The sequence below is a fragment of the Methanothermobacter sp. THM-1 genome (assembly GCF_009914355.1).
Lineage (GTDB): Archaea > Methanobacteriota > Methanobacteria > Methanobacteriales > Methanothermobacteraceae > Methanothermobacter > Methanothermobacter wolfei.
This window is the reverse complement of the sequence record NZ_CP044013.1, coordinates 1,409,228-1,521,632: the sequence shown is the minus strand read 5'-3', so window position 1 is coordinate 1,521,632 and position 112,405 is coordinate 1,409,228. Positions and strand designations below refer to the sequence as shown.

Here is a 112,405-nt window from a genome sequence, read left to right as displayed (position 1 = left end):
CACCATCAACGAGACCCCATCAACGCCGGCACAGCCATCAAGGCCACCGGAAAACCAGCAGGGACCAGGGGATCAGAACACGCCGGGTAATTCAACATAATGGTCATGTGAGGCTTTAACATGAAGAAGTACATCACAGTTCTTTTCATGGTACTTGCTGTTGCTGTATCCGGATGCACATCAACAACCACCGATACCGGGAACAGTACAAAAACCTTTTCACAGAATAACATATCATTTGAATACCCCTTAAACTGGGTAGCTGCCAATTCACTGGCCAATGACACAGTAGCAGCCGTTGCAGATCCCTCCTCGGTTGATAACAGGGGCCTTGCACAGGTATCGGTTGTCATACAGGTCAGGGAACTTAAGGGGAACCTCTATGATATGTACAGGGAGAACTATGATACCCTCTTCAGCAACTCAAGCTACCGGAGGGTGTCGGAGAGCAACACAACCATCAACGGATACGGGGCAGTTGAAAACATCTACCTGGAAACCGGGAACGGCACCTATAAGAAGAGAAGGGCCATATGGATACAGAGGGACAGGAACGTCTATGTCATACTCTGCACGGCACCTGCAGATAGGTTTGACTCTGAAAAGAAGAACTTTGACCTCATCATCAGCACTTTAAGGTTCCTCTGATCAGACAACTCCATTATTTTTTATATTGAAGACAGGGCCCCGACAAAAGGGTGTAATATCCACATCCCATCCCAGTAACATTCGCGGTATCCTACTAGCCCCATGGGATGGTACCTGGATCCGCACCGTTAAAGCAAAACTATAAATTTATATCTGTCAAAGATATTATTAAATTATAGGGGTCACTGTACTGATAACTGAACAGGCTCTTTTTATTTTATCTCCAGAGGTTTAGAGGCTTTTCTGGGTTTTAAACCTGGTAGAATGTGACCTTATTCATGATAATTAGGGTTAACCAGTAAAGAAAAGGAGGAATAAATAATGGTACTGCCAATATGCGATGTCTGTCTTAAAAGCGGAATTTTATGTCAGGGCTGTGAAAATAAACTTAAAACAGGGGAGGTAACCCAGACCGAAGTGGACATTGCAAAGGTTCTATACAGGATCGGAGAGGGAAAGCTCGGATTCAAGAAGGCCATAGACCTTGACGGAATTGTTATAATCATCACAGAACCCGGAGAGGTTGGTAAACTCATAGGAAAAGGCGGTAAGATAGTTAGGGCAATATCAAGGGAGATAGGAAAGAAGGTGAGGGTGGTCGGTGAAAACGCTGACCTCAAATCAGTGGCAGAGGACGTCCTTGCACCCGCCAGGATCTCAGGCATAAACATAGTTTTCGGCAAGGACGGTGTGGAGCGCTTCAAGATAAGGGTCATGAAGGAGGACGCCCGCCGCGTGCCAGGAAACCTTGAAACCCTCAATGAGATAATTGAAATGCTCACCGGCGAGAAGACCGTGGTTGTTATTGATGATAGATAGGGAATGGTAAAATGCGTGTTGTGCTCTGCGTTACCGGCAGCGTGGCTGCAGTTGAAGCCGTTAAACTCGCCCGTGAACTCAGGAGGAAGGGGGCTGAGGTCAAATGCTTCATGAGCGAGGACGCCTGCAGGATAATACACCCATATGCCATGGAATTTGCAACAGGAAGCCCCCCGGTACTGGAACTCACAGGGGAAATAGAGCACGTTAAATACTCCGATGCGGACCTGATCCTGGTGGCGCCTGCAACAGCAAACATAATAGGTAAACTGGCATATAAACTTGCAGACAACCCCATATCATCACTCCTTCTAACAGCAGCCGGCAGGGGCACAGCCATTCTCATGGTGCCCTCAATGCATGAGGCCATGTACGAGGCCGCCGCTGAGAACATAAGGAAACTTAAGGAGGAGGGAGTCGCCTTCCTCGAGCCCCGAATGGATGAGGGGAAGGCTAAATTCCCTGATATTGACACCATAACCCTTGAGGCACTGAGACAGGCCTCTGAAGGTAAAATGCGGGGTTTAAGGGTCCTTGTAAGCCTTGGCGGCACCTTGGAACCCATAGACCCTGTGAGGGTCATAACAAACAGGAGCTCCGGGAGGATGGGCCTTGCGGTTGCAAGGGAGGCCTACATACAGGGTGCTGACGTCACCCTGGTGGCAGGCACGGTCTCGGTTGATATACCGTCACAGCTCCGCACCGTCAGGGCTGAAACAGCCCATGAAATGGCCGAGGCAGTGGCTGAACTCATAGGAGAACATGATGTATTCGTCTCAGCAGCAGCGGTCTCTGACTTCAGACCGGTTTACAGTGAAGAGAAGATCTCATCGGACTCGGAGATTACACTGAGGCTCAAACCAAACCCCAAGATAATCAGGATGGCCCGTGAAACCAATCCTGAAGCGTTTATAGTTGGCTTCAAGGCAGAACACGGCGTTTCTGAGGAGGAACTTATAGCGGCTGCAAGGAAGCAGATTGAGGATTCTGTTGCTGACATGGTTGTTGCAAATGATGTCTCGGTGGAGGGCTTTGGCTCCGAGAACAACAGGGCAATCATAGTCTCTGAAGGGGTAACTGAACTCCCCACCATGAAGAAGGAGGAGCTTGCAGGGTTAATCATCGGGGAGATAATGAAGAGACTCGGCCTGGAGGTTTAGGCGGTTCTGGCACAGATGGTATGGGCTTTATTCATTTTCCCTGAGTCCAGGGTCGCTGCTGGAGAATTACTTTTTTTTTTACTTAATGAATAATAGGGCTGCTCTATGCAGAAGGAGACTCACTTTTTTTAAATCATAAATGAAAAATAGGTTTTCATCCAGGTTATCGCCCATTTATAAGCAATAACCTGGAGGTGAAATTATGGCCTTCAGCTGGGGTTATAATTATGTAACTAATCCAATATATACCTTTATTATTAAAAATTTTCTATTATTGTATATTTTTATTTGCAATGCGAGTATACATACCATCCATGCCCACCAAGAAAACACACCCAACAAAAGAAGAACTTCTCCAAGACCCTCTCCTACAAGAATTCATATTTTCCAGGAACATAAAAGAAAAAACTATAGAGACATACATTGCAGCAATACAACACTACTCACAAGTCACAGGAAAAACAATCACAGAATTAATAGAAGAAGCGGAAAAAGAGGAAGATTCAGGGGTTAAAAGAAGAAAACGCAAGATCAGACAATATTTCCTAAAATACATTCAACACCTACAAGACCAGGGGGTCAAAGGATCAACTATCAGATTATACATCTCCAAAATCAAAGCACTATACAATGAATATGAGATTGACCCCCCAAAGATCACATACAAAATTCGACCTGAAAATAAATCCATGGATGATCTTATAAATCTCCATGAGATCAAAAATGTCCTGGACAACACCCATCCACGGGAAAAAGCCATGATCCTCCTGCACCTCACCAGTGGGATGGGATCCGCGGAACTTCGAAGACTCAATGTTGTTGATTATAATAAGGCCATAGGTTTCAATGTCCTCGGAGAGGATTATGAGGATGCCAGAAAACGCATACAAGATGAAGAGATTGTTGGAGTTTGGAAGGTAAATAGAGTAAAGACAGGAATGCCATATGTTACTTTCAGCACTCCTGAGGCTAATATAAAAATCCTTGACTATCTAAGGTACCGTCGATTAAATGGAGGACCTTTAAAAGAGACTCAGCCTCTATTTTCAACTCAAAATGGAGATAGACTCAAACCGATCACTTATGCTAACATTTTCAATCGTCTTAATGACAGATTCTATCTTGGAAGGGATGCAGCGGGTAATCGTCGTTTAACTTCCCACAAACTTAGGAAGCTTTTCACGACCATCCTTTATAAGGAGGGAATGGATAAGCTGGCAATTGATTGGCTGCTTGGTCATAAAGTGAATCCAGTCACAGAGGCGTATTTCAAAGTGAATATAGATCACCTTGAAAGAGAATACAGAAAAAGGATGCGATCTTTGACTTTTGAGAAGACTGTTACAAGACGAGTAATGGCCCCTGAGGTTCGTGAGATTGTGAAAGAACTGGAAGAGAAGGAGAATGAGATTAAAGAATTGCGTGAGTCTCAGGAGAAGTTAAGAGAGTGGGTGAGGAAGACTGAGAAGTTGTATAATCTTATATCGTCTCATCCGGAGATACTGGAAAAACTTGAAAGATAATGCTTTAGTTTTCTGATGCTCTCCTTCACTATTCTTATTAATTTTATATTTATTATCATTAGTTAAGCCTCAGGATGGGGGGTATATTCTTGACGCCCACCAAGAAAATACAAGACCCCCTCCTGAGGCGGTGCATCCCAGGGGGATACAGTGTATAGTAGAATTCATGCTGTATATATAGGTGCCCCCCTAACTGTTTTGGAGTTGATCAGACATTGAGTTGTGGGGGGCTTTTGATCATGGATTACATTTCAAGGTGTTCTAAGTATTCTTTGTTGTGTTTTATGAAAAGATCGATGGCTTCCTCCCAGGCGGAGGTCATTGGGCTTTTCTCATATTTGAGCATCGCTATTACTTTGAAGAGTTTGAACTTTCTTGAGTTTATGTATATGCTTGTATGTATTTTTTCATTTTCTTTCATGTTTTATTCTCGGTGTGCATATCTTATATATTTATCCTCTCAACATACCAAAATAACAATATACCAAAAAAAATATATACTAAGAGATAGAATATACTACTAAAGGAAAAGGAGTTGATCAAACATGAAACCAATCCTCTCAAAAAAAGAGAAAGCCTGGAGAAAATACCAGGCACTAAAAAAAGAAGGACGAGAAGAAGAAGCAAGAAAGGCCTGGGAAGAATACGATGAACTCAACAGAGTCATCGTGAAAATCATTAACAGAAAACCCCCACTCGAGGAGATGGTCCACGACCAGATCCTCGGCATCCGCAACAAGAGAAACGCGAGAATCACTCCCGAGGCCATCCACGCCCTCGAAAGATACCTCTCCAGTCTGGCCTGGAACATCCTTGAAAGCGCCGGGCAGACAGCACACATACAAGACTTCACAAGGGACCTCGGGGAAACACAGAATGACATCACCATAGACGAAGAACACATTTACCTCGGCTATCTTGACATTCTCTCATACACGGATGAGGAATCAGTGGAAGAGTACAGCAGAATCCGGGAAATACTCATGGAGGGGGAGTAAATGATAAAAATCAGGATGCGAGAAGAAGCCGTGAAAGAATGGGCTAAAGACACCATATTTTTCATCTTATTTGTTTTTTTACAGGTGATGGAGGCTTCTCCACGCCACACTTTCAATCTCTGAAGGAGGAATTGGGTATGGAGATGAATGAGGTGGAAAGAATGCTACAAGAAGTCCAAAAAGATGATGGATGGGAGCCCCTCGACATGGAGATCCCATTCTGGGAACCGAAACCAGGGGATGAACTCCGAGGGGTCTGCCTAGGAATCAAGAAGATCCCCACAAAGATGGGGGACCTGCAGGTGATGGAGGTCCTCACAGTGGACAGGGAAAAGTACCTTGTGAAGGGTCATAAGGCCCTCATAGGGTACTTCAAAAGGATCAATGAGGGGTACGGTGTCCTCATACAGTATCATGGGAAGAAGAAGGCCAAGACAGGGACTGAGTACCATGGTTACACGGTGAAGATCAAGAAGCCAGGGAGTGGGCAGGTTGGGCTCACCGAACTCAGGAGTGAAGAATACGATGATAAAACAGTCAAGGCCCTGATAGATCTCACCAGGGCAAAGCATGGCAATACACACCTTAGCACAGTTTTACAGGAACTTGAGGACATATACAGTGATGGTCGCGTCACTGAGGAGGAGTACCACAGGATACGAGGTGTCCTGGGGGGTGTTGAGGGGTGAAGCTTAACTCCTACCAGAAAAGACTGATGAACCTCAAGGGGGAGATGGTTATCGTGGAATTTATAAACTCCCATCCCCCCTTAGAGGGAGGATAACAGAGGTGGACGTGTGGAACAACAAATTCTTCATTAACGTTGCAGGGAGAGAATTCCTCGTCATGGGGGGTGTGCAGACCCTCCAAAGAATAGAGGAGGATGATGCATGATAAAGGGTGATGTTCAGACAACGATACGGATTAACAAGCACGTTCATCAGTTCCTCCGGGAGTTCTGTGAGACTTGCAGGTTCTACGGGAGGAAGGATGTCACCATCACCAGGATCGTGAATGACGCGATACTCTACTACCTGGATCACAACTCCTTGTATAGGACTTACGATTTGAGGGTCTATGATGAGAATGGGGAAAGGGAGAAACCTGAAAGTTGAGATCTTGGAGAGAGATGAGTCCCTCCAGGCTTTCCACGTGAAAGGGTATAGTGGCAAGGAGTACCTTGTCACAGTCTATGATGATATGATCAGGTGTGAATGTCCTGATTATTATTATCGTCACGGGCCGGAGGGATCCTACCTCTGCAAGCACTGCTGGGCCGTCCTCCATACCATCATTAATGACATGGGTGGGGGGGATAGGATACCCCCCATACCCAAAAACCAAGGGGCCCCATGGACACCAGAACTCCTAAAGAAAGTCAAGAGGCTCTTCAAGGAAGGGCATAGCTATACTGAGATAGCGGAAGAGATGGGAAGGTCAAGGCAATCCATTATCTACGCGGTAAATTATGATCCTGACATGTCCAAACGTGTGAGGAGTAGGTGGAGTAGGTGGAGTCGCGTGGAGAAACAGCTCCTTCACAGCCTCGTACGCAAGGGATTCACATACAAGGAAATCTCAGCAACGTTCCAGTACATCTCCCTATGGAATCCCCATGTGAAACCCAGGACCATACCTAGCATCAGATCCTACATGGGGAAATACCATATTAGGACACGGAGGAGATCTTACGCGAATACAACCCCGAAGACAAGGCATATGAAGCCATGGAGCCCGGATGAAGAAGAAAAACTTCTCAGAATGTACAGGGAGGGGGAGCTCATCAGTACAATTGCTGATGAGCTTCAAAGAAGTAAAGGAAGTGTGAGGGCGAGACTGAAAAGATTTAAAATGGGGGAGAATGATGTTATGCAGATTAAAAGGAGTAGAAAGGAAGCTGCAAGACTTCAGGGAACAAATACACTCTGATCCTACTGGGGTATATGGGGGTGATAAGGAGTGGAAGTAGACGTGACAATCCAAGTGGATGATGACCTCTACAGGTTCCTCCAAGGAGAGGGGGCTGACCTGCAGGTCCTCATCCAAGTCCTCATCAACCAGATGAATTACTGTTTCAGGGAGGCCATCGGAACATATGGCCTCCTAAAGGAAGTGGACCTCGAGGAGGCATTGATGAGGATGAGTATAGAGGCCAGGGCCATGAACGAGGAGAGCATGAGGAACCTGGAGAAGGAGAAGAGGAGAAAGGATCTCATGTCTTCAAGGAGGGATGTAGCATGAAAAAGGATGTTCAGGAATCCTTAGTCGCCTGGAGGAAACTCATAGAATGGTCCCGGGTGGATGATCATGAAAATAAAAGGGAGGAAGGATCTCAGAGAAGCCATCATAAAGGTCCTGGAAGATGAGGATGCTGAACTCACACTTGAAGAGATCATCGGCAACCTTGGGAAAAGGTATGAGTTCAGTAGGAAATACAACCCCACACGCCAGTCCATCCTCTTTCAGGTACGTGTCGTAGCTAAGGGGGTTGGGGAAAAAGAGAACACCTACCAACACAAGGTAACCACTTACAAACTTCGGGATGAACATGAAATTAACAACTGTTAGAGTAGATGAAAAACTTCACGAGGACGCGAGGAGGAAAGGCTTAACCCTCCCAGACCTAATCAAGGCAGGCTATAAAGTCCTCGTTGAGGGGGGTACATTAGAATCAGAAGCACACATCATAGAAGAAACATCCCGTCTGAAGAGGAGGATAATCAGGGCAAAGGATGAGATAAGATCCATTGACCAGAAGATTCAGGGCCTTGAACTACGTAAGGAGGAGTTGAGGGTAGAGATTGAGGAGTGCGAAGAGAAAATTAAACTGTTACATTCCCCGCCAAAGACAGATGTGGTGGATGCAGAGGTGATGCGGTTAGATGAAGCCTGTGAATTCATCATGGAAAGAGTCCAGGAGAGAGGACTAGTCAGTGCGGATGACCTGGTCTTTGACACTGGGGAGGATGTGTACCAGGTGGCCGCACGGGTGAAAGGGGTGAATGTGGATGATCTGATAGAGTATTATAATAGTGTATATGTATCTAAATAATGAACTTCAGGAGTATTGGGGGAGACAACCCCTCACCCCTTGTATATATATATATACAAAAAAAATTTTGATATATATATATATACATGGGTCAAACTATTCTCTTTCTCATTACACTTGAAATCATTCTATATACATGGTTAAATTAACAGGCCAAATGGTAGATCAATCCTCATCCCAGCCACATATGGATCAACAGCTGCAAGTACTTTAAAATATGATGCGGATACCTTTATTCACCATGTTGATTTCGCTGTGAAAAGTTTTATAGTCTCTGCTTTTTTTATTTTTGTATATGGTAGTAAGTGAATCCTTAAACCGAAGATATAACATACATAATTCTTCTAATGGTGAATGGAGACATACTCAACACTACTTCTTCCTGGAGACAATATCTGCAGACCTCAACCTCAACAGGACTGACATACAAAGAATACTCTACATAACACAGAGGGTGGGGATCAAACAATTACATAAGCGCGCATCAATGGAACAGGTACTATTGGCCCTTGCAGTATTCATCAAGGAGGAATCAACAGGCCATCCCTTACAGATAGACAGATACACTATCCTCAAAGAATACAATGTTAACTATAAATTGTACACTACTGTCCTCAGGAATCTCCTCCAATACTATCGTAGCAGATCCCCTGTTGTGAGAGGATGAATATTGCAAGATTACAGGATATTCCAGGTCAAAGTATATGATAATTATAATTTGTTTTTGAGTGAGGAGGAGAAATGCCCTGAATGTGAAGGTATCCATTTTGAGCTGGATGCTGAGTATAATATTTGCTGCAGGTCATGTGGTTTGGTCCTGTCAAGTGTTTATTGTTATGTTGGTGGAGTGAAATTGGACTTACCCTGGGGTCTACTACTTTAACCACCCAGTTTTGCAGTATTCTCTAATAACTCTGTTGATGTTCCGACTACGTTACATACATATTATAGAGGAGAGAACTGAGGTGACAAAAATTGGATCGTGAAGCACTAGGACTCACAGGCCTGATAATATTGGGGATGATATCCTTATACTTCAAACAATACGAATTAGGCTCTGCATGTATCGGGGCCATCGCAGGATACATAGCCCGCCCAGGAGAAACAACATGACAAAAGAGGGACATGGATGCATACAAAAAGAGAGGATAACAAGCCTCGAGGAAAGACTGAAAAACATTGAATACGACATCATCGACATCAAGGAGACCAATAAACTGCTAATAGACCTCCAAGCAGAAATAGCAACACTCAAAGCCTACCATAAAATCACCATGATACTCCTAACAGCCCTGATCATCCCCATAATCATCACACTCACACGCACAATATAACCCCAACCACAAAATCACACAAACAAACACAAGATCACACATGAAAGAAACACCAACCCAAAGAAAAGCATTCGAATACTACTACTCCCTTGGCGACAAAAGAAACCTGAAAAAAGTCGCTGAAAAATTTGGATACTCATATGACACAATCAGAGGATGGTCATCCAAACTCAGGTGGCGGGAGAGGATATACCAGTACGAGAAAAAACAACTCCAGGAGATAAGAAGAGCGCGTGAAGAATTATCAGAGGAGTCAAAGGAGTATTATGCTGACCTCTGGAGCAAATACCTTAAGGCTTGCAGCCTCACACTGGAGGGTTACATTGAATCTATCGAGAATGGAGGGGAAGGCCTCACTTTACAGACATCTAAGGACCTTCATAACCTTGGATTAGCAATAGCATTGGGCCTGGGGGATCCTACTGAGATACATGAACACCGTGAAAGTGGTGGTGAACTGGAGGATTTACTGGAGGATCTTGTGTCAGCCACAAAAGACCTGAAGGATGAGGGTATGGATGAAGGCCTGGATGATGAAGAGGCTGAAATTGAAGGTGGCTGACTGGAAAAAGAAACTGAAAGAATCAGAGAATATTCGAAGCATCCTCCAGGGCCTCTCTGACAGGGAATTGAAGCTGTTCTATTCAACGATAATATTGAACCCATATATCCCTGTGAACCCCTTCCATAAACAGATTAAGTTTTTATTGTCAGATGAACGTGAAGTCCTGTATGGTGGTGCTGCAGGTGGCGGTAAATCAGTGGCTTTACTTATGGGGGCCCTGCAGTATGTTCATTACTCTGATTACGCCGCCCTAATCCTGCGCCGAACCTATCCTGAGCTCAGCCAGGAAGGAGGCCTTATAGACATGGCCCATGACTGGCTTGGGGGGACGGATGCAGAGTGGAATGAACAGAAAAAACGGTGGACATTCCCCTCCGGCGCTGCATTGCAGTTTGGGCATATGGAACATGAAAAGGACCGCTACAGATACCAGGGGTCATCATATCATTATATCGCATTCGATGAGCTCACAGAGTTCCTGGAGTCTCAGTACAGGTTCATGTTCAGGTCATTAAGAAAAGAAGCGGATGACCCTATACCCCTACGCTTCAGAGCCACAAGCAATCCTGGGGGGGTGGGACATGACTGGGTTAAAACCCGCTTCATTACAGGTGAAAAGACATTCATCCCCTCAACATGGAGGGAAAACCCTTATCTTAACCGGGATGAATATGAAGAGGCCCTGAATATGCTTGACCATGTAACCCGTAGGCAGTTGAAGGATGGGGACTGGGATGTTACACTGCAGGGTGGGGTGTTCAAGAGGGAATGGTTTGAGGTCATCGATTCACCCCCACATGGTCTTGTGATGAGTATCAGGTACTGGGATTTCGCAGCAACTAAACCTGACGGGGCCAATGACCCTGACTATACAGTTGGTTTGCTTCTGGGGGTGGATAAGGAGGATTACTATTATGTTCTTGATGTCCGGCGGTTCAGAGAATCCCCTGGAAAGGTTAAATCGAAGGTCCTGAGGACTGCTGAGGAGGATGGGCGTGAAGTGATCATCGCTAAGGAGGAGGAGCCAGGATCCTCAGGTAAGATAGTCACTGATTACCTTAGAAGCCTACTCCAAGGCTACACATTCAGGGCTGACCGCGTGACTGGAGATAAGGTGACACGCGCCCTTCCCGTTTCAAGTTATGCGGAATCAGGGCGCATCAAAGTCCTCAGAGCTCCCTGGACAAGGGCATTCCTTGATGAACTTGAAGCATTCCCTTCTGAGGGCGTGCATGACGACCAGGTCGATGCCTTCAGCGGAGCATTCAATACATTGGCCATGGAGATGAGGAAGAAGAGGAAGATCTATATCTCCGGACCTCTCAGGAGGATGAGTCATGTTTAATTATCACTTATCAATCAAATCATTAGAGAAATACCGGGCAATCAAGGGGGATACGGATTCACAGGCCCTTAAGGAGGATAGATTTGAGGAGTACGTTGAACCCAAGGTCCACCCACTAGTCCTACTCTCACTATTACAGGTGAATCCTTATCATGCCAGCGCCTGCAGTATTAAGGCTAATGATATCCTCCGTACAGGCTACCTGATAGATGGTGATGATGGTGGGGTTGAGGAGTTATTGAGGGCATGTAGGCCCTCATTTGAGTTCATCCTCCTTCAGGCCCTTGAGGATTTGCAGGTCTTCAATTATTGTACATTGGAGGTTGTCAGGGATGATCAGGGTGAGCCTGTCCGGTTGGATTATATCCCCGCCCATACGGTCCGGGTGCACAGGGATGGTTCAAGGTACATGCAAACATGGGATGGGATCCATGTAACCTACTTTAAGGATTACCGGTATGAGGGGGAGGTTAACCCGGATAATGGTGAGGATCAGGATGGTGTGGGGGCTAATGAGATTATCTTTATCCATCTGCCTTCACCAATCTGCAGCTACTATGGAGTCCCCAGGTACCTCTCAGCAGCCCCCTCTATACTGGCCATGCAAAAGATTGATGAGTATAATTACGCCTTTTTTGATAATTACACGATCCCCAGCTATATTATCACTGTGACTGGGGAGTTTGAGGATGAAATGGAATTAGGACCGGATGGTGAACCCACAGGCCGAACAGTGCTTCAGGGCCTCATTGAGGACAACTTTAAGTACTTGAAGGAGGCCCCCCATACCCCCCTTGTCTTCTCAATCCCCGGGGGAGACACGGTTGAAGTTACGTTCACCCCCCTCAACACTTCACAGAAGGAACTGAGTTTCAGGGAATATGCGGCTGAAAAGAAACATGATATCGCCGCCGCCCATATGATCGACCCTTACAGGTTGGGGATAATAGACGTGGGGCCATTGGGTGGTAATTTTGCTGAGGTGACAAGGCGCACCTACTATGAATCTGTTGTGCGCCCCCAACAGGTGATCGTATCATCAGTCTTAACGGATTTCATACAACTCAAACTGGACCCTGGCGCCCGGTTCGTCTTCAATGAGGAGATTCTCATGGAATCAGAGTTTGTGCATAATTATGCTCTCCTGGTGCAGTGTGGTGTTCTCACTCCCTCTGAGGTTAGGGAGAAACTCTTTGGTTTGGATGGGGGCCCTGACATGTTCATGGTCCCATCTAGCATAGGCAAGTCTGCTATGAAGCGGCAGAAGAGGAACTATGAAAAGAACCAGATCAATGAGATCAAGAGGACCTATGCCAAGTACAAGCCCCGCATCCAGGAGATCATATCCTCAGAGTCCCCACTAGAGGATAAAAAGAAAAAAATCGATGAAGTTTTATCGGACTTTAGGGCGGAGGCATATGAAAACGGTAAGAAGATGCTCAGCATAGCAGGGGATATGGGGACCATGTCAGCCATCAACAGGGGCGTCTCCATGATCCCCCCCAAACCATCAAACCTAGAGGCCTATGAGGATCTCCTGGCAGCCTCTGTGGATGATATAGTGGAGCGGATACGACATTACCTTTACAAAGTCATAGGATGGAGGGAACTGTAATATTTTGTCGGCCAACCAACCCCCACAACACTTGTTTTTTCTTCAGCCAATAGAATACCCCCTGTCCGCTGCAAATCCCTCCTAACATGGCTTTTATGGGTGGTTGGCCGGCTCCCTACTAACAATCTCATGGTGAGATGATGGCACGTCCCGGAGGAATAGATTACAACCCAGAGAAGCTGAACTCCATGATAGATGATTTCATGGACTCCACAGAGCATATCATGAACCGGGTGAGGGTCTCCAGTGTAGAGGCGTTCATAGATGACTTGCAGGCCCTCACAAGGGAGGAGTTCATCAGAAAATATGGTGTGACCCGTAGGGAATATGATGAGCTCATAGCCGCCCTTGAGGACATGAAGGATGAGGATATGGATGAGGCCCCATCAGAGGATGAGACTGATATGAGGGGGCTTATCTATTTCCTGGGCCTTGCAGTAATCTACCTGACCCGGGATGCTGAGAGAGATGCTGAGATAGAGGCGTACAGGCGGCACGCGGAGGATTATGGCCGGGACTTATACTTGAATTGGGTGACTATGGGGGATGATCATGTCTGCGATACCTGCCAAGAATATGAGGACGCTTCACCCTACAGGGTTGAAGGGTTCCCCCACATACCTCACCCCTTTTGTAGGTGCCATCCGGAGCCCTGTGATGAAGAGGGGAACCCAATAGATGACCTTTCAGAGTACAGCGGCCCTGACCTTGAGTACTTTGATGAGATCATGGAGGATTTTCAGTGATATCGGCATTGATTTTGAGGTTGTACCCCCACCACCATTCCCATTATAGAGTATAGGAGTGTGATATGTTGTGACATGGAAACTGAATAGGAAAGGATATGATCATGCCAAGGGACTGATACAAGCCGGGAAGGTGAATGATGGCAAGTGGGAGAAACCCAACCTTGAGGATTTCAAGGATATCGAGGAATATGCACTATTCCACCTCGGGAAGGACCCTGAGGCCGACCCCAACACCGCTGAGGCCTATGCCTACCCTTATGGCCGTGGAGGTGAAGTGTACATCCAGGCGCTCAGGGCCATCAAGTCCTACACTGCGGGGGCCAGAGGCGCGCCCAGGAACCAGGAGATATATGATGCTGCAAGCGAACTCCTCGAGATGGCCAAGGAGGAGGCATCGGAGAAAACATACACCCTCCAGTATGGGAACCATGCCGTGAAGATAAACAAGGATAAACGCCTGGTCACAGGACCTGTTCTCGTCCCGGATGAACCTGACCTAGATGGGGATGTGGTGACGGCGGAACAGGTTGAAGAGGTTGCCTACAAGTTCATGGAGGACTACCAGAACATTGACATTATGCATAGGTTCAGGAACGTCGCCAGACCAGTGGAGTCCTACATCCTCCGTGATGATGAGGAAATCAATGGCGTCCACTTACCCCGGGGGACGTGGATGATCACAGCGAGGATCTACGATGACGGCATATGGGAGGGGGTGAAGACGGGGGAATATACTGGATTCAGCATCACAGCCGTGCCCGCACAGAAAGCACAGAAATCTTACCCGAAGACAACCCTCCGTGAACTGGGATGGCCATGGGAAGTTGTCACTATCTCAATAGTTGACAAGCCTGCCGTCCCTAAGGCCAAATACTTGAGCATCAAACGAGATGGAGGTGATGATGTGGATGAGAAATCTCTCCTGAAGCAGATCTTCACAACCCTCAAATCCTACTTCGATGATGATGAGGGGGGAGAGGCTGTGAAGGATGAAAAACAAGAACCAGAACCGGAAGAGGAAATAACCACAAATACCATCCTAGAAGCAATCCAGGAATTGAAAAAAGAGATATCCAAGATACATGAACGCCTCAATGAAATGGAAGAAGAGGATGATGATGAGGACGAAGATAAAGTAAACCCCGAACAAGTAGTCGATGAAGCCGCCACGTCCAAAGTAGAACCACAATCCCTGAAGGGGCAGGTGGCTGAGAAGCAGCATAACGATGCAAGTGACTTAAAAATCATGGGTGTTGACCGTTTCGGCAGGCCCATAAAAAGATGATGATATGAGGTGGTAATATGGATTTTCTGAACAAACCATTCCAAATAACCCCTAAGATAGATGTCCCTGACCTTGGAAAAGGGATACTCGCGGTTCAGAGGTTCGGGGAGTTCGTCAGGGAAGTCCGTGAAAACTCCGCGATAATAAAGGATGCAAGGGTCCTGAATGCCCTCAAGTCATATGAGGTGGACATTTCAAGGATAAGCCTCGGTGTTGAACTGGAACCTGGCAGGAACACATCAGGGACAAAGGTTGCCCCGACTGCTGATGAAGTGACCGTGAGCACCAATACACTGGAGATGAAAGAACTCGTAACCAAGGTCGTCCTTGAGGATGAGGCCCTGGAGGACAACATAGAACAGTCAGCATTCGAACAGACAATCACATCACTCCTTGCAAGTGGAGTCACCTATGACCTGGAGTGCTTCTTCCTACATGCTGACTCCAGCCTCACCACTGGCAGGGAACTCTACAGGATCAATGATGGATGGATGAAGCTTGCAGGGAACCAGTATACTGATGCAGAACCTGAAGATGCGAACTGGCCCCTCAACCTCTTTGACGGCATGATGGATGAACTGGACACGAGGTACTTGCAGCTCAAGCCAAGGATGAAGTTCTACGTCTCCAATGAGATATACAACGGATACAGGAAGCAGCTACTCGTCAGGGAAACAGGACTCGGTGACTCGGCCCTCATGGGTGCCACGGGACTGCAGTATGATGGTATACCAATACAGTATGTCCCTGCCCTGGATGCCCTCGGCGACGATAAAGCAAGGGCCCTCCTCACGGTCCCCACGAACCTCGTATACGGGTTCTGGAGGAATATCAGGATAGAACCCAAACGTGACGCTGCGATGAGGAGGACTGAGTACATTGCCAGCCTCAGAGCAGATTGCAACTATGAGGATGAGAATGCGGCAGTCGCTGCGGTCATAGACATGTCCTGAGGTGGATGAGAATGGCAGTAGTAGATCCCTCCTAATAACCACAGTACACTATCTTGCCATGGTGATAGAAGGAATGTAAAATGAACCCTAAGCATGACATCTACATCCATCTTGGCCTGGACGAAGCGGATGAATCCCTACAGGCATTCATAGATAGGAAAATAGAAGAGTACAGGGCAAGAGCTGAGAGGATCAACCCCCATGCACCTGAGGACATCGTGGACGAGTATGTGGTTGCAATGATACTCAATGACCTCACAAAGGACATGAACTTCACCGATGGACGGTTCAGCATCACAGAACAGGCTGAGGATGTGAGGAGGAGACTATCCCATGCTCTTCTAAGACTACAGGGTATGAGGATCTGGAGACCAGGGGATGGTGGTGATGAAGAGGATTAAAGGAGGGTTCCAACGGTTGCTACGGAGGTATGGACAGGAGGTTACACTTGTGCATCACACCCTGAAGGAGAGGGATCAGCGAGGACAACCAGTCTATGAGGATGATACCAGGCCTCTGAAGGCATTTTTCCATGTGAACCGTGGAGGGGAACGCATCATCCAGGGGCAGATGATCAGTGATTATGACGCATACGTACTCATACCACTCGGTGTGTCCATCATGAGAGGGGACCACATCCTCATCGGCGAGGACAAGTACACCGTTACTAGTATCATCAAGAACAGGACACATATCGAGGCAACCCTACAGAGGATAGCGGACACGTGAATGCCATGATAGAGATCAGGATAGACAAGCCAGATGCTCTCATGGAGAAACCCCATGAGGTCCAAGGGAAAATCGAGGAGACCCTTGAAAAGATATTGAATCAACTCCAGGGGATCGCTGAGAACACAGCCCCAGTAAAGACAGGGAATCTCCGCGACAGCCACATCATCAGCATCGAAGGAAGCACTGGTGAACTAAGTAACCTCGCATACTACCTCCCATTCGTACTCCATGGACGTGGATGGGTGTTCCCGGTCCGGAGGAAAGCTCTCTGGTGGCCTGAACTACCCCATCCAGTCGCCTATGCGAGACCCGCGCCACCAAATGACTACTTCAGCGCCGTTGTGGCGTACAGTGCACCTGAGGGTGTGGTGGAGGAAACACTCATAGAGTGGTTGAGAGAATGATCTCTGAGATAGAATTACTATTCAAGGAGAAACTGGAGGAACTTGGATTAGTCGACACCGTCGTCCTCGACTTCAATGAGAGGATTGAGGGTGAATCAGTCATAATACTGAACATCTCAAAGCTCAAACGCTTCGAACCAGTTTTGAATGGTTCTGCCTACGAGGGGGAATTCGAGGCCCACATCACAGGGATCTGGAAGGTGGCTGAGGGTATCACAGATGCTATCGAGAAACGGAACACTGTCCTTGAAAAGCTGACCTCTGAGTTCATGTACACGAATCTCGGCACTGCAAGGGTGATGGTACAGGCCTGGGATAAGGCCATATGGCAGGATGTGATGGATGATACGCGATACTACGTCGCATTTGACATCACACTCACTGTGAAAAACATGATGAGGTGATATATATGCTGGTGGATAAACTGGCAGAAACTATACTTACAGGTGAAAATGTTGGGTTTTTCCTTGGGATACCCATTACTGGTGAAAATATAACTGGGACTTCAGGGGAATTCATGGTAAAGAATCCCCCGATCTTCCCCCGGTCATGTAATTCGCTTAGCGTGAAACCTGAGGATGTGACGGTTACTAGTGACAGTGACGGGTCAACCGTTACCGTGACTGACATAATTGAGGATGATGAAGGACGAGCGGTTGGTTTTGAAACAGATGGATCAGAGACCACCGTGACGGCTAGTTATGTGGAGGAACTGGAACCCTTCCTGGCGCAGGGGGTCACCGTTGATATTAAGCAGGATACTAAGGAAGTCAGTATACTGAACAATGCTGCGAAGCTCACAGCATACGCCGGTATGACAATAACGATAAAGTCAGATCAGATACTCAGTGCGAATGGGCTTGAACAGTTCAAGAAGCTCATGTTCTATGAGGAATCATCAGAAACATCAGAGTCAGTGTACAGGCTCATGGACAAGCCACTGAATCTCTACGGTTACATGACGTTTCACGTTGCGGATGAAACACTTGGAAGGATATACTTTGAGAACGTGAAAATGTCCCCCAGCCTCCCCGCCGCGAAGGCAGGTGATAACTTGACATTCGACCTGGAGATGACCGTCGCCGAAACACCAAAACTGATTCTTCCTAAAGGGGGGTGACTGATTATCACAACCCCAAGGTTTTCATTTTTTAAGAAGGAAGTCATCGATCTGAATGGTGTGGAAGTGGAACTGGAAGGGTACAGGGTGGTGGACAGTGAGTACGTCATCCCCCTCATGGAGAAACGCAATGAAGCGCTTGAGATTTCTGTGAAGTATAATAACCTGATGAAGAAGATTGAGGGAAAGACTGAGGAGGAGATCACAGAGGAGGATGCTAGGAAAGTTAAGGAGATGAAGGATCGTGTGGACCGGCTCCTGGTTGAGACCAGTGAACTGGGTTACAGGTTAGCACAGAGAGGTCTCAAGAGGAGTCTGTACAGGGATGAGGAGGATTATAAGGAGGCTGAGAGGGATGGTCGCTTAACGGAGTACATTGATAGCCTCCCAGACGTGGAGATACCCCCTATGATGGTCAGGACAGTTGTAGACACCATGCTGAAACTTAGTAATCCTGAGTTGATAGGGGAGCCCTCTGACAGTGGGGGTGTTAAGGGGAAGAAAAAGAAGGGTTCAAGGCGGAAGAAGAGTGGATCCACCTCAAAAGGATGATTCTGAATTTAAGTTTAAAAGGGGGATGGATGGTTAATAGGATCCTGGAGTTCCCATACTCCCTCCTCGTGGAATATTATCTGGCACAGATGGACCCCCCATCATCTGTTGAGGGGCGGTTTTCTGTGGATGTGGAGGAGAAAATTGAGGAACTGAAAAGGTTGAATTATCAGAGAAAAAAATAGGGGGGGTGACTGGTTAAGGCTGGTTTCTGATGGCTTTATAGGTGGTTTCCATAGCTATGGATATTATGATTAATCCTATTACCCCCATCAGATAGTTCCCTGCCCCTGTGAAGATATTGTACCATGCCGCTCCTATGAATATTGATGGGAGGGGATTCACAGTCCTCAGGAACCGGGGATGTTTCTTGTATAGGGCGATGTTCAATATGATGAGGAGGGGGAGGCTTAGGAGGCCAATCATTAGGAGCATGCACTGGTCTGTTGTAACCTGTGGGTTCCAGATGAGTGTTATTGCATCGAGGATTATGAGGCCTATGAGTCCTGGGGCAGGGTCATGTTGAGGGCTCTCCTTCAGGGGGCCTCCGCATTCACAGACGTACCCCTCCACCTTTTCTCCTTCGGGGATTGTGTATTCAAGTCCACATTTTTCACATTTCACCTCCATCATGATCACCTCTTGATTTATTATATTAGTATATTGGTATATGTTCTTTTCGGTCGGTGGGATAGATGAGTGACCATAGCATAGCCATTGAAGTCCAGATGGACGCTGAAAGCGTCGTGACTGGACTGCAAGAGATGAACGAAACCCTACAGAATCTCCCAGGGGATGTTCAGATCAACCTGGAGGGGGGGACAACCTCACCCCCATACTTGACTCGATCAACAGCAGCCTCGATGAACTACCTGAGGAATTACAAGTACACCTCTCCGCTGAGAATGAACTCACAGACGTCCTCACAGACATACTCATCCAATTAGACCACATCCCTGACGATATAAACATTCACCTCACTGCAGAGGAAGATGGAGTCATAGATGTCCTGGAGAAGATCAACCAGAAACTTGACGAAGTTGAAGAAGCGCACCTGAAGATCACAACAGATGATGACGCTACCAAAACCCTTGACACAGTCCTTGAAAAGTTGAATGAACTCCCAGATGAAGTCACCATAAAAGTGGGGGTGGATGATAACGCCACAACCATCATAGAATCCATCATCAAATCAATCCATGAAATCCCCGATGACATCACCACCACAGTGCACGCTGAAGTGGAGGGCATGGATGACATCAAAGACATTAACCATGTACTGGATGATCTGGAGAGAGAATACTCCACAACCGTGGAGGTTTCAGTTGAAGGGGCTGAAGGGGTAGATGAACTGAAACATAGTATCAAGGAAGCAGACGGCCAGGAAGTTAACGTTGAGGTTAACACGGAGGGTATTGAGGAAGCGGAGGACAGGCTATCCGGCATCACATCCGCAGTCTCAGACCTGGAATCCCAGGTCATGGGATTGTTAGGGGCATACATGAGCTACCAAGGTATAACGTCAGCCCTGAACTATGGGAAGCTCATAGATCAGACAGCCGTCCTTACAAACGCCACGAGGGAGCAGAGGAAAGAACTGGAGAAAACGATCGAGGCGAACTATAACTACAGCCTCGGGATGAAGGGTGGGGCTCAGATAATGTACACCCTCGCATCATACACACGTGACTACACACTCACCATCGGATACTATAAGGCGGCACTCACAGCAGTCGCAAGGAGTGGGGAGGATGCATCCACAGTAACACTCACCCTTGCAAGGGTTTTCAGGGACTTTAACATCACAGTCGAGGAGAGTGAGGGCCTCACCCATAAACTCTTAGAACTCTGGAGACGGTCAGGGTTCTCCAGCTTCACCGAGTTTCTCGGAATGGTTGACCGTGCAGGGTACTACCTGGACCAAGCGGGGGTGTCAGCTGACACCACAGCAAAGATCATCGCCAGCCTAGGGCCACGGGGGACAAGGGCTATCAGGCAGCTGGGCAGAGAACTCGGAAACATCGGACGTGAATGGAAGGAAGGCTCCGATGTGGTGGAGGAGTATGGTAAGAAACTGGAGAAACTCGGGATAAGTGTTAGAGACTCATCAGGGAACCTGAAGAGCTTCAATGAGGTGCTGGAGGAATTCCTCACATACTTGAGCACCATACCTGATGATACGGAGAGAGCCCGAGTGGCTACTGAAGTCTTCGGTGAGAAGGCCGGCCCGGCTCTTGCAGAGGTTGCTGATAAATGGGATGAATTGGGGGATGTGAGTGAAGAGAGTGCTAAGAAGACAAACAAGGCGCTGGGTGAGTCAGCCGCTGCGCACCGTGATATCTTCACAGAGATAAAAGGGAATCTTGACAAGTTTATTGATGATATTAATACTTTCCTGGAGGGAGCTGGGTATATAGGGCAACTCCTATTCTTTATCATCGGTAAGGATATCTACGACTTAGTTAAAAAAGCCCTGAAGATAGTGAGCACAAAGATATGGGACGTCCTGAAGGATTCACTTAAGAATGTTAGCAGGGAGAGACTAACAGGATTCGCTGAATCCGTGAAAGACGCATTGAAAAATGCCTTGGATGATGCTATCACCCGTCTCAAGACGGATGATTTTGTTCAGAAATTTCTGGATAAGATGGAGGACTCTCTGAGGGAGGTGGCCCGGAAACTCGGGGATCGATTAAAGAATCTGCTCAGGGATGAAGGTGGTAGAGCCTTTGATAGGCTAGATGTTGACGGGGTAATCACTCGTCTCGGCATGAACCTTGATGATGCTGCCAGCAGTATTCTTCCTAGGTTCGGTACCAGTATAGGGAGAACTCTCGTGAAGGCTGTGGGGGAAGGCGTCGGGGTGGCGCTGCAAACAGCAGACATACTCTACAACTTTAAAGAGTACTTGAGGGACATCCTCGAGGATCCATTCAAATTCGTCAGTCCTGTTGCAGAGTACAGTTACCCTGAATGGTTAAGGAGGATCTTCTCCCCAGAAACAATATTCAAGGCCATCATGGGACCTGAAGAGTGGGAAAAAGCGAAGAACATACTCCTCGAGAATGCCAGAGTGTACATCCAGGAACCGTTCAGGCGTGAAGTTGAGAACTTCTTCAAGGACCCTGCAAGATACCTTAAAGAAGGGTTCAGTCAGATGTGGAGTGATTTCAAGGCGTGGGTGTACAGTCACATCCCTTCCTTTGAATGGCCGAGCTTACCCTCTATTAAGGTCCCTGATATAGTGGGGATCATGAGGAGCAAGTGGGAGGAATTTAAGGTGTGGGTGTACAGTCATATCCCCTCCTTTGAATGGCCGAGCTTACCCTCTATTAAGGTCCCTGATATAGTGGGGATCATGAGGAGCAAGTGGGAGCAGTTCAAGGCGTGGGTGTACAGTCATATCCCCTCCTTTAAATGGCCGAGCTTACCCCCTATTAAGGTCCCTGATATAGTGGGAGGCATACGGAGTAAATGGGAGCAGTTCAAGGCGTGGGTCCTCTCAGCCTTCAAATCATTCAGATGGCCAAACCTTCCCAACATCAAACTACCAGACTTCGCAGGGCTTATGAAATCAGCATGGTCCAAATTTAAGAGTGCCGTGTCATCCTCGTTCAAGTCATTCAAATGGCCAAGCCTACCTCTCCCTAATTTCAGTGGCATAGCCTCCAAGTTCAGGGAGTGGGGGGCCCGGTTCATCTCCAACCTGGCCGCGGGTATCCGATCAGCAATCCCTGACCTGAGCAGTGTCCTTTCTAGGATCAGACGCTTATTACCCTCATCCCCCCTAAGGAGGGGCCATTGTCATCCCTCACTTATGAAGTGATGCATGAGTATGGTTTCCTGCTTGGTAAACACTTTAATGAGGGCCTGGCAGCGACAATCCCCAACACAATCTCAAGCCTCGGGCAGCCAAACTTCCTCCCACCCTCCTACTTAACCACAGGAACCACCTCACAGAACATAAACATAGAGATAAACACCAATGTGTCAATAGACAGGGTGGAGGATGATGTTGACGTCGAGGCGATGACGAGGAAAATCACAGACAAGGTGAAGGAGAATATGTGTGATGAATTGAACAGGCAAGGTATCCTCCCCTACCTGTATGGCCGCGGATATGTGAGGGGGGTGAGATGATCATAGTCTATGGTGATTGGAGCATACAGGGACATAAACCATCAGGGATAGTATCCGTGCAGGTGAACCTCCCAAAGGTCACCCTGCAATGCGTGGCCCTCCCCAAGCCCGGGAAGACCCCCCTGGATGAAGTTAAACTATTCATGGGATTGGCGAAGTACCAGGTCAGCAATGATTTCCTCCTAAATAAGGGGACCTATGTGCAGGGGGATAGGAGCCGTGACCTCCTAACCATCACAGACGGTGTGAATGTATTCAAGGGGATGATCGAACCCCCCTCCTACCAGTTGGACAGGTTCAGTGATGAGATCATAGAATACACCCTAACCATCCACCTGGAGCTACCCTCTGATATAAGCAGGGTCTTCAAGGCAGGGGACTTCTCCCCCACATATTTCAACTCTTTCTATTTCCATGTTGGCGTGGAGTGATCCCATGGTGATGGATTTCAGGTTCATAGAGTTCGGCGGCCGCGGGTGGGTTGACCTGGAGGAGGAGTTCATAGTAGCCCGGCGTGGTGACACAATCAAGGGCTACGCTATCCTAAAAAACACAGGGGATGAGGTCATTGAGGACCTCCTAATCATGCCGGCCCATGATCCCTTCGCCTCCTTCAGTGAGAAACAGTCATGGATGAATGAGCTAATGATATCCTCCCTAACCTTTGAGGAGCCCCGCCTCCCTGACAAGATCATACCCGGGGATGAGGTGATGGTAGAGTACACGCTGCAGCCACCATGCACCGGCCCCTTCCAGTTCATAATCCTGGCCACCGCCACTAACAAGTCAGGAACAGCCTCCCCCGGATACCCCGTGAATTACCGTGCGGGGATAGACGTGCCAGCATACGTCAGTAATGAGGAGTGGATCATCGATTTCAACCTCCCCAACCCCCCACGGAAGAGCAGGTTTGACTATGAGGATATCCTCATAGAACCCTTCACTTCCGAAGGGGCGACGGCAGGGGATAAGCGGTTCATCCCATGGATCTGGTTGAAGAAGGGATCCGGGGATGAATGGAAGATACGGGCCTACTTGAGGGCCCCCGGGGGGTGTATAACTGGATGGGGTCCATCTACACAGGCTTCAGTGTCCCTGTGGATCCTGGGAGGATGATGAATTATAGTTGGTTGAAGTCACAGTCACCACATGTGACTGTGGATGTGTCCTGGGAGGAGGCCACGATAGTCACGGATTACTTCATCTTGAAGGGGGTGATCCGGTGAAGATCCTGGTGAACAACCGGGAAGTCCCGGTGACAGGGTTAAGCGTGAATCACATGATCAACTCTGTTGCGAAGGCCACATTCTCCACCCATGAGGAGGTGCGTGTGGGGTACTCTGTAAGTGTAATCTCCGATGATGATAAGAAAATCTTTGAGGGGTATGTAAATTATGTTAGCTTAGATTATGGGAGTATGATCTCTCAGTGTCGGGCGATATCCTCCCCGATTCATAATCGTCTGATGCAATACACTTATACTTTTAAGGAGGCAGAGTTTCATTCATGGGGCCTGATTCTCCTCCGGTTCCTGCAGGCCTGTGGGGTCTCCTTGCATCCACGATCCTGCATCCCATCACAGTCAACGAGCAGGGCGGGTAGCAGTTACCTGTACGGTACAATGATTCAGCCGGGCAAATCCACACTTGAGACTTTCATGAAGGTGTATCCATTCTATGGGATGGTGGAGACTGAGGGGGATGTTAAGAAGGTGTCGGTGACATGGACGGAGTTGATCCAGAATCTGATGGAGGAGACGGGTCGTGACCTGTTTTGGGTTCTGCATGGGAAAATGATGTACATCGGATGCAAGGGTAATGCGGGTTTCGAGGTCAACCCTAACCTCCTAAAATCATTAAAAATCACAGAGGACGCAACTGAAGTTGTTGAGTCACTTGAAAACTTACGGGTGGTCTATTAGGTGGTGTCTGATAAATGGCTTCAGGAAAACAGGGGATGGTACCGCGTCCCCATTGAGGATCCAACTATACGATTCCTTGAAGGTGATGATTTGGGCGTCGACCTGGGTTGGGCTTTAGGGGCGACAAGGAAGAAGACAGTCGCGTACTCCCCATTCACTGATCCGGGAGCCTCCGCTGCAAGATTCCTCTTCGATAAACCCGTCGACCATTGGAGATACATGGTGATTGAGGTCCCTGATTTCAGCGAACCAATCGGGGTTTCGAGTAAGGGTGCGTCTGTGATGGCGCAGGGGGGCAGGCCATCCGCCACTGCCGGGATCTGGACCGTAGCATGGGACTACTACACCATGTTTTATCCTTACTGGGATGAGGAGATCAAAGCACTTGTGATCGACTCGAGGGGCTATGGGAAGAAGGATCGGAATATTCCCATGAAGTACTGGTCCTCCGCAAGGTCAGGGCCTGTGTTCAGTGTCTCAACTGTGAAATTGTATAAGGTTGGGCCGCCTGGTGGTGAGGGCGTCCCCTTCCCATTATTTGATGAGTCGGAGTATGAGACTCCCGAGTGGGGTAACAGGAACCCCACACCACTCCCATCAGCGGGGCCGAAGTATACGGATTACGGGCCAAGTCATAGTGGGGGTCCCGTCGCGGGCCGCAACCCCCCACTAGAAGAGGAGAAAGTCTCTGATGGCTCCCCTACTGACACGGGTCTCTTTGATAAAGTTAAAAATGATGATAAAGATCCACTCCGTGAGAACCCGAGAGTATCAGAGAAGGCCAAGAGGCCCAACAGTGAAGTTGAATGCGTAGTGGAGGGATACTTCGATTGTAAGGTAGGGGATCATATAATCATCCCCGAAGACCCCCTGCGGAGAAGGTTCATCGTGACAGAAGTGGAGTACGAGTTCATGGGTGGAGCTCTCAGGACACATATACGGGGGTCTATAGATGGTGATATAAGATTCACCACCGCAACAATCATCACAGGAGTTGTGAATTACTTGTTTGGTAGGAGATAGAAATCCTGTTTGGTAGGAGATAGAAATGGGGAGTGTGAAGTGATGGTGTTTAGAGTATATCATAAGAAGGTTGCATCACAGGAGCACCAGGTGACTGGTGATGACTGGAATGATGAACATGCCATTGAAGATATGGATGTCTTCATGTCCCAGTATTGGGATAGTGTGAAGAAGGTGAGTGTGGGGTGTTAGTTTGGTTTTCAGAGTGTATCATAAGGCTGTTGCTTCTCAGGAGCATCAGGTGACTGGTGATGATTGGAATGATGAACATGCCATTGAAGATATGGATGTCTTCATGTCCCAGTATTGTCTGCAGATCCCCCGGACGGGGGCGGGGTCTGAGACGGCGATAAGTGGTGAGTACACTGTCAATATGAATTATACTCATACGAGTCTCCCCTCAGAGTTCCTCATTGAGTTAAAATGTCAGGGAAAGAGGACGGATTCGAATGATGCTCCTGTTTATCTGCGGGTGGATAGTGATAGTACTGAGTCGAGGTATTCTGGGTCATATTTCCTTCTTTCTGCCTCGGGGCCAAGTTATGGGTCTACGAGTGGCCCCGGCCTCCCCCTATTCCTTCTTCCTGATTCATTATCTGAAGGCAATGCCTTGATAGGGGGCAGGTTGGAGGGGTACCTTCGAGGCGCCTCACTGACAATGGCATGTACCGTGTACAGTGATTCAGGGGTTAGGATAGTGACGGGGAAATATGTGAAATCAACCAACTTTGTGAACAAACCAACACTTTCACTTATCATCCCAAGTAACGGGTATGTGGATCAACTGGTTTGGAGGGTGCATAGTTTATGATATGGCACAGTCGGAAGATCAGTGGGAGTGTGACTTCTGGCGATTGGAATCAGGACCCGCATGTGATTGATAGGGACGCCCTCTTGGAGTTTCTGGGAATAAGCTCGGGTGGGGGTTCGGGTAGCTCGGGTGGTGGAGATGGAGGTGGAGGTGGCAGCAGTAGTCACTGGCGCCTCCTCAAGCTTTACAACTTTGAGGAGCCAATTAATTCCTTTAATTTCCAGGTGCCAACCGATTTAGACGTGCTTAAACTCGAGTACGCGGTGAGGGTTACATGGTCCGCTGGTGAGGGCCATTTCAGAATACTCTTTAACAATGATGATAACAAGTCGAACTATAGCAGCATCATGCACTATATTAACAACACTAGCATGGGCCATGGCCGGAACTATACATGGCCCTTTGAGTATCCATTCTTCGCCCGCATCCGAGGAGCAGCTAACGAGATAGCGATGAACGTTGGGCATGTATTGATCACCTTGAAACCTGGAATGACGAGGGTTGCTGTGAATGATAACAGGATGATTTGTGAGGATTTCATGTTTTGGGGGGTGCAGATTGGCAGTTGGAACGATTTAACCTCTACTGTTGATTCAATCTACATTAAATCGCGTGATGGGACTTTAACCGGCAAGGTGGCTGTTTATGGTTGGTGATCCTTCATGGAGTTAAAGAAAAATAAGAACACTCCAGAGTATGTATCCATAACCCAATTTAAAGACATGTTAAGCAGGTACAACCGCTTCAAGGAGTTTAATGGGAGAGAACCCAGGGTAGTGTTCATCTACTCAGGTGGGGGCCCAAGCGTATCGTTAGAAACCTTCAAAGACATGTGCAAGAGATATAATCAGTTCCTTGAAGAAAACCGAAGGGAGCCAAGGATAGTATACGTGACTCCCCCTGAACCACCCGTGCCTGAGGAGGTCAGGGAGATGCGCAGGGTTCTCGGTGAATTCAAAACAGCCACACAGCTTTACACTCTCGTCTCAAGGAGATGTAAGTACAAATTCTACTATAATGACCAAACACCAAACAGGGAAGCCCTTAAAAAGATGGTGACTGATGGGATCAATTGCACCGACGCCTGTCAACTTTTCAAGCCAGTTATCGAGGGACTCGGCTATTCAGTCCGCATAGAACACGTTAAAGTTAAATGTAACGACAACAAGTGGTATGGGCATTACTTCCTCCGCGTCGCGGGGAAGGAATTGGCCAGCGTCAGTCTCCCCCCTGAACGGTGGACAGTCTGGGACTATGTCAGCGCCACCAAGACGGGCCGGCCCTTGGGGGCCCCCTGCTGTAGTAGGGGTATCCAACATCTTGGTTGGGGGATAGTGGGTCCTGTTTATGACAAGTGATTATTTACGCGTGTACTTTCGCATGGGCCTCTGAAACCCTTGTTTGTTTTCTTCTTTTTACAAGGATTGCAAGGATTATCCCCGCGATTACTCCGGGGAGACCTAGGAGTAGGGTGAGGATTGGGGGTATGAGCATAAAAAAATAAATAAGAAGAGATATTGTTTGTGGCAGAGACATGCATGTGTTGTTGTGATTGCATTGAATATATTACTTTCTATAAGTATCAGTACGAAAATTTGAAGGGAAAATTAAACTTTCTTGTTTAATTTTATTATTAAAAATTTCTCAGGAAATATCATAATTTCCTAAACACTTCTCTGGACCAGAATAGCCATATGGTCCTTTTCATAGGGCTTTAGACCCACCTGGTCTATTATCCTGAACCCTGAATCCCGGAGTTTCCCGGCCTCCTCACGGAAGATCTTCCTAGGGCTCCTTGTAACATCTATGCTCCTGGCCTTTACCATGATCAAACCATAACCATCATCCTTCAGGAAACAGTCCATGTTCCTGATGAAGAGGCCTGTCTGGTCCGGCTGTGCAACGTCACAGTAGACAAGGTCGGCATTCTCAACCATCCTCATATAATCTAGGGGCCTTGAGGCATCCTCAAGGAGGGGGACCATATTCCCCCTCACCCTGCAGACCTCAATGAGTTCCCTCATCATCCTGGGTGAGAACTCAACACAGTAGACCCTCCCCATGGTAACAATATCGGATATATGGGAGGCTGTTGTACCTGCAGATGCACCCAGGTAGAGGACCCTTGACTCCGGGTTCAGCTGAAAGCCCCTGAGTCCATTGAGCACCGCGGCGGCCATCTTTGATCTCCGGGGATCCCAGACCCTGTACTCGGAGCCACCCCACTCAATGAGCTTCTCACCGTAAACCCTGACTCCCGGGGTCAGGTTAACCGTCACAAGGGAATCCCTCATGATGAAAACTCCATCCATACCCTTCACATGCTTCATCATATCAACCTGTCCTGAGTTCATCCAGGAATTTTTCAACCCCGCCTGGCACGGGACCTTCCCTGCCTCCCCTTCCTTTTAACCGGAGGCATGGGGTGCTGTTTTTTTATCATCTCAAACCTTTCATTGAATTCTTGGACCAGGGATTCATCGAACTCCTGACTGAAAACATCCTTCCTCACTGCAAGGGCTATCTTACCCGCCAGGAGCCTTGCAACCTTCCCGCGTATCCACCATGGAGATGAACGTATTGAGGGGTGCTGGAAGATCACACCATGCTTCGGGGGATTTGCACGGGACTTAAGGTGCCTGAAGAGTGCCTTCTCAGCCCCCAGGATCTGTATAGTTGATGAGGGGAGCATTGCAAGTTCCCTGAGACCCCCTGCATGGGCGATCAGCCGGGCGCCCACATTGGACCCTGCAAGGGCCCTGAGGTTAGGGGCCATCTTCTCCATTTTAAGGTCAATGTAGGCTTCGGTCTCATCCCTCAGCTTCTGGAGGTTTATTATGTTCTCTGCCAGTCCCCTGAATACATGGAGGTCCTCCCGGCTCACATCAGACCCTATGCTCCCGTCAACATCCATCCTGAAGTTCTCAAGTATGCTGTCCCTGTCACCGTACTCAGCGATGAGCTGGACATACTGTTCATGGCTCTTCACAGTGTCAAGTTCAGGGAAATGAAGGGAGTACCACTCCCTCAGGCGGTCAATGAGCTTCCCTATCTCCTCGTCAAGCTCATCAAGGGCACTTATCGCTTGGATGATGAACTTATCAGATTCACTCAGGGACTCCCTCACTTTTTCAAGGGTCAGGGATAGCAGGGAAGCGTGTATGAGCTTGGAGGGGTCCCTTCCGGTTATCTCCCTGAGGACCGTGTCAAGGTGCTCCCTCAGGTAGGCACCGGCCCTGCTGGGTGCACTGAAGCTCACACCCTGGAATTCCCTGGGGCCAGGGGATTCGGGGGCCTCAACCACCACCTCATCGTATTCCCTGCTCAGCCTTTCAAGGATCTTCTTCTCTTCAGGGAGGAGAGAGCCCCTCTGAGACTCCATGAGCCTCCCGGGTATCTCATCCTCCGGGAAAAGTTCATAATCTATAATCTTCAGATCTTCACTGAAGGCAATGAAACCGGCAACACAGGCTGTAAGGTAACACTTCATGGGGGTTACATCTATAGGTAATGAGTATAAATAATTTTACTGAGGGTGTTTTTTCATGCTGAAGACAAGGATATGTAATATTGAACTTCGAAATCCAGCCATACTGGCTGCTGGAGTCATGGGGAGCATGGCCTCATCCCTTAACAGGGTTTACCGTTCAGGTGCAGGCGCGGTTGTCACCAAATCCTTCTCACTGGAACCCAACACAGGATATAAAAACCCGACAACCGTTGAGGTTACAGGAGGCATCATAAACGCCATAGGACTCTCAAACCCTGGAGTCGATAATTTCCTGGATGAACTCAGGGCAGTTGAGGATGACGTCCCCCTTATAGCATCCATATACGGGGCGTCCCCTGAGGAGTTCCAGGAGGTCTCATCAAGGATAGAGGAATACGTGGACATGATTGAACTCAATGTATCCTGCCCCCATGCCATGTCCGGTTGCGGGGCCTCAATAGGCCAGGACCCTGAACTGACCTTCAGGGTTGTCTCTGCAGTTAAGGACGCCATTGATGTCCCTGTGTCAACCAAACTCACACCCAACGTCACGGACATAGTGGAGGTGGCTTTGAGGGCCCAGGAGGCAGGTTCAGATGCCCTGACCCTGATAAACTCCCTGGGACCCGGCATGAGGATAGATATAAAGACAGCAAGACCAGTCCTCTCCAACGCCGTCGGGGGAATGTCCGGTCCGGCGATAAAACCCGTGGCGGTAAGGTGCGTCTATGATGTCTACAGGGCGGTTGATATTCCCATCATGGGCGTGGGGGGTATCAGGGATTACAGGGACGCCGTGGAATTCCTGTTTGCAGGCGCATCGGCCTTCCAGGTCGGCACAGCCATAATGTACTCCGGACCAGTGATATTCAGGAACATCTGCAGGGGACTTAAAAGGTTCATGCATGAGGAGGGATTCTCCTCCATAGATGAGATGGTTGGACTGGCACATGACTAGGGAGTGGGTAGTGTGAACGTTCCAGAGGTTCTTGAGATTAAAAGGATAATAGATGAGTCTGATTCGGTGAAGACATTCATATTCGACTGGGACTTCCGGTCGGATTTGAGGCCCGGCCAGTTCATGATGGTGTGGAACTTCAGTGATGAGAAGCCAATGTCGGTCTCACTCATCGATGAGGTGAGGGGTGAGATAGGCATCTCGGTGAGGAGGGTCGGTGAGTTCACAGGGGAAGTCCATGGCCTGAGCGAGGGAGACCTCCTGGGACTGAGGGGCCCCTATGGGAGGGGATTCGAACTCACAGGTAGCAGTATCCTCCTGGTAGGCGGGGGGATAGGTATGGCGCCCCTATCAGCCCTTGCAGATGAGGCTACAGATAACGGGATGAAGGTCTCAGCCCTTGTCGCTGCAAGGACAGCCGATGAGCTCCTATTCACAGGGAGACTTAAGGATGCAGGGGTCAGGGTCTACACATGCACGGATGACGGGTCATGCGGATTCAAGGGCTTTGCACATGAAAGGCTCAGGGACATGGGGGGGTCGTATGACATGGCGGCGGTCTGCGGACCCGAACCCATGATGTACCATGTGAAGGGGGTCCTTGATGAGATGGGGGTCCCGGCCCAGTTCTCCCTCGAGAGGTACATGAAGTGCGCCGTGGGTATCTGCGGCCAGTGCTGCCTTGATGATACAGGCTGGAGGGTCTGCGCCGAGGGACCGGTCTTCTGGGGGCATGAACTTTCAATGTTAAGGGAGTTTGGAAGCTACAGGAGGGATTCTGCTGGTAGGAGGATACCACTTTAGGTGGAGAATACCTATGGTAGATGCCCTTCCATGCATCAGTTTAGAAGAAGGATCTTCAGCTGAAGGGTGAAATGATGATAGAGAAAATCAGGGGAACGGTGACATCGGCATCCTTCCTGGTCCTTGTCCTGATCCTCCTCTCAGCAGTAATCATATACCCCATCTGGACCATGCTATTCCTTGGAGCCGTCTTTGCATACATTGTAAGGCCTGTGGCCCTGAGGATTAACAGGAGGATACCCTACCTTTCGGTGTCCATAATCCTTGCCATGATGGTGGTTATGATGCCACTCATCGGCATCATCGTCTTCACGGTTGACTCCATAATAAACTCGGCACCGGCCCTGGCTTCACTCGCAGGGAACATTGACGTTACAGGGATCCTCTCAGGGGTTCCCAGGGAGTTCCAGCCATCTGCAGGGAGCACTCTGGGGGCCCTGAAGGGTTTCCTAACGGACATCCTCAGGGGTTCGGTCAACTATGCGGTTGATATCATACAGTCACTCCCCATGATAGCCCTCCAGCTCTTCATATTCTTCTCATCGACCTTCTACTTTGCAAGGGATGGTGAGAGGCTCACAGGATACCTGAGGTCGGTCCTCCCGGAGAAGAGCAGGCCCTTCATGAAGAGGATGGCGGCTGAAACCGAGAGGGTCCTCATGAGCATCTTCTACGGCCACTTCTTAACAGCCCTCCTGATAGGTTTAATGGCCGCCGCCGGGTTCTACATCCTTGGTTACCCATATGCGATACTCCTGGGTATAATAACCGGGCTTTTCCAGCTAATACCTGTTATAGGGCCATGGGCGGCCTACACTCCCCTGGCAGCCTATGATATCATCACAGGGAACATCCTGAGGGCGGTCCTCGTCCTTATATTCGGGTTTTTCCTGAGCACCGTTGACATCTACCTTAGGCCTAAACTTTCAGGTAAGTATGCGGATATACACCCCATGATATTCCTTGTGGGATTCCTTGGAGGCCCCCTGGTCTGGGGGGTTGCAGGGTTCATTGTGGGGCCACTGGTCCTGGGACTCGCCTACGCCGCCCTTGAGGCCTACCGGACGGACTCAGGGAAAGAATAAAATAATTTTTAGGAATGCCTGGGGGGCTGATTTTTAATTGATGCATTTAATTTTTTGTTTGGAATCCTATATGCGTATCCTTTAAACTATTAATCCCTGATGTTCCCTGCCGGTCCAAAGTTATGAATCATGGGTCCGGCCTTATTTCAGAATCATCCTAAAGAATTCCATTTATATTCGTTATATAGGCCCGAATAACGAAGTTCAATGGGTGCTGGTGTTAGAACTGCATCGGAACTGTACTAAAGGGACTGATACCCAACAGTAAAAACAATTCTTTCTTTTTATTACTCTTTTTGCTCTTTTTTCCTTAGAGTTTCATTTAGTTTTCTAAGTTCTCGAAGTAATAATTCATTTTGTCTTATGATGAGTTTATTTTGGTCTATAAGTGCTTTAAAACCAGCTCCAATTATCTGTTCCGTGGGGTTGAAAGTTAGTAAGGTCCCTATTCTCATCCATTTAGTTCCTGCTTCCTGATTCGCTAAATTTTCCATGTCAGTATAAATTTCATCTATTGGTTAAATAAAGATCCCCAGATGTCACGTGATCATGAATCATCTGAAGGAACAGTTATTAGGCCTCCAAAACAAGATTAATGAACATGGAAACTTACAGGATGGTGCTTCTTGACATCGACTACGTAACATGTGATGAGAAGCCCGTTATAAGACTCTTTGGAAAGGACAAATCAGGTGACAATGAGCCCATAATAGCATTTGACACTTCCTTCAGACCCTACATCTACGTATTACCACATGATACCGACTCATGCATCAGGGAACTTGAGGAGCTAGGGATAGGGAAGATGGAGGTCCTGGAGATGAGGGACCTTGGAAGGATGACCCCTGTAATCAGGGCTGAATTCAGCCACCCCTCAGAGGTGCCTAAACTCAGGGACAGGATAAGGAACCTGGACTCTGTCAGGGACATAAGGGAACATGACATACCCTTCTACAGGAGATATCTCATCGACAAATCCATCTTCCCAATGTCCGAGCTGGAATTCCAGGGGGAAGTGAGGGAATCGGCACCATTGGTTGAGGCAGACGACGTTAAACTGGTTGAGATAACCGGGGAGGTCTCATCAACGGGCCAGGGGACCCATGAACTTGACATCCTGAGCTTTGACATCGAGGCCAGGAACCCCCACGGGATGCCCAGTCCCGAGGAGGATGAGATAATAATGATCGGAGTGGCTGGAAGGGACTTCAGCAGGGTAATATCAACCAGGGGGGATCACCTCGACTATGTTGAGGTGGTTGATGATGAGGCGGAGATAATCAGGAGATTCGCAGAGATCATAAGGGAGGAGAAGCCCGACATCCTAGTGGGCTACAACTCCGACAACTTCGACTTTCCCTACATATCAAGGAGGGCTGAGATACTGGGGGTTGACCTCAACCCTGGATGGGATGGTTCAGGGATAAGGACCATGAGGAGGGGATTTGCAAACTCAACAGCCATCAGGGGCACGGTGCACGTGGACCTCTACCCTGTAATGAGGAGGTACATGAACCTTGACCGCTACACCCTTGAGCGGGTATACCGTGAACTCTTCGGTGAAGAAAAATTCGACCTCCCGGGCGATAGACTCTGGGAGTACTGGGACCGTGATGACCTCAGGGACGAACTATTCAGGTACTCCCTGGATGATGTCACCGCAACCTACCGTATCGCAGAGAAGATACTCCCCCTTAACATGGAACTCACCCGTGTGGTTGGCCAGCCCCTCTTTGACATATCAAGGATGGCGACGGGGCAGCAGGCGGAATGGTTCCTTGTAAGGAAGGCCCACCAGTACGGTGAACTGGTACCCAACAAGCCATCACAGTCAGAGTTCTCAGAGAGGAGGGGGAGGAGGGCTGTTGGGGGTTATGTTAAGGAGCCTGAGAAGGGCCTCCATGAGAACATAGTCCAGTTCGACTTCAGGAGCCTCTACCCGAGCATCATAATCTCAAAGAACATATCCCCTGACACCCTCACCACCGACCCTGAATGCGACTGCCATGTGGCGCCTGAATACGGGTACCGCTTCCTTAAGGAGCCCAGGGGATTCATACCATCCGTTATAGGCGAGATCCTCTCAGAGAGGGTGAGGGTTAAGGGTGAAATGAAACGCTCAAAGGACCCTGTGGAGAAGAAACTCCTGAACGTCCAGCAGGAAGCCCTCAAGAGACTTGCAAATACCATGTACGGTGTTTACGGTTACTCAAGGTTCAGATGGTACTCGATGGAATGCGCCGAGGCCATAACAGCATGGGGTAGGGACTACATTAAAAGAACCATAAGGATGGCTGAGGACTTCGGCTTCCACACGGTTTATGCTGACACGGACGGATTCTACGCCACCTACACAGGCAGGAAGTCATAACTGTGGATTTCCTCGGCTTATCAGGATTTATGTCTGAGGGTCGTGCTGCACTTGTAAGGAAGGTGGTTGAGGTCGGGCTGATCCAGATGTCTGAGGAACAGCATATGTAATGAATGGATGGACTTAGCATGATTGAATGCTGAGATAATTCCAGGCCCTCAGTAAAGGGAAATAATTCAACCCCTGACTTCAGCCATGAACCTTTCAATTATCTCCACGGCGCTCATGTCGATGACAGGGACATCGGCGTTCCTTGGCTTTACGGGTACATGAACGAAAAGGGGGCCTGTGGCTTCAAGGGCCCTGGTGAAGTCCAGTTCCTCATCAAAACGGATAACCCTGAAACCCATGGCCCTGGCAACACCTCCAAGGTCTATGGTGTCAGCGTATGTGCACTGGGACCCTGTTGTGGCATAGCATTTATTGTCAAGGAGGACTATTATGAGGTTCCCGGGGGCCTGACCTGCAGCGGTTACAAGGCCCCCCAAGTTCATGAGGATGGACCCGTCACCGTCAAGGACAACAACCCTGCGCTCCTGTGTGAGGGCAAGTCCGAGTCCAATGGAGGAGGCCATTCCCATGGATCCAAGCATGTAGAAGTGGGTCCCCGAATCCTTGACACTGTAGAGTTCCCTTGATGGGAATCCCAGGTTGCATACAACGAGTTCATCATCAAGGACCTCAACGATCCTCTTTATGGCTTCGATTCTCTCAAGCATCGGCATCACCAGTATGAAATCTTTAAAAGGACGGCTGAGGGCCTCCTCATCTTCAGGGAATCATCTGTTAATTCCTTAATGGCCTTCCTGGCATCATCGGGGGTTTCAGGGGCCCTGAAGGGTATCCCGAGGATCTCAAGGATGCCCTCAGTGGCCCTTCCCATGGGGACCTGGGCTTCCATGAACTCCCCCTCGGTACCCCTGTGGCTCACCACCATGGTTATGGGTATCCTGTAGAGACTGTAGAGTGATGCAAGGACATTGACCGAGTTACCGAGGCCGGAGTTCTGCATCAGTATCGCAGTGGTTTTACCGGCCATGTATGCGCCTGCAGCAACACCGAAGCCCTCCTCCTCCCTTGTCACGGGGATGTGCATGATTTCAGGGTCATCATCCACCATCTCAAGGACCCCTTTAAGGTTGACGCAGGGGACGCTGACGGCGAAGTCTATACCGGCATCCTTCATGCCCATGTAGACGGCGTCACTGCTATCCAATTTCATAGCCCCTTGATTTCAAGGTCAAGGTTAAGGTCCTTGGCGATGCTTGTGAGGCTTTCAAGGAGTTTCTCATCGATCTCAATACCCTCCTCTCGCCTCCTTTTGATGTTCATGGCCTCGATGTCCCCGGGTATGAGGACGTCGCCGGAGGACTTAACCTCCTCTATGAATGCATCCACACTGGATTTGAATTCATCAACATCCCCCATCTTTGAGGGGTCTATGGCCATCATGAGATCTCCCTTGGTGCACATCTCCCTGGGATTGGCTGTGCCCTTAACCCCTGCTCCGAAGGCGGCCCCCACAAGGGGCCCTGCAAGTATCTCTATCATGAAGGATAATGCGTACCCCTTATGCCCCCCGAAGGGCAGTATGGATCCCTTAAGCGCCATTTCAGGGTCTGTTGTGGGCTTCCCGTCAGCATCAAGGGCCACGTTTTCAGGTATGCTTTCACCCTTCCTGGCGGCTTCAAGGAGCTTGCCCCTTGCAGATGCGGATGTTGCCATGTCAACAGATACGTAGTGCTTATCTGAGGGTATACCTATGGTGACGGGGTTTGTTCCGAGTATGGGTGTCTTACCTCCTACTGGCGCCACAGCTGGCTCCGTGTTTGCTATCACAACGCCTATCATGTCATTCATCACCGCCATGTCCGAGTAGTAGCCGGCAACACCGAAGTGGTTGGAGTCATGGACACCCACGAGGCCGACCCCTGTGGATCCTGCCTTTTCTATTGCAATTTCCATGGCCCTGTATGCAACCACGTGGCCGAAGAGGTGGTTCCCGTTGATGATGGCGGTTGATTCTGTTTCCCTTTCAACGGCAATCTCATCATCCCTCTTTATGGTCCCGTAACGCAAACCCTCAACGTACTGGGGGAACCTTCCTATCCCGTGGGAGCTGAATCCCTTAAGATCGGCATCAAGTGTAACATCTGCAACGATGGCGGCGCTCTCCTCAGGGACCTCCATGGCCATGAGTATCTCCTTTATGATTTTAACTTCATCTTCAGCGCTTATCCTCATAGAAACCAACTCCTAAAGTCTTATTGATTCTCCTGTGTAGGCTGTGATGTCCACACTGGAGGCTTTGTCTGTGACCTCTCCTATGACGTGTGCACGGTCACCCAGAACATCAACGGCATGGTCTGCTTCATCCTTCCCTACGATGGCGCAGAAACCAACACCCATGTTGAATACACGGTACATCTCCTCGATGGGGACACCTGAATCATGCATCACCCTGAAGATGTGCTGAGGCTCAGGGAGCATGTCAAGGCGATACCCCACCTCCTTTTTAAGCCTCTTAAGATTGCTGAATCCCCCGCCTGTAATATGGGCGAGTCCATTCACACCGACACCCGAGTCAATGAGCTCCATGACGGGCTCCACATAGATCCTTGTGGGTTTGAGGAGCGCATCCCCAACCGTAACATCGGAGCCAGGGAGGCTGTCATGGGGTGATAGTTCCAGTTCCTCAAAGAAGACCTTCCTTGCAAGGCTAAGGCCGTTACTGTGTATCCCGCTGCTTTCAATACCTATAACAGCGTCCCCCGGGGTTATCCTTTCCCCTGTTATGATTTTATCCGTATCAACGAATCCGATACCCGTGGCTGCAAGGTCAAAATTCCTTACTATACCCGGGAGGGATGCTGTCTCCCCACCGATTACTGCGATACGTGCCATATCAGCACCCCTTGCAAGGCCATGGCCTATCTCATCGGCCACCTCAGGGTCGGGGTGTTCGACTGCAAGGTAGTCGACGAGGGCGGCGGGCCTGGCACCGACACAGAGGATGTCATTGACCACCATTGCAATGCAGTCTATCCCCACGGTATCGTAGCGGTTCATCATCTCAGCCACGAGGATCTTGCTCCCAACACCGTCGGTGCTCATTGCAATGGCCACATCCCCCATCCTTACAAGGGCGGCGAAGTGCCCTGTTCCGGTAATAACGTCACAGTGTTTGAGTGTTCCGGCGAGCCTTGAGGTTAAACGGCGGACCGTCAGCTCCTCAAGGTCTATGTCCACTCCAGATTCAGAATAGGTTACCATTCAATCACCAAGATAATGATAGTCTGAGGTTATCTAAATAGCTCACTGTATACGGACCGTCTCAAGGTTGAGGGGCGTCTTTGTCTCTATACGGTAGGCCCTGTATATGCTTGAGGCAAGGTCAAGGGTCTTGTAGTTGTCACCGTGGCATATGAGTATCTTCTCGGGTTTGGGTGATATCCTCTTGACGTATTCCATGAGCTGCCTCCTGTCTGAGTGACCGCTGAACCCCTCGATGGTCTTAATGTTCATCCTGACATTGTAGACCCTCATCTTATCATCCTCATCCTTGAGGGGGATCTCCTTCCATCCCTTCTGTATCCTCCTACCCAGGGACCCCTCGGCCTGGTATCCCACGAAGACCAGGGAGTTGTCAGGGTCCTCACACAGCCACTTGAAGTACTCCAGGGAGTTTCCACCTGTCAGCATACCTGAGGTTGAGAGGATTATTGATGGTTCACCCTCCACTATCTCCCTGCGCTCATCCATACCGTTGACCTTGTGGAATATGTCGGAGATGAAGGGGTTGTGTCCCATATGGAATATCTGATCCCTCAGATCCTTACTCAGGTACTCGGGCCTTGCCGTGTGGATGGCGTTGGCCTCCCAGATCATACCATCGATGTAGACAGGGACATTATCTATTATACCCGTCCTTATGTATTCCTCAAGGACTATCATGAGTTCCTGGGCCCTTCCAACGGCAAAGACGGGTATGAGGATCTTACCACCCCTTTTGAGGGTGGAGTAGATGGTTTTAATGAGCTCCTTCTCTGCATGGTTCCTTGAGGGCTGGACATCATCGTGTCCCCCGTAGGTGCTCTCCATCACCAGGGTTTCAAGTCTCGGGAACCTGTTGGCTGCGGGTTCAAGGAGCCTGCTCTGCTCGTACTTGAAGTCCCCTGTGTAGACCATGTTGTGCTGTCCATCACCTATGTGGAGGTGGGCCATTGCAGAGCCAAGTATGTGGCCTGCATTGTGGAGTGTGAGCCTTATATCGGGTGCTATGTCGGTTACCTCACCGTAGTCAAGGGTTATGGTGTGCTTGACGCTCTTCTTCACGTGTTTCACGTTGAAGGGGAGGGGTTCGTCCTCACGGTGTGCTATGTCTATGTGGTCCAGCTGCAGCAGTGTCATGAGGTCCCTTGTCGGTGCCGTGCAGTAGACGGGTCCATCGTAGCCGTAGTGGTAGAGGTAGGGCAGGAACCCTGAATGGTCAAGGTGTGCATGGGTGATTATAACAGCGTCAAGGCTGTCCAGTGTGAACTCGGGGACGTTGAGGAATGGGTATGAGTTCTTATCGTCTCCACCTGCAACGTTAACACCGCAGTCAAGGAGCACCCTGCTGTTGGGGGTCTGGAGGTAGAGGCAGGATCTGCCCACCTCCCTGAACCCTCCCATGGCAGTCAGCCTTGCCCAGTCGTTGTCATACTTGGGCTTCTGGTGTATCTTGCTTCCAAGCTGCTGCAGGATCTTCTTACGCTCCTTGCTGTTCTTTCTGAGTGTTCTGCGGATTCTCTGGATTATCTCGGATGATATCGGCGGTGTCCTGAGTATCTTCGGGGCCCATCCAGTGTTCTTAACTATTTCCCTTGATGTTGACCCGTATTTACCTATAACGAGGCCTGGTTTACGGGCCTCTATTATAACCTCACAGGTCACATCATCGAAGGATATGTTGGTGATCTTGGCCTCTTCAGGGACTATCTCATGGATCTTCTTTATGGTCTTCTCAGGATCCATGAGGACTGACCTGTCGGATCTTATGATTATCCTCTTCCGTATGTCCTTCGCAATATCCCTTATGAGGTTGCCGTTCTCGGTTATTATTTCAGGGTTCTTTGTGCAGATAACCACCTCGGGCCCCTCAAATTCCACCTTGGCTACCTGGACCCTTTCAGGAAGTCTCTGTATTATCGTCCTTTTGATTTCTTCAAGCATCTCTGAAACCATAAAATCACTTCTAAAAAATAGGGGGTGTCAGTAAACGACTTGTTTACTGATTATATGAAAATAAAGAAAAATCAGTTGAGGTCTTCAATCCTTTTCTGGATTTCCTCTTCAGTGATCATCCTGAAGCCTTCCTCCTCTGTCACGGTGGCCACGAGTATACCGTTTCCAGAGTATGTATCCCTTTCCATCGCAGACTTGATGGCCCTTATTGCGATATCCACTCCCTCATCAACGTAGAGGTCTTCTGTGTAGCGGTCCTCGAGGACACCGTAGGCGATGGGTGAGCCTGAACCTGTTGACACGAACTTATCGGGTATCATGCCGCCTGATGGGTCAAGGGAGTATATCTTGGCTCCTTTGTCATCAACCCCTCCCAGGAGGGTCTGGACGATGAATGGATAGAAGCGTGATGAGTGCAGTATGTTGGACGCAAGGGCAGCCGCTGCTTCTATGCTTATCCTTTCAGAATTCCTCATCCTGTAGAGGGCTGCCTCTGCCTTGAGGTACTTCATAAGGCTCTGGGCATCGGCCACTGATCCTGCGATTGTAGCCGCTATGTGTTCATCTATCCTGAAAATTTTGTCTGCGGTTTTATGGGCTATGAGGTTGCCCATGCTGGCCCTTCTTTCTGTGGCAAAAACAACTCCATCCCTGCATGTTATGCCAACAGTTGTAGTGCCTTTCAGTGTCTTTTTATCGTTCATGAATACACCTCGAGTAAAAATAATAAAAAACCAGTTCTTATTTTATAATTGTCCCCGGCCTGTATATAAAGGGTTGCCTTTAAGGGACTTTAAAACTTCTGGTATCAATATAACGCAGAGGTCCTTATTAAACTTTGCGATTTGATGATGTAAAAAAAATAGGTAATCAGGTTATGATTTCAGGGAGCTTGTCATTCTCTGCGGCAACCTTGATCTCCCTTGCAACACGCCGGCCCATACTCATACCTTCACCATGGAGGAGGCAGCTGTAGGTTGAACCATGCATGAAGGTGTTTGTACCTCCATCTGACCGTGCGCTTATCTCGAAGGTCACGATTTCAAGGTTGTCTGTGCACATTGTCTGGAGACAGAATGGACCGTTCATGCCTGGAGGCACCAGTTTTTCGGCTGCTTCAACCATGTTATCGCCCATGTCAAATACCTGGGGCAGCAGTGACTCCCTCATTGCAACCGGGTGGTTACCTGTTATCACATAGGATGGGTCAAGGTTTATCTCAAGCTGGTCCCTTGCCGGGATCCTGACAAGGCCGTCTATGTTTGATTCGAAACGGCTGTCCATACCCATGAGTTCCACTTCATCATTCATGATTGAGTAGAAGTAGTGAATGCAGAAGTTTGTACCTGAAACATACTCCTCGATGTGGGCATCCTTGATGTCGTCCTCGGTTATCCAGCCCCTTTCCATCATTGAGTCGATCTTCTCATTGAACTCCTCGGTGCTTGAGGCCACGAAGTAACCGCGACCACCCCTAGCGCCTGGGAATTTTACCATAACTGGCCTGTCGATATCTTCGGGATCCTTAAACTTCATAGGTATCCTTATCTCAGCCTCTGTAAGAAGTTTTCTTTCAAGTTCCCTTTCTGATTCCCAGCGTAGTATATCCCTGTTACCGAACATGGGGACATAGAAATCATTTTCAATGTGATCAAGACCCGCATAGGCTACAAATGACCCGTGGGGCACTATTATGCTGTTCATTGATCTCAGTTTCTCCTGTATGTCCTCGTTTACTATGTCGCTGAACCTGTCCACCATTATGAATTCATCAGCAACCCTGAAGCGCTGATATGGTACTTCACGTCCCTTTTCACAGACAACAGCAGTTCTGAAACCCTCTTTTTTTGCTCCGTGCAGGATGTGCATGGAGGTGTGGCTGCCAAGTGTTGCAATGGTCAGCTCTTCCTTATCGTACCCATCCAGGATGCCCAGTATCTCGTCTCTTTTTACCTTACTCATAAAGAATCCCCTTTTATTTATACAATTACTCTGCATAACCCTAATTATATTTTTTTTGCCTTCAAGAGAAGGCATTAAATATTTAAATCAAAAGAGTAACTATATCCTCCATTTTTCAAAATCACGCTTAAAAGTGGATGAACATGAAATGGTCAAGGATAGGTGACATCGTAGTTGTTAACCGGGAAGTGGATGAACCTTCCAAGTTCCTTAAAATCCCGGGTGTCCGGAGCGTTGTCTGTGTAGATGGCATCCAGGGACCCATGAGGAGGCCAACGGTGCGTGTACTTGCAGGGAGCGGCACCGAGACCCTTCACAGGGAGAACGGCTGCCTTTTCAGGATTGACCTCTCGAAGGTTATGTGGTCGCGGGGGAACATCAATGAAAGGGCCCGCATACCCCAACTCGTGGAGGACGGTGAGACCGTTGTTGACATGTTTGCAGGGATAGAGTACTTCTCAATACCAGTGGCTGTCCATGCAAACCCCCTGAGGGTCTACTCCATAGAGATAAACCCGGAATCCTTCAGGTACCTCAGGGATAACATTGTCCTTAACGGTGTTGAGGATGTGGTGGAACCCGTCCTGGGGGACTGCAGGGAGATGGCCCCGGAGCTGGAGGTGGACAGGGTTATAATGGGCTACGTGGGCACAACCCACCATTACCTTGAGGCTGCCATGGAGTGCCTGGTTGATGGGGGTGTTTTACACTACCATGAAACGGTGCCAGAGACCATGAAATTTTCAAGGCCCCTGAGGAGGATAGAGAGGGCCGCGCACCCAAGGAGGGTTAAACTATTGGACAGGAGGACCATCAAGAAGTACTCTCCTGGGGTCTAGCATGTGGTACTGGATGCCAGGATAGGATGAGGTTCATATAATGATTTTCAGGGGGGCCACGGTAGCCACATCTGCTTGGACAGCTGCACAGATGAGGTTCATATAATGATTTTCAGAGGGACTGGAGGATGGCTGTAGCGGTGGATGACTTCAGAGTTGCAGGGGTTGACCTTGCAGCAGGAGAAGAGAATGAAACAGGATTTGCCGTAATAGAAGGCCTGAAACTCCACACATCTGGTTTATTCACATTGGATGAGATAACCGATGCTGTCATGGGCGCAGGGGTGGTGGCGGTGGACGCTCCCCTTTCACTACCATGGGGGAGGTGCTGCCTTGAAAGGGACTGTGGATGCAGCAGGTATGGCCACTTCAGACGCTCGGACATGGAGGCCAGGAGGTATGGAGGGGTCCTGCCACTCACATGGAGGGGGATGAAGGAACTCACACTCAGGGGAATTGAACTCAGAAAAAGACTTGAGGGTGAGGTGAAGGTCATAGAAACCCACGCCGGAACCGTGAGGAGGATGCGGAACATCACAGGGGAACTCAGGGAAACATTTAACCCTGGAGAACTTAACAGACACAGGATGGATGCGCTCATAGCCGCAGCAGTGGCCCTCTTTTACATGAGGGGCCGTTATATTGAACTTGGAGACCCTGATGAGGGGACAATAATCCTCCCCGCCCCGGAGGCACGCCTTAAGGATGTAATCTTCAGGGATCAATCCACTGGCACTAAATGAGGTCCTTGTAGAGTTCATTTATCTTATCAAGGACAAGGGGGCTCAGGAACTCCTCAGAGATGAACCTCCTGTACACTGGAAGCCTCTCCTCAAGGACGAAGCCAGCCGACTCGGTAACCCTTCTAAGCTCCTCAATGCCGGGCCAGGGAGCCTCAGGGTTCACATGGTCCCTGCCCACCGGTGAAACACCCCCCCAGTCATCTGCACCTGCAAGGAGGAACACCTCCCCTGTTTCCCTGTTGAGGTTGGGGGGGACCTGGACGCTCACATCAGGGAAGAGGAGACTTGTAACCGCAACCATCCTTACCATGTCAAGGAGTGGGGGCTCCGGATGGTTCTCCATGGGTATGCCCTCCTTTGACCTGAAGTTCTGTATGATTATCTCCTGTATATGCCCGTACCTGTCCTGGATGCGCCTGAGCTCCAGGAGGGAGTCGGCCCTCTCCTCAACGGTCTCACCTATACCCACAAGTATGCCTGTGGTGAAGGGTATCCTGAGACGACCGGCATCCCTGATTGTCCTGAGCCTCAGTTCAGGGTCCTTCCCGGGGCTTTCCCTGTGGGCATCTGTATACATGAGTCTGGGACTTGATGACTCAAGCATGAGGCCCATGGAGGCGTTAACCTCCCTCAGCCTTTTAAGGTCCCTGTAGGACAGGACCCCCATATTTGTATGGGGCAGGAGACCCGTCTCCTCAAGGGTCATCCTGCAGACATGACATGTGTAGTCCACCATGTCATTAAAACCCATCCCTTCAAGCTCCTCCCTGACAGCAGGGAACTGGTGGGCCTCCTCTCCGAAGGCGAAGAGGGCCTCGGTGCATCCGGCTCTGCGGGCACCTTTAAGTTCCTGGATTATAAGTTCAGGGCTCATTAAAGGGGGGTCAGGGGTGTCGGACCTGAAGGTGCAGTAACCGCACCTGTTGCGGCATGCCCTGGTGATGGGTATGAAGATATTCCTTGAGTAGGTCACCCTCCCCGGACTGCAGGCCCTCTTCATGAGGTCGAGGATATGGCAGCCCCCGGCTGAGAGCAGACCCACAAGTTCTTCCTTTGAGAAGACCATGGAGGCACCCTAATTATTCACCTATATCCGAGACCACAACCTCAACGAAGCAGGGCCCCACACCGCTCCTGTCCCTGTAGAGAACAATAAAGAGCCCTGTATCACCGGTGGTGAAGAGACGGTACTCCACGGCGAAATTCATATCCTCAAGGGACTCCTTCAGGCGGTGTATGCCCCCGATATCTGTTTCGGTTCCAACCTCAACACATGAACGTATCTGTTCATCCATTAAACCGATGAGGGCAGCGCCTTCATCTGAGAAAAGATCTATTTCAGTGGCATCAAGGTGTTCCAGGAGCCTGTCCAGTTCCTCACCCATATTATCTGATCCTATTCGTTTCCTGGACATTCCCCTTACGATAAGTATATCGCTGGCATCGAGGGCGGGTCTTGAGCCCTCAAATGCTTCAAGGTAGCCCATGATTTCTCCGGCTGTTCTGTGAAGCTTCATCATGGTATCAACTCCTGTTGTTGAGTTCCTCTATCTCGTAGCGGAGCTCTCCCATGGTGGCGACCTTCTCTGCGAAGGCATTGTGTCTGTGTATGCTCTCCTCATTTATCTGCCTCACGGTTACTATGGTGTCATCCGGCAGATGGGGGTATTCACTGACTATCCTGTGGACCATGTTACGGACACAGTCCTCAACGAACATGGGATTCTCATGGGCATTAACAACAACAGCATTCTCATCCGGTCTTTTGAGGAGTTCATATACCGGTGAGCTCATGGAATCCTCTATGATCCTTATAAGGTTCTCGGCCCTTATGGTCTGATCCTCAGGGACCTCTATCATGATCATTCCACGGCCACGCTGGTTGTGGGATGCGAAGGAGACACAGTCAAGCACCCTCTCAACGGTTTCCTCATCAAGGAACTCCATGAGCTTCTGCCTGGAGGTTTCCTTGACAGATTCCTGTGCACATGGGCATACGGTCATCCCGACGACCTCTGCACCGATCATCTTACGTATCATTATCCCGTCATCATCACGGTACCCGATGGCGTCTGCCATGATCTTGGTCATCTCCTGGCTCTTCCTTCCGGTGACAGGGGATTTCTTCATGAACATGAAGTCGCTCTTCATGCTGACCTCAGCCCGACGGGCGTACCTGTGCTTATTGAGGAGTCTGTTGACGATCTCTGCGCAGAGTGACTCCAGTTCAAGGGCACTGTTTTCAACGACCTCCTCGAGGACATCGCTTATGGCCTCGGGGTTCCTTGACATGTGAATCCCCCTCTGCCTGCTCGGAAGGTCGACGAACGCATCAAATGTTGGTAGAAGGATTATGGGTCTTCTATTATCCCTTTCTATCTTCAGGAGCTTCTTAACACCTGTAACACCCACCCTTGTAAGGTGAACGGGGATGCTAGGTATATTGTCCTGTGTATCTGGAAAACAAACTAAGCCCAAATTTTACACCCCATAATAATAAATGACCGTGGTTAGTCAGTTTTAAGTATAATAGTGGGAACTTGTTTATATACTTGTCCGGAGGGTATTACCATACCCTGGGGGGTTGTTAAATATCAGATCAGGTGCAGTTATCCCATAGAAGAGGATATGGAAAGGGGGGATTTCCAGGATCCGTGGCTGCACCGTACCATGAACCTAGGAGAGCATTTCCAGGATCTCCTCAGGGGTTGAGTCCTTGATGTTTTCCCTTAACCTTGCATCGGCACCGTAGAGTTCCCCGGCCCTCTCTGCAAGGAGTCTTGTGCTCTTATCATCCTCACCAAGGACGATAACCCTTTCAAGGGATTCAAGTTTTCTTTCTATATCATGTTTGAGGTGTTCGATCTTCTTCTCTATACCCTTAAGGGCTCCTTCAGGGATTTTGGGGTTTATTCTGCGCATATCCTCAATTGAAAGGGGGGCGCCTGCAACTATTATGTTCTGTGCTTCAGCACCGCTCTTTACAAGGAGTTTCTTCACTGAGCTGTTGTTGACTATTATAAGTTTACCCCCTGATATCTCCCGTATCCTTTCAGAGGGATCCTCCCTTTCAAGGACACCGAAATCTGCAAGCATATGGTCGATTGCATTCCTTGCAGATAGGAGTTTATGGCAGAAATCAGCAGCATCATCACCCCTGAGCTCATGTGATGGGAGGCTGAGGTATATGTATTCCTCGGCTTCAATCAGCATGTTCATGGCTTCCTGGAACTTTTCAGTGTTTATGGTCCCGTCACCCGGCTCTCCAGGAGTGATTACTCTTTTAATGTTTCTGCATGATTCTTTTATGAGTTTTTCAGCCTGCTTGAACCTAATTTTATCCATATAAGACACCACAGATCAATTTAACTAGAAGCTGAAGAAGGGTGAGAATGTGTCCTGCAGTTCTCTGAATATCTCGTGGACTCCTTGGGGGTCTGGGGAGTATCCTTCAGGTTCCTCACCTTCAAGGGCCCTCAGGAATGATACATTTGATTTTCCAAGGGCCACGGGATCATAGCCACCCTCAAGGACCACGGCGCCAGGCGCTCCTGTCCGGTGAAGGAACCAGCCGATCCATGAGAAGAAAAGTTCATCAACCTCCACAGAGGCTAAAGGATCGCTCCTGTGGGCATCAAAACCCGCGGATACGAATATCATCAGGGGTCTGATTTTCCTGATGACCTCGGGGAGGATTTCACCAAGTATCCAGATGTACTCATCGTTACCTGACCCTGGGGGCACGGGGATGTTAAGGTTGAAGCCCTCGCCCGCACCTTCACCGGTTTCAGCCACGAATCCAGTCCCTGGGAAGAGGGTCCTGGGGTCCTGGTGTATTGAGATGTACATGACCTCCGGGTCATGGTAGAATATGCTTGAGGTCCCGTTTCCATGGTGGACATCGAAGTCAAGGACAAGGAATCCTGAGACTCCATGGTTCTGGCGGCAGTGTTCAATGGCAACTGCCAGGTTGTTGAATATGCAGAACCCCATGGAGCGGTCGTAGCATGCATGATGTCCGGGTGGCCTTGCCACAGAATATGACCACCCGCCATTGAGGGACTCCTCTGCAGCCACCATGGCGCCCCCTGCAGCGAGTCTTGCAACGTTGAAGGTGTCGGGGGTCATGTAGGTGTCGTAGTCAAGCCAGCCACCACCGCTACCAGAGAAGACCTCAAGGTACTCCACGTGTCTGCTGCTGTGGACCATCTGGATCTCATGGATGCCGGCGATCCGCGGCTCCATGAACTCGACTTCCAGGTCGGAGGCCCCTATGGCATCGATTATTGCGCGGGTCCTCCCCCTGTTTTCAACGTGATCCTCCCTGTTGTGGAGGTCATAGGTGGCTGAGTGGATGATCTTCATCAGAGATAATTATCTGCATTGTGGGATAAATAACTAATCGCCTATCATCTTTGAGGAGGTCATATCCTCCTTCACGATGTTGAGGACGGTCTGGGTGTAGGTCCTCTGGACGTCACCCTCACTGAGGAGGCCCTTTATGAAGCTGTCAAGTTCACTGGTGTCCTTGAACTTCCCTATAAGTATGGCATCGAATTCCCCTGTAACATCATAGACTGCAAGGACGTTCTTGTGGTAGGCGGTCCTTGTCTCCCAGTTTCTGAGGGCACCGCCCTTAACCTTAACACCGATTATGGCCGTTAACTTGTAACCGAGCTTTGAATGGTCTATGATAGGTACGAACTTCTTTATAACACCCTTCTGGACGAGCTTTTCAACCCTGTTGTGGACGGTCCCCACCGAAACATCAAGTATCCTTGAGATGTTCCTGTAGGACATCCTTCCATCCTCATTAAGCAGATCTATTATTTTCCTGTCAATATCATCAATTTTGACGACTTCATCATCCATAGGAATCACCACTAAACAATGTATACTTGTATTGTTTGTATTATAAATTTTTTCAAAGGATAGGTCATTTCATGTATTCTGATTTAGAAGAAGATGTTAACTCTTATATGCTTGGTGTCTGTTCCCTTATAAATGTTTAGAAAAAATTAAAAAATTGGGGGTTATTATTCGTAGGCGTATCTGAGTGCAAGGGCCCGGTTCCAGAACAGTACAATGTACGGAGTTATTATGAGGACCACTATGATTGCACCTATAACCGGGATGGCGCTGATAAAGCTTCCAACGAATCCGATGACAGCGGCTATTATCCCGACAACGATGTACCATATGATGTAGTCAACCCATCCGATCTGGGATATGACGTCAAGGATTTCACCGAACCTGAAGGCTGCTCCAAGTTCGCTGTCATTGTAGGCCATGTGGGCAATTGCAATTGTTTCTATAAGACCAAGGATTATTGCAAGTATGACGCCTATTATCACTGTACCGCCAAGGAGGCCTGTGAAGGCTGTGGGATTTGTTATCATTCCGGTGTCCGGTGATACCATTGAAAGGGAACCGAATACACCCGCAATTATTATTATCATTGGCACAATCATGTAGACTATCTGCACAACGAATACCTTGAGTCCATCAACAAACATCTCTCCCCATTCATCGAATTCAGGGAGCTCATCAAAACCTGCTATTGATGCCTTAAGGGCCCTGAACCCGTAACCAGTGGCCAGGAAGATGGGTATTATCAGAAAACTGATCAAAAAGAGAAGGCCAAGTATTATCACCTTCTTCCAGTCACTGGAGGGATACCTTATGGCATCATTCACAATTTCTCCTATATCCAATTTTACACCTCCGCGGAGTCATCCGCAACTAAAAATATATAAATCCCACTATATAAAACTGCTTTATCTTAACTGGACATATGATATTAATCCCTAGGAGGACGGTAACATTTCCAGAAGTGACTTGCAGGTGATGCATACTGATCATGGATGTTTATAAATGTGATGAAGCGGGTGTAATGGATGAATAAGGGCGCACTTATACTTGTAATCATAATTCTTGCAGGCAGCTATTTCTACTTCACCAGCACAGCAGGGGACTTCGAGCCCCTGGGGAGACTGGCCTTTGTTAAGATCGCCAACCCTGACATGTACCCGGGCCACATACATTCAAAGCTCCTTGCAGAGTATGCAAGGGAGGAGGGGTCCCCATGCATACTAGTTGTCCATTACGGCGGAAGCTCAAATTACAGGTGCTACATGGAGGGAGATGTTTACATCCTTGAACTGGCCTACGTTGAGAAGAATCAGTACACGCCTGGTATAAACTGGACTGAGGTCTGGCAGGAGGGGATATACGGTGTTCCAGATGACAAATGGACCTACCGCTCAGATGGCAGGGAGTTCAGGACCCTTGACGAGGCCCTTCAATATATAAAGGAGAGGGCTGCCGAGCATGGCCAGACAGACCCCATACCCATGGTATACCATGGCACCGTGAGGCAGGGCGATGTTATTGTAAACCAGGGCTGCGGTTTCCCACTTTACTATAAGATTGCCAGGGAGGAGTACGGGCCCATCGCCGCCTACTTCTACGTTATAAAGGGGATAATCTTCCCCTACCTCAAGAACCCCTACAGGAACTTTGAACTTAAAAATGCCAGGGCACTCCAGTACTACTACAACCACAACATGCTCAACTATGAGTAGACACTTAAATATTAGATTAGGGAGCCCTTTATGGCATCCTTCACAGCCCCCAGATCAGCATCCGTCTTTATACCGGTGGGTTTGAAGTGGGTCCTTGAAACCCTGAAACCGTCACCCCTAAGGTGGTCCATCACTGAGTCGATGGGGGGCGCGCTGACACCCATACTGCTGCAGAGTTCATGGACATCATAGAATCCAGGGGGCATCCCCGCCTCCCTGATACATGTCTGCAGCAACCTGAGGACCTTCTCTTTCTGATTCAGCTTCTTATTCTCAGCCTCCTCTATCATGGAACCTATGAAGCCGGCGTCCTGGATATCACCAACCCACAGGGGCCCTGCAACATCAAGTTCCCGGCCACAGGATGGGCACTTCATGTTAATGGGGGTGAAGCCATTAACGTGTCCATGGAAGAGGCAGCTGAAACAGTGCAGGATGAAACCGATGTTTTTAAGCGACTCATCAGCCCTCCTGGCACCCCTACGCACCATGACGTACAGGCGCATGTAGTGCCTGGTGCTGTGTGAAAGGAGGAACTCCGAACCCTTCCGGTACCTTGCAAGGTTCATGGCAGTAAACCCTGCAAGTATACGCACACCTATCTCATGACAGTACTCTGTCTTAAGGGGCCTTGAAGAGTACTTCCTGAGGCAGGGCTTAACATAGGTCCCGCAGAGGCCTGATGTGTCTGTTGCGGTAACACCTATCATTGAACGGTTCCTTATGGCTGCTGCCGCAGAGTCCATGAAGGGTGCGGGGGTCCCGAAGGGATCAACATCAATAAAATCAAAGACCCCCTGGTTACTCCTTAAAAATACGCCGGCATCCTCCCGGCTCACAAGGGGTGACACGGAGTTCATCCTGGAGTTCCTCTCTATACATTCAACTGCAAGGGGGTTTATGTCATTGGCCCAAGCCTCTGCAACACCGTCAACCTCCTTCAGGTACCTTATGGCCCTTATACCGCTCCCTGCAAAGGTGTCTGCAACCTTTATCTCCCTGTCCACCATCCTCTGGAATACCTGCAGTGCAAGGACAGAAACGTCCCGGTTAAATTCCATGTCAGGGTTATAGAATACCGGGGCCTTCGATGAAACCCTGCTGAAATCAGGGACCTGTATTTTCACTGAACCCTCATTTACCGTTATCATACCTACCACTTTTCCCTGGAAAATATTTATTAGTCACCTGCACTTAATGATGTATGCTCATAACTCTAAGTAAATGTGGTATTATGTATCGGTTCCTGGACAGCGTCCACAGGGGGAGGAATGAGCTCTGGAGGTATGCCTTCACGGTGTTCCTGAGCTTCATAGTATCAAACCTGGGGGCGGGCTTTATAGCCGCAATCTTCATAGCAGCAGCTGTCATCTTAAGCAGGGGAGTCCTGAGTCCCGAGATAATTTCAGGGGGATTTTCAGGGCCCATCCTCCTGCTCCTTGTTGCCGTTAGTTTTTCGGCTTCGCTCTTTTTCCTCTACGTTGGTGTGAGGTTTATCCATAAACGTGAATTCATATCTGCGGTGAATGCAAGGGGCTACCTTGACTGGAGGAGGATCCTCAGGGGCGCCCTGGTATGGCTTCTTATTGTTGGTGTCGTTGATGCTGTTTCAATGATCCTTGACCCTTCAGGTTTCAGGTTCAGCTTCAACCCATCATCCTTCGGGTGGCTCCTCCTCCTTGCACTCATAGCCTTCCCGGTCCAAGCGTCCTTTGAGGAGATATTCTTCAGGGGTTACCTAATGCAGGGGATGTGGTCCGTCATAAGAAAACCTGTCCCCCTCATAATCCTTAATTCAGCCATATTCGCTGTTATGCACTGGTGGAACGGGACAAGCATCACCATGAGCCTGTCAATCGTCATAAGCACCTTCATAATAGGCGTTGCACTTGCGGTAACAGCCCTTGCAGATGATGGACTGGAACTTGCCATGGGGGTGCATATTGCAAACAACCTCTATGTGAGCGTGATACACAGCTCACCAGACAGCGGCTTCGGGGACCTTCCATCCATCATAATAAGCCCAACCGACCCCTACTCATCACCGGTCTTCCTTATAATCGCTTCACTGGTCATGATCCTCATACTATTCAGGGGGAGATATGATGATGTGTTGAGGATCTTCAGGGACCATTACTGAGGTTAATTATATTGTTGTTGACCTGGGTGTTCTTATATCATTTTCAGGGGGGTGTGTCATGGGGGATCCGTAACTTCAAGCACAGCCTCTGTGACATCAACCATAACCCTGCAGTGGTACCACACCAGTTTCAGGCACATCCTCTTCATGACATCCACCCAACCAGGATAATGGTGATGGTTTTTTTAAGGATAAAATTGAAACTGTAACTGTGAAGTTCATTTTCAGGTGTTCATATGATACCGGTCGCTACTCCAGTAATCGATGAAGAGGAAATAGAGGAAGTTGTAAAGGTGCTCAGATCAGGTTTCATCGCCCAGGGACCAAGGGTGGCTGAATTTGAGGAGAAATTCGCATCATACACGGGTACAGAGTATGCTGTTGCAACCAGTTCAGGTACAACAGCCCTCCACCTGGCCCTCCTTGCAGCGGGTGTGGGGAAGGGGGATGAGGTTATAACAACACCCTTCAGCTTCGCGGCAACAGCAAACGCAGCACTCTACGTGGGTGCGGAGCCGGTCTTTGCAGACATAGACCCCCTCACCTACAACATTGACCCTGAGGGGATAGAGGAACTGATAACCCCAAGGACCAGGGCCATAATCCCGGTCCACCTCTATGGCCAGCCCGCTGACATGGACCCCATCATGGATATAGCCTCAGAACATGACCTCATGGTCATTGAGGACGCTGCACAGGCCCATGGTGCCGAGTACCGTGGGAGGAAGGTGGGTTCAATGGGTGATGCGGCCTGCTTCAGCTTCTACCCCACCAAGAACATCACAACAGGCGAGGGAGGTATTATAACTACAGATAACGAGGAAATTGCAGAGATGGCCTCTGTTTTAAGGGCTCATGGTGAAACAGAACGATACAGACACACCTACCTGGGCTACAACTTCAGGATGACTGATATAGCCGCTGCAATAGGGATAGCGCAGCTTGCAAAGCTTGATGAGTTCAACAGGAGGAGGGCTGAGAACGCAGCATACCTTACAGAGAACCTCAGGGATATTGATGGTCTTGAAACACCCTTCGTTGCAGATGGTGTAGGGCACGTCTTCCACCAGTACACCCTGAGGGTCCCGGATGTGAGGGATGAACTCATGGAGTTCCTCAATGGGGAAGGTGTTGGCACCGGCATACATTACCCGATGCCCATATACATGCAGGAACTCTACAGGAGGCTGGGCTTCAAGGCAGAGTGTCCAGTGAGTGAAAGGGCAGCATCCGAGGTTCTCTCAATCCCTGTGCATCCAGCCCTCACATCAGATGACCTTGAAATGATTACAGGCACCATCAGGGCATTCTTTGAGCGGTAAACATATCGTGACACTCATTTCATCGGAAATCAAAAGTAACAGGGGGCAGGTTGTGTAAGGCTCAGGTATTCTCCTGCTTTAAGCAGAGAATTCTGAGGCAGGCTAATTTTTTTTAAAGGAGTCAAAATTTGAGGTTCATTTTAGTATTGACGGTTAAATTTTCCTTTTAACGGACTCCACCTTGTCCTTAAGGCCCCTATCAGCATCCCTCCGGTCATCTATCCTGATGGTTGTGTAGACCCTCTCTGAGCCGGCTTCAAGGACAGCCTCATGGGCAGCCTTCACAGCCTCAAGGAGCTCATCCAGGTCTTCAGCTTCAACCAGGGTGCCCATACCTGAGATCTCATACTTGACATCAAGGTCCTCAAGGGCACCCACCGCCGCAGCCACGTAGCTGCTGAGGGAGGTGCTACCTGTACCCAGGGGTATTATGGTGATTTCAGCCGTTATCATGGTTAACTATATGGGGCCGCCTTCATATATAGGGTTCCATGGACCATGAAGAATTCAACAGGAGACTCACAGCCCGCATCGGGGACCTGATAGAGTCCTTCAGACTGATAGATGAGGGTGAACATATAGCAGTGGCCCTTTCAGGTGGAAAGGACAGTGTGCTCACACTCCATGTCCTTGCAGATCTTCGTGAAGAACTTGAATTTGAATTAACAGCAATAACGGTCGATGAGGGTATCTCAGGTTACAGGGAGCACGGCCTTGAGGCTGCAAGGGAGAACGCCAGGCTTAAAAAGGTTGAACTCATAGAGAAATCCTTCATGGACGAATTCGGCTTCGGGCTTGATGATGTGGCCGATGGATTCAGGAGCCCCTGCATACCCTGCGGGGTCTTCAGGAGGTGGATACTTAACAGGACAGCCCATGAACTCGGTGCTTCAAGGATAGCCACCGGCCACAACATGGATGATGAGATACAGTCCTTTACCATGAGCCTTGTAAGGGGGGATGTGCGTAAATTTTCAAAGTTCGGCCCATCACTCCAGCGGATACACCCGGCCATGGTCCCCCGCATAAAGCCTCTCTGGAACACCCCCGAGAGGGAGGTGGGGATCTGGGCTGTCATGAATCAGGTGCCCGTGCACCTGGAGGAGTGCCCCTACTCCCACCTGTCAATGAGGTCCGGGATAAAGGGCTTCCTTAACAGGATGGAGTCAGATAACCCAGGGATCAAGAAAAGGATAATGGAATCCTTCAGGAGAACCTTCAGGCAGGTGGAGGAACATGGAAGAATCAGGGAGTGCATCAGGTGCGGTGAACCATCATCGGCTGATCTATGCAAGGCCTGCGAGTTACTTGAGGATTTAGGCTAGATTCTGTGGTCGGATGCGACCTAAAATGGTGCGACACAGCGAGGAGTTAGGTAGATGGGTTCTGTGCCGTGCTGGAGTATCTGTGGATCAGGTCTTAAGGCGGCCTGATTGATTCACCTGATGATCCCTGTTATTGAGCCAATACCCTTACTCCGCCCCTCACGGAAGATTATCTTCTGACCCTCCCTCACATGGTAGGGGCGGTACTTGAACCTCATCCTCACCCTCCCCCTGTCCCCTGCAGACATGAATTCAGAGTCAAGGGGTTCAAGGACGGTTGTTTCTGCTATGGTCTCAATGTGGGTCACGCTCTCATATCCCGCCTTTATTGTTGTCGGGTGTACGAGTATGGCAACCTCAGCCTCAAATTCCCTGACGGCTTCAGGCTCATATGAGGGGTCAGCAAGTATCATCCCCCTCTCTATTTCATCGGAGGACGCGCCAGATATGGATATCCCCACTATATGCCCTGGCTCAGCACACCCGATCTGGTAGTGGTGCATCTCGATGGATTTAACCCCGACCTCCCTGAATTCACCCGTCCTGAAGGGTCCCAGGAGCAGCTTGTCCCCCTTGCTGACACGGCCCTGCTGGATGGTGCCGCTGACAACGGTTCCAACACCCCTTATGGTGTACACCTTATCAATGTACATGAGGAAGGGCTTCTCCTCATGTTCAAGGTCCCTGTGAACCCTGAGGTTCATGAAGAGCTCATCCAGGAGTTCAAGGCCCTCACCGGTGACAGATGACACACTGATTACGGGTACTATGTGCCTGTTCATCTTGCCTGCTATTTCCTGGGCACCAGCCCTGTCATCCACCCTGAAGGGGATCCTGCCAACGAGCTTAAGGAGTTCGGATACCTTCCCGAGGACCTCATGGATCCTTTCCTCCGATGCCGTGTCGGTCTTTGTGATGGCGACGATGACAGGAAGCTCCATTGCAATCATGATCCCCAGGTGCTCCCTTGTGATGTGGGTGGGCCCGTCATCTGCAGCCACCGTGAGGAGGCCATAGTCCAGGTTCTGCCCCACTATACCCCTTATTGTTGTGCGGAGCCATGGTTCATGTCCAACGGTATCAACGAAGGATATGACCCTGTCCGCGTCACTCATGAGGCGTGACTTCTCCCGCCGGTCAAGGGGGTTGGTCATCCTTATGGCCTCACCACCCCTGAATCCATAGATGGCGAAGGAGAGGTCTGCTGACAGTCCCCGTTCTATCTCATGCTTCTGGACATCAAGGAATATCCTTGTTTTACCGCTGCCGTCATCAAGGGAACCCGTTGTGAGGGTCCCGAGGAGGGTGCTCTTACCATGGTCCACGTGGCCAGCGACGCCTATGAGGAGGTGCTCCCTGCTGAAGTCGTGCTTCCTTGAAATTATAACCTCCGCCACCCTCCCGTGGGTGCCCTCATGGATTATGACGTCCTCCACGGCGGCATCTATCTCATGGCTGAGGGTCCTGAGCACGTCAATGGATTCCCTCAGCTCATCATCGGGGAGCCCCACCGGTTCCCCGCTGTCCTCAACACCTATAAGGTAGATGGCCTTCCCGTCACCCCTCTCCATACGGTACTTCATCTGGGATATAAGACCATTCCTACGGTCGGTTTTCAGGTGGTAACTGGTTGAGAGGGACTTTTTAAATTCAATGTTTCTTCTCTCACCCTTTGATGTGAATGACTGTATATCCTCTATCATCTCTGCGTCTGTTCTCCTCTCGCTGGATTTATAAATCCGCATGAACCGTACTTTTCTTCCTGGAGTTTCCTTACAAGTTCTGATGCTTCCTGGAAGGTTTCCGCCCTTCCAAATATCCTCCGGGTTTTAACCTTGACGGTCCTTCCGCAGACACATTTACGTGTCATGTTACCCTCCTTTGAGTAGAGGGCCCTTCCACAGTCGCACCGGAAGATCAGGTACATAATCTCACCATGTGACTATTAAATGCCAGCTCCATATACACTGTATATTGAACCTTAAATATTATATACTGCCTCAGGGTATCTTCAGGAGTTCATGGATCGGGGGTATTCTTTCAGGGTTTTTAAGGTATTCACATATGCCCCTGCGGTGGCCTGCCCCAACAACCGCCACGACAGAGTCCTCCTCGATTTCAAGGAGACGGCGGGCCATGTAGGCGTCCCTCTCCTCAACAAGAACATGGTATGCTGAGGGTGAAATATCCCTGAACTGGGCCATGACATCCCTCAGGGTTTCTTCACCCTTGAGGCTCTCAATATCATCGATTCCCTCACTGTCCCAGAAGGACCTTATAACTCCAAGGAAGAACTTCATCTTCTCCAGGGCACCCATGGATTTCAGGGCCCTCTGCATTGTCACGCCGATATCACGGTCAATGAGGACGACCCTTGCCCCGACTTCCTGGGCGGCCTCGATGGCTGCAAGCATTTCCGCCCCGGGTTTAACACCGAGGTCATCACCCACCTTCCTCTGGAAGTATGTCAGGAACCAGGCAGCCAGGAGCACGCCGATGTTTCCATGTCTTAGGGCATCCCTCAGTGAGAACTCATCCCTTTCAACCCCGAGCTTTTCATCCAGCAGTCTGCGGTATCTGCCAGGGTCCAGTTCAACCGCAACAACATCAGGTTCTACCTCGGCTATGGTCCTTCTGACCTCCTCTATACTTTCACTTGATACATGTGCTGTCCCTATGATTCTGAGCTGATCAATCTTCATCTTCGACCCACTGACACTGTATTCAGGCACCTCTGCAGGCTGCATACCTTTCCACATGCATCTGGAGGAATTTTATCATCATCCTATTGGCAGGCGCCATACAATGCAATAATTATAGGAGTTTCATTATCTTACCGTCCCTGTATACCGGTACGTTGTCTGTTATGTTCCTCCTGAGGCAGTACTCAACATCCCCTCCAAAGCCAAGTTTTTCAAGCCTCCTCGCTGATCTGGACCTCCTTATGGCGTCATCAACCAGTCTCCTGTCCTGGACCGCGAGGACAGCGGCCTCTGAGTATTCATCAATTTCACCGCCAATGACCCTTATTATTTCACCGGCACATAGAAAGTCCTCTATTGCAAATTCCCCGTTAACACCTGCCATGATAACCTCAACCTCATCGGCCATATCCCTGGCGGCGGCTGCAACCGCCCTGACATTGTTGAGGCATCCTATAAGGGCTGTGGACTTCACGGATTCAAGGATCCTTGTCCCGTTACTTGTGGTGAGCACCAGACAGTCACCCCCGTGTTTCCTGATTTCAGGGGGTGAGTTGGCAATGAAGCCAGGGAGGGTTTCGCCTCCACGCTCCCCTGCAACAGGGTAATCCATTGAAAGGTACTCCCTGGCTCTTTCAGCGTCCCTAACAGGTATTATGCATCTGAAACTGTCAAGGGCGGCTGTAATGGTTGCGCTGGCCCTGAGGAGGTCAACCATTATGCACAGATCAGTGCCTTCTGATTCTTCAAAGCTAAGGGTTACCCTCATCACCACACCTTATAAATATTTTATTACAGAGAATTATCTGCATGAGGTATTTATATGCTTCAGTGCTGTGGCTGTGTGCGGGTCTTTGCTGATATTTTGTTTCATGGTCATGGTACATGGATGGGACTCTAAACCTATTGGAGTGGAGTGTGAATCGATGAGGATAGTTACAACCCCCATGTGTGAGGGCGTGCTCAGAATTGCAGGTGTCAGGGAGTACCTGGTGAGCAGGGACCCGGCGGAGGAGGAGGCCGACCTCAGGGTTGTCCTCTCTGAGACAGACATGGATGATGCACTTAAACTTAAACTGAACACCTTCAGCCAGATAAAGGATGCCGTAGGCAGGGTGTTCAGGACAGTGAAGCTGATGGACCCGTCAATCCTCCGTTACTCCTCGGAGGATGAGATAGACTTTGATGTGTGTTCACCATGGTGGCATGACCCATCCGTGCTCAGGGAGAGGAACAGCAAAATAAAAGTGAAGGTTTATTCAAATTTCTTAACGGAGATAGTTGAAGATATGGGGTTCAGGATTGTCACCGATGATCCTGACTTCACGGTCTGCCCGGACTACATGGAACTTGACTGTATAAGGGTCCCGTCACACAGGAACCTTCCACTGGACCCTGTTAAGAGGGCTCTGTTCAGGTACAGGTATCTGGAGAGGAAACTATGTATGAAACCTTAACATACCAGGGCGGTGTTCATCGCCATGAGGAATTGAAGGAACTCATTGAGGACCTGGGGGGATTTGTGCTTCAGGAGAACATGCTTCAGATGGACCTGATACTCACCCTTGCGGTTCCAATTGAGGACGTTGACAGGGTGAGGGATAAGGCCAAAGAGCTCCTTGGGAAGGTTAAAATCGCCCCAATGGCAGGTACAGAGATAGCGATAGTCTCACCCACCCTTGCAAGGCATCACCTGCCCCATTCTGCATGTGACATTTCGGAGTACCTCCGGAGGTACGGTGCCAAGGATAACATGATAGGCCTTGCCAGGGGAGCCGGGAAGGGGATTTCAAGGATATCTGAGGATGAGAAGAGGCTCATAGAGGAGCATGACCTTGCAGTCTTTGCCCTTGGCAGCTTTGAACAGTGCATAAAGGATAAGGCCCACCTCTTCAGCGACATAAACATCCCGGTGGTTGTCACGGGTTCACCCAGGGATATTGATATCGGTGAACTTCCAGGTGCAGATGCCTACGTCGGGGGCCTGGGGAGGATACCAAGGAGGCTGAAGAGGGGCGAGGATATCAGGGCACTCAGACGCCTCGTGGAGGTGGTTGAGGACATCCTTGACAGGAGGAGGCGTGAAATGGCTGCTGACCCTCCACTGGTTCCTTCAATACTCGTTAAGACCGAGATTGAGAATCAGGTCCCTGCAATCAGGGAGGTCTACTCACCAACACCCGTCACGAGCCAGCTTGATGGTGTCAGGGTGAAGCTCAACTACGACCGCCACCAGGAGGAGATAGCGGATGTGAGGGTCTCCGATTACAGGCTTGGGGATATAGCTGATATCAGAAGGTCCATGATGTATGACTACATCCTTGTCAAACTCCTGCCTGAAAGCTCCATAATCCAGTGATCCGATGAAGAGAGAGTTTCAGGTTTTTATCTTTCTAACGTTCCTTACAGCAGGCTACTACATCCTCAACAGCATTGCCCTGGGGTTTCTTGGCGCCGGATTCATGAGCATTCCCTTTACCATCCTTCTGCCCCTGTCGGTCATGCTTGAGAGGGCACGGCCCTCCTGGCCTTCAAGGGCAACTTATATCATTTCAATGATATGGCTTGTTTTTCTGATTTACATCCTCACTGGCTATGTGGTTTTATTTGTACTATCCTTTGATGGGGTAATCTGGGTTAAGATGATCCTTGTGGTCTCCGCAGCACTCCTGGTCGTCTACGGGGTCGTGAATGCCATGAACTTGAGGGTGAGGGTGCTTGAAGTCCCACTGGGGGTGAGTGACAGGGTAAGGTTTGTGCATCTTTCTGATCTTCACATCGGCACGGTTCGCTCCGGCGGGTTTCTCAGGAGGGTTGCCAGGGCCGTGAATGAACTGGAACCCGACGCTGTCCTCATAACAGGGGACCTTATTGATGGCTCGAGACCGGTTGATTCATCCATATTATCCGAACTTGATGTGAATGCACCGGTATTCTTTGTTTCAGGGAACCATGACACCTATGCCGGTGACTTCAGGTCCATAATATCTGATACAGGTATAAGGTGTATTGACCAGTCTGTTGTTGAGTTCAGGGGTGTGCAGATTGCGGGTGTGGGGTATTCCATGGCCAGGCACTCCCTCCCGGCCCTCCTCGATGCCCTTGACTTTGACCCTGAGGAGCCCCTTGTACTTTTACACCACCTCCCGGTTGACTGGGAATATGCTAGGGAGAGGGGCGTTGACCTGCAGCTTTCGGGGCACACCCATGGCGGCCAGTTCTATCCCTTCAACCTTCTTGTTGGATTGATGTTCCCCCACCTATCTGGTCTTTACCGGGATTCTGCTGGGTTTCTTTTTGTTTCGGAGGGTACGGGTACATGGGGGCCTCCGGTGCGTATTGGATCATCATGTGAGGTTGCGGTGCTGGATATTGTACCCATGGACTGACCTCTGATCTGGTTTTCTGGTGAGGGTTCCGTAACCGGTACATTTAAATAGGAGTTTTGAATATATATTCAAAACATGCCTAGGCCAAGAAGACGCAGAAGAATTTTAGGAGAACCACAGGTGGCTTCATTCTCACCGGAATCTTCAGGGTCATGTGCGAGGATTGAAATAACCCTGGATGAATTTGAAGCCATAAGGCTCAGGGACTACCATGGTATCCAGCAGAAGAAAGCAGCTGAAATCATGGGCATATCCCAGCCAACATTCCACAGGGCCCTGAAATCAGCAAGAAGCAAAGTTGCAGAGGCACTGGTCGAGGGCAGACCAATAATACTGAAAGGAGGTGATTATATTATGGATAGAAGAAGATACAAATGCATGGACTGCCAGTTTGAATGGATATCACCAGGAAAAAGCTATGAAAAATGTCCTGACTGCGGATCAGAAAATATAACTTCCGTATCAGCAGACACACTACCACGTGCTGGTAGAGGTCCCGGAAGGGGATTTGGAGCTGGACGCGGGGCACCACGCGTATGTAAATGCATTGAATGCGGATACGAAGCACCCAAGACACCAGGCATACCATGCAGAACAGAAAAGTGTCCAAAATGCGGAGCCCCGATGTGCGGCTCTGATTGAGGAATGGAGTGTAAATAAATGAGAATATGTCTACCAGTGATAGAAGATAGGGGCATGGATTCACGGATTTCAGAACATTTCGGCAAAACGCCCCTATTTGCTTTTTATGATGATGAAACACAGAAACTGGAAATAATAAAAATTAATGGAAAACATGGTGGAGGTCGGCTAACACCAGCTGAGATCATTCTTGCTGCAGGTGTAGATCTTCTATTATGTGCAAATCTTGGATCAAAGGCTGTGCAGGTTCTTAGCAACCATGGAGTTGATGTTCTAACAGGCGCCAGAGGAACCATAGCAGAGGTACTTGAAAGCTTTAAAAAAGGGGAGCTTAAAAGCGGCGCTGAGAACCCATGCAGGAAAGATTAGAGGGTTGCAGAATGAATAAGGAAGATGCTCAAAAACTTGCAATCATGAAACAGGATGTGGAAATAGCAAGGGCACTTTCCAATATAAAACATAAGATCGTGGTTATGAGCGGCAAGGGCGGCGTCGGGAAGTCCACAGTCACAGTGAAGCTTGCTGAAGAATTCAACAGGGATGGTTACAGGTTATGTGTACTGGATGCAGATATACATGGTCCAGACATCCCGGAGATGATGCAGGTTCATGACCCAGAGGTTACCCTAACAGCAAACAGGATAAACCCCATAGTAACACCTTCAGGGGTCAGTGTACTGTCAATAGAGTTTTTCCTCCCATCAAAGGATACACCGGTGATATGGAGAGGACCAAAAAAGACAGGAGCCATAAGGCAGCTTCTTTCAGATGTTAACTGGGATGAAATTGATGTTTTAATGGTGGACAACCCTCCTGGAACGGGTGACGAGCCCCTTACGGTGCTGCAGTCAATTCCGTCTATTGATGGTGTGGTTATTGTCACAACACCCCATGAGTTTGCAATCCATGATGTTGAAAAATGTGTTAACATGGTTAAACACCTGAAGATACCCGTCCTGGGGATAGTTGAGAACATGTCATATCTCATGTGCCCCTCATGTGGAGAGAAAATATTCCTGTTTGGCAAGGAGGGTGGAAAATATCTTGCAGAGAAGTTTAACCTCCCTTTCCTGGGCGAAGTTCCATTTGACACAGGGATGACAGCTGCAGATACACCGCCCGAATCAATTCATTCTGAGATAAGGAAGATCTTTAAAAAATTTAAAGGAAAGCTTAAAGGATAGATGAGGTGTTAATTATGAAAATAGCCATTGCATCTTCTGAGGAAGATATCAAATCAGAGATTAGCAGATTTTTTGGAAGGGCGCCCTTCTTTGTTCTTGTGGATATGAAAGATAAAGAGATAACGTCTTCAGAGGTCATTGAAAATTCTTCTGCATTACAGTCAGGAGGTGCAGGTATAAAGACGGCCCAGCTACTTGCAAATGAGGGTGTGGATGCGCTGATATCATTTTCAACGGGGCCGAATGCATTCGAGATTCTGAATAAACTTGACATAAAGATTTATAAGGCAACTGAGGGGTCGGTTGAGGAAAATCTCATGCTCTTTAAGGAGGGAAAGCTGGAGGAGATAAAATCACCGGCCAATGCCCAGGGAGGAATGGGTAGAAGAGTTCGCTGAACCGCCAGTTCCACAGGATATGATTCTTTGAGTCGATTAGATGGCAGATTGTCCTGCCGCAAATGTTTCCTATGCAGGTGTTTCCATGAATAATAAACCATTAAGAGTAGCGGTAACTGGTGGGAAAGGCGGCACTGGAAAATCAACTATAGCGTGTTCCCTTGCACTGCTCCTTGCTGAGAAGTTCAGGGTTCTGCTTGTGGATGCAGACGTTGAGTGTCCAGATGATCATATAATTTTATCAGTCCAGAGGGAAAAGAGATGTGACGTAACTATTCAGGTGCCGTCCCCTGATTTTTCAAGGTGCATCATGTGCGGTAAATGTTCAGAGATATGTAGAGAAAATGCAATAGTATTCGTGGAGGGCAGGCACCCTATTTTTATTGAAGACAGGTGTAATGGATGTGGAACATGCATCATCGCATGCAGAAATGATGCCATAAACCCTGTAGAGAAGATTATAGGGTCAATATATGAAGGCAAAGTTTCTGAAAATTTCAGGTTACTTTCTGGTGAGACAGCGGTGGATACGGTGACCAGCGCAGCAGTGGTGGATTCACTTATAAAAAATGCAGGAAGTTACAGTGATGTGGATTTCATTATCATTGACACCCCGGCAGGAGTGCACTGTAATGTGATACATGCTCTTCTGGACGTTCAGATGGCATTTGCCGTCACGGAACCAACCCCCTTCGGGGCCCATGACCTGAAATTAATCCTGAAACTTCTGAACAAACTGGGTATAGATTCAAATATCATACTCAACCGTGCAGGCATGGGTAATGCTGATACGGTGTTTGATGTCTCCAAAGAAAGTTCAAGTCCACTTGTTGCCCAAATACCCTATTCTGAGGATGTTTTGAAGGCTTACTCAGATGGAAAACCATTTAAACTTTCAGGGATAGAGGATGTTGGCAGGTTACTTGAATCCAGGAGGGGCTAATGTGCAGGAGATATGTGTTCTCTCAGGTAAGGGCGGTGTTGGGAAGAGCAGCATAGTAGCATCAATGGCTGTCTTACTTGCTGATAGGATGGAAATCATTCTGGGAGACTGTGATGTGGACGCACCCAATCTGGAGCTTGTTCTGGGATTCACAGGAGACAGGATATGTGAAACCATAAGGGCTTCTGAAAAGGCATTCTTCATGGCTGAACACTGCAAATCAAGAAGGAAGTGTGTAAATGTATGCAGATTCAATGCAATAAAATGGAACTCTGAGACATCAACACCTGAAATAAATGAACTGATCTGTGAAGGCTGTGGTGCGTGTGAATACATATGTCCGGATAGAGCAATAGAAGTCAGAGCGGTGGACACAGGAAAGGTTTGCACTTTCACATCGAATTATGGTTTCAGGATAGTTTCAGGGCACCTGAAAATTGGTGAAAGGGGCTCTGGAAAAATCGTGGACGCTGTTAGGAAAATGACCCTTGAAATCGGTGAAGTGGAGGGTGCGGAGATTTCACTCCTGGATGCTGCTGCAGGCATCGGATGTCCTGTTGTATCTTCAGTTAAAGGCGTTAACCATACAGTTATAGTAACTGAGCCCACGAAGGCAGCTTTAAATGACTTTAAACGAGCACTTCAACTTGTAAGACATTTTGGGATTCGGCATAGCATGATAATCAATAAATGGGATATAAATAAACATATTACAGCCAGATTTGAAGAATTCGCAGCAAAAAACAGAATCCCGATCATCGGTAAAATACCATATGAAGTGACCTTCATGGACGCTCTGGTCAACGGCACCCCTCCTGTCCTGCACAACCCTGACCTTAAAGAAGTCTTCATGGAGATAACCGACAATCTGATGTTAAACATGGGGCTTTAAAAGCCATATTTTATTCCAATGGCAGAGAAACAGGATCCGATTCACTTGCAGGGAGTATGGCAGATGTGAATCTGGATAGATAGATAACGGTGTTGATATGCCACATAACAGCGGAGTGAATATTAAAGAGGGTGAAACCGCTTCAAAATACTCCATAATTTCAAACATAGTTTTGATGCTAATAAAAGGAATTATAGGTTATCTATCAGGGAATATAGCTCTTATAGCCGATGCTCTGCATTCCTTTGCAGATGTGTTTTCATCAGCCGCTGTCTTCATAGGTTTAAGGCTATCACAGAGGAAACCCGACGAACTCTTTCCATATGGATACTACAGGATTGAAACCCTGGCTTCCCTTCTTGTTTCAGTGATAATAATTATTACGGGACTTGAAATAGGATGGGATTCTCTTATCTACCTGATGGATCCGCCTCCAGCGGTGTCCATGGCCGCCATAAGCCTTTGTAAGTTTAATAGCAATTGCAGTATCCTATGCCGTTGCAGTTTATAAGGAAAGGGTGGGGGAAAAAATTGGTTCAACAGCTCTTATAAACGATGGGAAGCACAGCTATATTGATGTAGTATCTTCAGCACTCGTTTTCACGGGAATAATTGGAGAGTACATTGGACTTCATGGTTTTCAGGGATTTGCAGGGATGATCATCGCAGTAATAATAGTATATGTCGGCAGTACCCTTACAAAATATAATCTTCTGGTGCTTCTTGATGCATGTATTGACAGGGATTCTCTGGAACTCTTAAGAAAAACGGTTTTATCTGTAAAGGGAGTTGAGGGAGTCCATGCAATTCGAATAAGAAGATCAGGACCCTACCTTTTTGGAGAAATCCACATTGAAATTGAAAGGAGCCTGTCGGCAGATAAAATTGAGGGCATGATCTCTAGGATAAACTCTGAAGTTAAAAGGGTATTACCATCCATTGACCATCTGATAATCCAGCCAGAAACATTAAAAAAGGATGAAATAGTTGTAGCAGTACCCATTGAAGATAACAGGGGACTTGATTCAAAGATCAGCCCTCATTTTGGAAGGGCAGCCTTTTTCATAATTGCAAGAACCCGCAATGGCGATATAATTGATTATAAGATACTGGAGAATCCTGCAAGATCTCTTGAGAAAAAGAAAGGAATAAAAACAGCTGAAGCACTAAAAAAGAGGAACATAGATGTTTTAGTGGTTGAAAAACTATCTGAAGGGCCGGGATATGTATTTTCAGACTCCCTCCTTGGAACAGCACAACCGGAAGGCTCATCCCTCAAAGAGGTTATAATAAATGCATCCACAAAATTTGCGGAAGGGCAAGGTTCAGATAGTTAGTGTTTCACCCAATGTCCTGAAGCATCCCTGTAACGGTTTTTATATGCTCCTGCTGACTGCGGACCTCATCAAAGATGGATTTAAGGAGCTGGGATGTCACCGGAACAGGCACGCTCCTGAATACATAGGATTCAAGTAGAAGATTGAAGGCCCTCTCCTCAGCAACACTCTCAAAGCGCCTGTTCTCAGACTTCATGAACACTGGGTTTTCCTCTGGAGGAAGATCAACCACCTCTTCACCCAGTTCGGTGCCTGGAAGGGGCTCTGCAATACTCACAAAGTAGTCATCAAGCATGAGTTCATCTGCAAGTTCAAGGGTCTCCCGGTAGTCATCCTCCTCTTCAGAGGGGTAACCAACGATGAATGATCCTGCAACCTTAAGGCCGTATTCCCTTGCAAGTTCAACGGCATCAACTACCTGGTCAGGGCTTATACCCTTCTTCATCCTCCTCAGAATCCTCCTGCTCCCTGACTCGATACCGTAGAATACCCATCCGTTGGTGTACTCTGAAATCGCCTCAAGGACCTCAGGGTTCACCATGTCCACCCTTATATCAGGCACAGTAAGGTTCCGCCTCCCGGTAACCTCACTTATACCCCTGAGGAGGGTCCTGAAGGCCTCCCCGTCAATACCCCTGAACTTGCTGCTGCCATAGAGAGTGCCTGTACCCCCGCTTATTGCAAATCTCCTAGCCCCTGACTTTCTGAATTCCCTTACCTCGGCAACAATATCCTCCACAGGGCGGCTCCTGACATTTCTCCCGAAGAATTCAGGGACCTGGCAGAAGGTGCAGTTACCGGGGCAGCCCCTGTGGGTTTCAATGTAGACGCTGGCACCCCTTATGTTTTCTCTGCCTATGTCCCTCGGGACAAGGGGTAGGGGCCTCCCCATGGAGGGACAGGGGGACGTCGGGTTCATGAAAACACCATCCCCTGATCGGAAGGCAGCACCCGGGACATCCTCAGGTCTGCATCTTCCAGCTGCAAGCTCCATCACCCCTTCAACCTTGTCCTCACCCTCACCCTGGATAACAAGGTCCACGTCAAGGTACCTGAAGACCATTTCAGGGTCTATGCTCACGGGACCACCAACAACCCTGAACCCCTCCATCCGGTTGATGATCTCCCGGTACCTCAAGAGGTGGATGGTTGACTGCAGACTTATAAAAACAACCTCAGAACCGACACCCTCAAATCCCTTCCTTATTTCAACATGGTGTCCAAGGTCCCTCAGAACTCCTGCAATGACCATGGAACCATAATTATAGTGTTCAGGTGTTACAACGGTCACATGACTCATCTGGAAGCACCGAAGAAGTTTATGGCCTGTATGAGTTCATAGAATGCCTCCATCTCCCTCTCAATAACTTCATATTCTGAGAGGGTGCCGCTCATCTCCCCATCCACGGTGAGACGGTCAGGGCCCCTGACAACTATCCTGTCAACACCATCACGACTCAGAACCCTCCGGGCATCCATCTCATGCACGAAGGCCCTTCCAGGTATTATAACGGTGTCCCTGAGCCTGGAGGTGTCAACGGCCTCAAGGTCCCTGAGGGTTATGAGGCAGGCTATGTCCTTATCAACACCGATGACATTCACAAGGTCAGAGGCATTGAGGTTTCTGATTATCCTCTCGATGTAGGGTGCGGCAATTGAACCGGTGATTATGGTGGCCTCACCGGTGATTTCAGGGAGAATTTCAAGGTACTCGCGGCTTGAATCTGCTGCAAGTACAAAGGGGGTTCCGTTCACGGGGTCGCAGACAGGGGTGCCTGTAACCCTCAGATTGAATTCTCTGTCAATCCTCCTTACAAGTTCCTCAAATTCAGCGACACTGTGGGGCTCCACGCCATCAATGATGGGTTCATTCCCAAGGATAAGGCCCTGATGTTCATAATTTGCAAAGCGCATCATTATGAATCCCCGGGCACCCCACTCCTCAAGTCTGGCGCAGGTCTCAAGGAGGTCCTCCCCATCGTTGACCCCGGGTATGATTACCGAGGCTGCATGGACCTCACAGGATTCGCAGAATATTTTAAGGGATTTAAGGGCTTCTTCAGCATTTTTATCCCTCATCCATTCCTTCCTCAGGGATGGGTTAGCCGAGAAAACCGTGAAGGTCACCTCATCAACACCGTTATTTATGAGTGTGGATGCGATCTCATGGTTATCGATTCCCTTACCGCTGGTGTAGCCCAGGTGAATCGGAATACCGAATTCCCTGAGGCCCGCCGTCAGTTCCTCCAGGTGCGGGTAGCAGCTCACGTCGCCTCCCCCGCTGATGTTTATCTTTAGGTCCCTGTCAGTGAAGTTTCCCATCATGAGGCTTGTCTGGACGTTTCCCATGACGATAAATGGGGGTATGAATTCCTTACCCCTCTCTGCAACCTCTGATCCGCAGGTATCACACCCTACCCTGCCAGGGGAGCAGTTCCTGCAACCGAAGGGCTTGAATTCCCCCACCTTCCTGAAGTAACAGTACCTGCAGAAACCCCTGCAGTCCCTTCCAGGCACACCGCCCAAATCAGCTATTATCTGCATAGGATGATATTCTATGATGTGCGGTAAATATAACTTATGACGGTAATACTCCATGACTCCATGATCATAAAAATCAGGAATTTTTTATAAAAAATCCAGAAAAGCCAGAGAAAATCTGGGGATACATATAAATCTTTCGACTTGATTCAGAAAGAAATCTTAATTAATTATAATCAAGTTAAATATGCTCCGTATACTGGAACCGGTGTTAAGGCACCTTCCAGGGGTCTTCCTGAATTTTAAAGGGGGGTCCCGGATATCTGGTATACAGAACTGATTGTTAGGAGGGAAAAAATGGCGAAGTTTGAGGATAAGGTCGACTTGTACGACGACAGAGGCAACCTCGTCGAAGAACAGGTGCCATTAGAAGCTCTAAGTCCATTAAGGAACCCCGCCATTAAGAGCATTGTACAGGGGATAAAAAGGACAGTGGCTGTGAACCTGGAAGGTATAGAAAACGCCCTGAAGACAGCAAAGGTCGGCGGACCTGCATGTAAAATAATGGGCCGTGAACTCGACCTCGACATAGTCGGGAACGCCGAGTCAATAGCAGCCGCTGCAAAGGAAATGATACAGGTGACCGAGGACGACGACACAAAAGTCGAACTCCTTGGTGGAGGTAAAAGGGCTCTCGTACAGGTCCCAAGTGCAAGGTTCGATGTTGCAGCAGAATACTCTGCAGCACCACTCGTAACCGCCACAGCATTTGTCCAGGCCATAATCAACGAATTCGATGTTAGCATGTACGATGCTAACATGGTTAAAGCAGCCGTTCTGGGAAGATACCCACAGTCTGTGGAGTACATGGGGGCAAACATAGCAACAATGCTGGACATTCCACAGAAACTGGAAGGCCCGGGATATGCGCTCAGGAACATCATGGTAAACCATGTGGTTGCCACCACACTCAAAAACACACTCCAGGCAGCCGCCCTGTCAACAATACTTGAACAGACAGCAATGTTCGAGATGGGTGACGCTGTAGGAGCATTTGAAAGGATGCACCTCCTTGGACTTGCATACCAGGGTATGAACGCAGACAACCTGGTGTTCGACCTTGTCAAGGCCAACGGTAAGGAAGGTACAGTGGGCTCAGTCATTGCAGACCTCGTGGAAAGGGCTCTTGAAGACGGTGTCATAAAGGTTGAGAAGGAACTGACAGACTACAAGGTCTACGGAACAGATGACCTTGCAATGTGGAACGCATACGCAGCAGCAGGTCTCATGGCAGCAACAATGGTGAACCAGGGTGCTGCAAGGGCAGCCCAGGGTGTATCATCAACACTGCTATACTACAACGACCTCATTGAATTCGAAACAGGACTTCCAAGCGTTGACTTCGGTAAGGTAGAAGGTACAGCTGTAGGATTTTCATTCTTCAGCCACTCCATCTACGGTGGTGGTGGACCAGGTATCTTCAACGGAAACCACATCGTCACAAGGCACAGTAAGGGATTCGCCATACCATGTGTGGCAGCTGCAATGGCACTTGATGCAGGAACCCAGATGTTCTCACCAGAAGCAACCTCTGGACTCATAAAAGAAGTATTCAGCCAGGTTGACGAGTTCCGAGAACCACTCAAATATGTTGTGGAGGCAGCAGCTGAAATTAAAAACGAAATTTAAATAATCTCTCAAATCTGGGGGCAAAAAATCAATGGACGTTCAGATATTTCCTCACAGGCTTCTAGGGGCCGACACCACCGAAAGACTCCTTAACCGTCTTGAGGACATCAACGGTGTAAAGAGAATGGTGATACACGGACAGAGACTACCGCCTGGAGACCACCCGGACAGACGTATAATAAGCGTTAAGGGCCAGGAATTCGAACTTCAGGTGAAAACAGGTCGTGTACTCCTTGAAATAGAAGACGAGGATACAATAACAGACATCAAGAGGGTTTGTGAGGATCTCCTGCCCTTCGGATACGATGTGACTCCTGGAAAGTACATAAGAACACAGAAAACCGTCACGGATGAAATAAAATACGGTGAAGACCTCGATGAGATTCCAGACGAGCTCATCGGTCTCACAGATCAGAACGCAAGGCTCAGTGAAAGGGCCACGATAATAAAAAGGAAGAAGGAGCATTAGATGATCGGAAAGTGCACTCACGTAGTTGACTGCAGGGAAACAATGGGTATGGGTGAAGGAGGAGGAATCGCCCAGAGAGGCACCTTTGCCCAGTGCGGAAGTGAGGTTCTGGCAGTTGCAATGTCACCTGGCAGACGCCACATAACGAAACCTGTATGCGAGATAACATTTGCCCTGAGGGAAGCCAACATAATGACCAGCACGCTGGTTCTCAATGCAGGCGCAGGGGTCCCGCAGGACGCTCCAAGCGCCGGATCTGGGAGCCTCTTTGGTCTCACACCCAGTGAAATAGAGCAGATGAAGAGGCACAGGTTACTTGTTGTGCACCTCGGTGGAGTCAGGAACCACATCACCTACAAGGCACGCCTGATACTCAGGAACGTTGACAGGCCATGTATAATAATATGTGAATACCCTGTGGACTTCGAGGACTTTGCAAGGATAGGTGTTAAGACAAGGGCAGTCATGCCGGATGAACCAAGGACCAGGGGCACCATCGTTGACATTGTGAGTGGAGTCATTAGAGGAGAAACATGTCCCCAGGAAAAACTGGATGAGATTATAAGGAAGGTTAAGTTAGCATTAGGAGGTGCATGATATGGCACAATACTATCCCGGAACAAGTAAGGTTGCTCAGAACAGAAGGAATTTCTGTAACCCTGAATATGAGCTTGAAAAACTGAGAGAAATCTCAGATGAGGATGTAGTGAAGATTCTGGGTCACAGGGCCCCAGGGGAAGAATATCCAAGCGTTCACCCACCATTAGAAGAAATGGATGAACCAGAAGATGCAATAAGAGAAATGGTGGAACCCATAGACGGTGCAAAGGCCGGTGACAGGGTCAGGTACATACAGTTCACAGACTCAATGTACTTCGCCCCTGCACAGCCATACGTACGATCAAGGGCATACCTCTGCAGGTACAGGGGTGCAGACGCAGGTACCCTTTCAGGACGTCAGATCATAGAAACAAGGGAAAGGGACCTTGAAAAGGTCTCAAAGGAACTCCTTGAAACAGAGTTCTTCGACCCTGCAAGATCCGGTGTCAGGGGTAAATCCGTCCACGGACACTCACTCCGTCTCGACGAAGACGGTATGATGTTCGACATGCTCAGAAGACAGATCTACAACAAGGACACAGGAAAGGTCGAAATGGTCAAAAACCAGATCGGTGACGAACTGGACGAACCCGTGGACCTTGGTGAACCACTGGATGAAGAAACCCTCATGAACAAAACAACCATCTACCGCGTGGATGGTGAAGCCTACCGTGACGACGTAGAAGCCGTGGAGATCATGCAGAGAATCCACGTTTTAAGATCACAAGGAGGGTACAACCCAGAATAATCCGGGGGAGGTGTAGATTATGGCTGACAAATTGTTTATAAATGCATTAAAGAAAAAATTTGAAGAATCCCCTGAAGAGAAGAAAACCACATTTTACACACTTGGAGGCTGGAAACAGTCCGAAAGGAAAACCGAGTTTGTGAATGCTGGTAAAGAAGTGGCTGAAAAAAGAGGAATCCCACAGTACAACCCTGACATAGGTACCCCTCTTGGTCAGAGGGTGCTCATGCCCTACCAGGTTTCAACAACTGACACCTATGTTGAAGGTGACGACCTACACTTCGTCAACAACGCTGCAATGCAGCAGCTGTGGGACGACATAAGAAGGACCGTTATAGTCGGTTTAAACCATGCCCACGCCGTTATAGAAAAGAGGCTGGGTAAAGAGGTCACACCAGAGACAATAACCCACTACCTTGAAACAGTGAACCACGCAATGCCAGGTGCAGCCGTTGTCCAGGAACACATGGTGGAAACCCACCCAGCACTGGTGGCAGACAGTTACGTCAAGGTATTCACGGGTAACGATGAAATAGCAGACGAAATCGACCCTGCATTCGTCATAGACATCAACAAACAGTTCCCAGAAGACCAGGCAGAAACCCTCAAGGCAGAGGTCGGAGACGGAATCTGGCAAGTTGTCAGGATCCCAACCATAGTCTCAAGGACATGTGATGGTGCAACAACCTCACGATGGTCTGCCATGCAGATCGGTATGTCAATGATTTCAGCCTACAAACAGGCAGCAGGTGAAGCCGCAACAGGTGACTTCGCATACGCTGCAAAACACGCCGAAGTCATTCACATGGGTACCTATCTACCTGTGAGACGTGCAAGGGGTGAAAACGAACCTGGTGGTGTACCATTCGGTTACCTGGCAGACATCTGTCAGAGCTCAAGAGTCAACTACGATGACCCTGTCCGCGTAAGCCTTGACGTGGTTGCAACCGGTGCAATGCTCTATGACCAGATCTGGCTAGGATCCTACATGTCAGGTGGTGTTGGATTCACCCAGTACGCAACAGCAGCCTACACAGATAACATTCTGGATGACTTCACCTACTTCGGTAAGGAGTACGTGGAAGACAAATATGGACTCTGTGAGGCACCGAACACCATGGACACGGTCCTTGATATTGCAACTGAGGTCACGTTCTACGGACTTGAACAGTACGAAGAATACCCAGCACTCCTGGAGGACCAGTTCGGAGGATCCCAGAGGGCAGCCGTAGTTGCAGCCGCAGCTGGATGTTCAACAGCCTTTGCAACAGGAAACGCCCAGACAGGTCTGAGTGGATGGTACCTTTCAATGTACCTCCACAAGGAACAGCACTCCAGGCTTGGATTCTATGGTTACGACCTGCAGGACCAGTGCGGTGCATCCAACGTCTTCTCAATAAGGGGCGACGAGGGACTGCCACTGGAGCTTCGTGGACCTAACTATCCAAACTACGCCATGAACGTGGGCCACCAGGGTGAATACGCAGGTATATCACAGGCACCGCACGCTGCCCGTGGAGACGCCTTCGTGTTCAACCCGCTTGTGAAGATAGCCTTCGCAGACGACAACCTCGTCTTCGACTTCACAAACGTCCGTGGCGAGTTCGCCAAAGGTGCTCTACGAGAGTTCGAACCGGCAGGTGAAAGGGCACTTATAACACCTGCAAAGTAGATTAACGAAGGTGCATTACACGTAAACTTTTTAAGTGTAATGCACCTAATTTTTTTTATCTAAAAAATAAAAGGAGGAAGAAATATGGACCCTATGATAACAGGTTTAGGTGTTGTAGCTCTCATGGGTGCAGCTGCAACCATAGCAGGAGCCGCAGAGGACTTAGAGTCCGACGTAGGATCCCAGAGTAACCCTAACTCACAGGTTCAGCTGGCACCACAGATGGGGCACCTGCACCGTATAATCAACAAGGCCGTGTCAGGGGAACCCGTTGCATACGGTACCTGGTGCGGAATTGCTGGTTCAGTTGCATACGTGCTTCTAAACTCAATGCAGCTACCTGTAATAATGGCTATTGCAGTTGGTTCAGTGATCGCTGCGATGGTGCACACAACCTACGCTGTAACATCCCACATGGGACGAATAGTAAGCCAGTCCCAGTTCAACCAGCCACTCTTCATGGACATGCTGGTTCAGCACTTAGGCCCGATAGCAGGGCATGGATTTATTGTGACATTCTGTATCGTGGGATTATCCTACCTCATGACACTACCGATCCCTGGCTTTGGACACCCATTCCCGCTGCCACTTCTTGCAGTGCTCTGGGGTATAACCGTCGGTGCAATAGGTTCATCAACAGGGGACGTCCACTACGGTGCTGAGAGGGAGTACCAGCAGTACCCCTTCGGTGGAGGTATACCTGTTGCGATTCACGGTGACATAACAACAAAGGCAGAGCTTGGAGCCAGGAACTCAATGGACGTAGCTCACTTCTGTGCAAAGTACGGAGGACCATTAACAGGCTTTGCATTCGGAGCAATAGTATTCCTGAGCTTTTGGAACACGATAGTCTTCGGTATAACCGGCGGAATAATATCAGGTCTCATCATAGTCTTGTTACTGATAATCCTCAACAACAGGCTTGAAGTCTTTGCAAGAAACACATATGGACCATACAAGGAGGATGAATAGATGGATCCATTACTACTGATAGGAGCTATAACCGCTGGAGGAGTACTCATAGGTGGAGGTGTACACTTCGTACCTGTGGGTGGTGCGCCGGCAGCTATGGCAACAGCAACAGGTGTGGGTACCGGTACAGCTATGCTTGCTGCAGGTGCAGGTCTAACAGGACTCATAACCGCCGCAGCAATGACAGGCCAGCCCCCACTACTCATAATGGCTGCAGGGGCTGTTGGTTCAATGCTCATGATCGGTATCACCATGCTTGTGGGTAACCTTATCTACGTCTTTGGTGTTGGCACGGTCCCTGTATCTGCAAAGGTGGCTGTTGACCCGATAACAAAGATGGAGCAGGAAAAATACGTCACCCCTGGTACCGAGGGGCACGGCCTCCCAACAGTCTGCTTTGTGAGCGGTATAATCGGAGGGGCCCTTGGTGGAATAGGCGGTGGACTGATCTACTGGGCACTGAACGAGGCCCTTAAGACCCTGTCATATGGTGCAATGGGGGCTGCAGGTGTTGCAGCGATCTTTGCCGTGGGCATATTCTTCATAAACGCGGTAATTGCATCATATAACATTGGAGGTACAATTGAAGGTTTCCATGATCCTAAATTCAAGAGGATAGGGCGTGGAATAGTGGCCTGTCTTATAGCCTCCATTGTTGCAGGCGCTCTTTCAACATTACTGGTATATGGAGGTGTCTTCTAATGTCAGTAGCAGCAGGAGGACCGGCCGGCGCAGCCATACCTGAAACAAACCTGATGGCCCTTGGAATAATCGGCGGACTTGCAGGGATCTATTTATCTGCATTTAACCCTGTAATAGGCCCTGTACTGGCCTCCCTCGGGGCAGTCTGCGCAATAGTATGGGGTGCAGACGCCATAAGGAGGGTTGCAAGTTACGGTCTCGGTACGGGTGTGCCATCAATAGGCTACATGTCCCTTGCAATAGGTATAGTGGGTGCCGTCGCTGGACTCGCATCAGTCTTTGTGGTGCCTGCAATAGCAGTGCCAGTGGTTGGATTTGTACTTGCCATGATACTGGGTATCGTGGTGGCTGTGCTGGGTAAAAGGATAGTTAAGATGAAAATTCCGATACTCGAGAAGTGCACGGCTGAAATATCAGGTGCGGCTGCACTTTCAGTCCTTGGATTCTCAGCAGCCATAGCCGGAAGCTACACAATGCAGGCAATGCTCACATCAGTCATATCAACAGGGTTCATAGGCCTGCTCTTCATACTCAACACAATGGCAATCCAGCACCCATTCAACGCATGTCTAGGTCCAAACGAGAACCAGACCAGGACACTTAAACTGGCAGCCTCAACAGGTTTCCTCTCAATGGCCATTGTAGGGCTCCTTGGAATAGGCTTGAACCCTGGCTGGTGGCTGGTTTCACTGGTGGGTGCACTCGCATGGGTTGTTGCTATAAAGTCATTCATAGAAGCATCCTTCGAGGAAGCCGCATCTGTGAAATGGTCAGGTCTCTGGCCTAAGGAGGAAGAGCAGTAGGAGGCTCCAAAATGGAAATGCTACCAATAGTTAAGATAGTACCGGAATACAACCTGACCCTTGATCCATCCACCGGTATGATAGGGGCTTCTCTTGGAAGAGAAGTTATAATATTATCCATGGATGAAATAAACGAACAGATAGCTGCACTAGAGGCTACAGCAGATGATCTGATTAACTCACTGGACCCAACAACCGTTTCCGAGGGTTCCTACCCTGGAAGGGAAGGTGTTTATCTCACAGCAGGTAAACTCACAAACATGGTCTATGGGTTCATTCTTGGTCTGATCATCATGTTTGCCGTGCTCTTATAGGAGGTGTTATGAGTGGTTGAAAAGAAATCACCTGCTGAAGGATGGCCCGTGGTTAACGGGGACTACATTGTAGGGGACCCTGAAAGTCCAGTGGCTGCCACCACCCTTGCCTCACACATAGAGGACGTTCCAGTAGAAGCAGGCGCTGCAATCGCAGGGCCATGCAAAACAGAGAACCTCGGTATTGAAAAGATGATCGCCAACCTCATATCAAACCCCAACATCAGGTTCCTCATTCTATGCGGTTCAGAGGTCCAGGGCCACATAACAGGTCAGAGTATAGAGGCCCTCCACCAGAACGGTGTTGACCCTGATAAAAGGAACATCATCGGTGCAACCGGTGCAATTCCATACATAGAGAACATACCTGATGAGGGTATTGAGAGGTTCCAGAAACAGCTGGAAATTGTAAACCTCATTGACGTTGAGGACGCCGACGCAATCAAGGCCAAGGTCAAGGAGTGCATCGAGAAGGACCCAGGGGCATTCGAAGAAGAGGCAATGATTATAAAAGTGGAAGAAGGCGGCGAAGAAGAAGAGGGAGAGGAAGTCAAACCTGTGGCTCCTGAAACAGCCCTTATAGAGGCCAGGATGAGGAACATCCAGACACAGGTTAAGATGATAGGTTCCACCAACAGAATGTTCGCCGGTATGTACTCAGGTAAGGTTCAGGGCATAATGATCGGCCTCGCCTTCACCCTGACACTGGGTATACTTCTACTGGTCTAGGGAGGTTTCCAGATGATTATACTATCCAATAAACCCAACATACGTGGCATCAAGAACGTTGTAGAGGACATAAAATACCGAAACCAGCTCATCGGTAGAGATGGCAGGTTATTCGCAGGTCTAATAGCCACAAGGATTTCAGGTATAGCCATCGGCTTCCTCCTGGCAGCACTCCTTGTCGGCGTGCCTGCAATGATGAGCATGTTAGGGGTGATCTGATGTCAGATGAAGAAAAAACCACAATACCCCGCGTACTTGTCTCTGCTGATGAATTCAACAGGGCCAACGAAAGACTTGATGAAATCGAAGAGAAGGTGGAGTTCACCGTCGGCGAATATTCACAGCGCATAGGACAGCAGATCGGTAGAGATATAGGTATTTTATACGGTATTGTGATAGGTCTGATTATCCTTGCAGTAACCAACATACTGTTTGCAGGATTGTTAAGAGGACTTTTAAGATCCCTATTCGGACTATAACTCGGAGGTTTACATATGTTTAGGTTTGATAAGGAACAGATCGTACTGGATATAGCTGGAACCAAAATTGGTGGTCAGCCAGGAGAGTACCCAACTGTTTTAGCTGGAACAATATTTTATGGTGGACACAGTATCATCGATGATGAAAAGGCAGGTGTCTTTGACAAGGACAAGGCAGAGGAACTCATAAAGACCCAGGAAGAGATGTCTGACGTCACAGGAAACCCTCACATCGTCCAGACCTTCGGTCAGACACCTGAGGCAATCGTGAAGTACCTTGAATTTGTGGGTGACGTTACAGACGCACCATTCTTCATAGACTCAACATCCGGTGAGGCAAGGATCGCCGGTGCACAGTACGCCAGTGAAGTCGGCCTTGAGGAGAGGGCAATCTACAACTCAGTTAACATGTCCGCCGATGAGTCAGAACTTGAAGCCCTTAAGGACACAAAACTCTCAGCTTCAATTGTCCTGGGTTTCAACCCAATGGACCCAACAGTTGAGGGTAAAATAGGCATATGGGAAGACGGTGCAGGCACAATAGACAAGGGTCTCCTTGAAATGGCAGCCGACTGCGGTATTGACAAGTACCTCATGGACGTTGCTGTAACACCACTCGGTCAGGGTGCAGGTGTTGCTGTGAGGACATCCTTCGCAGTTAAGAGCAAATGGGGTTACCCTGTTGGTAGCGGTATACACAACGTGCCATCAGCATGGGACTGGCTCCGAGGATACAAGAAGGACCACAAGGAGGCCTGGCCTGTCTGTGACGTTGGATCCAACCTGATCCAGCAGATGGCCGGTGGTGACTTCGTCCTTTTCGGTCCAATAGAAAACGCAAGGATAGCCTTCCCTGCCTGTGCAATGGCTGACATATTCATAAGTGAAGCAGCCAAGGACATAGGCACAGAGCCAGTTGAGGGCCACCCATTCTTCAAGTTGCTCTAGGAGCAACCAAAATTTATTTTTTTTCCAACATGTTTTAATACTTATTTTATTTTTTATATTAACAAATTATTTAAATAGGAGAAGACGGCAACATACTTCCGTGATAAGGTTTTAAGTGACCATGCACAATTAATATACTGGTTCATCTGGTGATCCAGTGGAAACATCAGGATAAACTTTAACGGTGGTACCTTGATTGAGAGAATACTAATCCTGGTAGCTGCCCTTGCAGCTTCTTTGATTATCGTCATAAAATCAGCAGATTTATTTGTAGACAATCTCGTGGACCTTGGATCATCCTTCGGGATATCAGAGGTTATACTTGGTGTCACAGCATCTGCAATCGGCACATCACTCCCTGAATTCGGATCAGCACTCATAGCATCCCTCTCTGGAAGCACGGATATAGGGGTGGGGTGTGTTATAGGATCAAACATATGGAACATTGCAGGGATACTCGGTATCTCCGCGGTGGTTGCCGGGGTCATAGAAACAAACACCGATGGACTTAAAAGGGATTTCAGCGCAACCATTCTAACCGGACTGGTTCTACTGTTTTTCATGTTCTTTGGAAGCATCGGAAAAGTCGCAGCGGTCATAATGGTCGTGGTCTACCTGGTATACCTCATGCGCCTTATAAACGCCCAGAAGGCGTATTCAAAGGACAGTTCAAATGAAAGGATGAAGGAACCCCTTGATGTTAAAAAGATTGGACTTACGGTGCTTGGATTCACGGGTCTTGTAATAGGCTGCCGTATCCTTGTATACACGGGTGTTGAACTTGCAGACATTGCAGGGATCCCTGCCATGATAATGGGGCTCTTCACCCTCGCCATAGGTACAAGCATACCTGAACTTGTTGTTACACTATCCTCCGCTGTTAAGGGACTTCATGAACTCTCAATAGGCACAGTACTTGGAAGCAACACCTTCAACATACTCATAGGCATAGGGGTACCTGCCATGATAAACCCGGTCCCTGTTGAACCACTGTCACTGAGCTTCGACGCCCCGGTGATGATCCTTGTGTCCGTACTCCTTGTCCTCCTTATCAGACAGGGGGGCATGAAACTTAGAAGGAGCGGGGGAATTATTTTACTTGCAGTATACATATCATATATTGTAATGAGATTGTTTGTACTGGCGTGATTGAAATGTACCGTAAAATTCTTGTTCCAACAATGGGCGAATACATGGATGAACTCATAGAGCACACACTTGACCTCCTGCACGGTAGAGAAGCCGAGGTTATCTGCCTCTATGTTGTTGACACCTCGGTCCCGTTCCTGACACCTAAAAAGGTTAAGGAGATGATGATCAGGGAACTCACAGCCCGCGGAAAGGAGATACTCCGAGACATGGAAAAGGCCCTTACAGGTTCTGGAAACCCCAACATCAAGTTCAGGGGTGTTATGCTTGAGGGCGACCCGGCAGATGAGATAGTTAAACTTGCAGAGGAGGAGGCTGTTGATGTGATCATAATGGGGACAGGTAAGAGCCTCGTGGACAAACACCTCCTTGACAGTGTATCAGAGAAGGTCGTACACTACGCCCCATGCACCATACACCTGGTAAGGACAGTTTAAATTTATCAGCGGGATTCTTCTTCACCACTTCACCATTTTATTTTTCCATTTTCAGGGGCTACAGAGCCACAGGGAAGGGTTAACTTTTATTATTTTCTATCGGCGCCTATTCATAAGATTTATATTATTTCCTGGAATACAATATTACATTGAATAAGGGGGTAATCACTTGTCATTTTTGAGTAAAATCTTCGGTCCCAAACCGGTAATTGCAAAAAGCAGATTCATAACCATAGAAGATACGAGAGCGGCGCCATTCACAAAAAAAACTGTTGGATCCGGCTACTCAATGCGCCCGGATGTATACTACATCGTGGCATCAGTTGAACTCGGTAACACAACAACAAAGTGCATACTCACAGCAACCAACTTCAACACGAGCCGCAGCTACCTCCTCGACAAGACAGTGAAGATGACACGTGACATAAGACCCCCGAAGGAGTGCGAGGAGGTCTTCGGCAAGACTGTCTGGGGGGTTGAACTTACAAAGGAATCAGTATCCGAACTTGTAAGGGACACCATCCTTGAATCAGTAAAAAGGGCGAAGGTTGACATCGAAAAGGACCTTGACTTTGTTGTAAGATCAACCGGTGTTACAGCAGGCTTCGGGTCTCCTGAGGAGGTGGGGAAACTCATAATAGCCCTTGCAGAGGGTTGCCTCAAGGCAGGGATACCCCCCAGGAAGATGGCCCCGGCCCTGTCCATAGACAACATACCCGAACGCCTCAGGGATTTCTCCTACCTGGACAGGGTAATCTTTGACGGTGCGGTTGCAAGCGTGATACCCCCAACCGGCAGGGAGGTTGTTGCAAATGAGATGGAGGGGGAACTTGTAACGGCCGGCATAAAGCTTGGCTCAAAGTGGACGACCGTTGACTACAGGAACCCATGTGTTTCCCTTGACTTCGGGACAACCCTCGCCGGCCGTATAGTTAATTCAGATGAACCCTACGCAAGGACCGTTGGCAACTTCTGCGGACTCGCCGGTGCCATATCCGACGCCCTTATAAGGGGTACCGAGATGGTTGACTGCAGGGGAGGCGCAGCACTGGACCTCTACAAGAAATCAATCATGAAGGACGCCAACTGGAAGAAGGCGAAGGAAAACGCTGCCATGATCCATGAGGAGATCATAGACATCCGCAAGGTACCCGTGAACAGGAAAAGGTTCGGTACGGTCCCCGTGGATACAGAGGCGGCCTACACCGCAGGCACAACACTCATAGGATGCGATGCAGGCAAGAACGGTGATAAACTCCCTGAACTCACAGAGATAGGCCATACAATATACCAGGAGGATGGTATACACACCCTCTTCGCAACCCTTGACCATGTGAGTGCAATGATAGTTAAAAGGCTCATAGATGAGGCCTTTGATGAGGAGGTTATAGAGGAGGGCTCTGTGCTCGGGGTCACAGGCAGAGCAGGTATAACAGGTACAAAGCCAAAACTCATACTCGAGTACGTTAAGGACAGATTCGCTGACTGCATCTTTGTATCGGATGCCCTTGCACTGGGAGCTGCTGTCATGGCACGTTGCATGAACTCAATGGGGACACCCCACACACCCATCGGAGGCAGACAGAACGGGCCATGCATCCTTGGCATGAGGAGAAAGCTCCAGTCACGCAAGGAAGATAAGTGGATTGAATGATTAAGGTGCGGGGTTGCCAATTGGCTAACCATAAGTTAAGCGGACCTGATGGGATGAGGGCGCTTGTAATGGCCGGTGGAAGGGGCACCAGGCTGAAGATGGATAATGAAAAACCACTTATAAGGGTTTTGGGAAGGCCCCTCATTGATCACGTCCTTGAAAACCTTGAATCAGCAGATAAAATCACGGATATAACCGTGGTGACCAGTCCAAACACTCCACAGACAGAGAAGCACGTTAAAGATAAGGGGTACGCTGTCATCAGGACCTCGGGGCGTGGATACGTTGAGGACCTCCAGGAGGTGCTTGAAAAGCTTGAAGGGTACCCTGCTGAACCCTTGTTTATCATGAATGCAGACCTCCCCCTTGTTTCAGGTTCAACCATAGACTGGATAATATCAGAGTACACATCTTCGGAGGAGCCGGCCATGTGCGTGGCTGTCCCTGAAGAGCTCTGCAGGAAGCATGGAATTGATGTTAATGGATGGATGGATGGATTAGTACCCTGCGGGGTAAATATATTAATGAGTAGAAACATAGTACAGACCGAGAAGATCCTTGAGGCTTCCATACTGGAACTGGCTGTTAATGTAAATACCCCCAGGGATTTGAGGATTCTTGAGGAAATTTTAGGTGAGAATGATGGAAGAAAAGAAGCTGATTAAAGGGGAAGAAAAGTACTGGAGTGAGATAAAGGGCTACCAGGTGGCCACCAACAACGCCCGCATCCTCGGGGAGCTGGAGGAGCTCATAATCAATGACAAGACAGGCAAGATAACCGATGTTGTCATAAAGGTTGAGAAGGGAAGGAATGTGAATGTTAAGGGGGCGAAGAAGAAGGGCGACTACCTCCTGGTGCCCTTCGGCAAGGTAGAGAAGGTTGGTGAGTTCATCATAATCTCAGAATAGACCTGGCCACCATATTTAAAAGGTTAATGATCCCTTTACCAGGTACATCTAATTTTATTAAAAAAAGAATTTTTTCAGGTTCTAATTCTAAAATAAAAGGAATGTTCTTTACATTCCCTTAAGGCTCATGTCAAGCATCCTCTTTGTTTCAGCGGCCAGTTCAGGTGGCAGTCCTGTTATGTCCATGCTCAGGAATCCACGGACTATCATTGAGGCTGCTTCATCCTCTGTAAGCCCCCTTGATGTGAGGTACATGACCTCCTCCTCAGCTATCTTTCCAACGGCCGCCTCATGGGACATTTCAAGTTCAGTGGCACTTCCCTCAAGCTCGGGGACAGCGTAGATCATTGAATCATCTGAGAGTACAAGTCCATGGCATTCAAGGTGACCCTTTACCTCAGGGACCCTTCCTGCCAGGTGACCCCTTGAGTAGATCTGTGAGGCGTCTTTGGAGACCGCACGTGAAACTATCTCAGCACTTGAACCCCTGCCCTCAAGGATGACCCTTGAACCCACATCCAGGACAGAATCCTTCTGACCACCAAGGATTGACTGGAACACGACCCTTGAATTTTCACCTGTACAGTAGGCTGTTGGATAGGACTGTATGCTCTTAACGGGGCTTGTCAGTATATAGTTATTTATGTAGGTGGCGTCGTCACCCACCATGATACCCGTCCTCGGCCGGACCTCAACCTGTTCGGCCCAGTTATGGACCATGGTGAAGGTTATCTTGGCACCCTTCTTAAGGTAGAACTCGGATACACCCACATGGAGGGCTGAACTCACATCCTCGCCGGTGGCGCATCCTGTGATTATATGGAGTTCAGAGTTCTCCTCGGCTATTATGATGTTGTGGGCTGTCTGCATGACATTCTCATCACCTATGAACATGCAGGCCTGGAGAGGGAAGACCTCCCTTGAACCGGGCATGGACCTTATGAAGTAGCCCCCCATTTCACCTTCAGCTTCCCTGAGGGCCGTTGTTGCGGTGTACTTGTCGGTATCGACAGCGACGGCCTTCCACATGTAGTCCTTCAACCAGCTGTACCTGTCGAGGGCGACGTTCATCCCCATTATCTCTATGGATTCAGAGGCGCAGGTTGTGCAGATACCTGACTGGTCCACCTGTATGAACGTACCTGCCCTTTCCCTCTCCTCAGGGTCAACACCCACCTTCAGTAGGGTCTCCTGGACCTTCTTCGGAACCTCCCTGGCCCTCGGGACCTCTTCATGTTCACCTGCCTCCTCCTTTATGAACCTTTCAAGGTCAATGTCCTCACCATAAAGGGCCTTCTTGTCCCTGGCCTTTTCAGCCTTCTTCAATGTATCCCGCAGCATTCAACACACCCCTTGAATCCATCCTTCCTTATATCTTCAATGATCTCATCAGGGTTACCTGAACATGCAATTCTACCATCCATGAGCACATGGGCGGTGTCTGCATTCACGAAGTTCAGTATGTATCCTAGGTGGGTTATGAGGAGCCCTGATTTCCTCCTTAAACCCGGCTTCTTGTCCTTATCAAGAAGCACATTTATCTCCTCTGCAAGGAGCTCAACGTTTTCTATATCCACCCCTGAGTCTGGCTCATCAAACATTATGAAGTCAGGTTTCTGGGCGAGTAACTGGAGTATCTCGGACCTTTTAACTTCACCACCTGAGAATCCAAGGTTAACATCCCTTTCAAGGAAGCTCTTATCAAATTTCATCTTCCTTGCAAGTTCAATGAGCTCCGGTGTTAACTCGTCCTCGGTTGTAAGGCCACTTTCAACCTTGAGGAGGTCCATGAGTTTCACGCCCCTGATGACAGGGGGGTTCTGGAAGCTGACACCGATACCCATCCTTACCCGTTCGGTTGTGCTGAGCTCGGTTATGTCCTCACCCTTGAAGATTATCTGGCCACCCGTAACCCTGTACTTCGGGAAGCCGAGGATCGTCATGAAGAGCGTGCTCTTACCCGAACCATTGGGGCCAAGGAGTACATGGGTTTCCCCTTCATCAATATAGAGGTCTATGTCCTTGAGGACCTGCCTTCCGCTAACCTCAACTGCAAGGTCGGTTATTTCAAGAAGCAGTTAAACCACCACCATTTTTCTTTATATGATTAATATTCTCTGCATGAAATAAATATGTTCTTATCGGTCCTTAAAGTCGACGATGAATGATTCAAGTAGCTGAAGGGCCCTCTGAATCCCTGATTTTTGCCTTTCAAGGATCCTTTCAGTGTCAGGGTATCTCAGGTCTGCATGGACCTCCGAGTTTATAACATCCCACCGGTCCCTGCTTGCAATCGCAATACCACCCCTCCCGATACCCGCGGTTGTACCTATACCTATATCCGAATCTGCAAGTTCCCTCACGGCCCTTGCCATCATGAGGGCCACCTCCTCATCCTCCTCCTCACCGTAGACCTTTATGTCGTTTATCGTCGCCCTTGGCATGGGGGGTTCAAATCCAAGTATGTTCCTCACACCCGACAGGGTTGGTATGAAGAGCCCTGCCACCAGGACGAGTTCCGCGCTGATCTTCCAGTTATAATTCAGCGGGTAGCCCATTGAGAAGGCATGTATCTCCCGCGCCACCTTACCATGGGTAAAGCACTCTGCAGTGGCAACCCTTATCATTCCATTCTCCTCCTCAGGAGTTTAAGCACCTCTGATGTCATCACCTCGGAGACCCTGTCAAGGACGTAGGGTGTGACGGGCTCCCAGTCCCTTATTAGTTTACCGGTCCCCACAAGCAGGTGGTCCCTGATCCCTGCGGCCTGGAGATACTCAACAACAGGGTTTTCAGGGGGGGCCTCGTCCAGCCATTCCACCTTCACATCATCCCTGTCTATACCGAAGACTCCCATGGTGCTTATGGTTGCAGCTCCTGATCTATGGGCGTGTTTTATTATATCCGCAGTCACAGGGAGGGTGTCGCCTCCTGCAATCTGTATGCAGACAACATCGCCACTGATGAGGTCAAGGTTCTCTCCTGTGATGTACTCGGGAAAACCCTTCACCTCCCTTGAGAAACCCTTACCTGCAAGTCCCTCGATGAACCGGGCCTTGTAGTCACCCACCCTTGCACCGAGGAACCTGAATATGAGGTCATCTGCAGATATCCTCTGGCCGTCAATAACGTTTATCCTTGATGGTCCCCCCCTGTGGATCTGCATGAGGTTCAGGGCGGTCCTGAAGCCCAGCCTCCCTGCACCGACAAGGGTGACCTCTCCGTGGGGTGATTTTCTCTTCTCAAGTTCAGCGATGTCCAAGTTATCAGCCTCTCAAATTTTTATCCTGTGAAGAGCCCTGAATGGACCGTGACACCATCATGGGTTCAATCCGGTGCCATGTACTCCTGCCAGGGCGTCCCGGTGTCAAGGATATCGGCGGTGATGCCAAAGTCCTCTATGATGTCACGGAGCCTCAGAAGGCCGGGCATCTCGGTTGAGTAGTGTCCGGCGTCAACAAGGGTTATCTGGAGGTTCCTTGCAAGGACAGCGCACCTGTGGGTCAGGTCCCCTGATATGAAGGCCGAAACCCCCTCATTGAACGCCCTTATTATGAGGTCCTCCTGTGATAGTCCGAATCCCGATACAACAGCGACCCTGTCAATGTTCTCTGCAGGATTAACTATCCTGATTGATGAGGGGTTCAGTCCGGAGACCCTCTCAAGGAGTTCATCCAGGTAGATGTCCCCACTGCATATACGGCCGATACCGGTTGCAGGGTCAAGTAATGATTCAGGGTAGAGGTTGAGGGCCTCTGCAAGGGCATCGCATGCCCCGCCATCTGCCACGTCCCAGTTGGAGTGTATGACGTAGTAGGGTACGGGTGGTCTCAGAAGGGGAGGGTGGTGGAGTACCAGGAGGTCGTATCCATCCACAACCGCACCCTCAATGTAGTCCATCATGATCAGTGCAGATTCAACACTGATGTCCGGGCCATGATACCCTACAGGGTCCCCTTCAAGGGCAAGGGACTCAGGGGCTATTCCATTCATGATTTCAACGAACTCTTCTATTCTAATTTTTTCACCCTTCAGCATGTTATTCATTTAAATAAGTCTGCAGGGATCACCCTGGATTTTATCATGGAAAGGTTTCTCTCAAGGACCGTGTCACAGTCAACGTCACGGAGGGAGGACACCATAAGGGCCGTAGATTCTAGGCGACTGAGGAAACCTGCAGGGTCCTTCTTCCTGAAGAGTAGCCTTTCAAAGAACTCAAGGGTGGCGGTGCTGTAGAGGACACCATCAAGTTCCATGATGTCAGCCATTGACCGTCTGAGGACCTCAACGGTGAGGGTCATGGTGCCCGAGGTCTTTGTCCTAAGCCCCCAGGTACGGAGGGATCCCCTGTAGTCTGATTCAATCATATCAAGCCTTTCTTCTGTTTCATTTAACCTCATTATGGTTCCGTCACTGCCATCAGAGGTGGGGTCCTCAACGAGGAATGCTCCTGAATCAAGGCCTGAGAGTTCATCCTCCCCCACACCACCCAGGCCCGTTGTGTCTACGATGAGGTCCCAGGTCCCGCTCACATCATGGATGCTATCATGGAATTCCACACCCTCACCAAGGAGGAATTTCAGCTGGGGATTTATATCAACCACCGTGACCTCACAGTCAAGGCTCTCTGCAATGAATGCTCCTGTGAAGTATGAACCGATTATAAGGGCCCTTTCTGGTCTGAGTTTGATATCATCAAGCCACCCTGTGACTGCAGAGGCCTTGGTTTTACCTATATGTCTGATTATGTCATGGACCGTGTATTCCGAGAAGAAAGTCCTGACGGTCTCTGTTATTCCTGTCTCATAGGATCCCATTTCAATCATTCCAGTTTCATCATTTTTCCATGGTGAAACCTAGCCTTTCAAGGGCAAGTCTCATCTCGGATCTCACAGCTTCAGCCACGGGTTTCCCATGCAGTACATGTGGTGGGGAGGTGGCTGCTGATAGCAACCTGCCCCTGGAGTCCATTATTACAAGGAGTGAACCTGAACCCGGCACACCCAGCCTCCCCCTGGCTATCACAAGGTCAGCACCAGATATATCCAGGGCGAGGAGGGCCTTTGTAACAGCGGGCATCCTTGTAAGGTCAACCCAGCTGGTGTTGAACTGGAGGTGCTCCGCCTCTGGGAGGCCGAATTCGGCCAGGACTTCATTTATGACCCTTATTTTTTCCTGGTTCCAGTTGGGCACCGCTATCCGCCCGGCGCTCCTGATGTAATCCCTTATGGCCCTAACTTCTTCCTCCCGGTCACCGCGCCTCCTGTTTTCTGCAGATTCAAGGTAGGCTTCCCTGATAAGGTCCTCCAGCATTCAATCACCTGCTTTGTCTCATGTAAGAGTCCAGTTACTGTATTTATGCACATTTATGGAAATTAGGCAGTAACTGTCTGATGTTAGATTATTGCAATGACGATATAAAAAATTAGTTAGAGGATTGCAACACCCTCTGCCTCAGGTGCAAAATTTAACTGTGGTTTGAGACCCATCTCCTGGATGACCATGAGGACATCGTTGAGGTTGCCGTACCTTGGTGAACCCACACCCTTGACGTCATGGGGGTATCCGTCGGGTATGACGGTTGCAAGGTTATCTGCACCTGCCATGAGTGAGAACCTGGCATTTTCAGGGCCGATGGTTGGTGTCGGAACGGTTATCCTGATATCTGGGTAGAGGATCCGTGTAATGGCTATGGTCTTCATCTGTTCGTCAAGTGGACATGGGGGGTGGTTCTCCATGGGGGTGCCGCTGTAGGGGTTGAAACCCATTATGGGTATCTCACCAAGGCTTTCAAATTCATCCAGAAATCTGAGGTGTCTTATTCGATCAGCATAACTTTCACCAAGCCCGATGAGAAGACCGCTTGAAAGTTCTATTCCACTGTCACATACAGACTCGCATACCCTTATACGATCTTCAAGCCTTTCACCCGGCTTTATAAGATTAAAAAGATCATTATTGATGGTTTCAAGGTTGCAGCAGACAGTGTCAGTTCCGTAGTCTGCAAGTTTTCTTGTTGAGCTTAAGGTGAGGTCGGCTCCAACATTTATGAGGAGCTCGAGTGAGGTGTTCTCCTTGACTATCTCAGCAGCCTTAACCGCGTGTTCCCCATTAAAGCCGTGGGCTCCTGAGCAGCTGACCCGTGGAATCCCTGATTCCTCTATTATCCGTACCGCTTCAAGTATCTCATCATCGGTTTTGAAGAAGGGGGTGTAGTATCCATTTTTTGATGTGCCGGCGGCGAATCCACAGTACCTGCACCTTGGGGTGACCTGGCAGATGTTTGTTATGTGCACCGTTGATGTTAATTTAACACGATCCCTGTGGTCGCGCATGATATTGAATGCTGTGTCCATCAGGTCTGCAAATTCCTCTGGCCTGTTTATCCTGAACAGTTCAAGTAATTCCTCATCACTAAGGGGGTTCCCGGACTCTGCCCTTTTAAGTATCCTGTTTATCAATTTAACACCGGTTTAAGCTGCTTTATCAGGATTGATAAGAAGTTTTTGTTTAACTCATTTATGCTATAAAAAATAAATAAATTTTTTCCGGGATGAGCCCGGTTATTTTTTCCTCTTCTCGAGGACTTCAAATACTGTTGGCAGTATTTCTGCTGATGCTCCGAAGTTCATGGAGTCGGCGGTACCCAGAAGTGCACCGGGGTCAAGGCTTTCTTCCATTTTGTCTATTCCAACCTTATCCATGAGGGCTGTTAACTGTTCGAGTGACTCCTTGGCCATCATCTGTGCGAAACCTGCAGGTGCACCGAGGACCTGTGTAACTGAGTCCCTGTAGGTGAGTATACCGGCGTATGTTATGGCTGTGAGTGCAGAGCACATGTCACAGACAGGTCCCAGGAGTTCGGCTGGCAGTTTGTATGCGTTGCCCCTTGCCTTCTGTCCGAGTTCGAAGAGGGTGTTTATGGCTTCCTCTGAGGCGTAGCCCTCTGCAATGTAAACCTGCCCCTTCATTTCAGGTACAGCACCAGGGTGGTAGGATGTTACGTTGAGTGTTTCAGGTCTGGTTACGAGGTCACCGTGTTTTTCTTCAAATATCTTGTAGAACTTGGTGGTTGGGATTGTACATGCGTGGGTGACTATTGCACCTGGTTTTATGTCGTCTATGAATTTGTTGATTATGCCTGGCTGCATGTCACCCTTAGGGAACCAGGTCATTATGAAGTCAGCATCTGCAACAGCTTCCCTGTCATCGGTTGTTATTTCGAATCCAAGGTCTTCAGGGTGTGTGAAGTGGATTGCGCCTTCAGGTGGTTTTGGAAGTTCCTTTGCAACTTCGTTGACCTTTTCCCTTATCTGGGGCATTATCTTTTCAGGGTCCTCCTTGTGGGCCTCTATAACGTCCTCGTAGGCGAAGTCGTCTATCACTGTGAACTGGTTGTCAAAGACAGGGTCGGCGACAACGACTTCATCCACACCTGCAAGTTCCTTGAGCTCTGCACCCATTGTTATTGTGGAATGGGTCATGGCTATTTCTGGTTTTCCAACCATTTCAGCGACTTCGCAGGCCCTGGAGAAGTTTGTTATTCCACTGGCCGCGTGGGTCCTGTAACATCCTGCACCTAGTATTGCAAGTTTCATATTTATCACTCCATTCAGTAATACTACCTATTTTATTAGTAGTACAAATTAATCTGTTAGCGATATAAATATACTTTTTGATCTTTCTTAAACCAAAAAGCTTATAAATAGATTCTATGGTTCCTTTCAGATCCTTGAAAATCATCAAAACGGGAATCACGGTAAACCTGTTGAGAACCACTATGTTATAATAATATATTAAAAATTATTAAAATATTAATATTAATTTTACTGGTTACATGCCTCCAGATTTCATCTTAAAACATCTGAAGACCATCCCTCATGCTGGGAGGGGCATAAATATCATAGTACAGCCATCGGACCCCACCCGATCATTAATATTAAAAAATAAAAGTTTATTACTAAATTCTCTTTTTTCTTCTGATATTAACCATCTGCATTTCAGGACATTCAAGGAACCTATCAAGGATTATGAAGCATTTAAAAGTCCTGATATTTCTAATATCGCATCTAATGTATCATTTTATCTTGTAATCTCTTCCAAACCCTTTTTGATTTTAGAAACATTTATATAAGTAATACTTATTAGCAGATAATTATGATAACCGTGATAGAACCAGAGGTTGTGGTGAAACCATGGAAATACAGATTCAGAAGATTGGACTTTTTCGCCCTGAGAAAAATCCAAAATCATGCACCCTGAGCCTTGACCTTGACTGGAAAATAGATTACACCTACTTCAGGAAGGATTCGGTCGGCTACGTGTTCTACGTGACCTCAAAAAATGACCTGTCCCTGGACTTCAAGGTTGAAGGCAGGGTCCTGCTGGAGGACTCTGATGAGCTTCCATGCAACCTTTCAAATCTCATACTGGACTCCGGCCTTGAGATGATGGTTGGAATTTTCAACATAACCCGTGAAAGGCCCGTGGAAGTCCAGAATGAACTTGTCAGCATCGATGAATTCAAAAATCAGCTGAAAAACCTGGAGGTTTAGAGAGATGATGGTGAAACATACAGTATGCCCATCCTGCAGTGCCGGCTGCGGGGTGAACCTTATAGAAATTGAAGGATCCCCGGTGGGTACCTACCCCTACAAGAGGCACCCTGTTAATGAGGGGAAGACCTGCAGACCCGGCAGGGAATGCCATGAGATACCCGTAAAGGAGAGGATAACATCCCCCGCCATAAAAAAATCAGGAGCACTCACGGGTGCCGGCTGGGAAGATGCACTGTCACTGCTTGCAGATAAGCTGAGTTCCACATCCCCTGAACAGATATCTGTTCTTGCAACAGGGACCCTTACAGATGAAGAGGCAGCAAAGCTCGGTGAACTCACAGAAAAACTTGGAATAAATGCAGGTGTATTAACGGGTTTCCCTGAATTCAGCTACCCTGAAGTCAAAATCGAGAAAATTAAAGATTATAAAAGTATAGCTGTCATCGGCGATCCACTGACCTGCGCGCCCCTAATTGGAAGGAGGATATTCCATGCAGCCGAGAGGGGTGCAGAGGTAAGATCCTATGACACACGGGACTCAACCAGGATGAGCCTCAACTTCAATTCACACATCCGCTTCAGTGGAGCGGAGGAACTTGTCGGCGCCCTTGAGGAACTCCCTGAAGGATCACTCCTCATCATAACACCCGAGATACCAGGGGTCATAGGAAGCGTCGTTGAACTTGCAGACCGGAAGGGACTTGATGTCATCCCCATCCTTGAGGACTTCAACACAAGGGGGGTCATGAAACACCTCAAACCATTGAGTGAACCGCCCGCAGAAGCCGAAATTGTATGGTTAATCGATCCGGGAGCAGAGGCTGACCATGAAATCAGATCAGACTTTCTTGTTCTACAGTCCATAAGGAGGGGAGAATACAGTCCCGATGTCTTCATCCCCACAGCCGCCTGGTGTGAAAAATCAGGCTCATACACAAATGCCCTTGGATACACCCAGAGACTTGAACCAGCACTCCCCAGACCAGCGGGAGTCCTTACAGATGGAGAAATATTTGAAAGAATTTCAGATTACCTGGAGAGGTGACTGGAATGAAATACCTGCTTGCAAGATCAACCGATGAGGAAATCAGGAAGAGGGGAGAATGTGGCGGTGCCGTCACAGGCATATTCAAGTACATGCTGGATAAGGACATAGTAGACGGTGTTCTGACCCTTGAAAGGGGAGATGACATCTACGACGGTATCCCGGCACTCATTGAGAGCTCTGAGGACATAGTATCAACCTGCGGCTCACTGCACTGTGCGCCCACAATGTTCGGTGACCTGATCTCAAAACATCTCAGGGAAATGAGGCTTGGAGTGGCTGTCAAACCATGCGATGCCATGGCCATAAGGGAACTTGAGAAGAGGCACCAGATAGACCCTGAAAGGGTATACAAGATAGGACTCAACTGTGGAGGAACCATCAGGCCGGTTTCAGCTCGGGAGATGATAGAGCTGTTCTATGAGGTGGACCCCGACGAGGTTGTGAAGGAGGAGATCGATAAGGGGAAATTCATAGTTGAACTTGCAGATGGAACCCGCAGGGAGATATCAATAGACTACCTTGAGGAGGAGGGTTTCGGCAGACGTGAAAACTGCCAGAGATGCGAGATGATGGTCCCGAGGAACGCCGACATCGCCTGCGGTAACTGGGGAGCCGAGGAAGGATGGACCTTCATAGAGGTGAACACGGAGAGGGGTGAAAAACTCCTTGAGGGAGCAAGAAGCGGGGGCTACATTGAGACAAAAACTCTCCCCAAGAAGATGATAGATATCAGGGATAAAATCGAGAAGGCCATGATAAGGATGGCGGGAGAATTCCAGGACAAATACCTTGAAGAGGAGTACCCATCCATTGAGGAATGGGATGAATACTGGAGGCGCTGCATAAACTGCTTCGCATGCAGGGACGCATGCCCGGTCTGCTTCTGCAATGAATGTGAACTTGAAAGGGACTACCTCATGGAGGCAGAGGACCGCACACCGGACCCCCTCACATTCCAGGGGGTCAGAATGTCCCACATGGGATTCAGCTGCATTAACTGCGGCCAGTGCGAGGACGTCTGCCCCATGGACATCCCAGTTGCAAGGATCTACCATAGGATCCAGAGGAAGTACCGCGATAGAACCGGGTTCACAGCAGGTATCAGCCAGCAACTGCCACCAATGTTCAGCGGGGAAAAGGACTGAGGTGATAAAATGAGCTTCGAACCAAAAATGGTTGGATTCTGCTGTAACTGGTGTTCCTACGGCGGGGCCGACACCGCCGGAACAGCGAGGATGCAGTACCCCCCCAACGTCCGGATAATACGGGTGATGTGCTCTGGTCGTGTAAACGCCTCAATGATACTCAAGGCATTCAGGGAAGGCGCGGACGGTGTATTCGTTGGGGGATGCCATATAGGTGACTGTCACTACGATTCAGGAAACTACAAGTGGAAGAGAAGAGCCCAGTTCATTGAGGACATACTCCCAGAATTTGGAATTGAAAAGGAAAGGTTCAGATGGGACTGGATATCAGCATCAGAGGGTGAAAAATTCCAGAAGACAATGCAGGAATTCCATGACCAGGTGAAGGCCCTAGGGCCACTCAGGAGGAAGGAGAAATACCGGGCCGGAAAGTGAGTTAATACCACTCCCACCTTTTTCACCCCATTTTTATTAACTTAAAATTTTTGTCAAAGCTTAAATCAGGCACTCCCCTAATAGTGAATCACAGTGAAGTTAAGGTGAAAGTTATGCATGACATCATCAGGGAAGCCATAAATGACCCGGAAGCTGCATGGGAAATCATTAAGATGGACAGGAACGTCACAGAGGTGGTGGATGCTGTTTCTGACCTATCAAGAGAGGATAAAATCAAACTCGGAGCAACCTTCAAGAGATTTCCACTGGGATGTGACCTCACGGAGCTCATTGTAGGGACATGCGCATCCGACCTTGAGAGGATGGACCTCCTTGGAAACTGCATGGTAGCAGATGCCATCGGAGCAACCATACACGTGTGTGCATATGCATTTGCAGACATCGCCGAGAACTACGGTATGCGGCCGGTAGAACTCATGAGGGATGTCCGTGAGATAACCGAGGTCCCCCTCGACCTTGACCACTTTGGACGATACGGTCCCATGAGGTTCCCTCCTTCAATAACAGGCTGCGGGGGCCAGTGCTACCTCGAGGGACCGCCCTTTGAGGGCTGCCCGAGGGAACGCATACACTCGAGGCTCATTGACAGGGAGAAGGAGGGCCTCCCGGACAGAGAAGAATGGGTTGAACTCGCATCCTCGGTGGCGGTTAACCTTACACCGGTCCAGGGTGCCGATACACATGCAGCACCACTTAGCGAGGCAGAGGAGGTCCTTGAAATCGCAAGAAAGCACGGTAAGGGTGTTGAGGCCATAATGTTCGTTGGCGACGGGTATGATGACCTGATCTCAGGCTTTGAGGCAGGACTTGAGATGGGGGTGGATGTATTTGTCATAGAGGGAGGCCCCTTCAACCTTGCAGGTAACCGTCTGGACGCCTTTGCAGGGGCGGTTGCGGCTGCAAGGATACTGACACCTGGAAAGATAGTTGCAACCAACGGTGCCTATGAGGATGAATGCCGCATAGGACTCAGGGCGGGTCTCAATGCAATAATCACAGGGTTCCCCAGGAATCATCATGGATACATGTGCGGTTACAGTCCAGGGACAGCCAGGAGGGGTAGATTCGGGCTTCCAAGGGTCATGAAGATAATGAGGGATGAGGTCCCGGCTGGCCTCACACCGGTACCTGTACAGAAGCCCCAGCTCGAGGCCCTTGCAGCGGCGGTTAAGGCCAGCGGCACAGAGAACGTTTACCCTGAAAGGATAGGTTACACCTATGTGGGCGACGCCCACTGGGCCTGCCTCCCATCAACACCCATCTATGAGAGGGTCCGGGTAAAAAGGGATGTGAATGGCCTTGTTGAAATGGCTGAAGCCGGTGAAATATCTGGAACGGTCGCAGTATTCGGTGCAAGATTTGTTTCATGGGTCATTGCAAAGAAACTGGACGGCCTGGTGGATGAATTCATCCTCGTGGACAGGGACCCGTGGGTCGAGTCTGTAACCGTGGATAACCTCAGCTCTGAACTCAAATCAGGGGTTCACGGTGGAGGATCCGATGATAGGAGGGCCTATGAACTGGCAGACTCTTCGGTGATATCAACAACCATTCCACAGACATCTGCAGGAATTTCCGAAAAATTCACCGACGCCATAACCCTCCTATGATCACTCCAGTGAAGGCCGATGGATAAAAGGAGGGGTATTAAAAATAATAAAAATTTTAACCACATATATAAAACTTTCTAAATTGTTTCATAAGTAACCTTTATACTCACCCCTCCTAAACCATATACCAAGTACAGTTATAGTACAACCCAAAAAGCAAGGAGGAAACTCTATGGCTGAAGATGACATAAAAATTGTGATGTTCTGTTGTAACTGGTGTTCCTACGGTGGGGCCGACACCGCTGGAACAGCGAGGATGCAGTACCCTACAAACATTAGGGTTATCCGTGTGATGTGCTCAGGAAGGATAGAGCCACAGTTCGTTCTCAAGGCATTCAGGGAAGGCGCCGACGGTGTTCTGGTAACAGGATGCCACCATGGTGACTGCCACTACGATGCAGGAAACTACAAACTGGACAGGAGAATGAGGCTCATCTACAAACTGGCAGATGAACTTGGAATCGGCAGGGAAAGGATCCACCACGACTGGATATCCGCATCAGAGGGTGAAAAGTTCGCTGAAACCGTTAAGATGATGGTTGACAGAATAAGGGCCCTTGGTCCATCCCCACTCAAAAAACAGTTAGCTGAAGCATAAGGAGGATGTTAAATGGCCGAAAAAGTAAAAATAGGAACAATGTGGCTTGGAGGATGCGCCGGATGCCACCTATCCATCGCAGACTTCCACGAAGCACTTATTGATGTGATGGAACTTGCTGACTTTGAATTCAGCCCTGTTTTAATGGACACAAAATATGATGAAATCCCTGAACTTGACGTTGTGATCATAGAGGGTGGAATCGTAAACGATGAAAACAGGGAATTCGCCGAAGAACTGAGAGAAAAGGCAAAATTTGTCATAAGTTACGGTACATGTGCAGTTTATGGAGGAATACCTGGCCTCAGGAACCTCTGGGATAAGGATGAGGTCATCGAAGAGGCATACATAAACTCCATAACCACACCAAACGAGGAAGGCGTGATACCATCCGAAGAGGTACCGCACCTTGAAGGAAGGGTCAAACCCCTCGGTGAAGTAATAGACGTTGACTTTGAGGTGCCAGGATGCCCACCGAGGTCAGATGTGGTTGCAGAAGTTGTACTGGCCCTGCTAAAGGGCGAAGAAGTTGAACTGCCACAGACAAACCTCTGTGAAGTCTGCCCAAGGGAAAAACCACCGGAAGGCCTTGCAATGGACTTCATAAAGAGGCAGTTCGAGGTCGGTAAACCAGAAGACGACCTGTGCCTCATACCCCAGGGCCTCATCTGCATGGGTCCAGCAACAGTATCCATATGCGGAGCAGAGTGCCCCAGCATAGCCATACCATGCCGTGGCTGCTACGGTCCAACAGCACGTGTGGAGGACCAGGGCGCCAAGATGATAAGTGCTATAGCCTCTGACTACAAGGTCGAAGAGGACAAAACCGTCGACCCTGAGGAAGTGGCTGAACAGCTGGATGATATTGTTGGAACATTCTACACCTTCACACTTCCAGCCGCACTCGTACCAATGAAAATAAAGAAGGAGGGTAAATAGATGGTTAAACTCACAATGGAACCTGTAACCCGTATCGAGGGTCACGCCAAGATTACTGTACACCTTGATGATGCAGGTAATGTTGAAGACACCAGACTCCACGTCATGGAATTCCGTGGATTCGAAAAGTTCCTCCAGGGAAGACCAATTGAGGAAGCACCAAGGATAGTTCCTAGGATCTGTGGTATCTGTGACGTTCAGCATCACCTTGCAGCTGCCAAGGCAGTTGACGCATGCTTTGGATTCGAACCGGATGATATCCTGCCTGCCGCCTACAAGATGAGGGAGATAATGAACTGGGGTTCATACATGCACTCCCACGGCCTGCACTTCTACTTCCTCGCAGCCCCTGACTTCATAGCAGGCAAGGACAGGAAGACCAGGAACGTTTTCCAGATCATAAAGGACGCACCTGAAGTTGCACTTCAGGCCATAGAGCTACGTAAAAACGCCCTTGAACTCGTCAGGGCAATAGGTGGCCGACCTATACACCCAACATCCTCCACCCCTGGAGGTATTTCAACAGAACTCGATGATGAAACACAGAAGGACCTTCTCAAGAAGGCCCAGAGGAACGTTGAACTTGCAGAGGCCACCCTTGAACTTGCAGTACCCATATTCGAGGAGAACATTGACCTTGTGAACTCCCTCGGGAACATTGAAACATACCACACAGGCCTTGTTAAGGACGGTGTATGGGACGTCTACGACGGTGTCGTGAGGATCAAGGACAAGGAAGGAAACATGTTCAGGGAGTTCAAGCCAGCAGACTATGCCGACACAATCGCAGAGCATGTTAAACCGTACTCATGGCTCAAATTCCCGTACATCAAGGACCTTGGCTACCCTGATGGTGTATACCGTGTATCACCACTCTCAAGGCTCAACGTTGCAGACAAGATGCCTGATGCCGCTCCAAAGGCACAGGAGTACTTCAAGGAATTCAGGGAAAACTTCGGATACGCACAGCAGACACTCCTCTACCACTGGGCAAGGCTCATAGAGATCCTTGCATGTGCTGAATGCGCTGCAGACGCCCTTGAAGGCGACCTTTCAGGTGAAAAATTCCCTGACTCCCTTGAGAGACAGGCAGGAGATGGTGTGGGTATAGTTGAGGCACCAAGGGGAACACTCACACACCACTACACCTGTGATGAAAATGGACTCATCACCAGGGCAAACATCGTGGTTGCATCAATCCAGAACAACCCTGCCATGGAGATGGGTATCCAGAAGGTTGCCCAGGACTACATCAAGCCAGGTGTTGAAGTGGATGATAAGATATTCAACCTCATGGAGATGGTTATAAGGGCATACGACCCATGTCTCTCCTGTGCAACACACACCATTGACAGTCAGATGAGACTTGCCACCTTGGAAGTTTACGACAGTGAAGGCGACCTTGTTAAAAGGATCTGATTTCACCAGAAGGTGGTAAAATGATAGTTGTCAATAAAGAGGACTGCATAAGGTGCGGGGCCTGTCAGGGTACCTGCCCAACTGCAGCCATTGAGGTAACACCTGAAGATGTCATCTACTGTGACATCTGTGGCGGGGAACCCAAATGTGTTGCAACCTGTCCAACAGGGGCCCTCAAACTCGAGGACCTTGTGGTTGATGAAGCAGGGAATACACAGGGCAGGATAGTCTTCAACCCTGATAAGTGTAACGAGTGCGGGGACTGCGTGGAGGTCTGCCCTCCCCAGACCCTGAAACTTGAAGAGGGCAAGGTTAAAAAGATACCGCTCCAGGGCTTCTGCGTCATGTGCCAGAAGTGTGTTGACATATGCCCGGTTGGAGTCATAGGCGTTGAGGGCATAAAGGAACCTGCAAAGATTGAACTGGACATTGAGGGCCCGGTATTCATTGCGGACTGTGTAGGGTGTGGAATGTGCGTACCAGAGTGTCCTGTTGACGCCATAACCCTTGAGGAGGTTGGCGGTGTCATTGAGATAGATGAGGACACCTGTATAAAGTGTGGTGTATGTGCACAGACCTGCCCGTGGAACGCTGTCTTCATATCAGGCAGGAAACCAGAGAAGAGGTCCAAGGAGATCAAGAAATTTGAACTTGATGAAGAGGCATGTATCGGGTGTAACACCTGTGTTGAGGCATGCCCCGGGGACTTCATAACAGCAAAGGCATCAAACCTTACGGTGGAACTGCCAACCATCTGTACAGCATGCGGTCTCTGTGAACAGCTCTGTCCGGTGGATGCCATCGACCTTGAAGTGGAACTCGGACCCGCCAAACCGGCCAGTGAAGAGGGCCTTGTCTGGGATGAAGAGAAGTGTGACTTCATCGGTGCATGTGCAAACATCTGTCCAAACGATGCCATAAGGGTCGTGACAAAGGAGGGCATGAAGCTGCCTGATAATGTGAAGGTGGATGAGGAGCCATCCTTTGCAATGTGTACCCGCTGCGGTGCATGTACCATGGCATGTCCTAAGGGTGCACTGAGCCTTGTGGACATGGACAAGGTGGTTGATGGAGAGGTTGTTAAAAGGAAGAGGGTGCAGTACAACCCTGCGCTCTGTGACGAGTGCGGTGACTGTATAGAGGCATGCCCCTACGACATGCTGAAACTCACAGAGGAGAAGGTACCCCTCAAGGGATTCTGCATACTCTGTGATCAGTGCATACCTGCCTGTCCAAAAAATGCACTTTCACTGAAATAACCCCTCCTCTTTTTTTCTGTTTTCATCCATGAGACCCCTTCTGCAGGAATGCTGTTATTACATGGATGATTATTTTTATGAAAAACGATTTTTAATATTTAAAATTTTTCTTTTTTTCCTTTTGAAAACATTTATATTATCCTTTTTTCTTATTCAATAGAGTCATAGATGTCAGAAAACTGAAGCATAAGCGGTTATATGCCCGTTAATACTGGTTAATAACTGCAAATCTGGTATGGTCTGTTCTAATATGGGCTGTGCTCTGGAGGTTGGAGGATGAACTTCGGTATAACATGAAGGTTTCTTTCAGGCACTGAAACCATGTTCCATGATACCATCAGTTTTATTAATAAAATAATAAATTTTATTAATAAATAAATAAAACAAGAGGTGTGAATACCATGCCAATGTATGAAGACAGAGTAGATCTCTACGGGGCAGACGGTAAGCTCCTGGAGGAAGACGTTCCTCTTGAAGCCGTGAGCCCCCTTAAAAACCCGACAATCGCAAACCTTGTAAGCGATGTGAAAAGGTCAGTTGCAGTGAACCTTGCTGGAATAGAAGGAAGCCTCAGGAAGGCAGCCCTGGGTGGAAAATCCAACTTCATCCCAGGAAGGGAAGTCGACCTGCCCATAGTCGAAAACGCAGAAGCAATAGCCGAAAAGATTAAAAAACTCGTCCAGACATCAGAGGACGACGACACAAACATCCGCCTCATAAACAACGGCCAGCAGATACTTGTCCAGGTTCCAACCACAAGGATGGGTGTCGCCGCAGACTACACAGTCTCAGCACTGGTAACAGGCGCAGCTGTTGTACAGGCAATAATAGACGAATTCGACGTTGACATGTTCGATGCAAACGCAGTCAAAACAGCCGTCATGGGCAGATACCCCCAGACAGTTGACTTCACAGGCGCAAACCTCTCAACACTCCTCGGACCACCAGTACTCCTCGAGGGTCTTGGATACGGTCTAAGGAACATAATGGCAAACCACGTCGTTGCAATAACAAGGAAAAACACCCTCAACGCATCAGCACTATCATCCATACTCGAACAGACAGCAATGTTCGAGACAGGTGACGCTGTGGGAGCATTTGAAAGGATGCACCTCCTCGGCCTCGCATACCAGGGACTCAACGCCAACAACCTCCTGTTCGACCTCGTTAAAGAGAACGGTAAAGGAACTGTTGGTACAGTTATAGCATCCCTCGTGGAAAGGGCTATAGAGGACAGGGTCATTAAAGTGGCCAAGGAAATGACATCAGGCTACAAGATGTACGAACCAGCTGACTGGGCACTATGGAACGCATACGCAGCAACAGGACTTCTTGCAGCAACAATAGTCAATGTGGGTGCTGCAAGGGCAGCCCAGGGAGTTGCATCAACAGTACTCTACTACAACGACATACTTGAATATGAAACAGGACTCCCAGGCGTGGACTTCGGAAGGGCCATGGGTACAGCGGTAGGTTTCTCATTCTTCAGCCACTCCATCTACGGTGGTGGAGGTCCAGGTATCTTCCACGGAAACCACGTGGTTACAAGGCACAGTAAGGGCTTCGCACTCCCATGCGTGGCTGCAGCAATGTGCCTCGATGCAGGTACTCAGATGTTCTCCGTGGAAAAAACATCAGGACTCATAGGATCCGTTTACAGTGAAATAGACTACTTCAGGGAACCTATAGTCAACGTTGCAAAGGGCGCTGCAGAGATAAAGGACCAGTTATAGGTTACCATGGGGAGTGAGCATGTCAGAAGAAACAGGATTCGTCGATATAAAGATCTTCCCCCAGAGGCTTCTCAAACCAGAGACAGTTGAGAAGCTGCTGAACAGGATATACGAACTCGACGGGATAGTAAGGGTCCTTGTCCACGGACCATCCATACCAGACAGGGTCTACTATGGACCTGCAAGGGGAACAGAGGTCCGGCACAGCGACAGGAAAACAATAACAGTCAGGGGAGAAGAAGTCGAGCTCAGGGTGAAGGTCGGTGAGATCATCGTGGGCATACTCCCGGAAGCCCTGGCGGAGAGGATGGAAACAATTGAAGAGATCCTGGAAGACGTGCTCCCATGCTCCTACAGGGTATTCGTAGGCGCCTTCACAAAGAAGGACATCACCATATCCGATTACCTCAAATACGGATTGAAATTTGAGGATAAAATAGATCCAAGAGTAATAGGAATGGTTGATCCAAGTTCAAGGTTGAAGGACACGGTTGTCAATATAAAATGATTGTGAGGTTATGATATGTCTTACAAAGCCCAGTACACTCCTGGGGAAACCAGGATAGCTGAAAACAGAAGAAAACACATGAACCCTGATTACGAATTACGTAAATTAAGGGAAATATCAGATGAGGACCTGGTCAAGGTCCTGGGACACAGGAACCCCGGTGAAAGTTACAAGTCCGTGCACCCACCACTCGATGAAATGGACTTTGAAGAGGACATTGTAAGGGACCTTGTGGAACCAATACAGGGTGCGAAGGAAGGTGTAAGGGTAAGGTACATCCAGTTCGCGGACTCCATGTACAATGCACCTGCCCAGCCATACGACAGGGCAAGGACCTACATGTGGAGGTACCGTGGTGTTGACACAGGTACACTCTCAGGAAGGCAGGTTATTGAGATGAGGGAACTTGACCTTGAAGGGGTCTCAAAGGAACTGGTTGAAACAGAACTCTTCGACCCTGCAACAACAGGTATAAGGGGTGCCACAGTCCACGGACACTCCCTCAGACTCGATGAAAACGGTCTCATGTTCGACGCCCTCCAGAGGTACGTCTTTGATGAGGAAACAGGCCACGTCGTCTACGTCAAGGAACAGGTCGGAAGGCCCCTTGATGAACCTGTGGATATGGGCCAGCCCCTGGATGAGGAGGAGCTCAGGAAGATCACAACAATCTACAGGAAGGACAACATTGCTATGAGGGATGATAAAGAGGCAATTGAAGTTGTTGAGAACATACACACCGGCCGTACCATGGGCGGATTTGGTATGGATGTATTCAAGGAAGACCTAAGAAAAAGGCTAGGTGATGATTAATGGATAACGAAAAGAAACTATTCCTTAAGGCTCTTAAGAAGAAGTTTGAGGGAGAAGACCCTGAAGAGAAATCCACAAACTTCTACTGCTTCGGAGGATGGGAACAGTCTGAACGTAAGAGGGAGTTCACAGAATACGCCAAAAAGGCTGCTGAAAAGAGGGGCGGAATACCATTCTACAACCCTGACATAGGTGTGCCTCTGGGTCAGAGGAAGCTCATGGCTTACAGGGTCTCAGGCACAGACGCCTACGTTGAAGGTGACGACCTCCACTTCGTCAACAACGCCGCCATTCAGCAGATGGTGGACGACATAAAGAGGACCGTCATCGTTGGTATGGACACAGCCCACGCGGTTCTTGAGAAGAGGCTCGGTGTGGAGGTTACACCCGAAACAATCAACGAATACATGGAGGTAATCAACCACGCCCTCCCGGGCGGTGCTGTTGTCCAGGAACACATGGTGGAGGTCCACCCTGGAATCGTCGAGGACTGTTACGCCAAGGTATTCACAGGTGACGACAACCTTGCAGATGAACTCGACAAGAGGATACTCATAGACATAAACAAGGAGTTCCCTGAAGAACAGGCAGAACAGCTCAAGAGCTACATAGGTAACAGGACATACCAGGTTAACAGGGTTCCCACAATCGTCGTGAGGGCATGTGACGGTGGTACAGTATCCCGATGGTCTGCAATGCAGATCGGTATGAGTTTCATCTCAGCATACAAGCTATGTGCAGGGGAAGCAGCAATCGCAGACTTCTCATTCGCTGCAAAACACGCTGACGTTATTGAGATGGGTACAATAATGCCTGCAAGAAGGGCAAGGGGACCGAACGAACCTGGTGGTGTTGCCTTCGGTACCTTCGCTGACATCGTCCAGACTTCAAGGGTTTCAGACGACCCTGCAAACGTCTCACTTGAAGTCATAGCAGGTGCAGCAGCACTCTATGACCAGGTATGGCTCGGATCATACATGTCAGGTGGTGTTGGTTTCACCCAGTACGCAACAGCATCCTACACCGACGACATCCTGGACGACTTCCTCTACTACGGTATGGAGTACGTTGAGGACAAGTTTGGAATCTGCGGATCAGAACCAACAATGGATGTTGTGCGTGACATATCCACAGAGGTCACACTTTACAGTCTTGAACAGTACGAGGAGTACCCAACCCTCCTGGAGGACCACTTCGGAGGATCCCAGAGGGCAGCCGTTGCAGCTGCAGCAGCAGGATGTTCAACAGCCTTTGCAACAGGAAACTCCAATGCAGGTGTCAACGGATGGTACCTCAGCCAGATACTCCACAAGGAAGCCCACAGCAGGCTCGGATTCTACGGTTACGACCTGCAGGACCAGTGCGGTGCATCCAACTCCCTCTCAATCAGAAGCGACGAGGGACTTATCCACGAACTGCGTGGACCTAACTATCCAAACTACGCCATGAACGTGGGTCACCAGCCAGAGTACGCCGGTATAGCCCAGGCTCCACACGCTGCAAGGGGAGACGCCTTCTGTACCAACCCACTCATAAAGGTGGCCTTTGCAGATAAGGATCTCTCCTTCGACTTCACATCACCAAGGAAGTCAATTGCAAAGGGAGCCCTCAGGGAGTTCATCCCGGAAGGAGAAAGGGACCTCATCATACCTGCTGGAAAATAATTCCAGCAAAACCTTATTTTTTTAGAAAGAGCTATTCCGGTAGGGAGCACCGTTTTTTTTCTGCACATGAAAAATAATATTCGTCTGGAATAGGTAATGGAATGTATATCCTGTCTTTTTCAGGGTTGAGCTGTTTTTACTGCAGCCTGATGTATATCCTGTGCTTGTCAAGGTCGAGTCTTGTGAGTGATCCCCTGAATTCCCTTGATGTGTTAAGGATGTCAGTTGCCTTTATGCCATCATCAAGGACCTCGATGAGTATAACGTCCTCCATGAGGAGTTCCCCATCATCAGAGTACAGGTTTGATTCACACATACTTTTTCACCGTCTGGTTTTCACTGGATTCAGGGATATGTTTTTATGGAATATAAATTTTTTCATTATTAATCATGTTCTTTTCAATGTTCGCTGGCCACGTACCTGCCATCACCCTCAAGGACCTCACCATCCTCCATAACAACCTGCCCCCTTACAATGGTCATCACAGCCTCACCGGTATATTTGAAGCCCTCAAAGGGTGTGTAGTGGGCTTTACTGTAGAATTCATCAGCCCTTATGGTTCCGGCGGCCTTCAGATCAACAACGGCAAAGTCGGCATCCATACCCTCCCTTATATGGCCCTTGGACCTCAAACCAAAGATCCTTGCAGGTTCCTCGGCAAGCATCCTCCTAACGGTCTCAAGACTCACCCTCCCCATGGACACCAGGGTGAGGAGGAGTCTGAGCACAACCTCAAGGTTAGGTATCCCTGGCGGAGCATCCCACACACCACGCTCCTTCTCCTCGAGGGTGTGTGGGGCATGGTCGGTCCCGATGATGTTGATCCTCCCAAGATCTTCAGGTGAAAGTCCCTCACCCCTCGCCCTCAGGGGCGGGTTTGTCTTTGCAAGTGTACCGAACCCTTCAAGGGACCCTGAGTCCAGGAGGAGGTGGTGGGGTGTGACCTCGCATGTAACATAATCCCTGAAGGGTTCGATGACTTCAAGGGCCTTCCGAGTGCTTAGGTGGCACACATGGACGGGGTGCCCATGGTGCAGTGCAAGCGCCAGGACCTCGGCAACGGAGACCTCCTCTGCAAGGGGGGGCCTTGCAAGTGAATAGGCGAAGGGGTCATCCCGCCCCTCGAGCTTCTCCATGGAGCGCCCTATAACCTCCCTGTTCTCACAGTGGACCGTCACAGGCACCCCTGATGACAGCTCCCTGAGCCTCCTGAAGAGGGCGTCAACCATGGGTATCTCTGCAAGATCCATGAAGACCTTGAAGGATGCGGGTTTTAATTCAAGCACCTCCTCGATTTCTGATGGATCGGAGTAACCTGCATGCAGTCCAAAGTCGACGATGCTCTTACCTTCACCTATCCTTATCTTTCTCCTGAATTCCCTGGCATTATCTGTGGGGGGTATGGTGTTTGGCATGTCAATGACCGTTGAAAAACCGCCATGGGCGGCTGCCATGGATCCTGTCCTGAAGTCCTCCTTGTACTCAAGCCCGGGGTCCCTGAAGTGCACATGGGCATCTATAAGTCCTGGGAGGACGAAATAGCCCTTAAGGTCAATCCTCTCCGAGGCCCTGAGCTTTTCATGGGATATCCTGGCTATCCTTCCATCATCAACACCAATATTCACAATGAGGTCCCTTTCGATCCTGCAGTTCTCGAGTAAAAGGTCAAACATTCATCACACCCGCTCTGAATCTCACATCCACTGTTACACTCACAGAATGCTGATCCCCCACCACAGCATTCACCGTGGTGATGCTCTACATATTTATCTGGTGCTAACCCCTATTAATTAACATGCCCCCTGAACCTTCATTCCTTGAGAGCATCATTGAGAGGGACCTTGAAATAATCAGGCGTGATGCGCATCTGAGGCCCGAGTACGGGGACCACTCCCCTGAACCCATGATAATGGCTGACTTCACAGAGTACTCCCCCTTCCATAAAGGCCACAGGCACTGCATGATGGAGGCAAGGAAACGGTTCCCCGGAGCCCTCTTCGTCGCCATCATACCAGGACCCCTCGAGCGCAGTGGGAGGGGAGTACCCTACATAATGAGCCGGGAGGCGAGGGCAGAGATAGCCATACGCGCCGGTGCAGATATAGCTGTTGAGGGACCCCCCATGGGTGTTATGGGGTCAGGGCAGTACTCCCTCTGCCTTGCAGGGATGTTCAGGGCCCTTGATGCCAACAGGATACCCAGGGGTTATAGGCAGGTCCCTGGCTTTAAAGAGGTCCTCAGGAGAATAAGCCACGGCCACAGGGTCGTCCCAAGACCATACAGGATCGTGGACCTTGATGAGGGCGAAACGGTCCTTGAGGGACCCCTTGAGGAGGACAACTATGTTATAGTTTCACTTGCACGGGCCCTTGGTAAGGTTGGCTTTGACTTCACCGGCAGGTTCATATTCATTGAGAGAATCGGGGGGGTCAGCGGGACACGGATAAGGAGGGCTGCAGCGAGGGACGAGCTTGAATCGGTATCCCACATGCTACCCCCAGAGACACTCAGCGTCCTTGAAGGTGAGATAAGGGAGGGAAGGGCGCCTATGCATGAAATACGCCTTGAGGACAGGATAATCAGGAACGCAGAAACACTCCCCCGGGATGAACTCATGGACCTCAACCTCTTTGATGAGGTAACCGCATTAGCCATTCTAAGGAGAAGGCCCTACAGCAGCATCAAAGAGGTGGAGGCAGCAATACCCGGATCATTCAGCCGGCACCACAGACAGCGCATACTATCGGTCCTTGAGGCAAAGGTTCATAAGGGGCTGATCCATAAATATATAGAAAATTATCCATCCGTAATTCGAATTCTTGGATTTAAGGATAAACAGGTCCTTAAAGAATTTAAAGATAGAATACCACACAGGAGGCTAGAGATATGGCAGTGAATAAAGGAGACTTTATAAAACTTGAATTTACAGGAAAGATCAAGGAGACCGGCGAGGTCTTTGACACAACCAGCGAAGAGGTTGCAAAGGATGCAGGTCTTCAGATAAAGAAAACATTCGGCCCAATACCAATCGTTGTAGGCGGCGGCCACCTTATAAAGGGCCTTGATGAGGCAGTAACGGGTATGGAGGAAGGCGAGGAAAAGCACATTGAAATCGAACCAGAGAACGCCTTCGGTAAGAGGGACCCTAAACTCGTCCAGCTCATACCCATGAGGGAGTTCAAGAAGCAGGGAATAAAACCATACCCTGGAATGGTGCTCACAATCGAGGGCCATGAGGGAAGGGTCCTCAATGTTTCAGGCGGCCGTGTCAGGGTTGACTTCAACCATGAACTTGCAGGCAAAACCCTTGAATATGATGTTAGGGTGGCCGAGATCATCACCGATGATACCGAGAAGGTTAAGAGCATGATCCAGCTCCACTACCCTTCACAGAACATGGACATCGACAAGACAGAGGTCAGGATAGAGGATGGTACGGTGACCATCTACATGGATGAGATGACCAAGTTCGATAACAGGCCATACATGGACGTGACCCTTGCAAGGTTCAGGATATCAAGGGACATCTGGCAGAACATGGAGGGCATTAAAAGGGTTGAATTTGCAGATGTCTTTGAGAAAAAGGATGAGGAAGTCACTGAGGAGGAAGCAGAGGAGTGATCCTCCCCACACCACCCCTCCTGTGAAGTTTCCGCAGGGAGGGAAATTTATTATATTTTCCATTACATACACTAACACATGAAGAGAGGGGGAAACCCCCTATAGAAGATTTCCAGACCCCCGGCGGCTGGGCCCAGGGATAGCGGCCTTCATAATAGCTGCTTTCTATGCTATTTTCAGCATGGTATGGATCCTTGTATCTGACTACAAAGCATACTTGAACGGTAACGTCTCACTTATTTTTGAACTCTCGGTTCTCAAGGGATCCATGTTCATAATCTTAACCTCACTCCTTCTCTACGCACTCCTCAGGACGTATCTGGTCTCTCTCATGGAGAGGGAGGACTCCCTGAGGGCCAGTGAAGAGAAGTTCAGAACCCTCTTCATGGAACTCTCTGTAGGCCTTGCCCTTTTTGATGAAAACTGGGTGATAGTTGAATCCAACCCCCTCATGGAGGAGATCTTCAATGGACCTGTTATAAGTAAAGTCCCCGGTGAACTGGATGGAGGGCTCCTCCCGGAACCTGGAAGGGAATCCCTTATAAGGAGGGATAGTAGGTGGATCCGTGTAAGATTTCAGAAGATCAGAGGGGGATTCCTAGGGATATTTGAGGACGTAACAGATATAAAAAGGTCTGAGGAGGCTGCCAGGGAGTCCCTTGAGAGGAACAGGGCACTGCTCGCCGAACTCCACCACAGGGTTAAAAACAGCCTCCAGCTGATATTAAGCCTTATAAACCTCCAGTCATACAGGCTGAGTGATAAAGAAGCAGCTGAAGCTATGAGGAGCCTTCAGAGGAGGATAAAGTCCATTGCAATCATACATGAGATACTGCTCTCAAGGGGGGATGTTGATGTCGTGGATTTCAGGGACTACACCCTCAGGCTTACATCATACCTCAAGGACCTTTACCGTTCAGATGCAGGGATCATGGTTGATGTCCCTGAACTTGCACTTAACATTGAGACCGCGATTCCCCTTGGAATCATATGGATGAACTTGTATCCAACAGCATCAGGCACCTCCCTGAAGGAGGAGAGATAACCGTCTCCCTTGAAGAGAAGGATGATGGCTTCATACGCTCTGTCACTGACAACGGCCCCGGGCTCCCTGATGACTTCAGTATTGAGGGATCAGGGGGCCTTGGAATGGAACTTGTAAGGAACCTTGCAGCCCAGCTGAACGGAGGGTCAGCTATGAATCCGGTGATGGAACAGCCTTCAGGGTTGAGTTCACCGAACTCAGGTATGCTGAGAGGCTTTAGGTTCCCGGAACCCTATATGCAGCAGGTAACCGGTGTCAGAAGCCGATCCTCCATGAGAGGAACCTTATTATCCTCTGGGGGTCCTCCATTAGTATGCTGATTACATTCTGAAGGCTTCCATAGTAGGGTGCAAGGTAGACCAGGTACAGGATATAGAACAGGCAGACGAGAAAGGCGATGATCAGGATGAAGGTTATGAGGAGCTTCTTAAGGGCCCCCATCCCTTCATCCACCGGACCCTCCACGCTCCTCTCCCGGAATATCCTGTCGGCACAGCTCTGACAGTAGTTCTTACCACCAAGCCTCAGCCTGCACTCCTCACACATTATCCTTCCACATATTATGCATGATGCAATGCCTTCACGTTCCGGGTGCTTGTCACAGTTCAAGGTTAATCACCTGGACGGTTCAATCATGATCTCTGCCTATCACTCCACCCGGGGCCATGTGAGGATCCTGGGCACCTCAACCCTCTCCATCCTCTTCCTTACGGCCTCAGGCCACCTTTCAGTGTCAAAGCCCTTCTGGGCGAGGAAACCATATATCCACCTTGAAAGTCCTATACCGGTACACCCGGTCCATATTTTCCTGTTACGGGCCTCCCTGATTGAAAAGCCCTCTATGAAGTGAGTTCCATGGACATTGGCGGATACAACCGCAACACCCTTATCCCTTCCCGGCAGGGAGAGCCTCATCTCATACTTGGGGACATCAGGGAACTCTATACCCCTCTCCTCCACGCGTCTGCCCTCAAGGTAGAAGGGGTCATCACCGACCTCGGTGTACCATTCAAGTTCAAGTTCATCTGCCAGTTCATGGGACAACTCCACGGTCCTGTCACGGATCTCCTCGGTCTGCCCAGGTGTGCCCAGCCACACCAGCTCGATCCTCTGGAACTCATGGACCCTGTCAAGTCCCTTGGCACCCCCCGCCTCCCAGCGGTAGGTCCAGCCGCTCCTGTCAAAGAACTTTATGGGGAGGTCCTCTGCACTCACAACCTCATGTGAGAGGAACTGGTAGAAGGGCTCGCACTGGGCAGGGGCAATAACATAGCCGGGGTCCTTTATACCCTTCTTCAGGAGCTCCATCGGAACCTCACGGTTTATCACAAGCTCATTCTTGAACCTTTCAAAGGTCTCGGGGTCCCTGCGGGGTGCGCAGCAGTAGTACATCCCCTCAGGGAGGCCCTCAAGGTACCTCATCCTGTTCATCACGTCAAGGGGTATGAGCTTGGGGAAGAGGCACTCAACGAATCCCAGGGGCTTCACAATCCCTTCGATGAGGATGTCCTCAAGGACCCTGTGGAGGGCGGTTATCTGGGGGCCGTAGAACCACTGGCCCCGCCCGGGAAACTTCTTAACCCATCCAAGGCGGACGGCCTCCTCTGTTGGTTCACCATGGAAGAGGAACTCCATCTCCCTGCTCCTTGCAACCACCTCACCGGGTGTTGCCTTTGTCACCTTAACCGTCAGGTCCTTGGTTTCAGTCCCTTCAGCCTCACCTGCGGATGATTCAACAAGGTTTAGGGCGTGCTTCACGACCCTGTCAACCACGTGCCTTCGCAGCTCGGACTCCCCGAGGGGGCTGAACTTAACCCTGATCTTACCATCAGCCACCACGGCCTCCTCCACGAAGGGGAGCTCCCCGAGTCCCGGTATTTCAGAGACCCCTGGCGCATCCATCTCAAGGGTGTAATCCTCCACACTCATACCCCGGACCCCCGCCCTGTATCCGGGTCCAAGGAGCTGCCCAAGGGATTTTTTAAGCCTCAGGAGACCTTCATGTGCACGGACACGCCGCCCTGATTCCATCTCGATGATTATCCGGTCCCCTTCAAGTTTCCATGATTTCACATGGCTCGCCTCTTCCTCTTGGCCCCCTGGAACCCCCCTTCTCAGTATGTCCTCTTCAGCCTCTTTAAAGAACCT

Annotated in this window: 134 protein-coding genes (2 of these 134 cut by a window edge); 94 read left to right on the top strand and 40 right to left on the bottom strand. The window is 49.1% G+C overall.

Features of this window, described 5'->3' with window-relative positions; genetic code table 11:
* The 5 genes from FZP57_RS07955 to FZP57_RS07935 form a co-directional block, all read left to right on the top strand.
* Positions 1-100 carry the 3' portion of a hypothetical protein gene (locus FZP57_RS07955; RefSeq protein WP_074359481.1) on the top strand. Its footprint begins 485 nt before the window's first position, so the window shows 100 of its 585 coding nt (coding positions 486-585); the start codon falls outside the window, past its left edge; its stop codon occupies positions 98-100.
* Positions 101-120: 20 nt separating this feature from the next.
* Positions 121-648 (top strand): PsbP-related protein, encoded by a 528-nt coding sequence (locus FZP57_RS07950; protein WP_191216211.1) that lies wholly within the window; start codon positions 121-123, stop codon positions 646-648.
* Between the two features lie 321 nt (positions 649-969).
* Positions 970-1,467 carry a transcription elongation factor NusA gene (locus FZP57_RS07945; protein WP_074359479.1) on the top strand — a complete coding sequence of 166 codons (498 nt, stop codon included), beginning with the start codon at positions 970-972 and terminating at the stop codon, positions 1,465-1,467.
* Positions 1,468-1,478: 11 nt separating this feature from the next.
* Positions 1,479-2,627, top strand: coding sequence for a bifunctional phosphopantothenoylcysteine decarboxylase/phosphopantothenate--cysteine ligase CoaBC (gene coaBC, locus FZP57_RS07940; RefSeq protein ID WP_074359478.1), 1,149 nt, complete (start codon positions 1,479-1,481; stop codon positions 2,625-2,627).
* A gap of 314 nt (positions 2,628-2,941) precedes the next feature.
* The gene (locus FZP57_RS07935; protein ID WP_015971171.1) at positions 2,942-4,150 is read left to right on the top strand and encodes a site-specific integrase; all 1,209 of its coding nucleotides are present in this window, start codon (positions 2,942-2,944) and stop codon (positions 4,148-4,150) included.
* Positions 4,151-4,394: 244 nt separating this feature from the next.
* Here FZP57_RS07935 and FZP57_RS07930 read toward each other — a convergent pair whose 3' ends face one another.
* Positions 4,395-4,571 carry a hypothetical protein gene (locus tag FZP57_RS07930; RefSeq protein WP_191216210.1) on the bottom strand — a complete coding sequence of 59 codons (177 nt, stop codon included), beginning with the start codon at positions 4,569-4,571 and terminating at the stop codon, positions 4,395-4,397.
* 124 nt (positions 4,572-4,695) lie between these two features.
* Between FZP57_RS07930 and FZP57_RS07925 the strand changes: the two genes are divergently transcribed.
* The 22 genes from FZP57_RS07925 to FZP57_RS07820 all read left to right on the top strand — a co-directional run bounded on the left by FZP57_RS07925 (position 4,696) and on the right by FZP57_RS07820 (position 19,039).
* The gene (locus FZP57_RS07925) at positions 4,696-5,148 is read left to right on the top strand and encodes a hypothetical protein (RefSeq protein ID WP_191216209.1); all 453 of its coding nucleotides are present in this window, start codon (positions 4,696-4,698) and stop codon (positions 5,146-5,148) included.
* Positions 5,149-5,309: 161 nt separating this feature from the next.
* Positions 5,310-5,837 carry a hypothetical protein gene (locus FZP57_RS07920; protein ID WP_202879476.1) on the top strand — a complete coding sequence of 176 codons (528 nt, stop codon included), beginning with the start codon at positions 5,310-5,312 and terminating at the stop codon, positions 5,835-5,837.
* Positions 5,838-6,038: 201 nt separating this feature from the next.
* A complete protein-coding gene (locus FZP57_RS07915; protein ID WP_191216208.1) occupies positions 6,039-6,263 on the top strand; it encodes a hypothetical protein in 225 nt (74 codons plus the stop codon).
* A complete protein-coding gene (locus FZP57_RS07910; protein WP_191216207.1) occupies positions 6,226-7,077 on the top strand; it encodes an SWIM zinc finger family protein in 852 nt (283 codons plus the stop codon). The genes FZP57_RS07915 and FZP57_RS07910 overlap by 38 nt, the downstream gene beginning before the upstream one ends.
* A gap of 30 nt (positions 7,078-7,107) precedes the next feature.
* Positions 7,108-7,389, top strand: a complete 282-nt coding sequence (locus tag FZP57_RS07905; RefSeq protein WP_191216206.1) for a hypothetical protein — start codon at positions 7,108-7,110, stop codon at positions 7,387-7,389.
* 66 nt (positions 7,390-7,455) lie between these two features.
* The gene (locus tag FZP57_RS07900) at positions 7,456-7,716 is read left to right on the top strand and encodes a hypothetical protein (protein WP_191216205.1); all 261 of its coding nucleotides are present in this window, start codon (positions 7,456-7,458) and stop codon (positions 7,714-7,716) included.
* The gene (locus FZP57_RS07895; RefSeq protein ID WP_191216204.1) at positions 7,697-8,200 is read left to right on the top strand and encodes a hypothetical protein; all 504 of its coding nucleotides are present in this window, start codon (positions 7,697-7,699) and stop codon (positions 8,198-8,200) included. The genes FZP57_RS07900 and FZP57_RS07895 overlap by 20 nt, the downstream gene beginning before the upstream one ends.
* Before the next feature lie 975 nt (positions 8,201-9,175).
* Positions 9,176-9,313, top strand: a complete 138-nt coding sequence (locus FZP57_RS07890; RefSeq protein ID WP_191216622.1) for a hypothetical protein — start codon at positions 9,176-9,178, stop codon at positions 9,311-9,313.
* Positions 9,310-9,534, top strand: a complete 225-nt coding sequence (locus FZP57_RS07885) for a hypothetical protein (RefSeq protein WP_202879475.1) — start codon at positions 9,310-9,312, stop codon at positions 9,532-9,534. The genes FZP57_RS07890 and FZP57_RS07885 overlap by 4 nt, the downstream gene beginning before the upstream one ends.
* Before the next feature lie 40 nt (positions 9,535-9,574).
* Complete coding sequence (locus FZP57_RS07880; protein ID WP_191216202.1) at positions 9,575-10,096, top strand: hypothetical protein; 522 nt, start codon at positions 9,575-9,577, stop codon at positions 10,094-10,096.
* Positions 10,053-11,444, top strand: a complete 1,392-nt coding sequence (gene terL / locus FZP57_RS07875; protein ID WP_202879474.1) for a phage terminase large subunit — start codon at positions 10,053-10,055, stop codon at positions 11,442-11,444. Before FZP57_RS07880 ends, terL begins: the two co-directional genes overlap by 44 nt.
* On the top strand, positions 11,437-13,059 hold the full coding sequence (locus tag FZP57_RS07870) for a phage portal protein (RefSeq protein ID WP_191216200.1): 1,623 nt from the start codon (positions 11,437-11,439) through the stop codon (positions 13,057-13,059). Before terL ends, FZP57_RS07870 begins: the two co-directional genes overlap by 8 nt.
* Positions 13,060-13,196: 137 nt before the next feature.
* Positions 13,197-13,805, top strand: a complete 609-nt coding sequence (locus FZP57_RS07865; RefSeq protein ID WP_191216199.1) for a hypothetical protein — start codon at positions 13,197-13,199, stop codon at positions 13,803-13,805.
* Between the two features lie 133 nt (positions 13,806-13,938).
* Positions 13,939-15,093 carry an XkdF-like putative serine protease domain-containing protein gene (locus tag FZP57_RS07860; RefSeq protein WP_202879473.1) on the top strand — a complete coding sequence of 385 codons (1,155 nt, stop codon included), beginning with the start codon at positions 13,939-13,941 and terminating at the stop codon, positions 15,091-15,093.
* Between the two features lie 17 nt (positions 15,094-15,110).
* Positions 15,111-16,046, top strand: coding sequence for a phage major capsid protein (locus FZP57_RS07855; RefSeq protein WP_191216197.1), 936 nt, complete (start codon positions 15,111-15,113; stop codon positions 16,044-16,046).
* Between the two features lie 80 nt (positions 16,047-16,126).
* Complete coding sequence (locus FZP57_RS07850) at positions 16,127-16,447, top strand: hypothetical protein (RefSeq protein WP_191216196.1); 321 nt, start codon at positions 16,127-16,129, stop codon at positions 16,445-16,447.
* 16 nt (positions 16,448-16,463) lie between these two features.
* Positions 16,464-16,775, top strand: coding sequence for a phage head closure protein (locus FZP57_RS07845; RefSeq protein WP_202879472.1), 312 nt, complete (start codon positions 16,464-16,466; stop codon positions 16,773-16,775).
* 5 nt (positions 16,776-16,780) lie between these two features.
* Positions 16,781-17,182 (top strand): HK97 gp10 family phage protein, encoded by a 402-nt coding sequence (locus FZP57_RS07840; RefSeq protein ID WP_015971193.1) that lies wholly within the window; start codon positions 16,781-16,783, stop codon positions 17,180-17,182.
* Positions 17,179-17,586: a hypothetical protein gene (locus FZP57_RS07835; RefSeq protein ID WP_202879471.1), complete on the top strand. Its 408-nt coding sequence runs from the start codon at positions 17,179-17,181 to the stop codon at positions 17,584-17,586. Before FZP57_RS07840 ends, FZP57_RS07835 begins: the two co-directional genes overlap by 4 nt.
* 5 nt (positions 17,587-17,591) lie before the next feature.
* Positions 17,592-18,302: a hypothetical protein gene (locus FZP57_RS07830; protein ID WP_202879470.1), complete on the top strand. Its 711-nt coding sequence runs from the start codon at positions 17,592-17,594 to the stop codon at positions 18,300-18,302.
* Between the two features lie 66 nt (positions 18,303-18,368).
* Positions 18,369-18,854 carry a hypothetical protein gene (locus tag FZP57_RS07825; protein WP_202879469.1) on the top strand — a complete coding sequence of 162 codons (486 nt, stop codon included), beginning with the start codon at positions 18,369-18,371 and terminating at the stop codon, positions 18,852-18,854.
* 29 nt (positions 18,855-18,883) lie between these two features.
* Entirely contained in the window at positions 18,884-19,039 is a 156-nt protein-coding gene (locus FZP57_RS07820) for a hypothetical protein (protein WP_191216192.1), read from the top strand.
* A 13-nt stretch (positions 19,040-19,052) separates the two neighbouring features.
* Here FZP57_RS07820 and FZP57_RS07815 read toward each other — a convergent pair whose 3' ends face one another.
* Positions 19,053-19,487: a hypothetical protein gene (locus FZP57_RS07815; protein ID WP_202879468.1), complete on the bottom strand. Its 435-nt coding sequence runs from the start codon at positions 19,485-19,487 to the stop codon at positions 19,053-19,055.
* Between the two features lie 62 nt (positions 19,488-19,549).
* On the opposite strand from FZP57_RS07815, the gene FZP57_RS09165 reads away from it, so the two are divergent.
* The 11 genes from FZP57_RS09165 (at position 19,550) to FZP57_RS07770 (ending at position 28,107) form a co-directional block, all read left to right on the top strand.
* On the top strand, positions 19,550-19,801 hold the full coding sequence (locus tag FZP57_RS09165) for a hypothetical protein (protein ID WP_202879467.1): 252 nt from the start codon (positions 19,550-19,552) through the stop codon (positions 19,799-19,801).
* 203 nt (positions 19,802-20,004) lie between these two features.
* Positions 20,005-22,680, top strand: coding sequence for a phage tail tape measure protein (locus tag FZP57_RS07810; protein WP_202879466.1), 2,676 nt, complete (start codon positions 20,005-20,007; stop codon positions 22,678-22,680).
* Positions 22,680-22,994 (top strand): hypothetical protein, encoded by a 315-nt coding sequence (locus tag FZP57_RS09160; protein ID WP_202879465.1) that lies wholly within the window; start codon positions 22,680-22,682, stop codon positions 22,992-22,994. The genes FZP57_RS07810 and FZP57_RS09160 overlap by 1 nt, the downstream gene beginning before the upstream one ends.
* Positions 22,991-23,425: a hypothetical protein gene (locus tag FZP57_RS07805; RefSeq protein ID WP_015971199.1), complete on the top strand. Its 435-nt coding sequence runs from the start codon at positions 22,991-22,993 to the stop codon at positions 23,423-23,425. The genes FZP57_RS09160 and FZP57_RS07805 overlap by 4 nt, the downstream gene beginning before the upstream one ends.
* Before the next feature lie 4 nt (positions 23,426-23,429).
* A complete protein-coding gene (locus tag FZP57_RS07800; protein ID WP_202879464.1) occupies positions 23,430-24,110 on the top strand; it encodes a hypothetical protein in 681 nt (226 codons plus the stop codon).
* Between the two features lie 106 nt (positions 24,111-24,216).
* Positions 24,217-24,915, top strand: a complete 699-nt coding sequence (locus FZP57_RS07795) for a hypothetical protein (RefSeq protein ID WP_191216191.1) — start codon at positions 24,217-24,219, stop codon at positions 24,913-24,915.
* Positions 24,916-24,918: 3 nt separating this feature from the next.
* Positions 24,919-25,938: a hypothetical protein gene (locus FZP57_RS07790; RefSeq protein ID WP_202879462.1), complete on the top strand. Its 1,020-nt coding sequence runs from the start codon at positions 24,919-24,921 to the stop codon at positions 25,936-25,938.
* 39 nt (positions 25,939-25,977) lie between these two features.
* Entirely contained in the window at positions 25,978-26,130 is a 153-nt protein-coding gene (locus tag FZP57_RS07785; RefSeq protein WP_191216189.1) for a hypothetical protein, read from the top strand.
* A gap of 1 nt (position 26,131) precedes the next feature.
* On the top strand, positions 26,132-26,749 hold the full coding sequence (locus FZP57_RS07780) for a hypothetical protein (protein ID WP_202879460.1): 618 nt from the start codon (positions 26,132-26,134) through the stop codon (positions 26,747-26,749).
* 62 nt (positions 26,750-26,811) lie between these two features.
* Positions 26,812-27,405 carry a hypothetical protein gene (locus FZP57_RS07775; protein ID WP_202879459.1) on the top strand — a complete coding sequence of 198 codons (594 nt, stop codon included), beginning with the start codon at positions 26,812-26,814 and terminating at the stop codon, positions 27,403-27,405.
* Between the two features lie 6 nt (positions 27,406-27,411).
* On the top strand, positions 27,412-28,107 hold the full coding sequence (locus FZP57_RS07770; protein WP_202879458.1) for a pseudomurein-binding repeat-containing protein: 696 nt from the start codon (positions 27,412-27,414) through the stop codon (positions 28,105-28,107).
* Positions 28,108-28,413: 306 nt separating this feature from the next.
* Here the strand turns inward: FZP57_RS07770 and FZP57_RS07765 are convergent, their stop codons facing one another.
* Both FZP57_RS07765 and FZP57_RS07760 read right to left on the bottom strand, forming a co-directional pair.
* Positions 28,414-29,103 carry a fibrillarin-like rRNA/tRNA 2'-O-methyltransferase gene (locus tag FZP57_RS07765; RefSeq protein WP_370518320.1) on the bottom strand — a complete coding sequence of 230 codons (690 nt, stop codon included), beginning with the start codon at positions 29,101-29,103 and terminating at the stop codon, positions 28,414-28,416.
* A gap of 11 nt (positions 29,104-29,114) precedes the next feature.
* Positions 29,115-30,239 carry an NOP5/NOP56 family protein gene (locus FZP57_RS07760; protein WP_074359477.1) on the bottom strand — a complete coding sequence of 375 codons (1,125 nt, stop codon included), beginning with the start codon at positions 30,237-30,239 and terminating at the stop codon, positions 29,115-29,117.
* Between the two features lie 55 nt (positions 30,240-30,294).
* Here FZP57_RS07760 and FZP57_RS07755 point away from each other — a divergent pair, with 55 nt between their 5' ends.
* From FZP57_RS07755 to FZP57_RS07745, 3 genes are all read left to right on the top strand, one after another.
* Positions 30,295-31,197 carry a dihydroorotate dehydrogenase gene (locus FZP57_RS07755; protein ID WP_191216186.1) on the top strand — a complete coding sequence of 301 codons (903 nt, stop codon included), beginning with the start codon at positions 30,295-30,297 and terminating at the stop codon, positions 31,195-31,197.
* Between the two features lie 3 nt (positions 31,198-31,200).
* On the top strand, positions 31,201-32,001 hold the full coding sequence (locus tag FZP57_RS07750; protein WP_084531282.1) for a dihydroorotate dehydrogenase electron transfer subunit: 801 nt from the start codon (positions 31,201-31,203) through the stop codon (positions 31,999-32,001).
* A 71-nt stretch (positions 32,002-32,072) separates the two neighbouring features.
* Positions 32,073-33,086, top strand: coding sequence for an AI-2E family transporter (locus FZP57_RS07745; RefSeq protein ID WP_238337896.1), 1,014 nt, complete (start codon positions 32,073-32,075; stop codon positions 33,084-33,086).
* Positions 33,087-33,373: 287 nt separating this feature from the next.
* On the opposite strand, the gene FZP57_RS07740 is transcribed toward FZP57_RS07745, so the two are convergent.
* On the bottom strand, positions 33,374-33,580 hold the full coding sequence (locus FZP57_RS07740) for a hypothetical protein (RefSeq protein WP_191216185.1): 207 nt from the start codon (positions 33,578-33,580) through the stop codon (positions 33,374-33,376).
* Positions 33,581-33,687: 107 nt separating this feature from the next.
* On the opposite strand from FZP57_RS07740, the gene polB1 reads away from it, so the two are divergent.
* Positions 33,688-35,457, top strand: coding sequence for a DNA polymerase PolB subunit 1 (polB1, locus tag FZP57_RS07735; protein ID WP_074359822.1), 1,770 nt, complete (start codon positions 33,688-33,690; stop codon positions 35,455-35,457).
* 176 nt (positions 35,458-35,633) lie between these two features.
* Here the strand turns inward: polB1 and comE are convergent, their stop codons facing one another.
* From comE to FZP57_RS07700, 7 genes are all read right to left on the bottom strand, one after another.
* Entirely contained in the window at positions 35,634-36,176 is a 543-nt protein-coding gene (gene comE / locus FZP57_RS07730; protein ID WP_074359472.1) for a sulfopyruvate decarboxylase subunit beta, read from the bottom strand.
* Between the two features lie 5 nt (positions 36,177-36,181).
* Positions 36,182-36,679: a sulfopyruvate decarboxylase subunit alpha gene (gene comD, locus FZP57_RS07725; protein WP_074359471.1), complete on the bottom strand. Its 498-nt coding sequence runs from the start codon at positions 36,677-36,679 to the stop codon at positions 36,182-36,184.
* Positions 36,676-37,701: an L-sulfolactate dehydrogenase gene (comC, locus tag FZP57_RS07720; protein WP_191216184.1), complete on the bottom strand. Its 1,026-nt coding sequence runs from the start codon at positions 37,699-37,701 to the stop codon at positions 36,676-36,678. Before comC ends, comD begins: the two co-directional genes overlap by 4 nt.
* Before the next feature lie 12 nt (positions 37,702-37,713).
* On the bottom strand, positions 37,714-38,730 hold the full coding sequence (gene purM / locus FZP57_RS07715) for a phosphoribosylformylglycinamidine cyclo-ligase (protein ID WP_191216183.1): 1,017 nt from the start codon (positions 38,728-38,730) through the stop codon (positions 37,714-37,716).
* 42 nt (positions 38,731-38,772) lie between these two features.
* Positions 38,773-40,683 (bottom strand): beta-CASP ribonuclease aCPSF1, encoded by a 1,911-nt coding sequence (locus FZP57_RS07710; RefSeq protein WP_191216182.1) that lies wholly within the window; start codon positions 40,681-40,683, stop codon positions 38,773-38,775.
* 71 nt (positions 40,684-40,754) lie between these two features.
* Positions 40,755-41,387, bottom strand: coding sequence for an archaeal proteasome endopeptidase complex subunit beta (gene psmB / locus FZP57_RS07705; RefSeq protein WP_191216181.1), 633 nt, complete (start codon positions 41,385-41,387; stop codon positions 40,755-40,757).
* A gap of 166 nt (positions 41,388-41,553) precedes the next feature.
* Positions 41,554-42,645 (bottom strand): formate--phosphoribosylaminoimidazolecarboxamide ligase, encoded by a 1,092-nt coding sequence (locus tag FZP57_RS07700; protein ID WP_191216180.1) that lies wholly within the window; start codon positions 42,643-42,645, stop codon positions 41,554-41,556.
* 143 nt (positions 42,646-42,788) lie between these two features.
* On the opposite strand from FZP57_RS07700, the gene FZP57_RS07695 reads away from it, so the two are divergent.
* Both FZP57_RS07695 and FZP57_RS07690 read left to right on the top strand, forming a co-directional pair.
* Positions 42,789-43,484: a class I SAM-dependent methyltransferase family protein gene (locus FZP57_RS07695; protein WP_191216179.1), complete on the top strand. Its 696-nt coding sequence runs from the start codon at positions 42,789-42,791 to the stop codon at positions 43,482-43,484.
* 128 nt (positions 43,485-43,612) lie between these two features.
* Entirely contained in the window at positions 43,613-44,227 is a 615-nt protein-coding gene (locus FZP57_RS07690; protein WP_074359464.1) for a DUF429 domain-containing protein, read from the top strand.
* Here the strand turns inward: FZP57_RS07690 and cofG are convergent.
* The 7 genes from cofG to FZP57_RS07655 all read right to left on the bottom strand — a co-directional run bounded on the left by cofG (position 44,220) and on the right by FZP57_RS07655 (position 49,941).
* Positions 44,220-45,293, bottom strand: coding sequence for a 7,8-didemethyl-8-hydroxy-5-deazariboflavin synthase CofG (gene cofG / locus FZP57_RS07685; RefSeq protein ID WP_191216178.1), 1,074 nt, complete (start codon positions 45,291-45,293; stop codon positions 44,220-44,222). The two genes, FZP57_RS07690 and cofG, sit on opposite strands and share 8 nt — an antisense overlap.
* A gap of 13 nt (positions 45,294-45,306) precedes the next feature.
* The gene (locus tag FZP57_RS07680) at positions 45,307-45,747 is read right to left on the bottom strand and encodes a DUF2120 domain-containing protein (protein ID WP_191216177.1); all 441 of its coding nucleotides are present in this window, start codon (positions 45,745-45,747) and stop codon (positions 45,307-45,309) included.
* Between the two features lie 4 nt (positions 45,748-45,751).
* Entirely contained in the window at positions 45,752-46,705 is a 954-nt protein-coding gene (gene mptA / locus FZP57_RS07675; RefSeq protein WP_074359462.1) for a GTP cyclohydrolase MptA, read from the bottom strand.
* Between the two features lie 198 nt (positions 46,706-46,903).
* The gene (locus FZP57_RS07670; protein ID WP_074359461.1) at positions 46,904-47,572 is read right to left on the bottom strand and encodes a DUF2100 domain-containing protein; all 669 of its coding nucleotides are present in this window, start codon (positions 47,570-47,572) and stop codon (positions 46,904-46,906) included.
* Between the two features lie 24 nt (positions 47,573-47,596).
* The gene (locus tag FZP57_RS07665; RefSeq protein WP_074359460.1) at positions 47,597-48,592 is read right to left on the bottom strand and encodes a histone deacetylase family protein; all 996 of its coding nucleotides are present in this window, start codon (positions 48,590-48,592) and stop codon (positions 47,597-47,599) included.
* A 33-nt stretch (positions 48,593-48,625) separates the two neighbouring features.
* The gene (locus tag FZP57_RS07660; protein ID WP_370518319.1) at positions 48,626-49,099 is read right to left on the bottom strand and encodes an Lrp/AsnC family transcriptional regulator; all 474 of its coding nucleotides are present in this window, start codon (positions 49,097-49,099) and stop codon (positions 48,626-48,628) included.
* 164 nt (positions 49,100-49,263) lie between these two features.
* Entirely contained in the window at positions 49,264-49,941 is a 678-nt protein-coding gene (locus FZP57_RS07655; RefSeq protein WP_191216175.1) for a DUF4013 domain-containing protein, read from the bottom strand.
* A gap of 183 nt (positions 49,942-50,124) precedes the next feature.
* On the opposite strand from FZP57_RS07655, the gene FZP57_RS07650 reads away from it, so the two are divergent.
* The gene (locus FZP57_RS07650) at positions 50,125-50,811 is read left to right on the top strand and encodes a hypothetical protein (protein ID WP_074359458.1); all 687 of its coding nucleotides are present in this window, start codon (positions 50,125-50,127) and stop codon (positions 50,809-50,811) included.
* A gap of 11 nt (positions 50,812-50,822) precedes the next feature.
* Here the strand turns inward: FZP57_RS07650 and FZP57_RS07645 are convergent, their stop codons facing one another.
* On the bottom strand, positions 50,823-51,962 hold the full coding sequence (locus FZP57_RS07645) for a tRNA (guanine(10)-N(2))-dimethyltransferase (protein WP_191216174.1): 1,140 nt from the start codon (positions 51,960-51,962) through the stop codon (positions 50,823-50,825).
* An 83-nt stretch (positions 51,963-52,045) separates the two neighbouring features.
* On the opposite strand from FZP57_RS07645, the gene FZP57_RS07640 reads away from it, so the two are divergent.
* Complete coding sequence (locus FZP57_RS07640) at positions 52,046-52,951, top strand: CPBP family intramembrane glutamic endopeptidase (RefSeq protein ID WP_191216173.1); 906 nt, start codon at positions 52,046-52,048, stop codon at positions 52,949-52,951.
* A 236-nt stretch (positions 52,952-53,187) separates the two neighbouring features.
* Complete coding sequence (locus tag FZP57_RS07635; RefSeq protein ID WP_191216172.1) at positions 53,188-54,273, top strand: DegT/DnrJ/EryC1/StrS aminotransferase family protein; 1,086 nt, start codon at positions 53,188-53,190, stop codon at positions 54,271-54,273.
* Between the two features lie 153 nt (positions 54,274-54,426).
* Here FZP57_RS07635 and FZP57_RS07630 read toward each other — a convergent pair whose 3' ends face one another.
* Positions 54,427-54,726, bottom strand: a complete 300-nt coding sequence (locus FZP57_RS07630) for an MTH1187 family thiamine-binding protein (protein WP_074359454.1) — start codon at positions 54,724-54,726, stop codon at positions 54,427-54,429.
* A 38-nt stretch (positions 54,727-54,764) separates the two neighbouring features.
* On the opposite strand from FZP57_RS07630, the gene FZP57_RS07625 reads away from it, so the two are divergent.
* Complete coding sequence (locus FZP57_RS07625) at positions 54,765-55,598, top strand: TIGR00269 family protein (protein ID WP_191216171.1); 834 nt, start codon at positions 54,765-54,767, stop codon at positions 55,596-55,598.
* A 113-nt stretch (positions 55,599-55,711) separates the two neighbouring features.
* Here FZP57_RS07625 and FZP57_RS07620 read toward each other — a convergent pair whose 3' ends face one another.
* From FZP57_RS07620 to comB, 4 genes are all read right to left on the bottom strand, one after another.
* Positions 55,712-57,301, bottom strand: coding sequence for a GTPBP1 family GTP-binding protein (locus FZP57_RS07620; RefSeq protein ID WP_074359452.1), 1,590 nt, complete (start codon positions 57,299-57,301; stop codon positions 55,712-55,714).
* Positions 57,298-57,525 carry a DUF1922 domain-containing protein gene (locus tag FZP57_RS07615; RefSeq protein WP_074359451.1) on the bottom strand — a complete coding sequence of 76 codons (228 nt, stop codon included), beginning with the start codon at positions 57,523-57,525 and terminating at the stop codon, positions 57,298-57,300. Before FZP57_RS07615 ends, FZP57_RS07620 begins: the two co-directional genes overlap by 4 nt.
* Positions 57,526-57,598: 73 nt before the next feature.
* Positions 57,599-58,300, bottom strand: a complete 702-nt coding sequence (locus tag FZP57_RS07610; protein ID WP_074359820.1) for a TraB/GumN family protein — start codon at positions 58,298-58,300, stop codon at positions 57,599-57,601.
* Positions 58,301-58,412: 112 nt separating this feature from the next.
* The gene (gene comB, locus FZP57_RS07605; RefSeq protein WP_074359450.1) at positions 58,413-59,069 is read right to left on the bottom strand and encodes a 2-phosphosulfolactate phosphatase; all 657 of its coding nucleotides are present in this window, start codon (positions 59,067-59,069) and stop codon (positions 58,413-58,415) included.
* A 157-nt stretch (positions 59,070-59,226) separates the two neighbouring features.
* On the opposite strand from comB, the gene FZP57_RS07600 reads away from it, so the two are divergent.
* From FZP57_RS07600 to FZP57_RS09630, 11 genes are all read left to right on the top strand, one after another.
* Positions 59,227-59,757 carry a hypothetical protein gene (locus FZP57_RS07600; RefSeq protein ID WP_191216170.1) on the top strand — a complete coding sequence of 177 codons (531 nt, stop codon included), beginning with the start codon at positions 59,227-59,229 and terminating at the stop codon, positions 59,755-59,757.
* Positions 59,742-60,659 carry a methanogenesis marker 7 protein gene (locus FZP57_RS07595; RefSeq protein WP_074359448.1) on the top strand — a complete coding sequence of 306 codons (918 nt, stop codon included), beginning with the start codon at positions 59,742-59,744 and terminating at the stop codon, positions 60,657-60,659. Before FZP57_RS07600 ends, FZP57_RS07595 begins: the two co-directional genes overlap by 16 nt.
* 4 nt (positions 60,660-60,663) lie before the next feature.
* Complete coding sequence (locus tag FZP57_RS07590; RefSeq protein ID WP_191216169.1) at positions 60,664-61,689, top strand: metallophosphoesterase; 1,026 nt, start codon at positions 60,664-60,666, stop codon at positions 61,687-61,689.
* 120 nt (positions 61,690-61,809) lie between these two features.
* Complete coding sequence (locus FZP57_RS07585) at positions 61,810-62,331, top strand: DUF134 domain-containing protein (RefSeq protein ID WP_238337895.1); 522 nt, start codon at positions 61,810-61,812, stop codon at positions 62,329-62,331.
* 18 nt (positions 62,332-62,349) lie between these two features.
* The gene (locus FZP57_RS07580) at positions 62,350-62,700 is read left to right on the top strand and encodes a NifB/NifX family molybdenum-iron cluster-binding protein (RefSeq protein ID WP_074359445.1); all 351 of its coding nucleotides are present in this window, start codon (positions 62,350-62,352) and stop codon (positions 62,698-62,700) included.
* An 11-nt stretch (positions 62,701-62,711) separates the two neighbouring features.
* Entirely contained in the window at positions 62,712-63,515 is an 804-nt protein-coding gene (locus tag FZP57_RS07575; RefSeq protein ID WP_191216168.1) for an Mrp/NBP35 family ATP-binding protein, read from the top strand.
* Positions 63,516-63,529: 14 nt separating this feature from the next.
* On the top strand, positions 63,530-63,913 hold the full coding sequence (locus FZP57_RS07570) for a NifB/NifX family molybdenum-iron cluster-binding protein (protein ID WP_191216167.1): 384 nt from the start codon (positions 63,530-63,532) through the stop codon (positions 63,911-63,913).
* 85 nt (positions 63,914-63,998) lie between these two features.
* Entirely contained in the window at positions 63,999-64,856 is an 858-nt protein-coding gene (locus FZP57_RS07565) for a P-loop NTPase (protein ID WP_074359442.1), read from the top strand.
* 1 nt (position 64,857) lies between these two features.
* Positions 64,858-65,748: an ATP-binding protein gene (locus FZP57_RS07560; RefSeq protein WP_074359441.1), complete on the top strand. Its 891-nt coding sequence runs from the start codon at positions 64,858-64,860 to the stop codon at positions 65,746-65,748.
* Between the two features lie 97 nt (positions 65,749-65,845).
* A complete protein-coding gene (locus FZP57_RS09635) occupies positions 65,846-66,259 on the top strand; it encodes a cation diffusion facilitator family transporter (protein ID WP_074359440.1) in 414 nt (137 codons plus the stop codon).
* A 7-nt stretch (positions 66,260-66,266) separates the two neighbouring features.
* The gene (locus FZP57_RS09630) at positions 66,267-67,085 is read left to right on the top strand and encodes a cation diffusion facilitator family transporter (RefSeq protein ID WP_074359439.1); all 819 of its coding nucleotides are present in this window, start codon (positions 66,267-66,269) and stop codon (positions 67,083-67,085) included.
* 4 nt (positions 67,086-67,089) lie between these two features.
* On the opposite strand, the gene FZP57_RS07545 is transcribed toward FZP57_RS09630, so the two are convergent.
* Positions 67,090-68,385 (bottom strand): methyl-coenzyme M reductase glutamine C-methyltransferase, encoded by a 1,296-nt coding sequence (locus FZP57_RS07545; RefSeq protein WP_191216166.1) that lies wholly within the window; start codon positions 68,383-68,385, stop codon positions 67,090-67,092.
* The gene (gene mmp10 / locus FZP57_RS07540; RefSeq protein WP_191216165.1) at positions 68,382-69,629 is read right to left on the bottom strand and encodes a methyl coenzyme M reductase-arginine methyltransferase Mmp10; all 1,248 of its coding nucleotides are present in this window, start codon (positions 69,627-69,629) and stop codon (positions 68,382-68,384) included. The genes FZP57_RS07545 and mmp10 overlap by 4 nt, the downstream gene beginning before the upstream one ends.
* A 294-nt stretch (positions 69,630-69,923) precedes the next feature.
* On the opposite strand from mmp10, the gene mcrB (FZP57_RS07535) reads away from it, so the two are divergent.
* The 18 genes from mcrB (FZP57_RS07535) to FZP57_RS07450 all read left to right on the top strand — a co-directional run bounded on the left by mcrB (FZP57_RS07535) (position 69,924) and on the right by FZP57_RS07450 (position 83,840).
* On the top strand, positions 69,924-71,255 hold the full coding sequence (gene mcrB / locus FZP57_RS07535; RefSeq protein ID WP_074359436.1) for a coenzyme-B sulfoethylthiotransferase subunit beta: 1,332 nt from the start codon (positions 69,924-69,926) through the stop codon (positions 71,253-71,255).
* Positions 71,256-71,286: 31 nt separating this feature from the next.
* Positions 71,287-71,724, top strand: a complete 438-nt coding sequence (mcrD, locus tag FZP57_RS07530; protein WP_191216164.1) for a methyl-coenzyme M reductase operon protein D — start codon at positions 71,287-71,289, stop codon at positions 71,722-71,724.
* Positions 71,725-72,321: a methyl-coenzyme M reductase I operon protein C gene (mcrC, locus tag FZP57_RS07525; protein WP_074359434.1), complete on the top strand. Its 597-nt coding sequence runs from the start codon at positions 71,725-71,727 to the stop codon at positions 72,319-72,321.
* 1 nt (position 72,322) lies between these two features.
* Positions 72,323-73,072, top strand: coding sequence for a coenzyme-B sulfoethylthiotransferase subunit gamma (gene mcrG, locus FZP57_RS07520; RefSeq protein WP_074359433.1), 750 nt, complete (start codon positions 72,323-72,325; stop codon positions 73,070-73,072).
* A gap of 19 nt (positions 73,073-73,091) precedes the next feature.
* Positions 73,092-74,744 (top strand): coenzyme-B sulfoethylthiotransferase subunit alpha, encoded by a 1,653-nt coding sequence (gene mcrA / locus FZP57_RS07515; protein ID WP_074359432.1) that lies wholly within the window; start codon positions 73,092-73,094, stop codon positions 74,742-74,744.
* An 84-nt stretch (positions 74,745-74,828) separates the two neighbouring features.
* Entirely contained in the window at positions 74,829-75,716 is an 888-nt protein-coding gene (gene mtrE / locus FZP57_RS07510) for a tetrahydromethanopterin S-methyltransferase subunit E (protein WP_191216163.1), read from the top strand.
* Positions 75,717-76,418, top strand: a complete 702-nt coding sequence (gene mtrD, locus FZP57_RS07505) for a tetrahydromethanopterin S-methyltransferase subunit D (RefSeq protein WP_191216162.1) — start codon at positions 75,717-75,719, stop codon at positions 76,416-76,418.
* On the top strand, positions 76,418-77,221 hold the full coding sequence (gene mtrC / locus FZP57_RS07500; protein ID WP_074359429.1) for a tetrahydromethanopterin S-methyltransferase subunit MtrC: 804 nt from the start codon (positions 76,418-76,420) through the stop codon (positions 77,219-77,221). Before mtrD ends, mtrC begins: the two co-directional genes overlap by 1 nt.
* A gap of 11 nt (positions 77,222-77,232) precedes the next feature.
* Positions 77,233-77,535: a tetrahydromethanopterin S-methyltransferase subunit MtrB gene (gene mtrB, locus FZP57_RS07495; protein ID WP_074359428.1), complete on the top strand. Its 303-nt coding sequence runs from the start codon at positions 77,233-77,235 to the stop codon at positions 77,533-77,535.
* Positions 77,536-77,547: 12 nt separating this feature from the next.
* Positions 77,548-78,264 carry a tetrahydromethanopterin S-methyltransferase subunit A gene (gene mtrA / locus FZP57_RS07490; protein ID WP_074359427.1) on the top strand — a complete coding sequence of 239 codons (717 nt, stop codon included), beginning with the start codon at positions 77,548-77,550 and terminating at the stop codon, positions 78,262-78,264.
* A gap of 12 nt (positions 78,265-78,276) precedes the next feature.
* Positions 78,277-78,483 carry a tetrahydromethanopterin S-methyltransferase subunit F gene (mtrF, locus tag FZP57_RS07485; protein WP_074359426.1) on the top strand — a complete coding sequence of 69 codons (207 nt, stop codon included), beginning with the start codon at positions 78,277-78,279 and terminating at the stop codon, positions 78,481-78,483.
* Positions 78,483-78,743: a tetrahydromethanopterin S-methyltransferase subunit MtrG gene (mtrG, locus tag FZP57_RS07480; protein ID WP_074359425.1), complete on the top strand. Its 261-nt coding sequence runs from the start codon at positions 78,483-78,485 to the stop codon at positions 78,741-78,743. Before mtrF ends, mtrG begins: the two co-directional genes overlap by 1 nt.
* 15 nt (positions 78,744-78,758) lie before the next feature.
* Positions 78,759-79,691 (top strand): tetrahydromethanopterin S-methyltransferase subunit H, encoded by a 933-nt coding sequence (gene mtrH / locus FZP57_RS07475; protein ID WP_191216161.1) that lies wholly within the window; start codon positions 78,759-78,761, stop codon positions 79,689-79,691.
* Positions 79,692-79,886: 195 nt separating this feature from the next.
* The gene (locus FZP57_RS07470; RefSeq protein WP_370518350.1) at positions 79,887-80,840 is read left to right on the top strand and encodes a calcium/sodium antiporter; all 954 of its coding nucleotides are present in this window, start codon (positions 79,887-79,889) and stop codon (positions 80,838-80,840) included.
* 5 nt (positions 80,841-80,845) lie between these two features.
* On the top strand, positions 80,846-81,277 hold the full coding sequence (locus FZP57_RS07465) for a universal stress protein (RefSeq protein WP_074359422.1): 432 nt from the start codon (positions 80,846-80,848) through the stop codon (positions 81,275-81,277).
* Between the two features lie 169 nt (positions 81,278-81,446).
* Positions 81,447-82,931 (top strand): methanogenesis marker 14 protein, encoded by a 1,485-nt coding sequence (locus FZP57_RS07460; RefSeq protein WP_191216160.1) that lies wholly within the window; start codon positions 81,447-81,449, stop codon positions 82,929-82,931.
* A gap of 20 nt (positions 82,932-82,951) precedes the next feature.
* Complete coding sequence (locus tag FZP57_RS07455; protein WP_238337894.1) at positions 82,952-83,596, top strand: TIGR00454 family protein; 645 nt, start codon at positions 82,952-82,954, stop codon at positions 83,594-83,596.
* Entirely contained in the window at positions 83,574-83,840 is a 267-nt protein-coding gene (locus FZP57_RS07450) for a PRC-barrel domain-containing protein (protein WP_074359420.1), read from the top strand. Before FZP57_RS07455 ends, FZP57_RS07450 begins: the two co-directional genes overlap by 23 nt.
* Positions 83,841-83,948: 108 nt before the next feature.
* On the opposite strand, the gene FZP57_RS07445 is transcribed toward FZP57_RS07450, so the two are convergent.
* The 9 genes from FZP57_RS07445 to hmd all read right to left on the bottom strand — a co-directional run bounded on the left by FZP57_RS07445 (position 83,949) and on the right by hmd (position 91,438).
* The gene (locus FZP57_RS07445; protein WP_074359419.1) at positions 83,949-85,181 is read right to left on the bottom strand and encodes a SufD family Fe-S cluster assembly protein; all 1,233 of its coding nucleotides are present in this window, start codon (positions 85,179-85,181) and stop codon (positions 83,949-83,951) included.
* Positions 85,163-85,918 (bottom strand): Fe-S cluster assembly ATPase SufC, encoded by a 756-nt coding sequence (gene sufC / locus FZP57_RS07440; protein ID WP_074359418.1) that lies wholly within the window; start codon positions 85,916-85,918, stop codon positions 85,163-85,165. Before sufC ends, FZP57_RS07445 begins: the two co-directional genes overlap by 19 nt.
* Before the next feature lie 60 nt (positions 85,919-85,978).
* Positions 85,979-86,467: a UPF0254 family protein gene (locus FZP57_RS07435; RefSeq protein WP_074359417.1), complete on the bottom strand. Its 489-nt coding sequence runs from the start codon at positions 86,465-86,467 to the stop codon at positions 85,979-85,981.
* Entirely contained in the window at positions 86,464-87,102 is a 639-nt protein-coding gene (locus FZP57_RS07430; protein ID WP_074359416.1) for a hypothetical protein, read from the bottom strand. The genes FZP57_RS07435 and FZP57_RS07430 overlap by 4 nt, the downstream gene beginning before the upstream one ends.
* 65 nt (positions 87,103-87,167) lie before the next feature.
* Positions 87,168-87,887, bottom strand: a complete 720-nt coding sequence (locus FZP57_RS07425) for a Nif3-like dinuclear metal center hexameric protein (protein ID WP_238337893.1) — start codon at positions 87,885-87,887, stop codon at positions 87,168-87,170.
* Positions 87,884-88,666, bottom strand: a complete 783-nt coding sequence (locus FZP57_RS07420) for a DUF1188 domain-containing protein (protein ID WP_238337892.1) — start codon at positions 88,664-88,666, stop codon at positions 87,884-87,886. The genes FZP57_RS07425 and FZP57_RS07420 overlap by 4 nt, the downstream gene beginning before the upstream one ends.
* Positions 88,667-88,676: 10 nt before the next feature.
* Positions 88,677-89,153 (bottom strand): DUF3236 domain-containing protein, encoded by a 477-nt coding sequence (locus tag FZP57_RS07415; protein ID WP_074359415.1) that lies wholly within the window; start codon positions 89,151-89,153, stop codon positions 88,677-88,679.
* Between the two features lie 116 nt (positions 89,154-89,269).
* Entirely contained in the window at positions 89,270-90,301 is a 1,032-nt protein-coding gene (hmdB, locus tag FZP57_RS07410) for a 5,10-methenyltetrahydromethanopterin hydrogenase cofactor biosynthesis protein HmdB (RefSeq protein WP_074359414.1), read from the bottom strand.
* A gap of 102 nt (positions 90,302-90,403) precedes the next feature.
* Positions 90,404-91,438, bottom strand: coding sequence for a 5,10-methenyltetrahydromethanopterin hydrogenase (gene hmd, locus FZP57_RS07405; RefSeq protein WP_074359413.1), 1,035 nt, complete (start codon positions 91,436-91,438; stop codon positions 90,404-90,406).
* A 597-nt stretch (positions 91,439-92,035) separates the two neighbouring features.
* On the opposite strand from hmd, the gene FZP57_RS07400 reads away from it, so the two are divergent.
* From FZP57_RS07400 to mcrA (FZP57_RS07340), 13 genes are all read left to right on the top strand, one after another.
* The gene (locus FZP57_RS07400; protein ID WP_074359412.1) at positions 92,036-92,395 is read left to right on the top strand and encodes a hypothetical protein; all 360 of its coding nucleotides are present in this window, start codon (positions 92,036-92,038) and stop codon (positions 92,393-92,395) included.
* Between the two features lie 4 nt (positions 92,396-92,399).
* Positions 92,400-93,443, top strand: coding sequence for a molybdopterin-dependent oxidoreductase (locus FZP57_RS07395; RefSeq protein ID WP_074359411.1), 1,044 nt, complete (start codon positions 92,400-92,402; stop codon positions 93,441-93,443).
* Between the two features lie 5 nt (positions 93,444-93,448).
* Positions 93,449-94,591, top strand: coding sequence for a Coenzyme F420 hydrogenase/dehydrogenase, beta subunit C-terminal domain (locus tag FZP57_RS07390; RefSeq protein WP_074359410.1), 1,143 nt, complete (start codon positions 93,449-93,451; stop codon positions 94,589-94,591).
* Between the two features lie 9 nt (positions 94,592-94,600).
* Positions 94,601-95,026: a hydrogenase iron-sulfur subunit gene (locus FZP57_RS07385; protein WP_074359409.1), complete on the top strand. Its 426-nt coding sequence runs from the start codon at positions 94,601-94,603 to the stop codon at positions 95,024-95,026.
* Positions 95,027-95,139: 113 nt separating this feature from the next.
* Complete coding sequence (gene hmdC / locus FZP57_RS07380; RefSeq protein WP_191216158.1) at positions 95,140-96,657, top strand: 5,10-methenyltetrahydromethanopterin hydrogenase cofactor biosynthesis protein HmdC; 1,518 nt, start codon at positions 95,140-95,142, stop codon at positions 96,655-96,657.
* Between the two features lie 172 nt (positions 96,658-96,829).
* The gene (locus FZP57_RS07375; RefSeq protein WP_074359407.1) at positions 96,830-97,255 is read left to right on the top strand and encodes a hydrogenase iron-sulfur subunit; all 426 of its coding nucleotides are present in this window, start codon (positions 96,830-96,832) and stop codon (positions 97,253-97,255) included.
* Between the two features lie 12 nt (positions 97,256-97,267).
* Positions 97,268-98,194 carry a F420-non-reducing hydrogenase subunit MvhG gene (gene mvhG / locus FZP57_RS07370; RefSeq protein WP_074359406.1) on the top strand — a complete coding sequence of 309 codons (927 nt, stop codon included), beginning with the start codon at positions 97,268-97,270 and terminating at the stop codon, positions 98,192-98,194.
* Positions 98,195-99,613, top strand: a complete 1,419-nt coding sequence (mvhA, locus tag FZP57_RS07365) for a F420-non-reducing hydrogenase subunit MvhA (RefSeq protein WP_074359405.1) — start codon at positions 98,195-98,197, stop codon at positions 99,611-99,613.
* Between the two features lie 20 nt (positions 99,614-99,633).
* Complete coding sequence (mvhB, locus tag FZP57_RS07360; protein WP_191216157.1) at positions 99,634-100,872, top strand: polyferredoxin protein MvhB; 1,239 nt, start codon at positions 99,634-99,636, stop codon at positions 100,870-100,872.
* 401 nt (positions 100,873-101,273) lie between these two features.
* Positions 101,274-102,605, top strand: a complete 1,332-nt coding sequence (mcrB, locus tag FZP57_RS07355; protein WP_074359404.1) for a coenzyme-B sulfoethylthiotransferase subunit beta — start codon at positions 101,274-101,276, stop codon at positions 102,603-102,605.
* Between the two features lie 19 nt (positions 102,606-102,624).
* Entirely contained in the window at positions 102,625-103,113 is a 489-nt protein-coding gene (gene mcrD / locus FZP57_RS07350; protein ID WP_074359403.1) for a methyl-coenzyme M reductase operon protein D, read from the top strand.
* Positions 103,114-103,128: 15 nt separating this feature from the next.
* Complete coding sequence (gene mcrG / locus FZP57_RS07345; RefSeq protein ID WP_074359402.1) at positions 103,129-103,926, top strand: coenzyme-B sulfoethylthiotransferase subunit gamma; 798 nt, start codon at positions 103,129-103,131, stop codon at positions 103,924-103,926.
* Complete coding sequence (gene mcrA, locus FZP57_RS07340; RefSeq protein ID WP_074359401.1) at positions 103,926-105,590, top strand: coenzyme-B sulfoethylthiotransferase subunit alpha; 1,665 nt, start codon at positions 103,926-103,928, stop codon at positions 105,588-105,590. The genes mcrG (FZP57_RS07345) and mcrA (FZP57_RS07340) overlap by 1 nt, the downstream gene beginning before the upstream one ends.
* Before the next feature lie 136 nt (positions 105,591-105,726).
* On the opposite strand, the gene FZP57_RS07335 is transcribed toward mcrA (FZP57_RS07340), so the two are convergent.
* The gene (locus FZP57_RS07335; protein ID WP_074359400.1) at positions 105,727-105,906 is read right to left on the bottom strand and encodes a CooT family nickel-binding protein; all 180 of its coding nucleotides are present in this window, start codon (positions 105,904-105,906) and stop codon (positions 105,727-105,729) included.
* Between the two features lie 83 nt (positions 105,907-105,989).
* Positions 105,990-107,264 carry a dihydroorotase gene (pyrC, locus tag FZP57_RS07330; RefSeq protein WP_191216156.1) on the bottom strand — a complete coding sequence of 425 codons (1,275 nt, stop codon included), beginning with the start codon at positions 107,262-107,264 and terminating at the stop codon, positions 105,990-105,992.
* A 122-nt stretch (positions 107,265-107,386) separates the two neighbouring features.
* Between pyrC and FZP57_RS07325 the strand changes: the two genes are divergently transcribed.
* From FZP57_RS07325 to FZP57_RS07310, 4 genes are all read left to right on the top strand, one after another.
* Positions 107,387-108,487, top strand: a complete 1,101-nt coding sequence (locus FZP57_RS07325; protein WP_074359398.1) for a nucleotidyltransferase family protein — start codon at positions 107,387-107,389, stop codon at positions 108,485-108,487.
* Positions 108,478-109,212 (top strand): peptidylprolyl isomerase, encoded by a 735-nt coding sequence (locus FZP57_RS07320; protein WP_074359397.1) that lies wholly within the window; start codon positions 108,478-108,480, stop codon positions 109,210-109,212. Before FZP57_RS07325 ends, FZP57_RS07320 begins: the two co-directional genes overlap by 10 nt.
* Positions 109,213-109,393: 181 nt before the next feature.
* Positions 109,394-110,257, top strand: coding sequence for a histidine kinase dimerization/phosphoacceptor domain -containing protein (locus FZP57_RS07315; RefSeq protein ID WP_084531272.1), 864 nt, complete (start codon positions 109,394-109,396; stop codon positions 110,255-110,257).
* The gene (locus FZP57_RS07310; RefSeq protein WP_191216155.1) at positions 110,203-110,577 is read left to right on the top strand and encodes an ATP-binding protein; all 375 of its coding nucleotides are present in this window, start codon (positions 110,203-110,205) and stop codon (positions 110,575-110,577) included. The genes FZP57_RS07315 and FZP57_RS07310 overlap by 55 nt, the downstream gene beginning before the upstream one ends.
* Here FZP57_RS07310 and FZP57_RS07305 read toward each other — a convergent pair.
* Positions 110,513-110,866, bottom strand: coding sequence for a hypothetical protein (locus FZP57_RS07305; protein ID WP_191216154.1), 354 nt, complete (start codon positions 110,864-110,866; stop codon positions 110,513-110,515). The two genes, FZP57_RS07310 and FZP57_RS07305, sit on opposite strands and share 65 nt — an antisense overlap.
* A 39-nt stretch (positions 110,867-110,905) precedes the next feature.
* A protein-coding gene (gene serS / locus FZP57_RS07300) for a serine--tRNA ligase (protein WP_074359393.1) crosses the window boundary here: on the bottom strand, positions 110,906-112,405 show its 3' portion. The gene runs 69 nt beyond the window's last position; the window shows 1,500 of its 1,569 coding nt (coding positions 70-1,569); its start codon lies beyond the right edge, outside the window — the gene reads right to left on this strand; it ends in the stop codon at positions 110,906-110,908.

Coding starts and splice junctions, on each gene's coding strand:
- FZP57_RS07950 (WP_191216211.1), top strand. CDS start 121: ATGAAGAAGTACATCACAGTTCTTTTCATGGTACTTGCTGTTGCTGTA.
- FZP57_RS07945 (WP_074359479.1), top strand. CDS start 970: ATGGTACTGCCAATATGCGATGTCTGTCTTAAAAGCGGAATTTTATGT.
- coaBC (WP_074359478.1), top strand. CDS start 1,479: ATGCGTGTTGTGCTCTGCGTTACCGGCAGCGTGGCTGCAGTTGAAGCC.
- FZP57_RS07935 (WP_015971171.1), top strand. CDS start 2,942: ATGCCCACCAAGAAAACACACCCAACAAAAGAAGAACTTCTCCAAGAC.
- FZP57_RS07930 (WP_191216210.1), bottom strand. CDS start 4,571: ATGAAAGAAAATGAAAAAATACATACAAGCATATACATAAACTCAAGA.
- FZP57_RS07925 (WP_191216209.1), top strand. CDS start 4,696: ATGAAACCAATCCTCTCAAAAAAAGAGAAAGCCTGGAGAAAATACCAG.
- FZP57_RS07920 (WP_202879476.1), top strand. CDS start 5,310: ATGCTACAAGAAGTCCAAAAAGATGATGGATGGGAGCCCCTCGACATG.
- FZP57_RS07915 (WP_191216208.1), top strand. CDS start 6,039: ATGATAAAGGGTGATGTTCAGACAACGATACGGATTAACAAGCACGTT.
- FZP57_RS07910 (WP_191216207.1), top strand. CDS start 6,226: ATGATGAGAATGGGGAAAGGGAGAAACCTGAAAGTTGAGATCTTGGAG.
- FZP57_RS07900 (WP_191216205.1), top strand. CDS start 7,456: ATGAAAATAAAAGGGAGGAAGGATCTCAGAGAAGCCATCATAAAGGTC.
- FZP57_RS07895 (WP_191216204.1), top strand. CDS start 7,697: ATGAAATTAACAACTGTTAGAGTAGATGAAAAACTTCACGAGGACGCG.
- FZP57_RS07885 (WP_202879475.1), top strand. CDS start 9,310: ATGACAAAAGAGGGACATGGATGCATACAAAAAGAGAGGATAACAAGC.
- FZP57_RS07880 (WP_191216202.1), top strand. CDS start 9,575: ATGAAAGAAACACCAACCCAAAGAAAAGCATTCGAATACTACTACTCC.
- terL (WP_202879474.1), top strand. CDS start 10,053: ATGAAGGCCTGGATGATGAAGAGGCTGAAATTGAAGGTGGCTGACTGG.
- FZP57_RS07870 (WP_191216200.1), top strand. CDS start 11,437: ATGTTTAATTATCACTTATCAATCAAATCATTAGAGAAATACCGGGCA.
- FZP57_RS07865 (WP_191216199.1), top strand. CDS start 13,197: ATGATGGCACGTCCCGGAGGAATAGATTACAACCCAGAGAAGCTGAAC.
- FZP57_RS07855 (WP_191216197.1), top strand. CDS start 15,111: ATGGATTTTCTGAACAAACCATTCCAAATAACCCCTAAGATAGATGTC.
- FZP57_RS07850 (WP_191216196.1), top strand. CDS start 16,127: ATGAACCCTAAGCATGACATCTACATCCATCTTGGCCTGGACGAAGCG.
- FZP57_RS07840 (WP_015971193.1), top strand. CDS start 16,781: ATGATAGAGATCAGGATAGACAAGCCAGATGCTCTCATGGAGAAACCC.
- FZP57_RS07835 (WP_202879471.1), top strand. CDS start 17,179: ATGATCTCTGAGATAGAATTACTATTCAAGGAGAAACTGGAGGAACTT.
- FZP57_RS07830 (WP_202879470.1), top strand. CDS start 17,592: ATGCTGGTGGATAAACTGGCAGAAACTATACTTACAGGTGAAAATGTT.
- FZP57_RS07820 (WP_191216192.1), top strand. CDS start 18,884: ATGGTTAATAGGATCCTGGAGTTCCCATACTCCCTCCTCGTGGAATAT.
- FZP57_RS07815 (WP_202879468.1), bottom strand. CDS start 19,487: ATGATGGAGGTGAAATGTGAAAAATGTGGACTTGAATACACAATCCCC.
- FZP57_RS09165 (WP_202879467.1), top strand. CDS start 19,550: ATGAGTGACCATAGCATAGCCATTGAAGTCCAGATGGACGCTGAAAGC.
- FZP57_RS09160 (WP_202879465.1), top strand. CDS start 22,680: ATGCATGAGTATGGTTTCCTGCTTGGTAAACACTTTAATGAGGGCCTG.
- FZP57_RS07805 (WP_015971199.1), top strand. CDS start 22,991: ATGATCATAGTCTATGGTGATTGGAGCATACAGGGACATAAACCATCA.
- FZP57_RS07800 (WP_202879464.1), top strand. CDS start 23,430: ATGGTGATGGATTTCAGGTTCATAGAGTTCGGCGGCCGCGGGTGGGTT.
- FZP57_RS07770 (WP_202879458.1), top strand. CDS start 27,412: ATGGAGTTAAAGAAAAATAAGAACACTCCAGAGTATGTATCCATAACC.
- FZP57_RS07765 (WP_370518320.1), bottom strand. CDS start 29,103: ATGAACTCAGGACAGGTTGATATGATGAAGCATGTGAAGGGTATGGAT.
- FZP57_RS07760 (WP_074359477.1), bottom strand. CDS start 30,239: ATGAAGTGTTACCTTACAGCCTGTGTTGCCGGTTTCATTGCCTTCAGT.
- FZP57_RS07755 (WP_191216186.1), top strand. CDS start 30,295: ATGCTGAAGACAAGGATATGTAATATTGAACTTCGAAATCCAGCCATA.
- FZP57_RS07745 (WP_238337896.1), top strand. CDS start 32,073: ATGATGATAGAGAAAATCAGGGGAACGGTGACATCGGCATCCTTCCTG.
- FZP57_RS07740 (WP_191216185.1), bottom strand. CDS start 33,580: ATGGAAAATTTAGCGAATCAGGAAGCAGGAACTAAATGGATGAGAATA.
- polB1 (WP_074359822.1), top strand. CDS start 33,688: ATGGAAACTTACAGGATGGTGCTTCTTGACATCGACTACGTAACATGT.
- comE (WP_074359472.1), bottom strand. CDS start 36,176: ATGCTTGAGAGAATCGAAGCCATAAAGAGGATCGTTGAGGTCCTTGAT.
- comD (WP_074359471.1), bottom strand. CDS start 36,679: ATGAAATTGGATAGCAGTGACGCCGTCTACATGGGCATGAAGGATGCC.
- comC (WP_191216184.1), bottom strand. CDS start 37,701: ATGAGGATAAGCGCTGAAGATGAAGTTAAAATCATAAAGGAGATACTC.
- purM (WP_191216183.1), bottom strand. CDS start 38,730: ATGGTAACCTATTCTGAATCTGGAGTGGACATAGACCTTGAGGAGCTG.
- FZP57_RS07710 (WP_191216182.1), bottom strand. CDS start 40,683: ATGGTTTCAGAGATGCTTGAAGAAATCAAAAGGACGATAATACAGAGA.
- psmB (WP_191216181.1), bottom strand. CDS start 41,387: ATGAACGATAAAAAGACACTGAAAGGCACTACAACTGTTGGCATAACA.
- FZP57_RS07700 (WP_191216180.1), bottom strand. CDS start 42,645: ATGAGTAAGGTAAAAAGAGACGAGATACTGGGCATCCTGGATGGGTAC.
- FZP57_RS07695 (WP_191216179.1), top strand. CDS start 42,789: ATGAAATGGTCAAGGATAGGTGACATCGTAGTTGTTAACCGGGAAGTG.
- FZP57_RS07690 (WP_074359464.1), top strand. CDS start 43,613: ATGGCTGTAGCGGTGGATGACTTCAGAGTTGCAGGGGTTGACCTTGCA.
- cofG (WP_191216178.1), bottom strand. CDS start 45,293: ATGGTCTTCTCAAAGGAAGAACTTGTGGGTCTGCTCTCAGCCGGGGGC.
- FZP57_RS07680 (WP_191216177.1), bottom strand. CDS start 45,747: ATGATGAAGCTTCACAGAACAGCCGGAGAAATCATGGGCTACCTTGAA.
- FZP57_RS07670 (WP_074359461.1), bottom strand. CDS start 47,572: ATGGATAAAATTAGGTTCAAGCAGGCTGAAAAACTCATAAAAGAATCA.
- FZP57_RS07665 (WP_074359460.1), bottom strand. CDS start 48,592: ATGAAGATCATCCACTCAGCCACCTATGACCTCCACAACAGGGAGGAT.
- FZP57_RS07660 (WP_370518319.1), bottom strand. CDS start 49,099: ATGGATGATGAAGTCGTCAAAATTGATGATATTGACAGGAAAATAATA.
- FZP57_RS07650 (WP_074359458.1), top strand. CDS start 50,125: ATGAATAAGGGCGCACTTATACTTGTAATCATAATTCTTGCAGGCAGC.
- FZP57_RS07645 (WP_191216174.1), bottom strand. CDS start 51,962: ATGATAACGGTAAATGAGGGTTCAGTGAAAATACAGGTCCCTGATTTC.
- FZP57_RS07640 (WP_191216173.1), top strand. CDS start 52,046: ATGTATCGGTTCCTGGACAGCGTCCACAGGGGGAGGAATGAGCTCTGG.
- FZP57_RS07635 (WP_191216172.1), top strand. CDS start 53,188: ATGATACCGGTCGCTACTCCAGTAATCGATGAAGAGGAAATAGAGGAA.
- FZP57_RS07630 (WP_074359454.1), bottom strand. CDS start 54,726: ATGATAACGGCTGAAATCACCATAATACCCCTGGGTACAGGTAGCACC.
- FZP57_RS07625 (WP_191216171.1), top strand. CDS start 54,765: ATGGACCATGAAGAATTCAACAGGAGACTCACAGCCCGCATCGGGGAC.
- FZP57_RS07620 (WP_074359452.1), bottom strand. CDS start 57,301: ATGATAGAGGATATACAGTCATTCACATCAAAGGGTGAGAGAAGAAAC.
- FZP57_RS07615 (WP_074359451.1), bottom strand. CDS start 57,525: ATGTACCTGATCTTCCGGTGCGACTGTGGAAGGGCCCTCTACTCAAAG.
- FZP57_RS07610 (WP_074359820.1), bottom strand. CDS start 58,300: ATGAAGATTGATCAGCTCAGAATCATAGGGACAGCACATGTATCAAGT.
- comB (WP_074359450.1), bottom strand. CDS start 59,069: ATGAGGGTAACCCTTAGCTTTGAAGAATCAGAAGGCACTGATCTGTGC.
- FZP57_RS07600 (WP_191216170.1), top strand. CDS start 59,227: ATGAGGATAGTTACAACCCCCATGTGTGAGGGCGTGCTCAGAATTGCA.
- FZP57_RS07595 (WP_074359448.1), top strand. CDS start 59,742: ATGTATGAAACCTTAACATACCAGGGCGGTGTTCATCGCCATGAGGAA.
- FZP57_RS07590 (WP_191216169.1), top strand. CDS start 60,664: ATGAAGAGAGAGTTTCAGGTTTTTATCTTTCTAACGTTCCTTACAGCA.
- FZP57_RS07580 (WP_074359445.1), top strand. CDS start 62,350: ATGAGAATATGTCTACCAGTGATAGAAGATAGGGGCATGGATTCACGG.
- FZP57_RS07575 (WP_191216168.1), top strand. CDS start 62,712: ATGAATAAGGAAGATGCTCAAAAACTTGCAATCATGAAACAGGATGTG.
- FZP57_RS07570 (WP_191216167.1), top strand. CDS start 63,530: ATGAAAATAGCCATTGCATCTTCTGAGGAAGATATCAAATCAGAGATT.
- FZP57_RS07565 (WP_074359442.1), top strand. CDS start 63,999: ATGAATAATAAACCATTAAGAGTAGCGGTAACTGGTGGGAAAGGCGGC.
- FZP57_RS09635 (WP_074359440.1), top strand. CDS start 65,846: ATGCCACATAACAGCGGAGTGAATATTAAAGAGGGTGAAACCGCTTCA.
- FZP57_RS07545 (WP_191216166.1), bottom strand. CDS start 68,385: ATGAGTCATGTGACCGTTGTAACACCTGAACACTATAATTATGGTTCC.
- mmp10 (WP_191216165.1), bottom strand. CDS start 69,629: ATGCAGATAATAGCTGATTTGGGCGGTGTGCCTGGAAGGGACTGCAGG.
- mcrB (WP_074359436.1), top strand. CDS start 69,924: ATGGCGAAGTTTGAGGATAAGGTCGACTTGTACGACGACAGAGGCAAC.
- mcrD (WP_191216164.1), top strand. CDS start 71,287: ATGGACGTTCAGATATTTCCTCACAGGCTTCTAGGGGCCGACACCACC.
- mcrC (WP_074359434.1), top strand. CDS start 71,725: ATGATCGGAAAGTGCACTCACGTAGTTGACTGCAGGGAAACAATGGGT.
- mcrG (WP_074359433.1), top strand. CDS start 72,323: ATGGCACAATACTATCCCGGAACAAGTAAGGTTGCTCAGAACAGAAGG.
- mcrA (WP_074359432.1), top strand. CDS start 73,092: ATGGCTGACAAATTGTTTATAAATGCATTAAAGAAAAAATTTGAAGAA.
- mtrE (WP_191216163.1), top strand. CDS start 74,829: ATGGACCCTATGATAACAGGTTTAGGTGTTGTAGCTCTCATGGGTGCA.
- mtrD (WP_191216162.1), top strand. CDS start 75,717: ATGGATCCATTACTACTGATAGGAGCTATAACCGCTGGAGGAGTACTC.
- mtrC (WP_074359429.1), top strand. CDS start 76,418: ATGTCAGTAGCAGCAGGAGGACCGGCCGGCGCAGCCATACCTGAAACA.
- mtrB (WP_074359428.1), top strand. CDS start 77,233: ATGGAAATGCTACCAATAGTTAAGATAGTACCGGAATACAACCTGACC.
- mtrF (WP_074359426.1), top strand. CDS start 78,277: ATGATTATACTATCCAATAAACCCAACATACGTGGCATCAAGAACGTT.
- mtrG (WP_074359425.1), top strand. CDS start 78,483: ATGTCAGATGAAGAAAAAACCACAATACCCCGCGTACTTGTCTCTGCT.
- mtrH (WP_191216161.1), top strand. CDS start 78,759: ATGTTTAGGTTTGATAAGGAACAGATCGTACTGGATATAGCTGGAACC.
- FZP57_RS07465 (WP_074359422.1), top strand. CDS start 80,846: ATGTACCGTAAAATTCTTGTTCCAACAATGGGCGAATACATGGATGAA.
- FZP57_RS07450 (WP_074359420.1), top strand. CDS start 83,574: ATGGAAGAAAAGAAGCTGATTAAAGGGGAAGAAAAGTACTGGAGTGAG.
- FZP57_RS07445 (WP_074359419.1), bottom strand. CDS start 85,181: ATGCTGCGGGATACATTGAAGAAGGCTGAAAAGGCCAGGGACAAGAAG.
- FZP57_RS07435 (WP_074359417.1), bottom strand. CDS start 86,467: ATGATAAGGGTTGCCACTGCAGAGTGCTTTACCCATGGTAAGGTGGCG.
- FZP57_RS07425 (WP_238337893.1), bottom strand. CDS start 87,887: ATGAATAACATGCTGAAGGGTGAAAAAATTAGAATAGAAGAGTTCGTT.
- FZP57_RS07420 (WP_238337892.1), bottom strand. CDS start 88,666: ATGATTGAAATGGGATCCTATGAGACAGGAATAACAGAGACCGTCAGG.
- FZP57_RS07415 (WP_074359415.1), bottom strand. CDS start 89,153: ATGCTGGAGGACCTTATCAGGGAAGCCTACCTTGAATCTGCAGAAAAC.
- hmd (WP_074359413.1), bottom strand. CDS start 91,438: ATGAAACTTGCAATACTAGGTGCAGGATGTTACAGGACCCACGCGGCC.
- FZP57_RS07400 (WP_074359412.1), top strand. CDS start 92,036: ATGGAAATACAGATTCAGAAGATTGGACTTTTTCGCCCTGAGAAAAAT.
- FZP57_RS07395 (WP_074359411.1), top strand. CDS start 92,400: ATGATGGTGAAACATACAGTATGCCCATCCTGCAGTGCCGGCTGCGGG.
- FZP57_RS07390 (WP_074359410.1), top strand. CDS start 93,449: ATGAAATACCTGCTTGCAAGATCAACCGATGAGGAAATCAGGAAGAGG.
- FZP57_RS07385 (WP_074359409.1), top strand. CDS start 94,601: ATGAGCTTCGAACCAAAAATGGTTGGATTCTGCTGTAACTGGTGTTCC.
- hmdC (WP_191216158.1), top strand. CDS start 95,140: ATGCATGACATCATCAGGGAAGCCATAAATGACCCGGAAGCTGCATGG.
- FZP57_RS07375 (WP_074359407.1), top strand. CDS start 96,830: ATGGCTGAAGATGACATAAAAATTGTGATGTTCTGTTGTAACTGGTGT.
- mvhG (WP_074359406.1), top strand. CDS start 97,268: ATGGCCGAAAAAGTAAAAATAGGAACAATGTGGCTTGGAGGATGCGCC.
- mvhA (WP_074359405.1), top strand. CDS start 98,195: ATGGTTAAACTCACAATGGAACCTGTAACCCGTATCGAGGGTCACGCC.
- mvhB (WP_191216157.1), top strand. CDS start 99,634: ATGATAGTTGTCAATAAAGAGGACTGCATAAGGTGCGGGGCCTGTCAG.
- mcrB (WP_074359404.1), top strand. CDS start 101,274: ATGCCAATGTATGAAGACAGAGTAGATCTCTACGGGGCAGACGGTAAG.
- mcrD (WP_074359403.1), top strand. CDS start 102,625: ATGTCAGAAGAAACAGGATTCGTCGATATAAAGATCTTCCCCCAGAGG.
- mcrG (WP_074359402.1), top strand. CDS start 103,129: ATGTCTTACAAAGCCCAGTACACTCCTGGGGAAACCAGGATAGCTGAA.
- mcrA (WP_074359401.1), top strand. CDS start 103,926: ATGGATAACGAAAAGAAACTATTCCTTAAGGCTCTTAAGAAGAAGTTT.
- FZP57_RS07335 (WP_074359400.1), bottom strand. CDS start 105,906: ATGTGTGAATCAAACCTGTACTCTGATGATGGGGAACTCCTCATGGAG.
- pyrC (WP_191216156.1), bottom strand. CDS start 107,264: ATGTTTGACCTTTTACTCGAGAACTGCAGGATCGAAAGGGACCTCATT.
- FZP57_RS07325 (WP_074359398.1), top strand. CDS start 107,387: ATGCCCCCTGAACCTTCATTCCTTGAGAGCATCATTGAGAGGGACCTT.
- FZP57_RS07320 (WP_074359397.1), top strand. CDS start 108,478: ATGGCAGTGAATAAAGGAGACTTTATAAAACTTGAATTTACAGGAAAG.
- FZP57_RS07315 (WP_084531272.1), top strand. CDS start 109,394: ATGGTATGGATCCTTGTATCTGACTACAAAGCATACTTGAACGGTAAC.
- FZP57_RS07310 (WP_191216155.1), top strand. CDS start 110,203: ATGGATGAACTTGTATCCAACAGCATCAGGCACCTCCCTGAAGGAGGA.